General features: G+C 39.2%; 75 protein-coding genes. 41 read left to right on the top strand and 34 right to left on the bottom strand.

Translation table 11 applies throughout. The features are described from left to right. Positions 1 to 124: 124 nt before the first annotated feature. Entirely contained in the window at positions 125 to 601 is a 477-nt protein-coding gene (locus Q0954_RS05485) for a hypothetical protein (protein WP_299454699.1), read from the top strand. A 14-nt stretch (positions 602 to 615) separates the two neighbouring features. Here the strand turns inward: Q0954_RS05485 and Q0954_RS05480 are convergent, their stop codons facing one another. Next, positions 616 to 2,343, bottom strand: a complete 1,728-nt coding sequence (locus Q0954_RS05480) for a DNA polymerase III subunit gamma/tau (RefSeq protein ID WP_299454697.1) — start codon at positions 2,341 to 2,343, stop codon at positions 616 to 618. A gap of 158 nt (positions 2,344 to 2,501) precedes the next feature. Between Q0954_RS05480 and Q0954_RS05475 the strand changes: the two genes are divergently transcribed. Further along, the gene (locus tag Q0954_RS05475) at positions 2,502 to 3,383 is read left to right on the top strand and encodes a hypothetical protein (protein ID WP_299454695.1); all 882 of its coding nucleotides are present in this window, start codon (positions 2,502 to 2,504) and stop codon (positions 3,381 to 3,383) included. Between the two features lie 98 nt (positions 3,384 to 3,481). Here the strand turns inward: Q0954_RS05475 and Q0954_RS05470 are convergent, their stop codons facing one another. The 4 genes from Q0954_RS05470 to Q0954_RS05455 form a co-directional block, all read right to left on the bottom strand. Beyond that, positions 3,482 to 4,618: a hypothetical protein gene (locus tag Q0954_RS05470; RefSeq protein WP_299454693.1), complete on the bottom strand. Its 1,137-nt coding sequence runs from the start codon at positions 4,616 to 4,618 to the stop codon at positions 3,482 to 3,484. 1 nt (position 4,619) lies between these two features. Beyond that, the gene (locus tag Q0954_RS05465) at positions 4,620 to 5,465 is read right to left on the bottom strand and encodes a DUF4846 domain-containing protein (protein ID WP_299454690.1); all 846 of its coding nucleotides are present in this window, start codon (positions 5,463 to 5,465) and stop codon (positions 4,620 to 4,622) included. Between the two features lie 16 nt (positions 5,466 to 5,481). Continuing rightward, entirely contained in the window at positions 5,482 to 5,970 is a 489-nt protein-coding gene (locus Q0954_RS05460; protein WP_299454687.1) for an NADAR family protein, read from the bottom strand. 501 nt (positions 5,971 to 6,471) lie between these two features. Further along, on the bottom strand, positions 6,472 to 6,963 hold the full coding sequence (locus Q0954_RS05455; RefSeq protein ID WP_299454685.1) for a hypothetical protein: 492 nt from the start codon (positions 6,961 to 6,963) through the stop codon (positions 6,472 to 6,474). Between the two features lie 189 nt (positions 6,964 to 7,152). Between Q0954_RS05455 and Q0954_RS05450 the strand changes: the two genes are divergently transcribed. Beyond that, positions 7,153 to 9,066: an acyl CoA:acetate/3-ketoacid CoA transferase gene (locus Q0954_RS05450; RefSeq protein WP_299454683.1), complete on the top strand. Its 1,914-nt coding sequence runs from the start codon at positions 7,153 to 7,155 to the stop codon at positions 9,064 to 9,066. 218 nt (positions 9,067 to 9,284) lie between these two features. Here the strand turns inward: Q0954_RS05450 and tnpA are convergent, their stop codons facing one another. Further along, complete coding sequence (gene tnpA, locus Q0954_RS05445; protein ID WP_299454679.1) at positions 9,285 to 9,683, bottom strand: IS200/IS605 family transposase; 399 nt, start codon at positions 9,681 to 9,683, stop codon at positions 9,285 to 9,287. A 57-nt stretch (positions 9,684 to 9,740) separates the two neighbouring features. On the opposite strand from tnpA, the gene Q0954_RS05440 reads away from it, so the two are divergent. Further along, positions 9,741 to 10,877, top strand: a complete 1,137-nt coding sequence (locus Q0954_RS05440) for an RNA-guided endonuclease TnpB family protein (protein ID WP_299454677.1) — start codon at positions 9,741 to 9,743, stop codon at positions 10,875 to 10,877. 101 nt (positions 10,878 to 10,978) lie between these two features. On the opposite strand, the gene Q0954_RS05435 is transcribed toward Q0954_RS05440, so the two are convergent. Next, positions 10,979 to 11,215 carry a hypothetical protein gene (locus Q0954_RS05435; protein ID WP_299454675.1) on the bottom strand — a complete coding sequence of 79 codons (237 nt, stop codon included), beginning with the start codon at positions 11,213 to 11,215 and terminating at the stop codon, positions 10,979 to 10,981. Positions 11,216 to 11,479: 264 nt separating this feature from the next. Between Q0954_RS05435 and Q0954_RS05430 the strand changes: the two genes are divergently transcribed. The 3 genes from Q0954_RS05430 (at position 11,480) to Q0954_RS05420 (ending at position 14,527) form a co-directional block, all read left to right on the top strand. Next, entirely contained in the window at positions 11,480 to 12,592 is a 1,113-nt protein-coding gene (locus Q0954_RS05430) for an Ldh family oxidoreductase (RefSeq protein WP_299454673.1), read from the top strand. Positions 12,593 to 12,770: 178 nt separating this feature from the next. Beyond that, the gene (ytxJ, locus tag Q0954_RS05425; RefSeq protein WP_299454670.1) at positions 12,771 to 13,166 is read left to right on the top strand and encodes a bacillithiol system redox-active protein YtxJ; all 396 of its coding nucleotides are present in this window, start codon (positions 12,771 to 12,773) and stop codon (positions 13,164 to 13,166) included. 926 nt (positions 13,167 to 14,092) lie between these two features. After that, positions 14,093 to 14,527 carry a hypothetical protein gene (locus Q0954_RS05420; protein ID WP_299454666.1) on the top strand — a complete coding sequence of 145 codons (435 nt, stop codon included), beginning with the start codon at positions 14,093 to 14,095 and terminating at the stop codon, positions 14,525 to 14,527. Positions 14,528 to 14,940: 413 nt separating this feature from the next. On the opposite strand, the gene Q0954_RS05415 is transcribed toward Q0954_RS05420, so the two are convergent. Further along, entirely contained in the window at positions 14,941 to 15,387 is a 447-nt protein-coding gene (locus Q0954_RS05415; RefSeq protein WP_002698934.1) for a hypothetical protein, read from the bottom strand. A gap of 507 nt (positions 15,388 to 15,894) precedes the next feature. On the opposite strand from Q0954_RS05415, the gene egtB reads away from it, so the two are divergent. The 6 genes from egtB to Q0954_RS05385 all read left to right on the top strand — a co-directional run bounded on the left by egtB (position 15,895) and on the right by Q0954_RS05385 (position 22,216). Next, positions 15,895 to 17,148, top strand: a complete 1,254-nt coding sequence (gene egtB / locus Q0954_RS05410) for an ergothioneine biosynthesis protein EgtB (RefSeq protein ID WP_299454658.1) — start codon at positions 15,895 to 15,897, stop codon at positions 17,146 to 17,148. A 373-nt stretch (positions 17,149 to 17,521) separates the two neighbouring features. Beyond that, on the top strand, positions 17,522 to 18,493 hold the full coding sequence (gene egtD, locus Q0954_RS05405) for an L-histidine N(alpha)-methyltransferase (protein WP_299454657.1): 972 nt from the start codon (positions 17,522 to 17,524) through the stop codon (positions 18,491 to 18,493). 85 nt (positions 18,494 to 18,578) lie between these two features. Beyond that, positions 18,579 to 18,860, top strand: coding sequence for a DUF427 domain-containing protein (locus tag Q0954_RS05400; RefSeq protein ID WP_299454654.1), 282 nt, complete (start codon positions 18,579 to 18,581; stop codon positions 18,858 to 18,860). A gap of 295 nt (positions 18,861 to 19,155) precedes the next feature. Continuing rightward, complete coding sequence (locus Q0954_RS05395) at positions 19,156 to 20,370, top strand: tetratricopeptide repeat protein (protein WP_299454651.1); 1,215 nt, start codon at positions 19,156 to 19,158, stop codon at positions 20,368 to 20,370. 183 nt (positions 20,371 to 20,553) lie between these two features. Further along, a complete protein-coding gene (locus tag Q0954_RS05390) occupies positions 20,554 to 21,165 on the top strand; it encodes a macro domain-containing protein (RefSeq protein ID WP_299454649.1) in 612 nt (203 codons plus the stop codon). A gap of 25 nt (positions 21,166 to 21,190) precedes the next feature. Continuing rightward, a complete protein-coding gene (locus Q0954_RS05385; protein WP_299454646.1) occupies positions 21,191 to 22,216 on the top strand; it encodes a metallophosphoesterase in 1,026 nt (341 codons plus the stop codon). A gap of 168 nt (positions 22,217 to 22,384) precedes the next feature. On the opposite strand, the gene Q0954_RS05380 is transcribed toward Q0954_RS05385, so the two are convergent. From Q0954_RS05380 to Q0954_RS05370, 3 genes are all read right to left on the bottom strand, one after another. After that, positions 22,385 to 23,587, bottom strand: coding sequence for a site-specific integrase (locus Q0954_RS05380; protein WP_299454643.1), 1,203 nt, complete (start codon positions 23,585 to 23,587; stop codon positions 22,385 to 22,387). 253 nt (positions 23,588 to 23,840) lie between these two features. Beyond that, positions 23,841 to 24,305: a hypothetical protein gene (locus Q0954_RS05375; RefSeq protein WP_299454640.1), complete on the bottom strand. Its 465-nt coding sequence runs from the start codon at positions 24,303 to 24,305 to the stop codon at positions 23,841 to 23,843. A 464-nt stretch (positions 24,306 to 24,769) separates the two neighbouring features. Beyond that, complete coding sequence (locus tag Q0954_RS05370) at positions 24,770 to 25,582, bottom strand: SpoIIE family protein phosphatase (protein WP_299454638.1); 813 nt, start codon at positions 25,580 to 25,582, stop codon at positions 24,770 to 24,772. Between the two features lie 322 nt (positions 25,583 to 25,904). Here Q0954_RS05370 and Q0954_RS05365 point away from each other — a divergent pair, with 322 nt between their 5' ends. Then, on the top strand, positions 25,905 to 28,856 hold the full coding sequence (locus Q0954_RS05365; RefSeq protein WP_299454635.1) for a tetratricopeptide repeat protein: 2,952 nt from the start codon (positions 25,905 to 25,907) through the stop codon (positions 28,854 to 28,856). Between the two features lie 229 nt (positions 28,857 to 29,085). Beyond that, on the top strand, positions 29,086 to 29,250 hold the full coding sequence (locus Q0954_RS05360; protein WP_299454632.1) for a hypothetical protein: 165 nt from the start codon (positions 29,086 to 29,088) through the stop codon (positions 29,248 to 29,250). Between the two features lie 631 nt (positions 29,251 to 29,881). Here the strand turns inward: Q0954_RS05360 and Q0954_RS05355 are convergent. Next, complete coding sequence (locus Q0954_RS05355; RefSeq protein WP_366916713.1) at positions 29,882 to 30,226, bottom strand: transposase; 345 nt, start codon at positions 30,224 to 30,226, stop codon at positions 29,882 to 29,884. A 276-nt stretch (positions 30,227 to 30,502) separates the two neighbouring features. On the opposite strand from Q0954_RS05355, the gene Q0954_RS05350 reads away from it, so the two are divergent. Further along, complete coding sequence (locus Q0954_RS05350) at positions 30,503 to 31,261, top strand: nuclear transport factor 2 family protein (protein WP_299454630.1); 759 nt, start codon at positions 30,503 to 30,505, stop codon at positions 31,259 to 31,261. Positions 31,262 to 31,336: 75 nt separating this feature from the next. On the opposite strand, the gene Q0954_RS05345 is transcribed toward Q0954_RS05350, so the two are convergent. After that, a complete protein-coding gene (locus tag Q0954_RS05345; RefSeq protein ID WP_299454628.1) occupies positions 31,337 to 31,699 on the bottom strand; it encodes a hypothetical protein in 363 nt (120 codons plus the stop codon). A gap of 410 nt (positions 31,700 to 32,109) precedes the next feature. Between Q0954_RS05345 and Q0954_RS05340 the strand changes: the two genes are divergently transcribed. The 5 genes from Q0954_RS05340 (at position 32,110) to Q0954_RS05320 (ending at position 36,507) form a co-directional block, all read left to right on the top strand. Then, on the top strand, positions 32,110 to 32,628 hold the full coding sequence (locus tag Q0954_RS05340; protein ID WP_299454627.1) for a sigma-70 family RNA polymerase sigma factor: 519 nt from the start codon (positions 32,110 to 32,112) through the stop codon (positions 32,626 to 32,628). Beyond that, positions 32,609 to 33,445 carry a HEAT repeat domain-containing protein gene (locus tag Q0954_RS05335; protein ID WP_299454626.1) on the top strand — a complete coding sequence of 279 codons (837 nt, stop codon included), beginning with the start codon at positions 32,609 to 32,611 and terminating at the stop codon, positions 33,443 to 33,445. The genes Q0954_RS05340 and Q0954_RS05335 overlap by 20 nt, the downstream gene beginning before the upstream one ends. Before the next feature lie 555 nt (positions 33,446 to 34,000). Beyond that, the gene (locus Q0954_RS05330; RefSeq protein WP_299454623.1) at positions 34,001 to 34,774 is read left to right on the top strand and encodes a DUF4097 family beta strand repeat-containing protein; all 774 of its coding nucleotides are present in this window, start codon (positions 34,001 to 34,003) and stop codon (positions 34,772 to 34,774) included. A 97-nt stretch (positions 34,775 to 34,871) separates the two neighbouring features. Further along, on the top strand, positions 34,872 to 35,654 hold the full coding sequence (locus Q0954_RS05325) for a DUF4097 family beta strand repeat-containing protein (protein ID WP_299454620.1): 783 nt from the start codon (positions 34,872 to 34,874) through the stop codon (positions 35,652 to 35,654). 55 nt (positions 35,655 to 35,709) lie between these two features. After that, positions 35,710 to 36,507, top strand: coding sequence for a DUF4097 family beta strand repeat-containing protein (locus Q0954_RS05320; RefSeq protein ID WP_299454618.1), 798 nt, complete (start codon positions 35,710 to 35,712; stop codon positions 36,505 to 36,507). Between the two features lie 188 nt (positions 36,508 to 36,695). Here Q0954_RS05320 and Q0954_RS05315 read toward each other — a convergent pair whose 3' ends face one another. Then, positions 36,696 to 37,340, bottom strand: a complete 645-nt coding sequence (locus Q0954_RS05315; protein ID WP_299454615.1) for a hypothetical protein — start codon at positions 37,338 to 37,340, stop codon at positions 36,696 to 36,698. 600 nt (positions 37,341 to 37,940) lie between these two features. After that, positions 37,941 to 39,281 (bottom strand): hypothetical protein, encoded by a 1,341-nt coding sequence (locus tag Q0954_RS05310; protein ID WP_299454612.1) that lies wholly within the window; start codon positions 39,279 to 39,281, stop codon positions 37,941 to 37,943. A 205-nt stretch (positions 39,282 to 39,486) separates the two neighbouring features. Between Q0954_RS05310 and Q0954_RS05305 the strand changes: the two genes are divergently transcribed. Next, positions 39,487 to 40,188: an outer membrane lipoprotein-sorting protein gene (locus Q0954_RS05305; RefSeq protein ID WP_299454610.1), complete on the top strand. Its 702-nt coding sequence runs from the start codon at positions 39,487 to 39,489 to the stop codon at positions 40,186 to 40,188. 76 nt (positions 40,189 to 40,264) lie between these two features. Here the strand turns inward: Q0954_RS05305 and Q0954_RS05300 are convergent, their stop codons facing one another. The 5 genes from Q0954_RS05300 to Q0954_RS05280 all read right to left on the bottom strand — a co-directional run bounded on the left by Q0954_RS05300 (position 40,265) and on the right by Q0954_RS05280 (position 46,007). Further along, the gene (locus Q0954_RS05300; protein WP_299454608.1) at positions 40,265 to 40,684 is read right to left on the bottom strand and encodes a hypothetical protein; all 420 of its coding nucleotides are present in this window, start codon (positions 40,682 to 40,684) and stop codon (positions 40,265 to 40,267) included. 3 nt (positions 40,685 to 40,687) lie between these two features. Beyond that, complete coding sequence (locus Q0954_RS05295) at positions 40,688 to 41,101, bottom strand: hypothetical protein (RefSeq protein ID WP_299454605.1); 414 nt, start codon at positions 41,099 to 41,101, stop codon at positions 40,688 to 40,690. Positions 41,102 to 41,107: 6 nt separating this feature from the next. Next, entirely contained in the window at positions 41,108 to 41,683 is a 576-nt protein-coding gene (locus tag Q0954_RS05290; protein ID WP_299454602.1) for a sigma-70 family RNA polymerase sigma factor, read from the bottom strand. Positions 41,684 to 42,332: 649 nt separating this feature from the next. Beyond that, positions 42,333 to 43,115, bottom strand: a complete 783-nt coding sequence (locus Q0954_RS05285) for an OmpA family protein (RefSeq protein WP_299454599.1) — start codon at positions 43,113 to 43,115, stop codon at positions 42,333 to 42,335. 171 nt (positions 43,116 to 43,286) lie between these two features. After that, on the bottom strand, positions 43,287 to 46,007 hold the full coding sequence (locus tag Q0954_RS05280; protein ID WP_299454595.1) for a CHAT domain-containing tetratricopeptide repeat protein: 2,721 nt from the start codon (positions 46,005 to 46,007) through the stop codon (positions 43,287 to 43,289). A 561-nt stretch (positions 46,008 to 46,568) separates the two neighbouring features. Between Q0954_RS05280 and Q0954_RS05275 the strand changes: the two genes are divergently transcribed. Further along, complete coding sequence (locus Q0954_RS05275) at positions 46,569 to 49,460, top strand: leucine-rich repeat domain-containing protein (protein WP_299454592.1); 2,892 nt, start codon at positions 46,569 to 46,571, stop codon at positions 49,458 to 49,460. Between the two features lie 58 nt (positions 49,461 to 49,518). Here the strand turns inward: Q0954_RS05275 and Q0954_RS05270 are convergent, their stop codons facing one another. Then, complete coding sequence (locus Q0954_RS05270; protein WP_299454589.1) at positions 49,519 to 50,070, bottom strand: hypothetical protein; 552 nt, start codon at positions 50,068 to 50,070, stop codon at positions 49,519 to 49,521. A gap of 653 nt (positions 50,071 to 50,723) precedes the next feature. On the opposite strand from Q0954_RS05270, the gene rpsT reads away from it, so the two are divergent. The 3 genes from rpsT to Q0954_RS05255 all read left to right on the top strand — a co-directional run bounded on the left by rpsT (position 50,724) and on the right by Q0954_RS05255 (position 52,500). After that, positions 50,724 to 50,978 carry a 30S ribosomal protein S20 gene (rpsT, locus tag Q0954_RS05265; RefSeq protein ID WP_002696222.1) on the top strand — a complete coding sequence of 85 codons (255 nt, stop codon included), beginning with the start codon at positions 50,724 to 50,726 and terminating at the stop codon, positions 50,976 to 50,978. Between the two features lie 117 nt (positions 50,979 to 51,095). Further along, the gene (radC, locus tag Q0954_RS05260) at positions 51,096 to 51,869 is read left to right on the top strand and encodes a DNA repair protein RadC (protein WP_299454586.1); all 774 of its coding nucleotides are present in this window, start codon (positions 51,096 to 51,098) and stop codon (positions 51,867 to 51,869) included. Between the two features lie 19 nt (positions 51,870 to 51,888). Beyond that, complete coding sequence (locus Q0954_RS05255; protein WP_299454583.1) at positions 51,889 to 52,500, top strand: DUF1684 domain-containing protein; 612 nt, start codon at positions 51,889 to 51,891, stop codon at positions 52,498 to 52,500. 93 nt (positions 52,501 to 52,593) lie between these two features. On the opposite strand, the gene Q0954_RS05250 is transcribed toward Q0954_RS05255, so the two are convergent. From Q0954_RS05250 to Q0954_RS05235, 4 genes are all read right to left on the bottom strand, one after another. Next, positions 52,594 to 52,878, bottom strand: coding sequence for an energy transducer TonB (locus tag Q0954_RS05250; protein WP_299454580.1), 285 nt, complete (start codon positions 52,876 to 52,878; stop codon positions 52,594 to 52,596). 248 nt (positions 52,879 to 53,126) lie between these two features. Next, positions 53,127 to 54,086 carry a polymorphic toxin type 23 domain-containing protein gene (locus Q0954_RS05245; RefSeq protein ID WP_299454577.1) on the bottom strand — a complete coding sequence of 320 codons (960 nt, stop codon included), beginning with the start codon at positions 54,084 to 54,086 and terminating at the stop codon, positions 53,127 to 53,129. Positions 54,087 to 54,395: 309 nt separating this feature from the next. After that, positions 54,396 to 55,079, bottom strand: coding sequence for a retron system putative HNH endonuclease (locus tag Q0954_RS05240; RefSeq protein WP_299454574.1), 684 nt, complete (start codon positions 55,077 to 55,079; stop codon positions 54,396 to 54,398). A gap of 118 nt (positions 55,080 to 55,197) precedes the next feature. After that, a complete protein-coding gene (locus tag Q0954_RS05235) occupies positions 55,198 to 56,436 on the bottom strand; it encodes an AAA family ATPase (RefSeq protein WP_002696233.1) in 1,239 nt (412 codons plus the stop codon). 811 nt (positions 56,437 to 57,247) lie between these two features. On the opposite strand from Q0954_RS05235, the gene Q0954_RS05230 reads away from it, so the two are divergent. Continuing rightward, on the top strand, positions 57,248 to 58,006 hold the full coding sequence (locus Q0954_RS05230) for an MbnP family protein (RefSeq protein ID WP_299454570.1): 759 nt from the start codon (positions 57,248 to 57,250) through the stop codon (positions 58,004 to 58,006). Positions 58,007 to 58,055: 49 nt separating this feature from the next. On the opposite strand, the gene Q0954_RS05225 is transcribed toward Q0954_RS05230, so the two are convergent. Both Q0954_RS05225 and Q0954_RS05220 read right to left on the bottom strand, forming a co-directional pair. Continuing rightward, positions 58,056 to 60,557, bottom strand: a complete 2,502-nt coding sequence (locus Q0954_RS05225) for a bifunctional UDP-N-acetylmuramoyl-tripeptide:D-alanyl-D-alanine ligase/alanine racemase (RefSeq protein WP_299454567.1) — start codon at positions 60,555 to 60,557, stop codon at positions 58,056 to 58,058. 213 nt (positions 60,558 to 60,770) lie between these two features. Continuing rightward, complete coding sequence (locus Q0954_RS05220; protein WP_299454565.1) at positions 60,771 to 62,009, bottom strand: kelch repeat-containing protein; 1,239 nt, start codon at positions 62,007 to 62,009, stop codon at positions 60,771 to 60,773. Between the two features lie 1,564 nt (positions 62,010 to 63,573). On the opposite strand from Q0954_RS05220, the gene Q0954_RS05215 reads away from it, so the two are divergent. Further along, positions 63,574 to 64,020: a CYTH domain-containing protein gene (locus Q0954_RS05215; RefSeq protein WP_299454563.1), complete on the top strand. Its 447-nt coding sequence runs from the start codon at positions 63,574 to 63,576 to the stop codon at positions 64,018 to 64,020. A gap of 348 nt (positions 64,021 to 64,368) precedes the next feature. Here the strand turns inward: Q0954_RS05215 and Q0954_RS05210 are convergent, their stop codons facing one another. Both Q0954_RS05210 and Q0954_RS05205 read right to left on the bottom strand, forming a co-directional pair. Then, entirely contained in the window at positions 64,369 to 65,529 is a 1,161-nt protein-coding gene (locus Q0954_RS05210; RefSeq protein WP_299454561.1) for an iron-containing alcohol dehydrogenase, read from the bottom strand. A gap of 205 nt (positions 65,530 to 65,734) precedes the next feature. After that, positions 65,735 to 67,039: a hypothetical protein gene (locus tag Q0954_RS05205; RefSeq protein WP_299454559.1), complete on the bottom strand. Its 1,305-nt coding sequence runs from the start codon at positions 67,037 to 67,039 to the stop codon at positions 65,735 to 65,737. A 181-nt stretch (positions 67,040 to 67,220) separates the two neighbouring features. On the opposite strand from Q0954_RS05205, the gene Q0954_RS05200 reads away from it, so the two are divergent. From Q0954_RS05200 to Q0954_RS05180, 5 genes are all read left to right on the top strand, one after another. Beyond that, positions 67,221 to 67,592: a helix-turn-helix domain-containing protein gene (locus tag Q0954_RS05200; RefSeq protein WP_002696247.1), complete on the top strand. Its 372-nt coding sequence runs from the start codon at positions 67,221 to 67,223 to the stop codon at positions 67,590 to 67,592. A 31-nt stretch (positions 67,593 to 67,623) separates the two neighbouring features. Continuing rightward, the gene (locus tag Q0954_RS05195) at positions 67,624 to 68,367 is read left to right on the top strand and encodes a leucine-rich repeat domain-containing protein (RefSeq protein WP_299454552.1); all 744 of its coding nucleotides are present in this window, start codon (positions 67,624 to 67,626) and stop codon (positions 68,365 to 68,367) included. Between the two features lie 455 nt (positions 68,368 to 68,822). Next, a complete protein-coding gene (locus Q0954_RS05190) occupies positions 68,823 to 72,413 on the top strand; it encodes a SpoIIE family protein phosphatase (RefSeq protein WP_299454549.1) in 3,591 nt (1,196 codons plus the stop codon). Between the two features lie 221 nt (positions 72,414 to 72,634). After that, the gene (locus tag Q0954_RS05185) at positions 72,635 to 75,106 is read left to right on the top strand and encodes a SpoIIE family protein phosphatase (protein WP_299454546.1); all 2,472 of its coding nucleotides are present in this window, start codon (positions 72,635 to 72,637) and stop codon (positions 75,104 to 75,106) included. Between the two features lie 201 nt (positions 75,107 to 75,307). After that, entirely contained in the window at positions 75,308 to 78,724 is a 3,417-nt protein-coding gene (locus tag Q0954_RS05180; protein WP_299454543.1) for a SpoIIE family protein phosphatase, read from the top strand. A 109-nt stretch (positions 78,725 to 78,833) separates the two neighbouring features. On the opposite strand, the gene Q0954_RS05175 is transcribed toward Q0954_RS05180, so the two are convergent. From Q0954_RS05175 to Q0954_RS05165, 3 genes are all read right to left on the bottom strand, one after another. After that, complete coding sequence (locus Q0954_RS05175) at positions 78,834 to 80,576, bottom strand: asparagine synthase-related protein (protein WP_299454541.1); 1,743 nt, start codon at positions 80,574 to 80,576, stop codon at positions 78,834 to 78,836. Positions 80,577 to 80,655: 79 nt separating this feature from the next. Continuing rightward, a complete protein-coding gene (locus tag Q0954_RS05170) occupies positions 80,656 to 81,657 on the bottom strand; it encodes a hypothetical protein (RefSeq protein WP_299454539.1) in 1,002 nt (333 codons plus the stop codon). Positions 81,658 to 81,665: 8 nt separating this feature from the next. Further along, positions 81,666 to 82,340, bottom strand: a complete 675-nt coding sequence (locus Q0954_RS05165) for a cupin domain-containing protein (protein ID WP_299454537.1) — start codon at positions 82,338 to 82,340, stop codon at positions 81,666 to 81,668. 493 nt (positions 82,341 to 82,833) lie between these two features. On the opposite strand from Q0954_RS05165, the gene Q0954_RS05160 reads away from it, so the two are divergent. From Q0954_RS05160 to Q0954_RS05130, 7 genes are all read left to right on the top strand, one after another. Further along, a complete protein-coding gene (locus tag Q0954_RS05160; RefSeq protein ID WP_299454535.1) occupies positions 82,834 to 83,271 on the top strand; it encodes a lipocalin family protein in 438 nt (145 codons plus the stop codon). 27 nt (positions 83,272 to 83,298) lie between these two features. After that, positions 83,299 to 83,733, top strand: coding sequence for a hypothetical protein (locus Q0954_RS05155; RefSeq protein WP_299454533.1), 435 nt, complete (start codon positions 83,299 to 83,301; stop codon positions 83,731 to 83,733). Positions 83,734 to 83,821: 88 nt separating this feature from the next. Beyond that, the gene (locus Q0954_RS05150; protein ID WP_299454531.1) at positions 83,822 to 84,871 is read left to right on the top strand and encodes a sensor histidine kinase; all 1,050 of its coding nucleotides are present in this window, start codon (positions 83,822 to 83,824) and stop codon (positions 84,869 to 84,871) included. Then, positions 84,868 to 85,890: a histidine kinase gene (locus Q0954_RS05145; protein ID WP_299454529.1), complete on the top strand. Its 1,023-nt coding sequence runs from the start codon at positions 84,868 to 84,870 to the stop codon at positions 85,888 to 85,890. Before Q0954_RS05150 ends, Q0954_RS05145 begins: the two co-directional genes overlap by 4 nt. 267 nt (positions 85,891 to 86,157) lie before the next feature. Continuing rightward, positions 86,158 to 86,583 (top strand): hypothetical protein, encoded by a 426-nt coding sequence (locus Q0954_RS05140; RefSeq protein ID WP_299454527.1) that lies wholly within the window; start codon positions 86,158 to 86,160, stop codon positions 86,581 to 86,583. A gap of 94 nt (positions 86,584 to 86,677) precedes the next feature. After that, positions 86,678 to 87,205: a hypothetical protein gene (locus tag Q0954_RS05135; RefSeq protein WP_299454525.1), complete on the top strand. Its 528-nt coding sequence runs from the start codon at positions 86,678 to 86,680 to the stop codon at positions 87,203 to 87,205. Between the two features lie 121 nt (positions 87,206 to 87,326). Next, positions 87,327 to 87,767 carry a hypothetical protein gene (locus Q0954_RS05130; RefSeq protein WP_299454524.1) on the top strand — a complete coding sequence of 147 codons (441 nt, stop codon included), beginning with the start codon at positions 87,327 to 87,329 and terminating at the stop codon, positions 87,765 to 87,767. A 7-nt stretch (positions 87,768 to 87,774) separates the two neighbouring features. Here the strand turns inward: Q0954_RS05130 and Q0954_RS05125 are convergent, their stop codons facing one another. Both Q0954_RS05125 and Q0954_RS05120 read right to left on the bottom strand, forming a co-directional pair. Then, the gene (locus Q0954_RS05125; RefSeq protein ID WP_299454523.1) at positions 87,775 to 88,887 is read right to left on the bottom strand and encodes an alkane 1-monooxygenase; all 1,113 of its coding nucleotides are present in this window, start codon (positions 88,885 to 88,887) and stop codon (positions 87,775 to 87,777) included. Positions 88,888 to 89,010: 123 nt separating this feature from the next. After that, complete coding sequence (locus Q0954_RS05120) at positions 89,011 to 89,643, bottom strand: TetR/AcrR family transcriptional regulator (RefSeq protein WP_299454521.1); 633 nt, start codon at positions 89,641 to 89,643, stop codon at positions 89,011 to 89,013. 377 nt (positions 89,644 to 90,020) lie between these two features. Here Q0954_RS05120 and trmB point away from each other — a divergent pair, with 377 nt between their 5' ends. Continuing rightward, positions 90,021 to 90,695: a tRNA (guanosine(46)-N7)-methyltransferase TrmB gene (gene trmB, locus Q0954_RS05115; protein ID WP_299454519.1), complete on the top strand. Its 675-nt coding sequence runs from the start codon at positions 90,021 to 90,023 to the stop codon at positions 90,693 to 90,695. Positions 90,696 to 90,837 lie beyond the last annotated feature (142 nt).

The raw sequence follows: 90,837 nt of genomic DNA, 5'->3' as shown, positions 1-90,837 counted from the left end.
ATGCAAAGGTTTTTTGACTCGCCCACTCAACAAATATTTTGTTTTATTGGCACATCTTATTTTTTCCGCTTTACTTAGGCAATTTAGTTATTAAACTCGACAGATTTAACCAAAAACTCAATCAATGAATATTTATGATTTTTTAAAAACAGGCAAGTTCAAAGGTTTAGAAATAGGAGACAATGAAGACTTGGTTTACCAAAAATTTGACAAGAAAATATTGGGTAAAAAATTGTATACAGACTCTCAATATACCGATATGTTTTATTTTTATGCTTTTGGTGGGGCACTTGAAATATGCTTTGTTTTTCACGAGGTAAGTCACTTCACGGTTACCCCTCATAACCACTTCTTTTTTCTGGAATACCAACAACAAAAGCATTGGTTAGACCAACTTGACAATTTTCACGAATTTGTGGAACTACTACACACAACAAACATAGGCTGGCGTTTTTTGAGGCGTTATTGTCGCAACAAGCAACTCGCAATCATTACAGAGCATCATGTAGTGGCATTTTTTGACTATAAACATAAAGACAGTGTTGGGGTTGAGTTTCAAGTAAATGGCAATGACCGCTTTGAGCAAGCCGACAAGGTATAATATAAGGAACTTGTTTAGAGATCTACTTCTAGCCCAAAGCGTGCACTTAAGTCGTTCAATTTGGTGTGTTTTTCTTTCAAATACTGAAATTTGTCGTAAGGAGTATATATCTTTTTCTTTTTCTCTACATATACATACTTAGAACTAAGGGTCAAAGCTTGGTTATTCAGTTTATTACGCAGGTTTTTTTGCACCTTCTCCAAATACGCTGCTACCACTTTCTCCTGGGCTTCGTCACTAAAAGTTAGGGTGATTTCGTGCCCATTTTCTATAGAAATATCGCCTGCCGACAAATATTCAGCGGCTTTTCTAGCCTTCTCCCTATCTTGCGGAAAGTTTCTTAAAATACCCTTAAAATCATTGAGTGCAAGCAGCAACTCTTTCTTAGTAAAAGGTGTATTGTCAGATGCTTGTACACTCCCATTACTTGTGTCTACTTTTAGGGTGGCATCAGGCTTATTGGGTATTATAGGAGTTTTTGGGTTCTCCTTTTTGGTATACTCTAGCGACATTTTTGCCGGAGGTGGGGCTTGCTGCTGTTGATGGCTGTTGTTTTGCTCGGTTACGTTGGTTTCAGGCTTTTTTTTTTCAGGATCAGCAGGGGGCTGTCCTGCAATCTCTACGGGGTTCTGCGCCCAATCAATCACTCTGTTTAGGTTGGCCATTTTCATCAACACCAATTCTACAAAAAACCTGGGATTTTTGCTGCTTTTATAGTGCAAATCACAGTCATTGGCAAGGTTCAAGGCCGATAATAAAAACGATGCCGAGGCATTTTGGGCTTGTTCAGCAAAACGTTGTTTTACCTTCTCAGAGACCTCAAGCAGTTTTACGGTTGCAGGATCTTTGCACATCATGACATTACGTAAATGCGCGCCCAAACCTGCAATAAAAATATGACCATCGAAACCCTTTCTGAGAATTTCGTCAAAATACAAGAGTACCAGGGGCATGTCCTGCGCCAATAAAGCATCCGTTATTTTAAAATAATAATCATGGTCGAGTATATGCAGATTTTTTACTACACTTTGGTAGGTAATGTTTCGATCTGCCGAAAAGGTGGTAATCAGGTCAAACAAAGATAAAGCATCACGCAGTCCCCCATCTGCCTTTTGAGCAATTAGGTCAAGCGCATCCTGTTCCGCTTCAATTTCTTCTTTTTGGGCAATATTTGCCAAATGCCCGCTCATATCTTTTACTTCGATGCGCTTAAAATCAAAGATTTGACAACGAGATAAAATGGTAGGGATAATTTTGTGCTTTTCGGTAGTAGCAAGAATAAAAATCACATATTCGGGCGGTTCTTCCAGAGTTTTCAGAAAAGCATTGAATGCTGAGTTAGACAACATGTGTACCTCATCTATGATGTATACCTTGCGTTTGCCACTTTGGGGTGGATAACGCACCTGATCTACCAAATTACGAATATCATCAACACTGTTGCTAGAGGCAGCATCCAACTCATATACATTCATCGAGCCTTGGTTCTGAAAACTCACGCAAGACTCACAGGTACCACAGGCTTCAAAATCTTCGGTAGGAGTCAAACAGTTGATAGTTTTGGCAAGGATACGCGCACAAGTGGTTTTGCCTACCCCACGAGGACCACAAAACAAAAAGGCTTGAGCTAGTTGGTTGCTCTTAATTGCATTTTTGAGCGTAGTGGTAATGTGTGATTGACCAACAACTGTATCAAATGTGGCAGGGCGATATTTACGAGCCGATACTACAAAATTCTCCATAAATGCAATTTAACAATTTTCTCAAAAAAGCGGGTGGCAAAAATAGCAAGTTTACTTGAACGCCCCAGTGAATTGGGTTAAAAATATTGGGCGTTTTTTCAAAAAAAAATGTGTGGGCATTCGTATACTTGATTCAACCACCTACTAAATCCAACATTATGAACAGTCTCTTTACAATAAAAAAACCTCGTACTCATGGGGTAAAGTACCCTCACTACAAACAAGTACTTGCCCAACTCACCCCTGAACAGGTGAAGATTGTAAAAAGCAAACAAATTCACGGAAGTAAAACATCAAAAGAATGGCTTGACCTGTTTCAGGATATTCTTTTGTATAACCAAGCGTTGAGTGTAAAGCAGGGTAACTTTAGTTTTTGGGCAACTATTGTGGGGATACCACTAGGTTTGATCATCTTTTTTTTACCCTTCCTTATCTTCAAAAACACGCTTCTCATTGCAGTATCCTCGCTTTTGATAATGTTTACCATCTTTTTTTTACAGGCACACATTACCCAACTTCATAGCAAGTTATTAGCCGATTATTTCCAAGACATTATCGTTCCTCTGATGATCGTATTACACGAAGAAACTGCTGTTGATGCTCGCATAACCCTTCATGTAGACTTGCGGCATCAAAAGAACGAAAAACACTTTGCCAGCTACATAAACCGCTACGAGTGCTACCACTGGCAAATGCTTCATCTGTCTACTCAATTATATAACAATGTAAACTTAGACCTAAAGGTCAACATAAGGCTATATACCAAAACAAATAAGCCTAAAGCAAAAAGAATAATTTTGACCAAACTCAACGTCCAATACCCTAAAAAACACCACAACATCATTGACCCAACAGTTATAGATCAGCAAGCTTATAAGGTAAAGCATAGAGAAAAACCTAAAAAGTATGTATTAAGCCTAAGCCAAAAACTAAAACTTAAAAACAACTATTTCAACGAACACGATTATAGTGATTTAAAGCTTCAAGCACTTGTGCAAATGATTAGAGACAGCTATAGGGTGACAGTGCTTAAGCCCTAAAGCAACAAACCCCTTAAAGAACAAGTCTCTAAGGGATGTTGTATTATATATTGTGTGTCGTATATGTAGTACCTTATTAGTTGGCAGTGGTTGCTTTACTATTTAGACGTTTGACGCTCATAACGATCCAATACTGACATCAAAGGGCCATAAGGGTTAATAAATTTCTTAAGTGCATGGTAGTATACTTTTACATAACCAGAGCTTCTCAATTTGCTTGGTACACGATCGGTCAGGTGAAAAATAACTTTACCTTCCCGGGTAATTTTCCCTTTAAAACTTCTATTATCAGTCAGTGAGAAGCCTTCTTTATTGGTAGGTTTTAGCTCAATACGCGCCAGCTGTTCTTCAGTCAGCGTTCCTCCACAGTTCTCGTTTACTTTTTCCTGCAAAAACTTATTCAATTCGCCAATCATGTCAGGCTTAAAAAAATCGCGTAACTCATACACTTTGCCTGTATAAAAATTCAAGTTAATCCCCCAAGATTCACCCGGGTGTGGTTTTCCAGCCCTTGTAAGGTGATGAGTTTTGGTAATGCTGATCAAACTACCACGCAAGTAACTCACCCCGTAGTTTACATCATCTTTAAAACTATCCTTACAGTCGAGCAATGACGCTTCCATTTCATGAATAGGGAAGTGTTTTTCAATCAAATTGTTCACCTTAGTTTGCATTTTTACATCACTCATGCCCTTAAACTGAGGGTAAGATACATGAATATAGCAACTGCCTACTTTAGAGTGCTCATCAACTTCTTTTTGGTCAAGTTTCCAGGGTGAAGGCTTCAAACGCTTTGCCAATGTAAGCTCAAATTTCTGCGTTTTACCCTCTTTTGTCCACTCCCCAGTTACTTTTGCGTTTTGATCTTCTAGTTTGCCAGTAATTTTGGCTCCCAGGTTCCCTTCTTTATCTATCTCATTCAGTTCAAAAGTACCTTCCTTCAGGGTACCGTTCAATAACACATCCTTGCCATCAGCCACCATCCAATAGGTACCCGAAAGCTGATCGTCATAACGTCTCAGGTTCATTTTAATTGCCTGATCTTTACCCAGTGTACCTGCATAGCTATTGTCAAACCCTGGATACACTTTTGGCTCTTTTGGTTCATCTTTTTTCTCTACCTTAGTACTATCTTTGGTAGTTTCGTCTGTTTCTTTGTTTTGCTTTTTTTTATCACAGCTTGCAACCACCATTAATGTCATTACAAACACATACAACAACGATTTTTTCATCATTTCAAAACCTTTTTAAATTATTCTTTTTGAAAGTCCATTCGGGGGTTTCAAGTTCAGCCCTTAGTTGAGCTACACTGTACCACGGATTTAGTTGTTTATTGTTCGGATTCTTTAATATATGTATATCCTGTGCTGGCATATAACTTTGTGCCAGCATAAACAATAACACTCCAGTACGCGAATGTCGTGCCACATCTACCACCAATACCGCATGTCCTGGAAACCCTCCTTGGATAAAAACATCGCCTACCTGTATATCCTTTGTATGGGGTACTTTTTGCAACTCTTTATTCAGCGAATAACTACCTGCATACATAAACACTGTTTCGAGATATTGGCGAAAAGTCGCATAAGATTCATCAAAACCATGCGTTTTCACCCAACGTACTTTATTGCCTCTTACTTTTGCTCTAAACCCCTTGCGCCACTGTGCATAAGAAGCCAAAGAACCATTGGTAAAGTGGAACTGGATACGGGAATAAAGCTTGTTTTTATACAAGTATTCTGCTCTAAGCCTCATTACAGCGTCTGCACATTGTTGCAGGTTTTTTTTGCCTACATCCACATCCAGCACAGCATACTGTGCCTGCTGGTTGCGCTTGCGGTTACCATTGTATAAATACACTGTAGGACTAGATTTTAAAGGTAGGTTTCTCAAATAACTGCCAAAAGAACCAGGAGCTGTGCTTACCCGCTGATAATCCGCAGGTAAGGCTATTTCTTTGATTTTTTTAGGGGTAGTTTTTAGGGCAAATCCAGCTACATCGTTGTTGGAAGTATTTTGGTAATTTTGCATCAGCAACACACACACCACTATCAATAATAAACTAACAACAATATATTTCACTGGCTCAATTCATTGGTTATGCTTCATTTATCAAATCGTTTCTTAGCTGGGTAAGCACTTCACCCAACCAGTTGGTTCCCTGCCACTTACTCTTATCTTGGGCATCGGGATGGTCAGCAGCCAAACCTATGCCCCATATTTTATCATAAGGGCTTGCTTCTACCAATGTGGTTCCGGTGGTTGCCAACAAAGATGCTTTTAAGGCCTCATTTTGGGTAAATTTGGCGTAGTTACCCTCATAGACAATTTTCTTACAATGATTATTCCAAATTGCGGAATCAAAATTGCGTACTTTTCGCCCTAAAGCCTTCTGATCACGCGGCTTTTTTGTAAGCAAAATCTGCGCGGCAATTTGTTGATCCTCAAATAGTTTCGCCTTTTGGCACATCATATATTGCTCGGCACAGTTGAAAGCAACACCATCTACGGTAAAATCTGATGGATGCCATTGAGAAAGCGGTGAGCGGGTTTCCCAAAAAAAGGTAAATTGTTCTTGATTTTCCATTATGTTCAGTATAAAGTAAAGATTTTGAAATAACACTAAGGAATTTATATTCAATGGGACTATCAACTACTTGCAAATTGCTTGTGAGTATTTTGTTTAGATAAGTTAACCACTTATCTCACAAACCTAAACGTCCACCAAAATACTTGTCAGCTGAGTTTATGAGCTTAGTTGTGCTTATCGGTCAAGGGTTACAATAGCTACAAATGTCCAAGGACTCTATTTTCTATAGTTTGCACCTTTTTCAAACAAAACACTCTCCCCTGATACACCCACTAAATTAAAAACACACAAATTCAATTATGTACCAAGACAAAATTAAATACACCTAATATGCAAGTATAACTATTACATTATGAGATAGTTACCTTTACTTGTCGCTTATAGCTAATTACTTGATGCTAAGTAAGTGGACAAAATTAACCTAATATGCAAGTGTAACTATCATATTATGAGAGAGTTATCTTTACTTGTAGCTTATAGCTAATTACTTGATGCTACTTACTCAAGTTTAAAATTATGCTTTTTGGCAAAAGCCTGTTGTGCCTTCTTAAACTTTTGGTAAGCTGCCTTTTCGTCTTTCTTCAGCTTTTTTTCCATGTCCACCAATAAGTTTTTTTCTTCTTCCGACACTTCTGCTTGCATCAGCAAAGGCACCATGCGAGCAAAGTCTACCTCGATGATCCGGTGATACACATCAAACAACCCTAAAGCTGTAGCCTTAAAAGTGCTGTCTTTGCCCAAAGGTTTTAATTTTCTAGCCTCAATCAATTGGTCATTGATTGTTTTCACCAATATATCATACGCGGGCACTATAGATGCCGAATCGCCCTTTTCCAGCGTTTTGTAAAAGCTATCTAACCCAGTATTTATTTTTTTTTGAATGCTAACAATCTTGTTGTTGTATTCTATGGCTCTGGTATCCTTAGGAAGGCACTGAGTCAGTAAGGTCAGCCATACCATCGCAACTCCCCAATATATTTTGTTTGTCATAATAGATTAGTTTTTAAGCTCCGAAAATTAAAAGCCTGCATTTTATAAAGCAAACATTCGCAATACAAACTATACCAATAGTAAAATCATTTGAGCCAACACATCACTTTTTAATGATTTTCTCTTAAATTATTTTTAGTCTAATTATTCTTGGTCTACCTGATACCAACCCAAAACTATTTATAAATAATGAACAGATATAAAATTGTTTCTGCCGAAGAAGCTGCCGCAGTAATTATGGATGATGATACTATAGCTACCGGAGGGTTTGTAGGCATCGGATTTCCCGAAGCACTTGCCATAGCCATCGAGAACCGGTTTAAGGCTACCCAATCGCCAAAAAACCTGACTTTATTATATGCTGCCGGGCAAGGCGATGGTAAAACCAGGGGGTTGAATCACTTTTCACATCCTGGCATGGTCAAACGGGTCATTGGTGGACACTGGGGGCTTGTGCCTACTCTGGGCAAACTTGCCATTGACAACCAGATAGAGGCTTACAATTTTCCACAAGGGGCTATTTCTCATTTGTTTAGAGATATAGCCGCCGGTAAACCTGGAACCATAACCAAAGTGGGACTACATACATTTGTAGACCCCAGACAAGACGGAGGTAAAATAAACCAAGCCACCAGCGAAGATTTAGTAGAACTTATTCAGCTAAGGGGCGAAGAATACCTCTTTTACAAGGCTTTCCCTATCAACATAGCCCTGTTACGGGGTACTACCGCTGATGAAGAAGGCAACATTTCTATGGAGCACGAAGCACTTACGCTGGAATCCCTTGCTATAGCACAGGCAGTAAAAAACTCAGGCGGAATCGTTATTGTACAGGTAGAACGGGTAACTGTACAACACCATATCAACCCGCAAATGGTGATTATTCCGGGCATTATGGTAGATTCAGTAGTGGTAGCAGACCCTGCTTATCATCACCAAACTTTTTCGGAGGTGTTTAACCCAGCATATACCGGGCATATTACTGTACCCAAAACATTGATCAAGCGTTTGCCGCTGGATGCCCGCAAGGTAATTGCCAGAAGAGCTGCCATGTTTCTTAAAATTAACTCAGTAGTAAACTTGGGCATAGGCATGCCAGAGGGGGTAGCTTCGGTAGCAAACGAAGAAAATATTCTCGATTACATCATTCCTACGGTAGAGCCAGGCGCCATTGGGGGCATTCCTTCAGGTGGCTTGAGCTTTGGGGCAGTATCTAACGCTCAGGCAATCATTAGTCAACCTTCTCAGTTTGATTTTTATGACGGGGGCGGGCTTAATCAAGCATTTTTAGGAATGGCTGAAGTTGATGCTGCCGGTCATGTAAATGTGAGTAGGTTTGGCGATAGAATAGCCGGAGCAGGTGGTTTTATTAATATTAGCCAAAACGCCAAAGCGGTCTATTTTATGGGAACATTTACGGCAAAGTCGGAGATTATAGTAGAAGATGGTAAGCTCAAAATACTCAAAGACAGCCATCAAATCAAGTTTGTCGACCAAGTAGGTCAGATTACATTTAATGGTGAATATAGCCAGAGCCGAGGGCAAATTGTGTACTACATTACCGAAAGGGCGGTGTTTAAGCTGACTGAAGAAGGGTTGGAGCTGATAGAAATTGCGCCAGGTATAGACCTGCAAAAAGATATTTTAGACAAAATGGCTTTTAAGCCTCTGGTATCAAACGAACTTAAAACAATGGATGAACGCATATTTTTGCCCAAACCAATGAAAATCAGAAAAGATGAGAAGGTATCATTTGAAGATAGAATTTTGTTTGAACAAGCCACCAATACGATGTATATCAACCTTGAAGGCATTGTGATTCATAACCACGATGAAGTACAAGAAATAGAAATAGCCTTGGTAGAACAGTTTGAGCAAATAGGCAAAAAGTTTAAAGTAGTGGTTAACTATGACAACTTTCATATTGCTGATGAAGCTGAGCGAGCATTTTTTGAGATGGTAAAACGAAATGATAATAAGTACTTTACCTCGTCTACCCGTTACTCTACCAATGCATTTTTCCGTCGTCATATAGGCACTAAATTCCAAAAAATAAATGCCGTATTGTACGCTAATAGCGATGAAGCAAGGGAGCACCTCTAAGGGAATAACCAACGCCTTTCGGGTGGCTACCCTATCCGGAAGGTTCTAAATATTAATCAATTCGGTAATATCCATAGGATTATGTTTGTCAAACAATGGTGAGAACACTTGTAGCACAAGGAAGCGCCCCCACAACTTACGATAAATATTATTTGAAAGCCCACTGTCTTTAGTAGTGGGATGAAAAATAATTGCCCGTGAAAGGGGCAGATTTGGTGTCAAACCATTTTTTGGTTTTCAATATATTTTTTGATGTTTTTTTCTGAAATATGCCCTACTGATTCAATATAGTATGACCTTGTCCAAAGTGTTGGAAGTCTACTTTTTAGTTGGGGAAATTCTTGCCTCAAATGGCGACTAGTGTAGCCCTTAAGTTGCCCAATAATGAAATGAGGAGCATCTACAGGCTTCGCTTTGATGAAAAGATGCACATGGTCTGTCATAATCTCCATTGTTTCTATTTCAATGCCCAAATCTTTAGCCTTTGAAAGCAAAAGCTCTTTGAGCCTTGTTTGTATTTCCTGAGTTAGGACTTTCCTGCGGTATTTTGGACACCAAATGATATGATAGCCAAGGTTGTAGACACTAGTTTTAGAGCTTTTCCAGCGTTTTTCCATAACTTAAATATAGTATTTAATTGTCATATAAATAACATATTTTCCGTATATTGCAGTATGTTCCAAGTAGTTAAGACATACAAATACAAGCTCCGAAATTTGTCGGCTACCCAAACTCAAACATTGAGTAGTTGGGTGGGTGCATGTCGGTTTGTGTACAACCTTGCTTTGGAGACAAAACAATACGCCTACAAAGCCTACGGGGTTAACTTGTCTCGCTTTGATTTGGATAAGGAGCTCAAGACACTCAAGGATGTTGAATGGATCAAAGATGTTCCATCACAAAGTCTTCAGGATGTGCTTCAAAGGCTTGAAAAAGCCTACCAATCTTTTTTCAAAGGTGGTGGTTTTCCTAAATGGGCAAAGAAAGGAAAGTACAACTCCATCACTCTAAAGTCAGTCACCCGTGACAAATGTGGGGCTGGTCGTTTTGTTCTTCCAAAGCTGGGTGAGGTCAAAACCTTCTACTCACGAGAAATCCCCAAAAAAGCCAAACTTAAGCGAGCAATTATCATCAAGGAAACGGATGGCTTCTATATTTCCATTATGTTCTCAACGACACCCCAACCACTTCCTGGCAATAACCAAACTGTGGGGCTGGATTGGGGAATAGAACATTTTCTAACCACTTCAGGTGGCGAACACATTGCCAATCCACGCCTTTTTCAGCACTACCAAAAAAAGCTCAGGCTTGAACAACGAAGCCTTTCCCGCAAAAAGAAAGGCGGGAGCAACTTCAAGAAGCAAGCCCGAAAACTTGCCAAACTTCAGGCTAAAATTGCCCGTATTCGCAACGATTTTCAACACAAAGTTAGCACAGGCTTAATTCTCAAATACGGCTCTATTGCGGTTGAAAACCTCAAAGTTCGCAATATGACTGGTAGTGCCAAAGGAACCACCGAAGCACCTGGAAAGAACGTCAAAGCCAAATCAGGTCTTAATCGCTCCATTCTGGATGCTGCGCCTTCTATGTTTTTGGATAAGTTGGAGTACAAATCGAAATGGCACGGACGAACTTTTGTCAAGGTAAACCCAAAGTATACTTCCCAGGTATGCTCTGAATGTGGGCACAAAGACAAAGAAAGCAGGAAAACACAAGCTAAATTTGTGTGTACATCTTGTGGCACAAAACTAAACGCAGACATCAATGCTGCAAAAAATATTGAGGCAAGGGCTTTTGCCTCTATCCGTTAACGTGAACCATTGGGTTATGCGTTGGGTGAGAATCCCCTTTGCTTTAGCTTGGGGAGTAGTCAAAAAAGGGGAAAACAACCAACCACCGACAATAGTAGCTACTAACGGTTGGGTTTAAAATTATCTTTGATCCATTTCTGAATACCAGCTTCTAACGCCTGCATAGCTTCATCTAACGTCCCGAACCCGTCTCCTTCCCAAATAACTCCTTCTTCGTCGGATGCACGTGCTACTATGTCTCTTCTAAATTCGTGGGTGATCTCAATGGTATCTTCCTTGATCCAGGAAGCTACTGCAGGATACTTTTGGGCGAGTGTTGAATTATTAGACCCATTCATTGATGCAATCATTTTGGTAGTATTACAATATTGTTGATAGTGTATTGAAAATTTGAAAAAACTATGCCAAAACCGCCACATGAGGCTTCTACCATAGGTTTTAAGTATTTTAAGAGGCAACTTTTATGCTATAAAAGGGTAAAAACTTAGGTCAAGTTTGATTTTTTTTATAATTTAACAATTACTTCAGGCTGGATTATACTTATTCAAGGGTAATCTTTTAGCTTTGGCAGTTTATTTTCTCACCTATAAAATTTGACACCCATGCCCACATACTATAAATATACCCAACTTTACAACTTTGCCCGTCAGGTATTCCAAAAAATAGGGTGTTCAGATGAACATGCCGAGCAAGCCGCGGATGTTTTGATTAGTGCCGACTTACGCGGGATAGACTCACACGGGATGGCTCGCCTTGCGGGTTATGTAAAACAATGGGAAATAAAAAGGCTCAACCCTACACCCAATATCAAAATAGTACACGAAACCCCCAGCACAGCGGTAATAGACGGAGACGCAGGGCTAGGCTTGGTAGTAGCTCCTACGGCTATGCAAATCGCCATAGAAAAGGCCCAAAAGGTAGGCACAGGTTGGGTAGCCATTAAAAATTCAGGACACTTTGGCATTGCTGGATACCACGCCATGATGCCTTTAAGCTATGACATGGTAGGCATGACAATGACTAATGCCAGTAGTTTGGTAACCCCTACCTTTTCGTTAGATAAGCTGCTGGGTACCAACCCTATAGCAGTAGCTGTACCTACTGAAAAATACCCTCCTTTTGTTGCCGATCTTGCCACCAGTGCTGTAGCTTATGGCAAAATGCAAATATTACAACGCCAAGGGAAAGAAGCACCCTTGGGATTGGTACAAAACGAACAGGGACAACCAAGCCACAACCCACACGAACCTAAAATTGGAGGTGCTTTGTTGCCTTTAGGCAGCGATCGGGTACACAGTAGCCACAAAGGGTATGCTCTGGGAGCTATTGTAGATATTTTATCAGGGGTACTTCCTGGGGCTAACTACGGTCCTTGGGTGCCACCATTTGCTACTGCGGGCAACACCAGCGAGCGTACTCCGCCAGTAGGCGAAGGTACTGGACACTTTGTAGGAGCCATGCGTATAGATGCGTTCAGGCCTGCCCAGGATTTTAAGCAAAGTATGGATCATTGGATAAGTACTTTCAAAGAAGCCAAAGCAGTTGATGGCAAAGAAGTGTTGATTCCTGGTGAGCCAGAGCGTAACGCCCACATAGAACGCCTCATTACAGGTATCCCTGTATTACCTGCTGTAGTTGAAAGTCTCGAGAAATTGGCGCAACAGTTTGACTTGGAGTGGCTGGAAAACAATAAAGCACAGGCTACCAGTATGTAATAAAGTGAATTAAAAAAAACTTAAAAAATTACAACTATCGATTGTCTAAAGGTGATTAGAGGCTTATAATGTGGCAAAACAGAACAAAAAAGTGGGTGAATGTCGTAATAGTATCTACATTAAGTTTTAAATTGAAGTTTAACCTATAACATTTCGACACACTAAATATAGTTGCAATATGAGTATATCTAATCACTTTTCGCAACAATCTAACGGGAAGTCAGCCCCTCACTGGAAAAAGCTTATCAGGCTCGAACAATTACCAGAATTGGTAAAAGAATCTTATAATATTCCAGTAGTATTATTTAAACATAGTGTAAGCTGTGGCCTAAGTGCTATGGTAAAATACCAGCTTGAAGAAGAGTGGAGCTTTCAGGTCAAAGATTTGTCTTTTTATTACTTAGATTTGATTAATTTCCGGGACATCTCTAACAAAATAGCTGAAGAGTTTGACATTCTTCATCAATCACCCCAAGTAATAGTACTACACAAAGGTCAACCTACAGCCAATACATCTCATTATGCCATTGGTGTAAGTTGGCTTAAAGAGCAACTCTCTACTTTGAGTGAATAATCTTCATCGGCACAAAGTACTGACTTACTGAAAACATTGCTTTGTGCCATAAACCTATGCATAATGTGTAACTATAAGATAACCCCAGGCATACCCAAAGTACTATTACCCTATTATCACATAGGTAACATCTGGCTTCATAAAATACAATATTTCTCCCCCCATGTAATGTTTATGTAATTTAGTGATAGTAATCAAAATATTTTGTTTGTACTTTTGTGTCATTAATTACAGAAAATCAGGCAATGAAAAATATGGAGGTAAAATTCTATAAATACTTCAAAAAACTGATTTTCACAGTATTGGGCAAACTTATTAAAATAGCCAAATACTCCTAACACACACTGCTAACAGATTATAATTTATATAAAAGCATCAGGGTAATACATGTAAGTTTTCAACCTAAATTCACTATTTAATCAAGTTTAAAAACATTTTATTGCCAATAATCACATTTTAGAAATATTTTTTTAAATCTCTAAAACCTTGATTAACTCGGCATAAACCACTTTTACCCCTGCAAATAAGTCTTAGTTGGCAATGGTCATTTACCTAAGGTAATGACTTAAATTTATGTGCAATAAAAAAGACTGATTATCAATGTATTACTCTAAAAAACCACAATCTTACAAGGAAAATAACATAAAAAAATATAATAATATCCAGAATTATTTTCCTCTAAAAACTCATCGTCAACCTCCCTTTACAAATAACCACACTTTCATAAAAATTTAAAAGCTAACCATACAGTGTATATAGGCAATAAATTAGTGTGATTAACTGTTTTTTTATAGGAAATTAAAACATGATCAATCTATACTAGTTAAAGAGTATAAGTAGTTATAAAAATCTTTTTATTGTAATTTTATTACATTAATACTTTTTTAGCTTATCTTCACAACAATAAAACCACTATACGTAAAATTATGCTCACTAACCAACTACAAAACATCCTGGAAAATCCAATGGATGTATATATCGAGATTAAGGGAAAAGCCAGTATTGGTTCTGCCAGTAAAGCCAATGCGCTTAAGTTTCACCCTACAACAGGCTTAATATCTTTGTTTGTATGTAATAAATACCTGCAACAAGGCATTTCGGGGTGGAAATCGCGCCCTAGTGTTTCACTGATTGTACAACACCCAATGGGTTTCCAAAAGTATGAATTGCAATGTGAATATGTAGAACACCACAAAACCAACCCAAGGGAAAAAGCCTTTCAGGAACAGTATACTCACTCACTGAATCAAATACTGAAAAGCTATGGTATCCCTACAGAGGTACCTTCTAACTGTATGACTAGTTGCCAAGTCATTACGCTTAAGATAAAAAGCGTTAAATCTAAAATTCGAATGAGGTAACAGACAGGCACTGTTACTCTACCCCACTATTTTTTGCATAGGCTGATGTAAGTCTGTCTTTGGATACTGAAAAAACCTATATTCACCGAAATGAAAGTATCCTGTTGAAAAATGAATTGAGTAGAGTGAAAAAAAGGTAAGACTTTATACAACAAAAAATGCCCTTGAATCTTAAGGTTCAAGGGCATTTTTTGTTGTAGAGTGATTTTTGCAATAACTAAGGAACGATGCAAAAATAAAGTTCTATAGTAACGCTAAAATATTTTGTTGCTATACGTGGCACGGCAATATCCGGTGGATATTGAGCGAGCTTGAGGGATGGTCGGCTAATAGCATCGCCATTCGGCTATTTTTTAATAAAGTATAGCCTCAAAAGATGAGGTTAAGAATGCGTATTTATTTTAGTACCATTCCTAAGCACTAGGCATCAACTTTATTTTAAATATCTTGAATTGACTTTTTTCTTTGTTGTAAAAGAATTTATTCAAAATATCAAAAATATCATTTCCTCTAAACCAAGAAGTCTGCATTTCTTCGGTCAGCTTTACATTCATCCATTCTATAGCATAAGTTTCCTGACGTTTCTTATATTCGTTAATGTAGTCAATCATTGCTTCCAGAATATTTATTTTATTGCTTCCGGTACACGAATGAAACAAAAACTTATGATTGTGCTCTTTGTTAATTGTAATCAAGTCGAGCTTGATTTGTGGCACCTCAGTTTTGCTCCCTATATTGACAATATTATAATCAAAATATATTTGAGTATCGTCTAGTAGTTCACGCACAGTGTTTTCTAAATCTATTTCATGCAACAACACTTCGGTAGGTTGTTGAATGGCGTTGGTTCTCTCCATCATAATGGCAATACATCTTTTGTTTTCAACTCTGAGTAATCATCACAAAATAGCTTAATACCTCCTTTAAAAATAGTTGCTTGGCTCAAGCCAAGCTTTGATAAGTTATTTCTCCCAAAAAGTATTTTATCAAATCAGTATGGTCTACTTTTTAATGACTCCTAACAAAAATAGTTAGATATAATTTTTAAACGAACAGAATAACTGTTTTTTTATGTGGGCTACCCTCTCTATTGATAATATCGACATTTTTAGACCTTTTTTGCCGATTTTCACCTTCATTTTTGATTTTGCCCATCATTCAGTCTCTAAACAATCAAAAATGGTTTAAGTTATTGAGTGAGGAGTTACCTGTAATAATTTGACCGTTTTGATGGCTTTTATTCAATGAAAGAACTTTTTTTAATTAGACAGAGTTGTCTAAACAATTGTATTAAATTTTGCTTTTAGTGTAAAAAAACACCAAATTTAGGAGTACAGCAAAATGAACTAAAGCAGTTTTAAACAATCATGAAAAAAACCTCAACGCTTGGCAAACAATACCACACAACACGCCAAACTACGCTTGACTTATGTGCCCCCTTAAGCCCTGAAGACTATGTAGTGCAGCCCATAGAGGATGTGAGTCCCCCTAAATGGCACTTGGGACATACTACTTGGTTTTTTGAAAACTTTATATTGGCAAATGAACCTGACTATCAACTATTTAATGCTGATTTCAACTATTTTTTCAATAGTTATTATGAAAGCCAGGGCGAGCGGGTGCTTAGAACCAACCGAGGCAATATGACTCGCCCTACCATTGATGAGATCAAGGCATACCGCCAACATGTAGATGAGCACATGGAGCAGTTTTTTGTCAAATATACTGAAGTACCTCAAGATTTGTTTTATGTAATTGATGTAGGTATTCAACACGAAAAACAACACCAGGAGCTATTGGTTACTGACCTAAAGTATATATTAGGTGGCAACCCGCTGTTTCCGGTATACCAACCCAACGGCACACATCACTCTACTCCCTTTGCCAAAACAGAAAGCTACTTGCCAGTAAAAGAAGGCTTATATAGCATTGGCTACGAAGGAGAAGGGTTTCATTATGACAATGAAACCGGAAAACACCAAGTATTTTTGCACGCCTACCAGGTAATGGACAGGTTGATTACTAATGAAGAATACCTGGAATTTATTGCCTCTGGAGGATATGAAAACTTTGAACATTGGCTTGCCGATGGTTGGGATTGGGTAAATAAAAATGGAATCAAAGCACCTTATTACTGGTTTGAGCAAAACGGTGAGTGGTTTAACTATACGCTGCATGGTTTTAACAAAGTAGACCCTCACGCACCTGTTACCCATGTAAGCTTTTATGAAGCCGATGCTTTTGCAAAATGGAAAGGTAAACGCCTCCCTACTGAGTTTGAATGGGAGGTGGCCTGTAATCAATATGTACCTAAAGTACCCGAAAATGCCAATTTGCTTGAAGGTGGACACTTTGTACCGCTGAGCCGCACCAACAATGAGTACCAAATGTTTGGTGAAGTTTGGGAATGGACCAATAGTGCTTATTTGCCTTACCCTTATTACCAAAAAGCCGAAGGTGGACTGGGTGAGTATAATGGAAAGTTTATGGTTAACCAAATGGTACTTAGAGGAGGCTCATGTGCCACCCCAAAAGATCAGATAAGAAGCTCATACCGCAATTTTTTTCAGGCAGACAAACGCTGGCAATTTACAGGTATAAGGCTTGCCGAAAGCCTCTAAGGAACGGTGAGAAATTAAATTACCATTCTTGAGGTAGAGGTTTTGTTTTGAGACGAGGCTATTTTTTGCGCCCATAGCAGCGCTACGGGCAATAAAAATAACGAAGTATCAAGGCGAAAAATCACCCCTCAGAGTGTAAATTTATTTTTGAACAATTCCTAAGCATTCATTGCTTACTACTTTTCTTTTTTTTCAATTTGAGTATATTCTAACTTTTTATATTTCTTTTAATTGAAGTGTTTGACGAACCTGTTTCAAACTACTACATGCTGCCACGCAGAGTTTTTTATAAACCTATTACAAGCAATATACGACAACTTGTTGGCAGCACGTTCGACAGCTCGTGCAAGTACTTACAACTCTAACTTATATTTTGGAAACAACAGCCGAAGTTTTAAACGACACATTTGCTACTGATGTAATAGAGGGGTTATCTTCTACTCCTAAGTTTTTGTCATCCAAGTATTTTTATGACGAAAAAGGAGATGCTATTTTTCAGCAAATTATGGATATGCCTTCCTATTACCTTACCAAGAGCGAACACGAGATTTTTAATACACATAAGCAAGCTTTGCTCTCAATTTTTAGCAATCGCCAACAAGCCTTTCACTTAATAGAGTTTGGGGCAGGCGATGGAATGAAAACCAAAGTACTGCTTGAGCATTTTTTACAACAAAAAGCTTGTTTCCGTTACTTACCCATCGATATTTCAGAGAATGTACTCAGTATATTGGTAAACGACCTCGAAATAAATTTTCCTGGTCTGGAGGTTGAACCATTGGCTAATGAGTATTTTGAAGCATTAAACATTTTAAATGAACAACAGCGAACAGAACGAAAAGTTATCTTATTTTTAGGGTCTAATATTGGCAATTTTTTGCAAGATGAAGCCATTGAGTTTTTGCGTCAAATGCGCAAACACTTACGCCCTGATGACTTATTACTCATTGGTTTTGACCTTAAGAAAGACCCTCAAATTATTTTGAATGCTTACAATGATAAGGAAGGCATTACCCGTAATTTTAACTTGAATTTGCTTGATAGAATTAATACAGAATTTGATGGTAATTTTGACACCAATCAGTTTATACACAGCCCTACTTACAACCCCTTGACAGGAGCAACTAAAAGCTACTTAGTAAGTACCAAAAATCAGGAGGTGACACTTGAAAGGCTTGGCAAAACATTCAAATTCGAAGCTTGGGAAGCTATAGACATGGAAATATCTCAAAAGTATAGCTTAAGTAATATAGCACACTTGGCAAAACAAGCAGGGTTTGAGGTGAAGTCTAACTTTTTTGACAAAAACAAAAACTTTGTAGACTCTGTGTGGACCGTGAAATAATACAATTCTTGAGAACTTACATAACGTTTCGAATGTTATAGAGTTGGACATTTTATATCTCAAAAAACATAAATCACGCACTACAATGAAAGCAATTTGGAATGGCGAAGTTATCGCCGAAAGTAATGATACAGTAGTAATTGAGGGAAATCACTACTTTCCTAAGAACTCGATTAAAAGTGAATTTTACCAGAACAGCGACCACAAAACGCATTGTTTTTGGAAAGGTGAAGCATCTTATTATACATTAGAAGTAAATGGAGAGAAAAATGTAGATGCAGCCTGGTATTACCCTACACCAAAAGATGCCGCTGAGGGCATCAAAGACCATGTGTCGTTTTGGAAAGGGGTAGAAATTACTGATTAAACAAGTATTGGTTGCCACAAATACTACTCAAGAAAGAGTCAGGTTTTTCTTTTATAGCAAGACCTGGCTCTTTTTTTATGTCCAACCAATTGTAACAAATGGCGTACACCTGTTTAACTACCCTATAATGTTGTAAGCATCAATGGTTACAATAAAAGAAAGGTAGTGCAGTTAAATAAATTGAATAGAATTTTGTCAGGAATGCCCCAGGATAACTTTGTAATCCTACCAAAAGTAACTTATTTTCAGGCATTCCTCATTTAGAATAATAAAGGTGTTAAAAAAATAAAAATTAATGATGATCAAGAAAATTTCACTCCTCTGGATTTGCCTCTATTTTACAGTGTATGCCTTTGGGCAAGACCCCAGAGCCAAAGAGTTTTTTGTAGCAGGTAAACGTAAACTGCGCGCTAAAGAATACCAAAAAGCCATTGAGTATTTTAACAAAGCACTAGAGGTAAACAAGGTAGATGTGTCGGCTATGGGGGCACGTGGAATAGCCAAAATGGGGCTAAAAGACTATAAAGGGGCAACCAACGATTTCAATGCCATACTACAGCTCAATCCACGTGATGCTCGTACGCTGAACAACCTGGGTACCGTACAAATGATCCAAAAAGAATATAAAGGGGCTATTCAATCGTTTTCACGAGCACTGAAGGTACGTCGCCATCCTATGTTGTTTTTCAACCGAGGCATTTCTCATTATCAACTCAAGCAATATAAACAAGCTGTTAAAGACTTTGACCAAGGCTTGGCAATGCGCCCTACCAAAGGTAACTTACCCATTAGACTACACAACAACCGAGGTAATGCCCGCGATATGCTGGGCAACCACAAAGGAGCCATTGCCGACTACACTGCGGTAATTAATAAGGCTCCTGGCAACGACAATGCCTTGTATAACCGAGGGCTCACTTATAAAAAAATTTACAAGTATAAAGAAGCCATTGCTGACTTTGACAAAGTAATAAAAATGGGGGCCAAGTTTAAAGAGGTATATTACCACCGAGGCATGTGCCGCAATGCTACAGAAGACTATAAGGGGGCAGTTGCCGACTTTAACAAAGCCATTGAGCTACAGGGAGATGATGTACTTGTATATAATGGCAGGGGGTATGCCAAACAAAACTTAAGGGATGATAAAGGGGCGATTGCTGACTTTAGCAAGGCAATTGAACTTGACCCAAACAACTCTCTGGGTTACTATAGCCGAGGTGGATTGAGGTTACAGGCGCAAGATTTTAAAGCGGCATTGACCGACTTTGACAAAATTATTCAACTAAAACCCAAAGATGAAAAGGCTTACCTGACACGGGGCAACATCAAGTTTAAACTGGGTGACTATAAAGGGGCTTTGGCTGATTTTGATCAGGCAATTAAACTGGCTCCCAAAAGTCGCAAAGGGTACTTTATGAGAGGCAACGTAAAACAAAAACTGGGTGACTTGGAAGGGGCAGAAGCTGATTGGATGAAGGCAGGACAAGTACAAGGCAAAAAAAGGAATTAATGAACATTGGATAGTGTGAATAAAGTGTTGCGCAGCATTGAGCAATGCGGATTTTACTGATTAATAAAAAATTAAAGCACCGCTTTTGCGGTGCTTTTTTTATGCACTATGCGCCTGCAAATGCTTTAATAAATGAGTATATTAAAGAAGTTATTTGACTATTCAATCGTAAAAGTTAAACAAATGGAAAAATTAATTTTGGTAGATCCTAAAGAGGATTTATGCAATGCTTTTAGAGCCGCATTTAAAGACGACTACCCTAAAGTAGACGTAGTACAAGGTTTTTTTGAACAATTGCCTGAATTTGATTGCATGGTGAGTGCTGCCAACTCGTTTGGCTTGATGGATGGAGGGGTAGACCTTGCCATTACCAACTTTTTTGGGGCAGATTTACAGTATAGGGTACAAGAACGCATCGTTAAAGGCTATAGAGGCGAACAACCCGTGGGTACTTCTTTCATTATCAAAACCCATCATTACAAACACCCTTACCTGGCACATACTCCTACTATGCGGGTGCCGCTCAGAATCACCCGTACCGACAATGTATACAAAGCAATGTTTGCTATGTTGCTGGCAATAACCCAACACAATGAATCATCGGGCAAAGACAAGATCAATACAGTGGCTTGCCCTGGGCTGGGTACAGCTACTGGCGGATTAGCCCCCAATGAGGCTGCCCGGCAAATGGCACTGGCTTACCATAATTTTTATAATCCTCCAAAAAAAATTAATTGGAACTATGCTACTCAGCGTCAAAGGGATGTAGGCTTTGGGGGCGATTTTTTTGAATAACCAAACAGCTTTTAAAATAGAAAACATGCCAAAGACTTATGTAATAGGAGACATTCATGGTTGTTATGATGAGCTGATGGTGTTGCTTGACCAAATGCAGGTAACAGATCAAGACTTGGTAGTATCATTGGGAGATATAGTAGATCGGGGGCTAAAATCTCTGGAAGTATATCATTACTTCAAAAACCGCCCTAATGCGTTGGTGTTGATGGGTAACCATGAGCGTAAACATTTGAATGGCATTTTGAGCTATTCGCAGGAAATAGTAAAAGTACAGTTTGGCGAGGAGTACGCTCAGTTTAGAGAGTGGTTGGGTTCATTGAAGTATTACCACGAAACCAAAGACGCCATTATTGTGCATGCCTTTTTTGAACACGATAAAAACCTCGAAGCTCAAAAAGAAGATGTGCTGGCTGGTACCACGTCGGGTTCACGACATTTAGAGAAAAAATACCCAGAAGGCACCCATTGGGTTGACTATTATCAAGGGCATAAACCTATCATTTATGGGCACCATGTAGTGGGCGATACCCCAAGAGTATATAAACATACTTATGGCATTGATACGGGGGCTTGCCATGGGGGTAAGCTCACTGCTATAGAGTTGCCTGGCTTTAAAATACATCAGGTAAAAGCTGCCAAAGATTATTGGAAGGTAGCCCAAAACGCCTGGCAAATACCCGTGTTACAAGCCAAAAAATGGGAAAGCATGACTTTTGCCCAAATACAAAAACAGCTAGACAAGCTTGCTTACAAACAAGAAATAGAAGTGGTAACGTTTATCAAAAACATTCAGAGATGGGTTGAGCAAGTAAAACAACTGCTGCCGTTGTTGAAAAGCCACCTGGAACAAGCAACCAGTGATATGCAGCAAAAGCATGGGGCAAATTTTAACCAAGAAGCAAGCAAGTTACCTTACCGTACTTTTATTTTTAAAGCCAGGGCAGGCAATTTGTCCTTAAACGATGTGAGCAAAGCATTAGATACGCCTAATAAGGTCATACAACTTGCCCAACAACTTGAACTAAATCATTTGCCTCAAAGGCAATAAGTCGCTACCAAAGCAATGAGCTAATGTGTATATTTGTTGCTATGAAAAAACTACACAAAGATATATGGGCACTCATTGCCGTAGTCATCACTCTTTTTATTTGTTGGTGGCTTTTCTAGAATGTTTGCTATGCTTTTTAAGCAAACATTATCATTGTTTAGGCTATTGCTACTCTTGCACATTTTTCAAGAACATTTCATCCAGTTTTTTATTGACATATACTGCAGTAGTGTCAGCGCTGGCGTGTCGCAACTGACGTTGTACAAACTCAAGGGGGTTGCCACTTTCGAGCATTTGTTGCCCACAGGTATGCCGCAATGAGTGCAAACTATACTTGGTTTCATCAACTCCTATAGCTTTGAGACTCGCTTTAAAATGATTGTACAAAGTAGGGTAACTATAGGGGCATATTTCAAAGTTTTTGGGCAAGCTACCTTGTACTGTTTCTTTGACTTCACCCAAAAAGCCCTTCAGCAATGCCTTGGCTTTACTAAATAGCTTTACCTCTTCTTTAGTATTTTGTCCTTTGCCCAATACCTTGAGCGTGTCCAGATCAAAATCTACATCAGCCCACTTAAGCGCCTGCAACTCTTTTACCCGCAAGCCACAATACCCCATAATGCCCCAATAAGCTGCCCAACGGGTGTCTTCACCGGCAATAAGGCGTTTAAGCACATCAGGGGGCAAGGCATTTTTATAATACTTTTTGGTGTTGGTTTTCAGCGTTTTCACTTCTTTTACCTCGTTGAGGGCTTTTACTTGCCCATCGGCCATTTGGTAGTTTTTCAGGCAAAACTTCACCAGTTCTTTAATTGCTGAAAGGTAATTGTTGATGGTAAAAGCGCTCAACTCTTTATTGTCTTTGAGGTAATCGCGAAAAGCTGCTACATTGCGCGCATCAATCATTTGCCAGTTGTTGTCGCCCAAAAAACCAAAGTACTGATTCAAGCCATTGATGTAAGTATTTTTGCTGCGGTCGTTTATCCAATGGTTGTTGGCTATAAACGCAAGAATAAGCTCATTGGCAGCAGGTGCAATTTTGGGGCTATCGGGGCGCACTAAACTGATATTTTGCGCTTTACAATATTTGAGAAACTTACGCAAATAGGACACATAGGATGCGCTGGCTCCACGATGGGCTATAAAATTATCAAAACTTGCCTCACTAATGGTAAGTGCTTGCTCCAACAAATAGTCTATGTATTGCAAAGCGTAAGTACGGTAATTTTTTTGCGAATTGCCAAATTTCTTGAATGATCCCACATACAGCTTTATGAGTTCTGACTTTTGATATACAATGGCATTTGGTTGCTCCCCTTGAACAGCAGGTGATAATTCGCCAGAGGGTTGATGTTTTTCAATTTTGCTCATAAGTAACTGATTAAGTAGCAGCAAGCAATTAGCTATAAGCTACAAGCAAGTATAACTCTCTCATAATATGATAGTTATACTTGCATATTAGGTGTATTTAATTTTGTCTTGGTACATATTAAATATTAATAACTATACCTTTGGCCGCACTTGTGTTCAACGACTCTTATTGGTTGCCATAAGCACAGGGCTTAAGTTAACAAACCCCAAAAGAAAGTATCTTTTGAGGTTTGTCCAGTTTTTTTCTACAAAATTACTCGAAAGGCTCTAAATATATTTGTACAAGCTCTGCTTCGCTGTTTTTTCCATTGGTTATAACCAATTGTTTCCGGTTGAGCTTTTGTATATAAGTTGCCTGTTCTTTGGTTTCGTGGGCTTGTTTCATATATAGCTTATTATTATCATCTTTATCAAAACGCCAGGTACCTTTAGTTGGAGTCGCTTTAGGGGTTTTTCTAATCTCAAAGGTATTATCAGCGTTAAATTTAAGGTAAGCACCTTTCAGGGCTTTAGCGTATTGGTTAATGATTTTTTCGCGCTCTTCGTAAGAGACATGCTCCAGCATTTCACGTACAGAAGGCACTTTTATCATTACATATTTCCATTTGCGTACAAGTGCCTTGCTTTTATCGGGAGAGACAGTATACAAGTAAGCACTGATGTTAAAAATACCTGACACCACCAATAAGGTGAGCCCAAGTTTTATAGAAATTTTCATCTAACCAAAAATGTATTAAAGATAATTTAAAATCCAGTACAGTACTCTAGCTTCTAAGTAAAGTAGAGATTAACTTCATTGAGCTTAGACTTCGTTCTGTGGTTTTGATAAATTTTATTCTTTGGCAATCTTCAAAAAGCGAACAATGCGTGATTTTTAAAATGCATCAACCACCAAAACTCATCCAAAATAATAATACATTTACTTAGAGGATAAGGCACTTGTTAGCTGCTTGAGGGCTTAAATGAGCGGAAAATGTACCACAAACGAACGCTTTAAACAAAGCTAAATCACTATCATTTGGGCTATTTTTTTATAACTCTTAAGAATGTATTTCAAAAAAATGACAATAAGGTGTATTAAATAACAAAAATTGTACTAATCACTGCAAAAAATCAGTGTAAAATAACCCACCAACAGGTATTCCTAAGTCACCCTTGCTTTGGGAACTTATTTAATCAATGCTAATCAAGCTTAAATCCCAATACTAATACATCGTCTACTTGATTTTCGTTGCCTTTCCAGTGGTTAAACGCCTCTTTTATTTGTTGTTTTTGAGTAGGAATGTGTTCTTGATGTACTTGTAAAAACAAATCTCGCAATTGTTTGCGCATAAAACGCTTTCCTTCGCTTCCGCCAAACTGATCTTGAAAGCCATCTGTAAATAAATAGACATGGGTAGTACCTAACTCTAGGTCTATAGTTTGTTCGGGAGCTTCTTTTTCGGCAAACATTTGGGTACCTACCGCATACATGCTCCCCCTGGTTTCTTTAATCTCTCCTTTTTGCACATAAGCTATGCGTTGTTTGGCGCCAGCAAAAGTAAGGGTGCGCTCCATTTCATCTATAACACATACTGACATCTTGATCTGTGCTTTTTCTTCCAGTGGTACTATAGCGTTCAAATCGTTGTTGAGTTTAGTATTGAGCTGTTTCAAAATTTCGTTTGGTGCGTGTATTTCATCCTGATGCAAGCATTCAGTTACCAAACGATCAACCACCAAATGCAAAAATGCTCCCATAATACCATAACCAGGGGCGTCTCCTACAATGATCAAAATTCTGTTTTTGGGCAATACCTGTACATAATAAAAATCTCCGGAAGCATTGAGTCTGGGTAATTCAAAAATAAAAGATGCTGGCAACATTTCTTGTAAATTTTCACGATGCATTTTAAATACTACCTCCTGTGCCCGTTTTGCCCACCCCTCATATTGGTTAATTTTGAGTATGTCTTTTTGGGTTTGGGTGTTTTTAGTTATATGTGTATTTTCCATTTGTGCTGTTTGGTTTATTACCTAAAAACCGATTGGGGATGGCTGTATTGTGTAAGCTGTGGTGCACAAAAATGACTCCACTTCAAACCCAAAAACCAGCCCAAAACCAAGGAATGTTTTTTTTAGAATTAACCCTATAAATCCTCTCCTCCTATTTCCTATTGGACAACTTTGATTTTCTTTGACTAGAACATAACTCATGTAATATTTGACACGAGGAAAAACCTCCCTTAAAGGGCTTGTTGATTAGTTTTGTACAAATAAGACCTAAGACACAATTTATTCTTCATTAGTTACCACAAGACTAACCACAAACATCAAAATGAAAAAAATAATGCTATGCGTATGCATCTTGCTAGGGGCAAGTTATGCCTACACTCAAGATAAAGCGGCGATAGACTCCCTGCAGCAGTTACTCACCCTCCCCGTAACAGCTAAGAAAACAGTCGATATTTACAATAAAATTGCCGAACAATACAAATCTTCCGACTCTACCTACACCGCTATTTATGCCAATAAGGCAATCAATATTGCAAAAAAAATCAATTACCCTACAGGCATTGCCGATGCTTACTATAATATAGGTTGGGCTACTTTTATGACAGACGGCTACACCAAAGCCATTGAGTTGTTTGACCGGGTCATCAAGGTGTCACAGTCGGCTCATTACCCCAAAGGCACTGCCAATGCCTACAGTGGGCTGGGGCTATGTTATAAGTTTAAGGGCGACTTTCACAAAGCTCTGGAGTTCTTTTTTAAAGCATTGACAATAGATGAGCAATTGAACAATCAAAGAGGGATTGCCATCAGATACAATAATATAGGTTTGGTGCTCAAGAGCCAAAGTACTTATAACGAAGCATTAGTCTACTATCACAAGGTATTAAACATTGCCAAAACTATTGGAAGCAAAAGGCTCACCGCACTGGGCTACAGCAATATAGGTGATATTTACTATCAACAAACTCATTATAAGCAAGCAATTGTTTTCTTACAAAAAGCCTTAAACATCACTACCACCACCCGCAACAAAATACTGATGGCGTTTAACCTCCAGAAAATGGGTGAGGTATACCTTGCCCAAAAAAAACAATCGCAGGCTTTGTATTACTTTAACCAGGCACTACACATACGCCAACAACTAGGTGCTCAGGCACGCCGTGGAGAAACTTTAATTTCGTTGGGTAAAACCCACCACTTATTGGGCAATCAGTCAATGGCACTTCAGTATTTACAAGAAGGAATAAACATTGCTCAAAAGTCAGAAACCCCTTCAATACTCCAGGAAGGGGTCAAAGCATTGACAGATGTGTACTATCACTTGGGTAATTACAAGGCAGCTTTCCAGCAACAAGTATTGTTTAAACAATTGTCAGACAGCCTAAAGGATGAGCAGGTACTCAAAGATTTTACTTTTGAAAAAGCCCGCCTTAAATTTCAACACGAAAAAGACTCGTTGCAGCTGGCACAGGAGAAGCAGCAACTTACACTGAAGGTAAAAATAAAAACACAGCAAAGTATGCTCAACTTGGTAGCGCTGGTGGCGGTATTGGTGGTATCGTTCTTTTTACTGATATTATTTTTGGCAAAACAAAAAAGCAATCAGAAACTCACCAAATCAAATGAAAACACACTTCGGGCAAACGAAGAAATTTTATCGATCAATGAATCGCTCCGCGCTACCCTAGAAGTGGTAGAGAAACAACGCGATGAAATCAAAAAGCAACAGAAAGAATTAAGTAACCAGCACTTACAACTCGAAAAAGCTTATCAAAGCATTAAAATACTCAATGTAGCTGGGCAAGAAATTACGTCTATATTAGATTTGCCCAAAGTACTGGACACAGTATATGCCCATGTCAGGCAGTTTATGGAGGTTACCAACTTTGGCATTGGTTTGTATACTGCTCACCCACAAACCCTTGAGTATCGCTTGGTGGTAAAAGGAGGCTCTACAGCACATGCTTACCCTATAGAAATGTCCAACACTAACCAGTTTGCCGTATGGTGTATCCAACATCAACGCCCCATATTAATAAATGACATCAGTATCGATGCTTTTCACTATATCCAGGATTTTGACTCTGAAGCATACCTTGCAACTACTTCTCTTACCCATTTACCACAGTCTGCCATATATATGCCATTGCTCATCAAGGGTAAAATAGTAGGTATGATTGTAGTACACAGTGACCAAAAACAGGCCTATTCTCCTCACCATTTCAACTTATTGCGTAACCTATCGACTTATGTAGCCATTGCCGTTGAAAACGCGAATATACACGAGCAAATGGACGAAAAAAACCGGGCTTTAGAAGAGTTGGGGAAGTTTAAACAACAGATGGCAAATATGATTGCCCACGACCTTAAAAACCCTTTGAATAATATCATAGGCTTGTCAGAAGGGTTTGCCAAAGAGTCTATTCAGTACAATATTCACCAGTCGGGACTGCAAATGCTGCACTTAATTATCAATATGCTGGATACTCAAAAACTGGAAGAAGCCGAACTGCAACCCAAAAAGGAATCTGAGAAAGTATCTGCGTTGGTAGCCGATGCCAGGCAACAAGTAGAATGGTTGGCTCATACTAAAAACCTGAAGATTATTGAAAAAACCAGCCCTATCAACTTGCTTGCCGACAAAGAGTTGATAACACGGGTGCTAGTAAATTTGTTGAGTAATGCCATCAAATACTCTACCTCTAATAGTGACATACTTGTTCAGGCAGAACGCATAGATGAACAATTTGCCAAGGTATGTATCACTGACACTGGTTTGGGTATACCAGCAAATGATGTGGGTAAAGTATTTGACAGGTTTTATCAGGTACAGTCTACCCCACAAGGTCAACAATGGTATTCTACGGGTATTGGGCTTACTTTTTGTAAATTGGCAGTAGAGGCTCATGGCGGCACTATAGGAGTAAACTCGTCTATGAATCTAGGCAGTACTTTTTGGTTTACCATACCACTAGGACCACCAGGCAAAAGCAGTAACGTTGTAGTGGCTCCACCTACTGTAGATGAGCACCTAAAAAAAAGAAAACAATCAATGGGGGTATTACTCAACCAAGAAGACCAACAATACCTGAAACCCTGGCTTCAGGTATTGACCCAATACGAAGTATACCAACTATCTAAAGTAAAAGCGGTACTAAAAGGAATGGTTTTTCAGAAGAACAGCTCGCTATACAATTGGAAACTAGAACTTGAAAAAGCGCTGTATAATAGTAACGAACAGAAATATAAAGACTTGATCAGTAAGTATATTTAGCTACGTAAAACACTACTTTGTCTCTGAACCCAACAACAAAACGATGAAATAATGCCACAAACCAGATACCTGTCTACACTTTGTCTACGATGCTTTTTTTACTATCCCCTTACAAACCCCTACCTTTGTACCCAATAGATATTGATCTATATTATACTTGATTACACTTTATTTACAGGATGATTGTACTTATCAGGGTACAGTTCCATATTATTTAAAACAAAAAGATATGTCAAAGACAGATAGGTCTGCTAACACAGTAAAAACCCCCAATAACAGGGTACGTATAGCAATGGGAATTCAAGGGAGAAATATATTGTCAGATGATGATTTGAAAAAAGTTTTGGGTGATGACTTTCTGGAGGAAGAACTCAACCGTCGGGTTAATTCTTAATATAATTACCAAAAAATGAGAACGTTCAATAAACTGTGCGTTTTCAAAAAACAATCTCTGATTATCAGTATTTATAGAAGTATGACACAGTTAACCGAATGGACTCCGATCATCCTTCTGATAACGCTACTTATGAGCAGGGTTTTCTTATAAGAAATTTAATGTGCAATTGATTATCAGTGCTTTATAGTTAAATAATCTATGCGTAAACCTCTCTCCATCTCTCAGGCTCACCCAATATCCACTAGATGTTGTTGTCTCCAAAGGAGGGAAATCCTTCGACGATAAAGAAGTTCCTCTCTTCCCCGAAAATATTGGAGTTTTCAATACTTGAGAATTGTTGAGCGAGCCTGTGGGAAGGTTGAGGAGCCAGGAAAGGTCTACAAACAGTTAAAAACACGCCATCAAATTTTACTGGTTTTAAGATAATAGGGGGGCAGGTATAAAAACAGAAAAAACCTGGCTAGGTTTGTTGAATTGCAACACTCATCAAACAATATCTCAGGGATATGAATTATCAAAATTTAGTAAAATGTCCTAATAATATTTTGTAATTTACCTATAAAACAAAAGATTTCATATTTTCGGTTGTTTTTTTATAGTCCTTAGAGTGCCTTCAGAAGAAGTTTAATCAGCCAAAAGAACGTTCATTGACCCACTTCCACTTCACTGGTACAAACCCTTTAGTAGAAGTAGGTTTGGAAGGTATTTTAGCTTCTACCCAAGCCACAAAAGTAGTTTTATAGGCTTGATCTTCTAATATTTTTTTCATTCTGGGCAAATACCCTGACACGTGCCCCACGAGTCGGCAAGCTTGTTTTCCGTCAGGAATGTCAGCGGCATGTACCACAACAGCCCAAACCAAGCCTAAGGTGTCGTCTAAGATATGCCGTTTCCGACCATTGATCTTTTTATTACCATCAGTACTTTTGTCTTCACTAATAAAAAAAGCTGTTTTAATTGATTGATTATCAATACAAGTCTCTCAAGGGAAGACTTAAAAGAGCGAGGTTGAAGTTGAAAAAAAACAACCCAATAAATATGATTATCCCTCAGTATTGGCTACTTTTATTGGGTTGAATATAAATTTAAACACATACCAAAAAAATCCCTCCTTATAGCAAGTGAGGCAAAGCATTACAAAGTTGTGCTATAGCATAACTATGCCTACTTGCGAACCCTCTAATTTTATCTCTTCTAATAACTATTTATTCCTTGGTACACACACCAAGGGCAAAACTTTCTATTCGATATGGAACAACTTTGTATGAATAAATCTATAGTAAAACAATTTTATACCGACATCATAGGGCAACAAAATGCCCATGCAGTTGACCGCCTACTGACTGACGACTATATTCAACATAACCCTATGGTAAAAACTGGCAAGGCAGGCTTATTAGAAACCCTAGAGATACTCAAAAGTTTGCCTAAAGACGCCAACCAACCAACGCCTGAGCTGGGTATGATGGCAGAGGGTGATTTGGTGTTTACCCATTTTAAGGTGGCTTTTGCCGGACAACAAAAGTTGGTGGCAGAAATGTTTCGCTTAGAGAATGGACTAATTGCCGAGCACTGGGATGCTATACAAGCTATAGATGATTATGCTTGGGAGCAAGTGATTACGATGAGTAATGGGCAACAAGCTGCTCAAGCATTGACTGATGTAAGTCACCGAAAAATACAGCAACTATACGATAAGGTGTTATTGCTGCGGCAATATGAAAACCTTGAACGGTTTTTAGTGGCTAATGTTACTTTACATGCGCCTGATGTTACCCAAGGAATAGAGCGTTGGGTAGCGCGTCATCGTAAATATAAGGTTGACAAAGTACACAGAGTAGTCGTGGAGGGGAATATGGTGGCAGTGCAGAGTAGCGGGATTGTCAATGGTAAAGCCCATGTAATATATGCTATGTATTGCTTGGACGAAAAGGCACACATTAGTAAACACTGGTTGACTGTGCAGGCAATACCCGCGCAAATGGCGCATAATAACGGGATGATTTAATTCAACCCTTGGTATTGTCCTTAAAAAAACCCGGCAAATAAATTATTTGTCGGGTTTTTTTTGTTTAATCGTTTTTCAATCGATGGGCAACCGGTTGCTTACCATCATTGTGAGTCTGGGTGCCAGCCCAGCGAGTGTTCGCACTTCGTTTTCGGCAAGAATGAGTTTATTTTGTTTTTGAGAAAATTCATAAATACAGGTATCAGTAGATAGCTGCTTTCTTACAATCACCATCCCACGAAAATGGAGGCGCATCTTGGGTAATACTTCCCCTCTTATTTGAAAATACCTGCTGATATTGAAAATAACTCTTTGGGCAAAAGCTTTTTGATGTAGAGCTATTTCCTGGGTCACCTTTGCCCTAAAAGAACGCGTTTGTGCCTGACTTATCGGACAAAACAGGTAAAGGAAAAGAAGTATACAAACTGCTTTTTTCATTTGCATTAAATAATAGTAATAGGTGTAATGATATTGGTGCGAATTATTACGTAACCTGTAAAAAATAAATTGAGCCAATTTAGGGTAAAATCTTTTGGTTAGACAACTAAAAAGCGGGTTATATTCTAAGTTGACATAATTTTTTAGTTTTTGACTATAATACCATCAGAAATTGTACTAAGCGTATCAAATGAGTTTTGTAAGATTACAGGTTAAATGTACAAGCTTATTGTTAAAATAAAAAGCATTTGCTAAATAAAATTAGCTAAAGTTTTTGAAAATATTTTTTAATTAATTTACCTATTTAATTCACTGTTTTACAGTGACTTAACTTTTGTCACAAGTTTTTTTTTACCTCAGTTGTAATGTTTGATTACCGAGCCCGTCTACCTTTATGAGAGCAATAAGGAATGGAAATAAAAGAATTTAAAATAGAAGTACTTTCTACCAAAAACAAGTTGTTTAGGTTTGCTTTTAGGTTGTTGAGAAACCACGAAGAAGCAGAAGATACAGTACAAGATGTTTTTCTCAAACTCTGGGATATACGGCACAAGTTGGACCAATACAATAGTGTGGAGGCACTGGCAATGACGATGATCAAAAATAAATGTTTTGACAAACTCAAAGCCAAGCGCAATCAAAATGTAGACATTGACCAACAAGCGCCTATAAGGTCGGGGGTGACTGCGCCCGATAGAAAAACCGAGTTGCGAGATACTTCCAACCTTATTCAGCGGGTGATTGACCGTTTGCCTGAACAGCAAAAAATGATCATTCAAATGCGCGATATAGAGGGGATGGAGTTTGAAGAAATTGCCAAAGTAGTGCAATTGAGCATTAACAATGTCCGGGTAAATTTATCGCGGGCACGCAAAAAAGTTAGAGATGTTTTGACAAATACGCATAACTATGGACTCACAAAAAATTGAGATATTATTAGAAAAATATTATAAGGGAGACACCACCCTAAAAGAAGAAAGCCTGCTTATAGAGTATTTTACCCAAGATGAGCAAAAAATCCCGGTGCAACTTCGTCAGTACCAAGTGCAATTTCAGTTTTTTGCCCAAGCACAAAACGAAGCAAAACTGGGTGATCAGTTTGATAAGCAACTGGAAAAAATGATTGCAATGAAAGAGGACACCGGGCAGTCAAGTGAAACAGTGGAGTTGAACAAAAATACTCCTCAGCTTGATGCTGGGGTGGTACAGATTCGCCGAAGTAGTTTGCAATGGGGCATAGGCATAGCGGCTAGTTTGTTGTTGGTGGTGGCAAGTTTTTTTGCCGGACGCTTGTCGGTAGAAGCTCCAAAAGTGGCGCAAAATAACCAACATGATACGGTGCAAAAGCAATTGCAGGAAATGCAGGCAACTTTGGCAAAATTAAAGAAACCTTCGGCAAGCGAACGCTTGAAAGCGGTAAAAACCACCGCGCGTAACTTTACCGATAACAACGACCAGGCAATTGATGCTTTGATTAACACGCTAAACAGCGACGAGAACCAAAACGTGCGATTGGCAGCTGCCAATGCCTTGTTTGTATACAAAGATAATCCCAAAGTACGCAATGCGCTCATTGTGTCTATTAGCCATCAAACCGACCCAGTAGTAAAAATTGCTATGGTAAATATGCTGCTTGCTCTGAAAGACAAAAGAGTGAAAGAACCCATTGAAAGAATATTGAAAAACGATAAGGAAATTCCTGAAAAGGTAAAAGAGGTAATCCAGAATAACCTGAAAGCGATATAACAATAGTCCATAGTCCATAGCCCCGACAAGGTTCTAGGGACTAGGTGCAAGGTTCTAGGTATACCTTGTTCCACAAGTAACCACACTTTTATATCACGTTGATTTTTAGCAACTTATAAAAAGCGTAGTTAGAAGCGGATTCGAGTAAATGTTTACCCCCGGTTAATATTTGTAAACCGAACTTGTGAGCTAAACGAAGTTAATCAGTGGTTTACATCAAAGTTGCGTACTCGCTTTATTTTTAAAAGGGCGTTGGGTCTTAGGAATGGTGAGAAATTAAATTACCATTCTTGAGGTAGAGGTTTTGTTTTGAGACGAGGCTATTTTTTGCGCCCATAGCAGCGCTACGGGCAATAAAAATAACGAAGTATCAAGGCGAAAAATCACCCCTCAGAGTGTAAATTTATTTTTGAACAATTCCTTATGCCTAAACACGCAATTAAATAGTTTTTAAATTTCAACTTTGACTAAAATTACTGCGGAGTATTGATATAAGTAATGCTTGAAAAAATCATATAAACCAAGAAACTCATTCATAAGAAAAAATCAGAAACAATGAAAAAGTTATTGAATATACATCTCATAAAAATAGTAGCAGGTCTTGTATTGACAAGTTTGGTAGTATTTGATGCTGTTGCCCAGGAGTTTAAAATAGGTTTGGGTAAAGGAGACAAACTAAAAATAGAGGAGTTGGTAGGCAATATTTTTATAGAACAACACGCTGGAAGCGAGGTATTGGTAACTGCCCCCAGTTTGAAGATTCCGGACAAGGCAAAAGGCCTGACAATGATAGGAGGAGCAGCCGACAATACTGGTTTGGGCTTGAACCAGGAAAAATCAGGTAATGTGTTGATACTGAAAGGTATACGAAGAAAGAAAGTGAATTATTATATCAAAGTACCTAAGGGGGTGGCGTTGGCAGTAAAATTAAGGAGTGTACACGCAGGACGTCTGGAGGTGAAAGATTTTGACGGAGAAATAGAAGTAAATGTGACGTATGCAAAGGTATTGCTCCACAATGTATCGGGACCTGTATTGGTGAATGCTACCTACAAAGGAGCAAAAGTAGTATTTAGCAAGGTAAACCAAAGCAAACCTTCTTCTATAGTGTCGCCTTATGGCGATGTAGATGTAACCTTGCCCGCCAATACCAAAGCAAACATCTCGGCTGAGTCGTCTTACGGCGACATATTTACTAACCTGGACATTAAGTTGGACAATGGTAAAGGGTTGCAACGAAAAGCCAAGGTAAAAGGTACACTCAACGGCGGGGGAGTAGACATAGAAGTCCGATCGCCTTACAAAAATGTGTATATCCGCAAGAAATAATTCAGACTACCATATATACTATAACCATACAGGGGCAGACATAAATGCTGCCCTTGTAATTTATTACACCATTAAAGAAATATAAAACCAAAATTCCATGAAAAATTTATTGAATCTACAGCAGTGGGCATTTGTGCTTACTTTGGTATCATTGACTGCTTTTGCTCAAGCTCAAACCTTTAAAATTCCGGTAAAATCGGGTACACTACAAATTGGCGAAATGACAGGAAAGCTGGTACTGGAAGCCTACAAGGGTTCAGAGGTTTTGATAGAAGGTGGGCACAAACACCGCCGCTCTGACAATGAAAGAGCCAAAGGACTGAAGCCGATTACAGGAGGAGATGACAACACCCAAATAGGGCTCAATTATAAAACCGAAGGAGGGGTAACTACCATCAAGGCGGTGCGTAAGGTCAGCTCTAGGCAGTATACCATCAAAGTACCTCAGGCAATGAAGCTTAGGGTAGATATTTCAAATAACTGGTTTAATAAGTTGATAGTCAAAGGGTTTGGTACTGATGTAAACATTGACATACGCTATGGCAAAGTTTGGGTAGAGCAACTCAGCGGGAGCGTACAGATAGAGGCACGCTATGGGCTGGTAACGGCTGACTTTGCTAGTATGAGCAATAATGTGAGCATAGACGCTCGCTATGGAGGCATGGACATTAGCTTGCCTGCGCAAACAAAGGCCGACTTGAGAGCTAGTAGTCGCTATGGCGAAATATTTACCAATATGGACATTCAAACAGATAAGGCTCAAGAGAGTAGTTTGAAAAATCTGACGGCTGCCACCGAGGTGACTGCCAAACTCAACGGAGGGGGCAAAGCGCTGGTATTAGAAGCCAGACACGCCAATATTTACCTACGTAAAAAATAAATTATATAAGGTATGTGCAGCGCCTGCACATACTCACCACCAACTACATATTTCCATGAAAAATAAAGTAAAAACTCTCAGTATAGTATGGTTGGCAATATTGCTGAGCCTGCAGGCGTGGAGTCAAAAGACTCCAGTAACCACCTCAAAAACGGCTAAAAAAATAGACAAAACCTTTGACTTTGACCAAAGCAAAGAGTTGTATCTGAACTTGAAATATGCCAACAATATCAAAGTGAAAACCTGGAACCAAAATAAAGTAAAGGTAACAGCTTGGGTAGACATTAACGGGGGCAAGCACAACGATAAATTTGAGCTGGCTACAGACAAAGGCTCTGGCGACTTTGAAATTCGTTCGCGGATTAAAGATCTATCGAAGATTACCAAGACCCTCATTGTTACTGGCGATGAGCATAATAATTATCAATCGTATGGTAATGTAACTGTATACAACGATGAGGATGGAACACACCAGGTCAACGGACGTTTTTTATTAGCCAGTATTCGCTATGAGGTAAATGTGCCTGCCAGCACTAAACAGCTCAAAATAAAAACCATTAGTGGCAATATAGAAATGCAACACCCAAAAAATTGCCAGCTCAACCTCAAGAGTATCAGTGGTTTTATAGACGTAAGCATTGCTTCGGGGCAAAAAGCCAACCTTGATATGCGCTCTTATTCGGGCGATGTTTTCTCAGACCTACCTATCAAAATAAAGCCCCCTACTAAAGTGGGTAAATCTTACCGCAAAATAGGCGGACGGGCGCGTCTGAAGGGTAAACTCAATGGTGGAGGTACTGAGCTCCGACTCAAATCGTTTCAAGGCAATATTTATTTGCGTAAAGCAAAGTAGCCTTAGTTGGGGCAAGCTTTAAGCAGCAAATCCTTGGGTGCCGATACATATCGGTGCTGCAAGTTTGCCCTATTTTTATCGTATTTTGATTCTTGGTTAGTTATATGGTTATTGATCCAAAAAAATCAGCCACTCATCAAAATAAGTATCTAACTTTTAGAAATTGTACTAAGGCATCAAACCGTCAATTAATAATACTCCACTTCTACTTCCTCTTCGGTAATGTCATACACCACCAGCCCCATTTGCCCATACAAGCGTAAATCATTGAGGAGGATAGATTTAGGAATGGCCAATTCAGTAAAAAAATTGGTATGCTCGCGCCCTTTCCAGCTATGGTTTTTAAGCACTTCTTTGTGTTGCACCAAGTAGTTGTAGAGATAATCGGCTTGCTTTTGTGTGTTAAACTGAGTTTCAAATGGAAATACTGCCTCGCATTGTCCCAATCCTAAGTCGTTGTACCAGAGGTTGCTATACAAGTTAGGGTCTTTGTCGTGAATAGTAAGCGACGACACATACACAAAATCTTTTTGAGGTTCAAGCACCAAGTACCAAACGTTGGGTGTGCCAATGACTGCCGGACGCAAAATGGCGTCTTCGCCCCGCATCAGGCGTTGGTATACATCTCTAAACTGAAGTCCCATCATTTCTACGTGGCAACAGTTAAACTGGTGATAGCTTTGCTCATCGATATTAATAAGCAAGTAAGAACTTTTTAGGTTTACCTGAGATTTTTCGATCCATCCCCTTTTAAAAAGTTCTATGTAATCTATCAAAGAAACAACGTGGTCTTTGGCGTACCAAACACCAATCTGAAATCTTGCTTGTGGCATAAAATTCTACTTTCTGGTCTTAAACATCGTACAATAAAAATACAAGACTTATTGAGCAATAGTCCATAGCCCCGACAGGGGCAAGCTTCAAGTCCTTGGATACCGATGCATATCGGTGCGACAAGTCGCAAGTCCTTAGATACCGATGCAGATCGGTGCTACACCCTGTTCCACAAGTAACCACGCTTTTGTATCACGCTGATTTTAAGCTATTTACAAAAAGCGTAGTTAGAAGTATTTAGGCGATAGTCCATAGCTGATTCGAATAAATGTTCACCTTGTTAAGGGAGCATACAAAAAATAAGCTACCCATTTTTGGCGATTTTTTTGTCCAAATACTTCGTTGCATCTTGCGGCCGTAGCGTTGCTATGCCCTTAAAATGCGCCTGGTCTTTGATCAAAACCATACACCAAAACTTGGGAGACTATTTATTGCAAACTCCCTAAATACTGTAAGCCAGTATTTTATATTAAGATGACTTACTCATTTTATTTTTAAAAGCGTTTAGGCTTTACGCCTAAACACCCCATTAAATAGTTTTTAAATTCATCAATAACTGATCACCAGCAACCGACTTTGACTAAAATTACTGCTCAATATTAATTCTTTTTTTTCAGAGTAAGCAAAGCGCAAAATATAAAATCAGGGTCGCCCCGTTGTAACAAGGTTTCTATCATAGTTTGCAAGTTGGGCAACAATATACGCTTTTCGCTATATCCATCCTTTGTAAGGTATATTGGTCGTTTAAAATCAACCATAGCAGGCTGAAGATATATAGTGATGTCCTGCCGCCATTTTTTTACTTCTATTAGATTTTTTATCCGGTCTATGGTCACCTCTACTTGTTCATTTTCGAGTGGTTTATTGTCGGCTTTGAGCCAATAAAAAAGTGCACCATTTTGCGAACGACTGGAGGCAACAGTGTTTCTGTGCCATACAAGGTGGTTGGGCAAAGGCTGGCGAGTATATTGACTGAGCCAGGCAATGGCGTTGGTAGTTGCCCTGCCCAGCTTTTTTCTTGAGGGGTTTTGCTGCCACTCATAAGGGTTGGCAATCACTACCGATTTTCTGTTTCTGGGGCAGTCGGCTACTCTACTATGCTGTTTGCCCCAGTGTACAAACACCTGATGTTTGAATTGTGATGGGTATTTTTGTTGCAAATGCCGTAGCTTTTGGGCAAAACCCACTGTAGCCTTATTGCGTTTATAGGCATTGTCCAGTTCGCCTACCTGAAGCAAAAAGGGAACTTGCCCCAGGTTCAATGGAGATACATTGTTATGGTGACCAGCCGACATATTGGCGGCAGCCCAACGATCGGGCATGCGTGGCACTACCTGATATACTCCATCGCCCCCTGCCGAATACCCTAACAAATACACACGATTAGGGTCTACACCGCCAAATAATACCAGGTTTTCAATCAGACGGTCATATAAAGGGTAAGACTCTGCTACAAAGTGTAGGTTCCAGGTATTGGTTACCCCACGCGGAGCTACATAAATGCCATTTTGTACACACCTTAAATAATAGCTTTGCATTGCCCGCCACTGACTGTCATTGAGGCGAGCGGGAGCTCCACCCCCTCCATGCAACGCAATGTATAATGGGTAGCCCTTGGCAGGCTTACGCCCTTTGGTAGTGGCAGTATAACGCATGGTCTTGTCACCAAAGCTAATGCGGCGTTTGGTATATTCACGGCGACGTGCTGGGTTTTGGGTTTGTTCTTGTACATATTTTTGCCACAGCACACTTTTTATCTTGTCGAGGTCAAGTCCCGATAGGTCATAGTTTTTAGATTTGACTAACGCATGGAGACCAGAGATTGACTGGTTTTTGATCAATTGAATGACTTCCTGGGTATTTGACGGCTTTTGCATCTTTTGTGCGTGCAAATGGACAAATGTACTCAACCACAAGGCTATAATTAACAGTATTTTCATAAGTGGACAATAGTGTATTTAGAAATAGTTTGCAGAAGTGACAATATAACTTACAATTATTGACAATATACGCCAAACTATCGAGTGGATATTTATGGTGGTAGGTAGGCTTATAGCCCAATGACTGTAATAAATTTTCCGTTGGAGCTACCAATCAGGTGAAGCCTTTTTGCAGCCAATTCAAAACTTAGACCTAAAAAATACAATGACTAAACTAATATTGAGCGTAGCGTTTTGCCTTGGCTTTTTGGTTGGGCAGGCGCAAAACGCAGATAAAATTGTGAGTGCCCATATTGAAAAACTAGGAGGGATTGACCAGCTCAGAGCAATGAGGTCACGTGTGCAAAAAATGACCGTGCGCTCGCAAGGGCAAACCATCCAGATGATAGAATACCACAAAAGCCCCAACAGGTTGAAAATAGTGGTACAAATACAAGGAATGGACTTTGTAACGAGTGCTTATGATGGCAGGCAAGGCTGGAAAATGAACCATTTAGGTATGCCAGAAAGGATGAGTGGCTACAATACTCGTAAAATGGGTGATCGGGAGTTTGACAGGCTGTGGGTAGATTACAAAAAAAGAGGACATAAAATAGCTTTTAAAGGCAGGCAAAGGGTCAAAGGACAAGACTGTTATAAATTATTAGTTACCAAAAAAGACGGGCAACAAGTGGCTTTTTGTATAGCAACCCAAAGCTATATGATCTTAAAAGTAGAAAGCATCAGAGAAGAAACCGGAACCAAAGTAACTCGTTATTATGCTGACTATAAAAAGGTAGGAGGGATTATGTTTGCCCACAAAGTTACAGGTGTCACAGAAGGAACTGAATTTGAAATTACCATCAATTCAATAAAAATTAATGAGCCAATCAACGACAAATTGTTTGCCTATCCGGGAGATAACTGATGATACCCCTAAAGCTTTCTTATAAATAAAAAATGCCTACGCCCACAAATACAGGTTTGTGAGTGTAAGCACTTGCTTATTCAGGTTTGTGGTGTTCTTTACGATGGTGTCGGCGGGGTTTGCCTCTGCTTCGTCGTTCAAACCTCCGTTTCAAACGTTCCAGTCTTCTTCTCAAATACTCCATCTGATCATCTTCTAAATGAACCGAAATCTTTTTCTGAAAGCCCTCCTCCATTTTTATCAAGTCATTAAAATGTTGTTTTCTTAACTTGTGCCGTTGCTTAAAGTGTGCTTCTATCATAGGCTCTATAATAACTTGTTGGTCTTCACTTACATTGAGGCGTTCTATCAAGTGATGTTTAAATCGGTCAGGCTCACGAAATCGCCTCGATATGTTTTTTACTTTTTTGCGCACAAAATATCCTGTACCCAATGAGCCAAGCACAATGCCTATGAGCAAAGTAGCGATTAATATAACAGTTGTTTTTATTTTCATAACTTAGAAATTCTCCATTAAAAAATAGTCAGCATCTTCAGCAGCCACTTCCGAAATGCCCAATAAGGTGTCGAGCGAAAAACTCCCCTCCATAAAATAAGTGTTGATAATGAGCAACACAATCACTGCCATTCCTGACAAGGCCACCTTAGGAAACATTTTGGTAAGCCACTTGGCAAGGGCAGGTTCCTTGGGTTGTGTTTGTAGCGTGTCTATTTTATGCATGACCCTTCCGGCAAAAAATGGGGCAAATTCAGGCGATTGTGCAGCCGTCAACTTTCTCAGGTTTTGCAACGCTATCTTTTCCCGGCGTAAATCTTCTGATTTTTCCAGTCCTTGGTTCAAAGCAGCCTGTTCTTCGTCAGACAAATCGCGGTCAAAAGATGCTACCAATAAATTATATAATGCTTGATCCATCTGGAGTTAGTTTAAATCTTTTAAAATTACTTTTAGTTTTTCTTGGGCTCTTTTTAAGCGGGAAAGTACAGTGCCCAGTGGAATATTTAAAATTTCGGCGGTTTCTTTGGTAGAGTATCCGTCTATCATTCTTAGTACTACCACACTCCTAAAGGCAGGCTCCAGGGTTTGCACTGCCCGTTGTACTACCTCTTGGGTATCTTTATGATGTTCTTTGTTTTCGTCGGCAATTTCTCTTACATAGTCTTCTTGTTGTTTGTTAGACGAGAACAGAGAAAAAATACCCTTACGTTTACGTTTTTTCAGTTCATTGAGCGACAAATTAATAGCAATACGAGTGAGATAAGTACCTACGTCAGCCTCTCCTCTGAATTTTGCCAGTGCTTTGTAGAACCTAATAAAAGTCTCCTGTCCCACGTCGTCAGCTTCGGGTGTATTGCCTAGCATACCTATTACAGTAGCGGCTATCTGAGCTTCATACCGTTTAATCAGCGTCGTAAAAGCCGCCTGGTCGCCCGCTTGTGCCTGTTGCACCAATGCCCATGCTTCTTCACGCGAAACTCTCTGGTCGGTTTTATTCATTATGTATGTTGCATGTCTTTGCAATGGTCAAACTGCTTTGTTCAATACTTAGTAACGTGCTCAAAATAAGTTTCTGGTTTTTAGGGCAAATATGCACGACTGACTGAGGCATTTAGCCTTTGGCAGAGCTCGGCAAAGCGAAGCTTTAGCCATCGGTTTTTGCGCTCGTAGAGCTTGAATTCCGAACTTGATTCGGAACAGCGCTACGGGCAATAAAAACTTACAGTCCCGGCGGAACTGCCGGGGTAACGAAAGACAGTAAAGCGTATTTATTCTAAATCGGACAGCTTCAAAGTCCCGATTTCTTATCGGGGTTATTGTTGAGGGCTACGCCCGAAATCCCGTTTACGGGGCGAACACGTTACTTAATTTACAGTTTAGACAAACACCAGCAATGCTTTATTCCCGAAGGGGAGAAAAAAATAAAAAAAACCCTGTCTAACACTTCGACAAGGCTTTTTTTGTTACTAAGGAATTGTTCAAAAATAAATTTACACTCTAAGGGGTGATTTTTCGCCTTGATACTTCGTTATTTTTATTGCCCGTAGCGCTGCTATGGGCGCAAAAAATAGCCTCGTCTCAAAACAAAACCTCTACCTCAAGAATGGTAATTTAATTTCTCACCATTCCTAAGACAACTCTGCCCAAGTCACTTTATCAAACGAACCTCAATTCTACGGTTTTTACTCCTTCCAACGGCGGTCTTGTTACTAGTTATAGGTACTATAGATCCTTTGCCTGCTACTTTTAGGCGGTGTGCCGCAATGCCCTGGCGGACAAAATAAGCCTGAACAAAATTGGCCCTTTTGAGTGACAACGTCTTGTTTTTTTGCGTACTTCCTACATTGTCAGTATGCCCCTCTATCAAGAGGTGTACTTTGGGGTATCTCTTGAGCAACTTTACAATGGCATTGAGCTGGGTATAAGTACCAGGGCTGATTTGAGGGCTGCCAGATGGAAACAATAAACCCTGGGTATGTTTTGCCAATGCTTGACTGATACTGTTTTTCCGGGCAGGAGGGGTACTATTTTCCGGACACCCTTTGTTGGCATAACTTCCTTTCTTTTTAGGACATTCGTCCTCAAAATTGGGTACCCCATCCGCATCATCGTCCAAAATAACAATACTTACAGTATCTCTCTTTATTTCTTTGCCCTCCTTTTCGGTAATAGCAATGGTGTATATATGGGTAGCGGTTTTGCTCACTATCTTTGTGGTTTTCAACAAATCTATTGTGTTGATGGTATCACGGGCAAAAGTATAAATACGGTTTTTTTTCGTTTCTACAATAGTATGTCGGTGCGACTCTGTCACCACTACCACAGTATCTTTAGTAATTTTAGCAGCTCCTTTCAAAAACTTGGCTTTTTTGGTACAACCTGCCCAAAGCAATGAGCATATACAACAAGTGATTAACACAGATTTTTTCATTGACTTATCAAGATTTATTGAGGATATATATTACTTATCGTTTATTTTATATAGTCACTATTCAAATGAATGAGGCAGATTCTCACTATTCAATGCTTTTTGAAGTGATACAAAAGTTTACCTTAGTAAAATAACAAAGCCTTTTTTAGTAATGTAGTAAATATCATAGTTCTACTTCCCAATTAATACAAAGGGAGCCCAGTAAAAAGGTGGAATAGGATTGCCCTGGTAGTCTTTCCCTTCACTGATTAGTTGAAGTTTTGCTTGACGCAATGCTTCGTGCTTAGTTTTGCCAGCCAGTAAATAATCATAAAAGTTGATCATTAATTGTGAGGTAGACTCGTCAGCTACCGACCAAAGCGATACCAGTACACTCTTAGCTCCTGCATACAGTAATGCTCGACTCAACCCTATAATTCCTTCTCCTTTAGAAAGTTTACCCAGCCCAGTTTCGCAAGCCGATAGCGTCACCAGGTTGGCACTGAGTTCCAGATTAAATATTTCGCCAAAATAGAGTGCGCCATCGTCTTTATTACCCTTAGACAACAATACCCTGGAGAGCTCCGGATATTGTTCGTTTACTACTCCGTGGGTAGCCAGGTGCACATAGCGGTAGTTTTTTAACTCAGGTGATTTTATTTGTTGCTCCTGTGCCTCTGTTTTAAGGTATAATTGAGTTTTTCCATTTTTTTTGGCAAAAAGTGCTTGTATTTGATTTACTTCCCGCTCGGTAGCTGGTAAGTTGCTCTGTTTTTTGAAATTGACGGGTGCCATCAATAAAATGTCCTTAGAAGTAGTCGATGTACTTATGGGGTCTTTACTCTGCAAAAACAAGGTAGCGGAATAACTATAGCTTATCCCTACCTTTTTAATCAAATAAGGGTAGTCACGCAGCGAGGTTTCTGGATTTACCTTTGAGGTCATCAATGCCTCAAAGGGGAGCGTGCTCATGAAACCGTCAGGAATAAGAATAAGTTTTTTGATTTTGCGTGAAATCTTTTGAGGAAATAACTGATTGTACAGTTTGAGCCCTGTTTTGTCAATCCTGCGTTTAAAGTACAACCTGTTACGCATTGAAATAATGTACTTGTCAAACCTATCTATGAGAGGCAAATCCAACGCTTTAAACTTGCGCTTGCTTATATAAAAATAGTACAGACGTTGGGTTTTTTGTCCTATAAAGTAAAGGATCATTGCCGACTCATTGTCTAAGGCTAGTTGTATTTGTGGCACCGACACAGTCAAAGTATTAAATTTCAGGTTGTAATAATCAGGATAATTGGTTTCTAACTGTTTGGTAAAAACATCATACTGCCGATTGAGTGCAAATAGTTTTTCTCTAAAAATCTTCTCTTTAGTAGCCTCCAGCCCTGCGGCAAGTTGTTGTTCATAATAAGATATATCGGCTTTGAGTTGTTTCTCTTGAGCAAGTAGCTTGGGAGGAATGCCGGCAAACTGTTTGGCGTCAGTATCTGTAATAGCGTCAAGTAATACTGCCGACTTGCTTTTTTCGGCAAAATAAAATGCCTTTTGGAAATAATGTTTTTTACGCAGCGACACTTCGCTCATTGCCATACTGATGCGAATGCCATCTTCGTAAATTTCATTACCAATTTTCCCCAAGGCAATTTTATCGCTTTGGTTGGTACGCAACCTCCTTATTTTCTCTAACAAGTCGTCGCACAGCTCCAGGGTTTGCAATGCCATTTTTAAATCCCTAAATCTCAGGCTTTTGCCAAAATGGAGTGCTTCAAAAGTTTGTGCTTTAAGCAACAGTGAGTTGATCAGTATATCTGCATTATAATACCGACTAATCTCAGGGTTGGTCAGTACATTGGCATTGTTAAAATCTGGCACATTAGCCTTGAGTGCTTTTTGATAGGTATTGAGCGCGGTGCGGTAGTTGTTTTGCTTGGCATGTATGGCACCTATCAGGTTGTATACACTGGCGAGTTCGGGATGCTTTTCGCCAAAGTTTTTTTTATAAATGCCCAAAGCTTTTTGCTGATACTCCAGTGCTTTAGGTAAGTTCTCCTGATCGGCGTATACTTGTCCTATATTGGTATATACAAAAGCCACATTAGGGTGTTGGTCATTGTACACTTTTTTGCGAATAGCGAGTACCTCATCGAAGAAATCAAGGGCTTCTAAAAAGTTTCTCTCCCGTTGCTTGATAATGGCCATATTGTTATAAATATTGGCAACCTTTATAGGTTGTTTTTCTTTCTTGTAAATATCAAGGGCTTTTTCATAATATTGATAGGCCTCTTTGGGTTTGTTTTGGCTGTAAATCAATCCTATATTGTTGTAAGATGCCGCTACCTCACTATGTTGGGCACTATAAAGCGACTTGCGTAGCGCCAAGGCTTTTTGGTGGTATTCAAGCGCAAGTGCCCGATTGCCTGTGTTCCAATATACCAACCCCAGGTTATTATAGCACTGCGCCTTGCCTGTGTCAAACTGCTGACGGGTATAAATATTCAAGGCTTTTTGAAAGCTTTCAAGTGCCTGGTCATTTTGCCCTTTATTCATGTATATTTCCCCGATCACATTGAGTACCCCACCTTGTTGTGTAAGTGCTTGCGCCGATTGATTTTTAAGGTATATTTGGGTGTTGTTACACACTTTCAGGGCTTCGTCAAGCTGCCCCTGGCGTACCAGGTATTCACCTATTTTATTTTGACAATCAATGTATAGTTTCCAGTGTTTTGTTTTATTAAAATTTATACCCGCTTTTTTTAAGTAAATGATGGCTTGGTTATATTTTGCCTTATTTGCCAGTTGTTGGGCTTGCTTTACCAATAACAATGCGCTGGCATTTTGTGCCCCAAGGCGTTCAACATTGCCAAACACAGCAATGAGTAAGAGTAAAAGAATAGAAAGTTTTCTCATAAATAGTGTTTAAAAAAGGGTCGTCAATATGCCTTTGTCAGATTACTTTGTACTGAGTTCTATACAAAAATATTAAAAAATAGCAGGCTGCCTATGTTGTGGCATAACAAAAAATAACTTTTCAATTATATTCCTTGTCAAACTTTTTATGCTATGTATATAGTACAAAACCATAACAAATGGGTAATGGTTGCTTGTATGCTACGAAAAATCGTATATACTACGGTATTTCGTTATTTCATGAGGGTGTTGAAAAATATTAGTTAATGTATTTAATTAATATTTTTAGGTGTAATATATTGATAGCCAGTTTTTTAATTTTTTTTGTTTTTTAATATTACGATCATGGCACTTGTTTTGAATAAACATAAGTACAAGTCAATGACAATTGGCTAAAAGATATTTAATAAGCTTTGTGGTTAGGAAAGAGAAAAAGAGGTTGTTTTGCAACCTCTTTTTTTATGCCCTTTGCTCAATGACTTATCCTACCTTTTTTGACAAAATGCCGCTACATATCCATACATTTTTTATATTTGATTGAACCCACACCCAATTGTTTAAATGGAACAATCAAATCTGGTATACCAACAATTAACCGAGAAACAAGGTACAACAGTACATACCGCTTTGGCTTTTCTGAAAAACAAGCCTTGTGAAATCAATAAAGAAATAGGCACTGCTTTGTTTGGCTGGAGCTGTAGGGTTGAGTATCCTGATTTTGCTAAAGCAGCCTATTTGCTTTGGCGCGATTTGGTAGAAGGTGCGGCTCAAGTGGCTGCATTAGACATTTATAAAAACCATCAGAAACAACCCAATAATTTTTATCGCCTATGTCAACATGTGATAGACTTACCCAACTATGATGTAGCAACACTCCAGCTGTTTTTTGATTGGAGATATGATTCTAAAATAAACTTGTCAGGCAAAACAGACAAACCCTTAAATAAAATACCTTCTTTGTTTAGTAATGCTAATTTTTGCATCAACCTCAAAGAAATAAGCATTGAGTACCATCACATCACCAACATTCCTACTGATTTTTTTAACCTTACCCAACTCAAAAAATTAAGTTTTGCCAACGGACAACTAGCTGATATACCCGAAGCCATCCAACAGCTGAAACACTTGACAGTGTTAGACTTGTCGAACAATGAGCTATCTACTTTGCCTAAAGCCCTCAGTTCGCTATCAACTCTCGAACAATTAAATGTCGATGGCAATCCTCTAAAAGCATTGCCCTTATTTTTAAAGAAATTTGGCATCTTCACTCGTTTTTTTGATACTTATCAGCGTGAAATCCCTAAAGGACAAGAAGATACATTTGTAGAAACACTCAAAGGCTTATCAGGTCATTTAAACCACCAACAGATGACTACACTGTTTTGTGCTGGGCATTTACATCCAGATAAAACAGTACAGAGCGAGGCAAAAAAGCAGTGGCTACGACGTTTGCTTGACAGAGTAGCAGAGCAATTGCCTCATTGGATGTATCGAACCAAGCTCGACTACATGAAATTTTTACTGTACTTTAATGAGGTGCAAGCGTTGGTTCCCTTGTTTGACAATGACATAGTAGCAGACTGGTTGAAAAGTATTGGCTTTCGTACCCGTAAAAAGGCAGCATTGATAGACCTGAACCTGGAAACCATTCCTGATTTTTACTTTAAACCCTGGTCTACCTCCAGAGTTGACCTTTCGGGTAATATGCTGACACAGGTTCCAATGCAGGCTCTGCTAGGTATTCATAAATTAGTAACGCTCGATATGAGCCATAACCTTTTAGAGGGTTTGTCTAGGCAAACTTTGCAACCATTGAAAGAGTTAAGAGAGTTAAACCTTGGTCATAATTTTTTTAATACAATTCCGCTCCAACTGGCAGAGTTAAATAAACTTGAGAGTCTTGACTTGAGGCATAACTTATTGACAGAGTTATCAAGCGAGTTGCCAGTATTACCCAAACTCCAAAAACTCAATTTATCGTTCAATGAATTGGCAAAAATTCCTGCCGAAATTACCCAGTTTACCAACCTACAGGAGCTGGATTTGTCTTATAATTTTTTAGGGACTATCCAAAGCAGCGATGATACCTATAGCTATACCTTGCCTTTAGAAATAAGTTACCTTGATGCGCTTACCCATTTATGCTTGAGCCATAACCAACTTACCCGATTACCGCCTGGTATTGGCTTGGTAGAAATGCTCAAAGTGCTAGACTGTAGTTACAACCAATTTGTAGAGATTCCGCACGAAGTATTTGAGTCAGAAACTTTAGAAGTGCTTGATTTTTCTTACAATAAGCTTGAGGCTATCCCTGAGGATATTGTACTTCTCCCTCAACTCAAAAAAGTAATACTTACTGGTAATCCACTTACTACGGGCGCAGTAAAAAAAGCCCGTCATTGGCTTAGAAATGTAGAATGGGTGTATAATATAGAGCCATTAGAGGTAAATGTTCCCGCATCGGTACGTCGCAAACCAGGCGAAGCTTTATTATTGAGTCAAGGCAAAAGTTTTTATAAAGACGAAAAGTATGATGAAGCCAGTGCTTACTATATTCAGGCGGCTGCTTTAGGCGGGTATGAAGGACTTGAAGCATTGGGCGAAATTAATCTGTACAAAAAAAAAGACTACAAACAAGCGTTGCATTGGTACAGCAAGGCAGCCAGGCTCCAAAGCCCAGAAGCAATGCTGTACTTGGGTTGGATGTATTACAAGGGGTTGGGAGTAGCCGTCAATCTTACTAAAGCAACGCATTGGTTCGAGCAGTCGGCAGCACTTGGGCAAGTATCTGGGCAGTACAATACTGGGTTGATGTATCACCACGGGCGTGGGGTAAAAGTGAATTTTAGTAAAGCTGTGTTTTGGTATCGCCAAGCGGTAGAACAAGGAGATGTCAGCGCAGCGGCTAACCTGGGGTGGATGTATGCTGATGGTAAAGGAGTGGCTGTAAACAAAAAATTGGCTGCAGATTGCTACCGCAAAGCAGCGCTCAAGGGACAATTAGATGCACAACGAAACTTGGCTCATCTCTTAAGGGACGGTGATGGAGTGGATAAAAATGAAGCAGAAGCATTTAATTGGTACGAGAAAGCAGCCAGTAAAGGTGATGCCTCGGCATTGCTCAACTTGGGGTGGATGTATGAAAAAGGCAAGGGGTGCAAGCAAAATTACAAAGAAGCACTCAAGTATTATACAGAAGCTGCCAACAAGGGGCACGCAAGGGGGCAGTATAATACTGGAGTAATGTACCAGTTGGGGAAAGGAACAATGAGGAATTTCTCCGAAGCTTTTGCCTGGTACAAACTGGCGGCCGAACAGGGGTATACCAATGCTCAGCAAAGAGTTGCCAAAATGTATGCTACTGGGTTGGGAGTAAAGCGAAACAAAAAGTTGGCGGAGAAATGGCGGGATGCCTACCTAAAAAGTGTCGCTGATGCAAAGCAAAAAAAATAGGTGAAGGCTTAATTGCCTCCACCCATGATAATGAATGTCTGTGAGCTTTAATAATGGCTTAGTTCAAAGAGTAGATAGGTTTCCACATTTCTACCATTTTCTTTACAGCATCTTCAGGAATAAACTTCATTTCGCTGAAAGGCTTGCCAAATTGCTCAGTCATATGATTGTACATAGACTCAAAGTTGTCATATACCTTGTTCATGTTCACTTTGTATAGTTCGATGAAGTCAGTATTAGCTACTTTGTCAGAAGAAGAACGCATATACTCATATACATTCTGCGCAAATTTTTCTTGAGACTCAACCCACTCTTTCAAAAAGTCAGGAGCATCGTCTAATTTCAATTGACCTTTAGCAGTGTCAACCATAGAATCTACAATTGATTTTTGCTTTTCAGACCAATCTTTGTACAATTCGTTTGCTTTTTGTGCAGCGTCAGTTCCTTCAACAGTTTTCTGAACTTTTTTAGCAGCTTCAACAAAGTTAGTCATTAACTGAGTTTGAGCGTTTACAAAAGTTTCGAAAACCTCACGGGTACGAGTTTGTGCAGCTTCTTGAGTAGCTTCAACTTTTGAAGACTTTTGAGATTTTGTTTTTGTATTATTCATAGCAAAATACCTTTTTTAACTTCTTTGTACAAATGTATAAAGCTTGATGTGTTTTGTGAAATTTTTAAGTATATTTTTTTGTTAATAGTCCTTTATTTGCACATAACTAAGAAAATAGGGGGTGTTGATTGTATTTTTCTAATAAATGCAATATCGGAGTAATATGAAGAAGCTGTTTTGTACTTTACAAATAAGCTTTTTGTTTTTAGGCAGATTTATAGCTAAACTAAAAAACAAAATACTATAGCCTGGTAATATTATATGATAATTTGATAATATTAACATTTAAATAATACAACTAAGTGAGTGTAATATGAAAATTTGAATTTTTTTTATGAAAATTACTATTTACTGTTTATATATTACATCAAGCATTGAAAAGCCTTCATACGTTTTTTTGGAAATTTAATTGAAATCAATAATAGGTTGGGTAGTAAAAGACTGAAGTTGAGGGGGAAGTGTTTTTGGGGCAGATATATTAAGACCTTAAATACAATACTACTCCTGTGAATAGTGATAAATGAGTGTTGGTCTAAAAAATTACTATTAAAATTGTAGCACAACCTTGAATAACTCAATATTTACTTATAAATTTGCGTCTCTTTTTTTGAAAAGCAGAACCATAGATATAAACGAAAAGAATTTAGTGAAGTATGGCAAATCATAAATCAGCTCTTAAGAGAATTAGAGCAAACGAAAAAAAACGATTAAGAAATCGTTACCAAGTAAAGCAATTACGTGCTACTTTAAAGCAGTTGAACGCTACTAAAGAGAAATCTGAAGCTGAAACTCTTTTAAAAACAGCTAGTTCTCAATTAGACAAACTAGCCCGTAAAAACGTGATTCACAAAAATAAAGCTGCTAACCAAAAATCTAAACTTACCAAACAAGTAAGTGCTTTGGGTTAATATGAATTAGTAGCAAATTACTTCCCAAAAGATGAGGTGAAGCCGTATATTTTGTAATGTATGGCTTTTTTTTATGCCTAATTCTGTAACTTGCCTCAAACAAAGGCTTTACATACTATGCAAGATATTGTTTCGTCTCAGGCAAACAACAACGACGATCAAACGGTTGATAAAACAGTCAATAGCGAAGAGTCGTTTTTGGAGGCAGGTCGTTTACAAATTCCCCGTTGGGCAGAAGAAGACCGTCCACGAGAAAAGTTATTGCTTAAAGGCAAACACTCACTTTCCGATGCTGAACTTATCGCAATATTGATTGGTTCGGGCACGGTGTCGTTAAGTGCAGTAGATCTTGCCAAACAAATACTCACCAGTGTAGGCAATAACCTGAACGACCTTGCCAAACTTAGTATCAAAGACCTGAAGAAATTTAAGGGAATAGGAGAAGCCAAAGCTATTTCTATCATAAGTGCGTTGGAACTAGGGCGCAGACGCAAAGAAAGTGAGCCAAGCCGTAAACCACGCATTACCTCATCAAAAAACGTGTACGACCTCATTGCTCCTCATTTAATGGACCTGGGACACGAAGAGTTTTGGGCAGTGATGCTCAATAAATCAAATATAGTAATAAAAAAAGAACAGATAAGCTCTGGTGGAGTGTCGGGTACCATTGCTGATCCTAAGGTTATTTTTAAAAAAGCAATAGAGGCATTGGCTTCATCCATCATTGTGATACACAATCACCCTTCGGGTAACCTACAGCCTAGTCAGGCAGACATAGGACTTACCCGTAAGCTGGCCGAAGCAGGTAAAATGCTTGAAATACCTGTATTAGATCACATGATTTTTACCGATTACAATTATTACAGTTTTGCCGATGAGGGCATGATGTAAATTTGAAATAAGAAAAACAATGAGAAAAATATATTGGATTGTAGGTGTTGTTGTGGTGATTAGCCTGGTGTATTCTTTTTCAAGTACTGACAAAAAGAAAGTGTCTAAAGATTATGTAACCAGAATAATGGAGGCACGGCAAGCAAAAGATGAGTATTTTGAAAGTGGTAAAGACTCACCAATCAAAGATAAAAAGGCTTTTCACGGCTTACATTATTATATACCTGATGTAGGGTATCGGGTGCGTGCTACTTTAGAAGCAAGCCCTAAACCTGAAATGTTGGAAATGCCTACCAGCAGTGGTAAAAACGAAAGCTATATAAAGTATGGCTATGTTGCGTTTAACTTATTAGGCAAAAAACATCGCTTATTGGTGTTGAAAAAAGAGCCCAAAGATAAAATACTGTTTATAGCATTTACTGACCAAACCACTGGGGAAGAAACTTATGGTGCAGGTAGGTATTTGGATGTCCCCTTGGTAAACGGCAACGAGGCCAACGTGATTTTGGACTTTAACCAGGCATACAACCCTTACTGTGCTTATAATGAATCTTATGTATGCCCCATGCCCCCTCAGGAAAACCACATGGAAGTAGCGGTGAGAGCAGGCGAAAAGGCCGAAAAGCATTAGAGAGTAGGCCTAAGGAAGCTATAGCTAAAAAAGCCTGAAGTTGTTTTGTAACAGCTTCAGGCTTTTTTGCACTAATGATGTGTGGTCTCTAAACTAGATTTTTACTGCAAGTATTTTTTTTACCCTTACTGGCTTACCATTTTGTTTGCCTGGGTACCAGCGAGGGGCTCCTTGCAATGCTTTGATGACAGCGTTATTACAGGCTGCACCTCCTAATCCTTTTAATACTTTGATATTACTTAACTTTCCATCTTTTTCGACTACAAACTGTACAAACACATTTCCTGTAACTCCTTTTTTATGCCTTTGCACATTTTTGCTCACATAGTCATGAAAGGCCTCTAGCCCAGTGCGGGGTTTGGGAGCTTTTTGAGCCATTTTATATATTTTGTCTTGACTAATACCTTGGTATGAGATGAAGGTAAACATTAGAAGGGGTAATATGAAAAGATACTTTTTAAAGTTCATATGGGGTTGTTTAGAGTAATTAATAAAAAAATAACATCATTTATCTGCACAAAAATAAACATTTTGACAACTAAATACGTAGTCAGCTGGCGATTTTTTTGATTTTCAACCTTTAAAATTACAATTTTATCTGGTTTATAGCTTATTTCGAGAAGATATCAATAGAATAGGCAAGGATTAAGGGTAAGGTGCAATACACCCTGGCTGGGTTTAATGCGTTGGTTGAGCTGGTAGGTATAAGGCAACCCATTAGCATCTATCATGGGTACATGCGGGTTTTTAGAAGGGTTCCACTTACTAGGTACAAAATACAAGTCATGTATCAGTTTATTCTGAAGAAAATGCCTGATTATTTCTGCATCCAACCCAACTTCAGCCCCTATTATTTGTCCATAAGGTAAAGCCTGCAATACTTGCATGGTTAAAATACCGTGCGAAAACCTGCCATACATAGCATTTGACATATCCCGGTAGCCGTATTGTGCGGGGTAGTGGGAGTTTTCAATGACTGGGGTTCGCCCTGAATTACCTGTCCAAAACCGGGTATTGAGTGCTATCATTGTATTTTGAACACGGTAAGCGATCCACACCCCTCCGGTTCTAAACTTGTCTACCGCCATATCTCCCAAAGCATCATTTTCTGTTACGAGCCAAAGTCGGTTTGCCTGAAAAGCAATAGTTCCGGTAGTTTGCGAAGTTTTAATTTTGTCGTGATACACATTAAACACATACCCCAAAGCATTGAGTCGTTTCATTTGGTTGCCAAAAGGCAGTAAAAAAGTGTGTGCTTGTACCTCTGTTTGTTTACCCCAGCCAAACAGGAGCCCATAGTTGGTTTGTACCTCCATGCCAGGTAGCAAACGGGGAGGGCCATAAGTAGTTACATTGTATCGCCATCGGGTTTGGAAGTTAAATTGGACTTGTTCATAAAAGTAATAGGCTTTGAACACCACACCCAGTGAGTTTTGGTGCGAGCCCAGCGAAAGTGAAACACCTATAGTGCCACCAACCCCTTCGTTGAGGTTAGGTTGGGCTTGAGTAGGCTTGGACAAGGCGAGGTTGAAGAACAAGCAAAATACAATGAAATAATGCCCGTAGAACAGTTTTTTTTGCTTCATTTTTCTAAATAATTGTCAAGTGGTATTTATCTGTTCAATACCTGTTTGATTTGTGGAACCTTTGATTTGGTCATAAAGTCCTTGTCTAACATCATTTTCTTTAAAAATGTGACATTGCTTTACTACATCAAACACTGTTTGTCACGAAAAAGTAAGAATGGTTTTGAGAGGGTATTGCTTTAGTATAATATTAAGCATGTATACACTTAAATTCGGAAAAAGAGTATATCAGAAAGGAAGTTAACAAGGGGTGAGTAGGTGCTTGCTGGCAGTTTATCACCCCGTCAATGTCTAAAATAACAAGTGTATTTATAAACTACTCAAATAAGACAAAACCACTCCAGCAAAGCGTGGGTAACGCCCATTTTTGTCGCGTTTTTGGTACACTGCCATCGCGTGCTTGATTTTTTCTTTGTCTTTTACCTTGCGCAGTACCTTGGCAAGTTCAGTAATAATGGCTTTGCGTTGTTCTTTAAGTTTACTGGCATTTAGGTTGAGCACTTCTATAGTATTAAACACCGTTTTTTCGCTGGGCGACAGCTTGTTCATGTTGAGCTGAATTTGTTTGATGGTGCGTAACCCATATGCGTTTACTGGTACTACTTCGCCCAAAGTGTTATACTTAAAGTAAGAGTTACAACGGGTATCGTCCATAAATTTAGGAATAATGGCTTCATCTTTATGCGCAGCACAATGTTGGTACTGAGGAGGCATACCTTCAGATGTACTGCAGGATAAAAACAAATTTTCGTAATTGAGTTCCTCTTTTTTAAAGTATTGTTGAGAGTGAAAATGTATCAGGCGTGAGGTTTGTTGGTTGATTTCTACCTGACAATAGCAACAAAGCCCACCCTGATAGTATAACAAAGAGTTGATGATGTCTTTGATGACCTCGTCTGGCAATACATCATAAGAAGGTTTCCAGTTTTTGTGCTTTAAACCTTTGAAGTTTGTAAGTGACTCAGGTTCAGGTCCTTTTTGAATGTATCTCATACAGTTTGATGCAGAAAAATTGTAAGTCCTACACCTGCTAATTGGCTCAACCAATCACCTGGGAGGTGGACGTAAAATAGTTAAATATAATTAGGCTGCAAGTTCAAATATACGAATATTATTCGTCTTCATAAAATGCCAGCAATACGTCGGCTCTTGCCAACTCCGGGTCATCGTTTCCAATGGCTTCTTCGAGTTGTTTGCGCAGGTTCATCGCATTTTCGCTCAAGCCTTCACCCACTTCAATCAGTTCAAAATATAAGTCTAGCTTGTCTTGTACATCTTCTATGCGTTCGGGGGTAGCCATTACATTACGCAACACATCATTGGCAGTGCGCCCATAGGTATTTACACTATAGTAAGCTTTGCCATCTACCATTGTTACAATACGGTCTTGTACTGTACTCAAAATCAGGGGAGAGTGGGTAGTGACAATGAATTGAATTTTAGGGAATGAGGTTTTTAGATTATTAACAATTTCTTTTTGCCAGGAGGGGTGCAAGTGTAAGTCCAGTTCGTCAATCAACACCAAACCTTCGGTCAATTGAGCCGCATCTTCGCCCAGGTGAGGGTTTAGCATTGCACAACGAAAAGCAATATCAGCCACTGTAGCAAGTGTGTTACGTACCCCATCACTCAAATATTTAAATGGCAATTTTCGCCCATCGTTGTACTCCATAATCAACTCGCGGCGGTTAAAATCGAAGTATACATTTTCGCAGCCATCCACACAATTACTTACTGTTTTGCGCACCACCTGAAGCCCTACCGATTCTTTGCGTTGTTGCAAAACTACCATTTCCTCTTTTTCAAACCACTTGGTGAAAAACTTGTTGTTTGAGGTAGCTTTCAAACCATTGTAGTAGCCATCTTTGAGGCGCGAACCACTGATTTTAGTCGTATCAGAACGTTCTTTCCAAAGGCGTTCGGTAGAGTAGTAAGCAACCATTGGCAGGTTTACGTTTTCGCCTGCCCGTACCCGGCTCTGAATTTCTTTGGCAAGTTCTTTTATTTTGAGGGCTTTTACGTAAGTCGTCTTGTTTTTGGGACCAGTCAGTTCTCTGAGCCAACTGATTTCCTGCCCATTAATCACCCCCCAGGTTTCTACTTCTACCGGAAACTGTTCGTTAATGTCAAACTCGGTACTTAATACTCTGATATCTTCGGGGCGAATGTGGCGGTTTTCGGCGTAATCGATGCCCAAAAAAAACGACCCTGCAGCTACTGTCAATGCTTCCAGCACAGCAGTTTTTCCGGTACCATTGATACCAATGACAATGTTGAAGTTAGGGTGAAACTCAATTTCGGTTTCCTCATAACATCTAAAGTTTTTGAGGCGAATTTTATCAATTCTCATATATTCAGGGGGTACACTTGCTAATTTCTAACTAAATTTTGTTCCCTAATGGATAGGTATTAGGTGGTATAATACTGACTATCAGACACTTTATAGTAAAGTGAATTTAGAAAAAGTTTTACTGAATGAATGATAAGAAAGTACAAACGCATCTTCACAAATATATGTGAAATGCCTAAAGCTTTGCAAATAAAGCTACCCAAAAGTTATTGATAATTAAATAATTACCGAAGCTTTTGGGTGTTTTTTTAGTAACCCCCCTCTCTGTAACAGAAAAATAAGCCAAGCCAGGGTGGTTAGAAACTATAAATAGGTAATTGTGTGATTTTTTCATAATGTTCTATTATTTTTATCAACCAAGACAGATCATTTAGTAAGTTTATTTATATAAATATAAACGTTTTGAATGATATTTTGATCTTGTTTTGTTCATTTAGATTTATTGTTTTTTTTATTTTTATTCTATGCAGTGCTCATATTTTTAACACATAAACTAAATGTGGGTAAGTTGTTTTTAATCAGTTGTTTATGGGTTGGTTAAGTAACATTTAAATAGGAGATTAAACAATTTGATATTTTAGTATTTTTTTTTATAAAAAAGCATTGCTGAAATATTGGTTAATTATAAATAACTGATCCTGAGTGCATTTTAAACTTTCCTACAACGTATAATGTTATAGGGGCAAAGATCAAGCACAGAGTCTGAATATATATACAAAAATGGTTTTGGGGACAGGCTTTGACCAATTGCCTGAATACCAACTTTAATCTTAGTATACCCTGGTTTTTTGAATATAATTATTTAATTAATATGCGTCACCACATTCAATTATTCACGCTGATTTGTTTCAGTTTGATTACAGCAAGTTGTATTAAACAAGATACGTCAGCACCTAAAACAACACTTAACCTGAGGTTTACCAATGAGTTTGCCGGGCAACCTTTACAATTAAACAAAACCTATACTACGCTATTAAACGATGAGGTGGAGTTTACTACTTTCAATTATTATATAAGTAATATTCAGCTTAAAAAAGCCGATGGTTCTGTTTGGGTACAACCAGAGAGTTATCATTTATTGAAAGTAACAGATGCCAACGCTGGAGTAGTGCCTATTAGTCTTACAGATGTTCCTCAGGGGCAATATACTGAACTGATTTTTTCGGTAGGAGTAGACGCTGTACGCAATAGTAGTGGGGCGCAAGAGGGGGCTTTAGACCCTATCAATGGAATGTTTTGGACCTGGAAAACTGGTTATATGTTTTTGAGAAGCGAGGGCTTTTATATACAAAACGGGCAAAAACAAGGAGCCTTTGTCTACCACACTGGAGACAACACTGCTTATCAAACGGTTACTTTGGCGCTTAACAATGTGACCTTAAACACTGCCAATAGTGAGTGGAAACTAAAGGCCAATGCCCAGCAGCTTTTTGGTGGATTTACTGGGGCAGCCATTGACCTCGCAATGCCCTCAGGAGGCAATTCGGTCACTATTAAAGGAGGAGTAAAGGGTGCTTTGATTGCTAACAATTATAAGCAAATGTTTAGCCTTGGAGATTTTCAAAAATAATACAATACTTAGGAGAGGGGCGCCCGTTTGCAGGTGCCCCTTTTCAACCTTACTCAAGGTAAAAAACCCGCTTTACCCGTTGACTAATGTTGGTCAATATTTCATAAGGAATGGTGCCAATGCTTTGGGCTAACTCACTGATAGAAAGCTCTTCATTAAAAATAATTACTTCATTACCTTCTGTTGCTTCTACCCCTGTAATATCTATCATGCACATATCCATACACACATTGCCAATTACTGGTACCTTTACCCCATTGACCATTACTTTGCCTACCCCATTGCTAAACGCCCTGCTAAAGCCGTCAGCATAGCCAATGGCTATGGTGGCTGTTTTGGTAGTATGGCTTGCTACTCCCTTGCGGCTATAGCCTATCGTTTCGCCTGTTTGTAAATGCTTAATTTGTGAAATAGTTGTAGTCAATCGACTGATAGATTGAAGCTGGTTTTGCGCAATTTGGTTGGCTTCTATTCCATATAGCCCAATGCCCAACCGCACCATGTCAAAACTTGCCTCAGGAAAACGCACAATACCGGGTGAGTTAAGAATATGTTTGATCACCTCATAACCCAAGGCCGTTTCTATTTGTTTGGTAGCTTTCTCAAAGAGTGTGATTTGCTGTTGAGAGTAAGCATTGTGAGTGGCGTCGTCAGAGCCTGCCAAATGGCTAAATATCGATGCTACACTGAGGTAATCCAGAGGTGCTTTTTGTTGTGTGTCGGTTTGTTGTAATACTTGAAGTAAACGGGGTACTTCTTCGGCAGCAAAGCCCAACCTGTGCATTCCAGTGTCTATTTTTAGGTGTACTTTGGCAGTGGTTTGTTGCTCTTTCAAGAAGTGAATAAATTCGTCTAAAACCTTAAAACTATACATCTCAGGCTCCAGGTCATATTGTAGCAGTTTGTCAAAAGTATCTTCGCTGGGGTTCATAACCATAATGGGCAAATCGATGCCGCTTTCGCGTAAAAACACTCCTTCATCGGTATAAGCCACCCCCAGATAATCTACCCGGTGAAATTGTAACAAGTGGGCGATTTCGGCGCTACCGCTTCCATAGGCAAACGCCTTTACCATGACCATCATTTTGGTGCGAGAGGGCAACTGTTCCCGGTAAAAGTTTAAATTGTGTACCAAGGCATCTAAGTTAATCTCAAGCACAGTACCATGTACTTTTTGCTGAAGCTGATGTACGAGGTGTTCAAACCTAAAGCGGCGGGCTCCCTTCACTAATATGACAGCATTGGCAAGCCTTGCAAGTTCTACCTGGCTTTCTAGCAAGTCTTTAGTTTGGTCAAAAAATACCACATCCAATGCATTGAAACTCGCCCGGTGTTTCTTTATTTCTTCGCCTACCGCTATTACCCGGTCTATAGCTTTGCTTTTCAGCAATTGGGCAATGGCTTGGTACAGTTTTCCGGGGGGCAAACCCGACTGCAACATATCTGACAACACGACTATTTTTTGCAGGTTTACATCTTGTGTACTCATAAAGTCGAGCGCGATTTTTAGCCCTGCCAAGTCGTTGTTATAACTGTCGTCTATCAGGTAAGTATTGCGCATGCCGCGTTTGAGTTCCAGACGCATAGACACAGGGCGCAACCGGGCAATGCGGCGTTGTATTTTGGCAAACGACAAACCCAACAGGCACATAGTAGCGACACAATGTAGGATGTTTTCTATAGAGGCTTCATCTATAAAAGGAGCCTGAATGTAATGGTTTTCGCCTTGGTATTGTACTTTTAGCTGGGTTTGTTGCTGGTTTAGACATGTTTTCTTGTCCAGCAGTCGCAATTGCGCTTGTTCGTTTTTGCCCCATGTAAAGAGTTGCCCGTTAAAAGAGTTCTTTGTGACAATATCGTGGTATGTTTGTAAATGTTCTGCACAGCAAACTACAGCTTTGCAATGTTCAAAAAGCTTCCACTTTTCAGCAAATTTTTGGGTACGATTGTCAAAACCCTCATCATGAGCAGTGCCCAGGTTGGTAAATATGCCTATGTTGGGTTGAATGACTTTTTGTAGGGCTTTCATTTCGTCTTTGGCAGAAATGCCTGCCTCAAAAATACCCATTGTATGGCGTTTGTTCATTTGCCACACCGACAAAGGCACGCCTGTTTGTGAGTTGTAGCTTTTGGGGCTTTTTACTACTTTAAAATCTTCTGCCAGCAGTTTGGCAAGCCATTCTTTCACCATTGTTTTACCATTGCTCCCGGTTACCCCAATGACTGGTATTTGATATTGGTTACGGTGAGCTGCGGCTACTTGCTGTAGGGCGCTTATTGCATTGCTTACCTTTAATATATTAGCGTTAGGTAATTGAACATGGGCAGGCAAACCTTCTTCTATTACAAAGTTGCGTACACCTCTGGCGTATAGCTCTGCCACAAACTCATGCCCATTGTGGTGTTCGCCATTGATGGCAAAATACAAAGCTTGTGAGGGGTTATAAAGTTTGCGACTGTCGAGCAATAAATGATATACAGCTTGATCTGATTGGGTTTGCTGAACAAGTGTTGCCTGAGTGATAGAAGCTATTTGCTTAATGACTAACATGTGTTAAGGGGTTATTTGCTGACTTTTGTGTGGGCAAAGTTAGTAAGGTTTTGGTTTTTTGAAAGTGCTTTGTTAAGCGCGGGGCAAGCGCAACCGACTAAGTATTGTTGTCAAAAAGAACAAGTGTTCAACAAAAAACACCTTCCAAAACAGTTGGTCGTTCTGGAAGGCGAATTGTATCAAGCCTAAGAAGGGGAACTTGATGAGGAAAACTTAATGTATGATTACCTGCTTTACAGTGTTGCCCTTATCTGTAGTAATTTTGACAAAGTACAAGCCTTTAGGCTGGAGGCTTAGGTCTATTAAAAAAGTTTGGGCTTTTTCGTGGTTATTTTCCAACGTCTTTACCACTTCACCTTTTACGTTAAATACTGTCACACTTAGGCACCTTGTCTGGTTGGGTAATACCACGTTTATTTTGTCAGGGCTAGGGTTAGGGTATAGCTGTACATTTTGAGCTGTTGCCAACGTTTTGGCACTTTGTATAAAGGCAGAGGTTCTCCCGCCTTTGTTCTTGCAGGGAACATACGCCCAAAAATTATTTTTAAAATAATTTTTAGCAATTCCAAGTCCTACATAGGCAGTGGTACCAATTACAAAACTTCGTGGGCTTACCCTGGCAGTACCAGCATAATCGGCCACTTGTGTCCAGGTATCTTTAGAGGGGTCATATTCCCACATTTTTCGTGATCCGTCATTGTGTTGAGTGTCTATGCCTCCGCAAATATACCCTTTGGCATTTACCGCAAAAGCAGTGGTTTTTTTTACCGGGTTTCCCTCAAATTTATTTTTTTGCTCCCAACTATTACTCTGAGGGTCATACGCCCATACATCGGTCAAAGCTGTGCTGTCTGCATCAACTTCTCCCAAGCCTATAAAGCCTTTACCATTGAGGGCAAACGATACCGCTTCTGAGCGTGCCTTGCCAGGCAAATCTGCCACTTTTGTCCAAGAGTCTTCGTCCTGATCATACCTCCATAAGTCATTGAAAGTATTGGTTTTGTCAAACGTGTCTCCTGTACCTATATAAGCTGTGTTGCCTATAGTAAAGCTTCGGGCGTTATTTCTGCCTTGCCCCGGAAAATTATTTTTTCTTGTCCAGGTATCTGTAGCTGGGTCATACTCCCAAATGTCTTGCAAATAAGTATAAAACCGACTGCCCAAACCAATATATCCTTTGCCATTTACCGAAAAAGCCACGCCTTGAGAGCGGGCGTATCCCGGAAATCCGGTTTTTTGCGCCCAGGTATTGGTCTCAGGGGTGTATTCAAGTAAGTAAGGAAGCCCCACCAATATTTGACAGATGTATGCCTTATTGCCAATGCTAAAGGTAAGCGACTGGTTGTCTCGTGAGTTGCGCGACATGTTGGCAATGCCTGTCCATGAGTCACATTGCTGGGTTTGCGCGTAACTGCTTGTACTAGTAAAGTTTATTGCAAGAGCCACTAGCATATAAAGGATGAAGTATTTTGTGAAAGCTGATTTTTTCATCACGAATAATTTAGATTATTGAATTTAAGTAAATCACACTTTAGCCCTCGATTTCTAAAGTGTGTAAATGTTGTTTGTCTGGTATTTTTTGCCAAAGCAATCTGCACCAGAAGATAAAATGAATTATTAACTAAGGAATGGTACCAAAATAAATTTACATTCTTAACCTCATCTTTTGAGGCTATACTTTGTTAAAAAATAGCCGAATAGCGCTGCTATTAGCCGACCATCCCTCAAGCTCGCTCAATATCCACTGGATATTGCCGTACCGCGTCTAGCAACAAAATATTTTAGCGTTACTATAGAAATTTATTTTTACACCATTCCTAAGTAATGGTTGAAAAATAAGGTATCCATTTGGAGATAGAAATTTACCACTGAGGCGAGATGGCAACATCCTGTGGATGTTGAGCCAGCTTGCGCGACGGTTGCGTTCGTAGAACTTGAATCCCGAACTTGATTCGGGGCATCGCTACGAGCAATAAAAACTCACAGTCCCGGCGAAACTGCCGGGGTAACGAAGCATCAGTAGTAAAGGTCATTTCCTAAATCGAAAGCTTACAGTCCTCCGAGAACAAGCTCGGAGTTGTGAACCGAACTTGATTCGGGGGTTATTTTTTGTCCATTACTAACTTGGTATAATAAAAAGCCTCCCAAAATTCATACTTGAGAGGCTTTGCGCTGCAAATATATGGTGGTTTACTTAATTTATTACCATTCTTCTGACAATACTATTTTTTTAGAGAGCCTTTTAACTTAAGCAAAAAAAAATCGGTCAAAACTAAAAGTCTTGACCGATTCAACCTTGTAAACCAACCTTTTAATCTACACAACCAATGTGTAATCTTAAAAATTATCTATGAATAGTGAAAAATTATCGTTCTAATACTTATTTTCCATATTGTTTATTTCTGCATAAACTCTCTATATAAAAATCCCTCAATATTTTTTATGATATGCAGAAAACTATGCTCATTATTTAAGTGGAAAAAGTACCAATATTGATTAGTATTTTTTCCTATAATAATCAGTTTTTCAATTTGATCTTTTGTTGTTCTTATTTCCTTTATTGTTATTACAAAGGTAGGCTAAAAGCTAGGTAATCACAACCTTACGTGTAGGTGCCTATGTAAGATTCACCCCAGGAAAAACGATATTATTGAATCGGTGTATACAATGGGTGTTCTTGAAATATTACAATAAAGGGTTGTGGGGTGTTTTTTTTGATCATATTTTAAAGGTTATATATTGCTTGTATACACTTTAAATAAGGTTTTATCTATTAACTGGTAATAAAAGTGGTCAATTTTTATCCTCAATTATTGAGAATATCTCACATAAAAAGAAAAAGTAAATTTTGAAAGCATACTGCCAAAAAATGGTGCACGAACGAGTCACTCATAACATCTGATAGTTTTGAAGAGCGATCGGGCATGCCAAAATCCCGTGGTTTAGAGCTGTACTTGCAGCTTGGGTTTGTTTTGAGTAATTTCAAAGCCTTGTTAAACACTCTTAAAACAAAAAGATGGAAATAGAAAGAAAATTTTTAGTGAATGAACTTCCGCAAAATCTTGACAGTTACCCCAAAACCCGCATCAAACAATGGTATATTACCATCAAACCAGCTGTCAGGCTTCGTGAGCGTGATGGAGTGTATACCTTTACGGTAAAATCAAAAGGACACTTGGTGCGGCAAGAGTTTGAAATGGAGCTTACCCAAGAAGAGTTTGCCAACTTGTTTACTAAGGTGTCTACCCATGCTATAGACAAAACCCGCTATGAAATAAGTCTGGGCAATGGGTTAACTGCCGAGTTAGATGTGTTTTTGGGCAAACATAAGGAGTTAAATTTAGTAGAAGTAGAGTTTGAAACAGAAGAAGCTGCTCATGCGTTTACTCCACCTGCGTGGTTTGGCGAAGATGTGACTCAAGAGGCCAAGTATAAAAATAATAACCTGGCGTTGCCCCTATAGCAGGCATGGGCAACTTGTTTTTAACGAGTAAGAGTTCTTTAATCAAAATCAGGGGCAGCCTGTCATCCGAAAGCAAAGTTCAGAGAAGTAGACTACCCCTGATTTACAGGGCAGGCAAAAAGCAAACAAAAAGATGGATAGTTGCCTTACGCTTTATTTTAACTTAGGAACATGTTCAAAATAAGTGTCGAGGTTGAGGGCATATATTCAAGGCTGGCTGAGGCACTTTTTGCAGGCGTAGCCATAGCTACGGCGAAAAAAGCTCGTAGTCCCGGCGGAACTGCCGGGGTAACGAAAGTCAGTAAAGAGGATATGTTCTAAATCGGACAGTTATTGCGATCACGTTCCTTAGTAAGCCATTTCCACAATTTCGGCAGCTACTTCAGGCGTAATGTCACGGTGTTCGCCTAGTTTTATCATTCCGTGGGCTTTCAAACTCTTGGCTACTGTATCACCAAAACCTTGATAATTGTCAGTGTAGTCGCTTAGTTTGGTTTTAATGCCCAGAGAGTGGAAAAACTCCTCGGTTTTTTGAATGGCTACTTTAGCTTTTTCTTCCACGGTTCCGGTTTGTATATTAAAAACCCGTTCGGCATACTGGGCAAGCTTTTCTTTCTTTTGTTCAAACTTTTTGGTATAAGCACTGGGTAAAATGATCGCCAGCGTACGGGCGTGGTCAATGCCATAGTGAGCAGTGAGTTCATGAGCGATCATGTGCACGCTCCAGTCAGTAGGCACTCCTTTCTGAATGTAACCATTGAGCGCCATTGTACAAGACCACATAAAGTTAGATGCTGCCACGTAGTCATTAGGATCAGTCAAAACCTTGGGTGCTACTTCAATCAGAGTTTGCAAAATACCCTCAGAAATACGGTCTTGCAAAAATGCGTTTGCCGGGTAAGTCATATATTGCTCCATTACATGGGTATAGGCATCTGCCACTCCATTGGCAAGTTGGCGTTGAGGCAAAGATCGAATAACGGTAGGGTCACAAATAGAGAATTGTGGAAACAAGCCTGGCCCACCCATTGTCAGCTTTTCTTGGGTTTCTTTACGGCTTACTACTGCGCCGCTGTTCATTTCGCTACCTGTAGCAGGCAAGGTAAGTACTGTACCGAAGGGCAACCCCTCGTACGTGCGAATACGATTGGCGAGTATGTCCCAGGGAGTATCACCTTTGTAGAGGGCTGCTGATGACAGAAACTTGGTGCCATCTATGACCGATCCACCGCCTACAGCAAGCAAAAAGCCTATATTTTCGTTTTTAATAATTTCCAATGCTTTGAGCAAAGTTTGGTATTGTGGGTTAGCCTCAATGCCGCTAAACTCTACTACTTCGTGGCTGCTCAGTGCCTCGGTTACCTGGTCATAAATACCGTTTTTTTTAATGCTTCCGCCACCATACAGCATCAACACCTTCTTGTCTTTGGGCACCAGGTCGGTTAATTTTTTTATTTCGCCTTCACCAAAAACCAGCTTTGTGGGTACATATAATTCAAAATTGTTCATATTGTTATTTTATTCAAGTGTTTTGTTTGGATAACAAAGTTAGGCAGATGTTTGTTGATAAAAATTGATCTATGGTAAGAAAACGCAATGAGCACTCCACCTATGTTTAAGCGAAGGTTTAATTGTTGTTGGATAAAATAAAGTTCACAAAAAAACCATCCTCTGTACAATCTCAAAGGATGGTTTGTGGGGTTGATAAGCTTGCTTATTTAGTATCTACCACCTTTGCAATAATAGTTTTAAGGGTTTTGAGAATACGGTAAATGTCAAAAATTTCCTGTTTGGTGGCATCATACGCCAGGCTTACACAATAGGTGTTTTTGTGCAACACCACAAAAAACCATTGTCGACCTACAACATACGCCCCATATATCGGAAAATCATCATGGTTGAGTTGTTGGGCGGTATACATAGCTGCCACCACTTGCCCCAGTGGGTCGTTGTCGCAACCCTTTTCCTTCTTATATTCGTGAAAGCAAAAATAAGGGCGTTCGGGCTCTTCTATGCCTTGTGCTACCATTACATCTACCTTGCCCGATAGTTCTACATTGCCTACCCGCAAAGATAAACTTCTATTGGCAAACTCTTGAAAATGAGGGGTATCAAAGTTAACCAACCCTACCAAAGGGGCAATAAACTTTTTAATCAGTTCTTGTTCGTTCCAGTTGTCCACTCGTTTGGTCAATTTCTTTTGTAAGCGCAGCAATACCTGTTCCTCATCACTGTTTGTTGGCAGCGATTGGTTTAGCCATTCTTTGAGCAGTGGGTTAGTTTGAGTTCTTTTTAGTTGAAAGTTACGGCGTAGTTGAGCCGTGGTGCAATCGCGAAAATTAAGCATTTTTACAGGAGTTGGGTTAGAGTGAAAGATAGAAGCATTGGCTTGTTGCAAATCAAGTAATATTTGCTTAAGCTCTTTAATGATCATATAAATTTGAGTAAGACTATTTTTATTAGCAAGGTATACTTGGCTCAATGCGTATTGATTGCCTTGCAAAACCCCAAAATACCACCAGTGATTGTCTACCACCAGTGCGCCATATATGGGCAACACATTTTTGTTCATGTGGTGGGCAGCCAATAAGCTCGCCAAAAACTGCCCTTCAGGGGTAAACTCGTGGTGGTCATTGCGTTCGTACACTCCCAAACAAAAATAAGGGTTTCCCAATTGTTGGGTGCCTCCTCCTATCACCAAGTCAGTGGTGTCATAAAAAACATGGTGATCGGTAACATTGGCAAAGAGGTTTTCTTGGTGAAAGAGCCTAAAATGGGGAGTGTGCAGGTCTGCCAGGTGAAATAAAGGAGCAACAAAGCTAAACAGGGCGTCTGGCTTGCTCCAGTTTTCACCAAATGTATTGAGCCTTTTTTGCAATACTTTAAGTGTTTCATTTTCAATGGAAGACAGTTCGCTGTAGGTATCCAGCCAATCGTCGAGCAATACGGTGGGGCGGTACTCTAGCTGAAATACCTCCTGTAGTTTTGCCTCTGACCATTCATTAAAAAAACTATACATAAATAATTGGTTAATATGGTTTGAAAATATTATATTAGTTGTGAATTTTTACAAAATGTGTTCAGCGAAAGGATTTCACTCCTTGTTAGAGATGATTTAGTAAGTATTACCTTCTCTTTTTGTTATCTAACACAAATTATGTAAATATTATTTACAAAAACAAACTATTCCAACATTTTCTATGAAAGATAACTATGGTATTGGCGACCGAATATTCGCCATCAGACGAAAATTAAAGTTAAGTCAACAAGATGTGGCAGATAAAGTAGGAGTTTCCCGTCCGTCGCTTTCGCAAATGGAAACAGGTACAATAGCTGTATCTTTGCATGCCATCATGAAGTTTGTAAGCTTGTTTAATACTACTTATGAGTGGTTATTAACAGGTAAAGGTGATATGTTTGCTTCAGAAGAGGAACGCCTGGAGTACCTGGATCCTAAGATTTTGCAAGAGAAGATAAGCTATCTTGAAGAGCTACTTAAGACTAAAGAAGCGCTAATCTTTGCCAAAGATGCACAGATTAAGTTATTGGAAGAAAAGCTGGAAAGGAAGTAAATAATTTTAACATGTGTAAAAGTGTAAAGCCATGACAGATCAGGCGAAGCAAAAGCTCCAAGTGGCTTTTGAGCAAGAGTTGCCATCACTTGACTTAAGTAATTGTGCACTAACCAGTATGCCTGTGGTGCTTAGTGAGATGCCCTGGCTTACTAAATTAAATCTAAGCAAAAACCCTTTTACCAACTTTGATTTAACTCCACTCAGTTGCTTACCCAATATGGAGGTTTTATACCTCGAAAGCCTCCAGTTGAATAGTTTCCCTGAATCTTTACAACTATTAACTAAGCTTAAAAATCTCCACCTTGCCAATAACAACATTGTCAGGCTTGACCAAATGATTGGTAAGTTGCCTAACCTGACCAAACTTAGTCTAAGAAACAACCAAATAGATACCATATCGAGTAACATAGCTTACTTGCACAAGCTCCAATACCTTGATCTGGGGGGAATCAAAGGTAATAAGCTTACCGAAATACCTGATGCACTCTTCGAACTGACCGCGTTGGTTACTTTAGATTTAAGTGCCAATTATATTCATCAAGTGCCCCAACAAATACAACAGCTGCAGCAATTGCAAAGGTTGATTTTGCGTCGTAACAGGCTAACCCAATTGCCCAACGCTATTACAACATTACAAAAACTTCAGGTACTTGATGTATCATACAACACTGCCCTAGAGAGACTACCCGATGCCATTAGAGAAATGCGTGCTTTACATACATTTTATGTAGACAACAAGTTGCTTCAAAACCCCTTTAACCCTTCGCAGTAGCTATACAATTTTGGCCACTGATTTTTTTGGCTATTTTTGGTGTCCACTGTTTTTTTTCTAATTTCGGAAAAGTTTATGCAATACTATCACTAAAAATAGCAAAGCTTACTGAAAGACTGGTTTTTATGCTGTACATTACGCTTATCAGTTAACTAACTCAAACTTGGGTTTTGTTTGCAAATGCTTGCTTATTTTTAGGTGCTGGTTAAGTTGGTATTATTTTTTCATAATTTGGAACTACCAGTCAAAGTAAACTGATCATTATTAGGTAAAAGGTAAATTAAAATAAGGCTTCACTACTCAAGAGAACGAAGTTGTTGGTTTTGTTGCTTACAAGTTGTGACCAATCACACACTACACAAGCACCACATACAGGCATAGAGCAGGCAAGGTAGCAATTGGTGTCTGCTTGACAAGCTCTGAGAGTACTGAATGTATAGAAGGGGGATTATTGCATGAGAAGCTATCTTATATATTTTTTTATTTGTGTATGTGGCACCCACCTGTCTGTGGTAGGGCAAAACAATGCCATAAAGAATACAGCCGAGTTTTTGATCAAAAACAAAGGCATTCCTTTCATTAAAAATTTTACTCCAAAAGATTATAAGGCATCTAACCAAAACTGGGCAATCACTCAAGACAATAGAGGGGTAATGTATTTTGGTAACAACAATGGAATACTAGAGTTTGATGGAAGCAATTGGCGTTTGATAGAGCTACCCAATAAATCGGTAGTAAGGGCACTTACTAAAGACGATCAAGGGCGAATTTATGTAGGTGCCCTAAGCGAAATTGGTTATCTGGCGCCCGACTCACTGGGCAAAATGGAGTATAAGTCATTGTTGCCTTTACTGCCCAAAAATGAAAGAAATTTTAACGATATGTGGAATATATATTTGGGTTCTGACGCCATTTATATGATTAGTTTCACAGGGGTTTATATTTTTCCAAAAAACCTGAAAAACGCCAAAGGTAAGGTAAAAGTCATTCGCCCTAGTAAAGGCAAACAATTCCATCGGGCATACCTGGTCAATGATCAGTTTTATGCCAGAGAGTGGGACAAAGGTTTACTGAAGCTCAAGGGGGATAAACTGGAACTGGTACCAAACGGCGAAAAATTTACCAAAGAACGCATCTACAGCCTACTGCCTTTTGCCGATAATAAAATACTGGTGGCTACCCGAACCGAAGGCTTTTATATATACGATGGCCAAACTTTTACCCCTTGGCGAACCGACCTTACTCCGTTTTTTAACAACGCCGAAATATACAACGCTTCTTTTTTGCACAACAAATATTATGTTTTTACTACCCTCAACTCTGGAGTAGTAGTGTTGGATACCGCTGGCAATCCTGTACAACTGGTAGACCAACCCAAGGGACTTATCAGCAATTCGGTGTATTATGCTTACCTTGACTATAACCAAAACTTATGGCTAGGTTGCGAAAACGCCATCTCTATGTTACAAATTGGCTTACCAATATCTGTGTTTGACCAAAGAACTGGAGTAGAAGGAGGAACTAATGATATACACTTTTATAATGATCGTTTGTATGTGGCTACCAATCAGGGGTTATATTTCAAAAACTGGGATGGAAAAAGTGATATTTTACAACCTGCTTCTGACCGCTTTCGATTGATGACAAACTCTTCGGGACAAACCTGGAGTTTTGTTGAGGTGGATGACAAACTTCGGGTAGGTCATTTTGATGGGGTATTGGGTATACACAACCAACGTATACGAAAGGTATACCAAGGTCAAAATCATGCGATGAGTTTTGTACGTATACCTGATGAAAAAATGTTGGTAGCAGGGGCTGAGGGACTGGAAATGTACAGCATAAAAAACCGCGAAAACTGGACAAAGGTTAAAAAATACCCACAATACCCCAATACATTTGATCAACACCATTATTTACACCAAGACCAAGAGGGTATTTTTTGGTCGTCGCACGAAAACACTGGCGTTTTTAGTTTCCGATTGGACAAAAATGATAGCTTGAATAAGTTGACTAGGTACAATGCCAAAAAGTATGGGTTGCCCTCTAATCTCAATAACCGTATTTTTAAAATAGCTGGCAGAGTAGTATTTGCCACTGAAAAGGGAATTTATGCATTTAATAAAGCAAAAAATAAATTTGTAAAAGATGCTTTAGACCGCTATGTACCCAGTGGTGAAAGAGTATTTTTTCTTGCCGAAGACCATCAAGGCAATGTGTGGTGTCAGATAGGCGATAAAATAGCTGTTCTAAAAAAATCGAGTGAAAAGTATGTCCCTAATTACAACCATTTTGCCCCATTAAAAGGTGCCAATGTGTACTGTATTTCGGCGCTCAAAAGTGGGGAGGTATTGATGGGAACTTCAGAGGGCATTATCCACTATAGTGGCCATCTTGACCGAAACTATAATGTTAGTTTTTCTACTTTTTTACAAAAGGTAGAGCTGGAAAATTCTGAAGGGCGTGACTCTTTGATTTTTGCAGGTATATTTAGCTCCAGGCAAGGGCAAACATTTGACAAACAACCCAAAAGCTTGATCAAAGTTTTTCCCTTCAAATTTAACAATTTCCGGTTTGTATTCAGTACACCTTACTACACCCAATCAGAAACTATTCAATACAGCTATTATCTGGAGAATTTTGACCAAAAGTGGTCAGCTTGGGTAAACCACAAAGAAAAAGAATACACCAATCTGCCCGAAGGAACGTACACTTTTCATTTAAAAGCCCGCAATGTATACGGCATAGAGAGTTCCGAAATGTCTTATAGTTTTATAATTACCCCCCCTTGGTATCGCACAGTATGGGCTTATATAGGCTTTTGCCTGATGGCACTATTGTTATTGTGGGGAGTGATTTGGCTCAATACACGTCGTTTGCGGCAGCAAAAAGATTTTTTAGAGCTTAAGGTAGAGGAAAGAACAACCGAAATAAGCAACAAAAATAAAATTCTGGAGGAGCAAAAAGAAGAGATTATTTCTAAAAACGAAGCCCTGGAATATCAAAAAGAAGAAATTACAGCAAAAAATGTAGAGCTCGAAACTCAAAAAGAAGAAATGATGGCTCAAGCAGAAGTGCTTAAGTCGGTGAATCGTGAGCTTACCCAACAAAAAGATGAGATTGAACGTCAAAGAGATGAGATTGAGCTGCAACGTGATAGCATACAACACCAAAAAAATGAGATTGAGTTGCAAAAAAACGAAATTGAAGAGAAAAAGGACGAAATAGAAAAGCAGCACAGTATACTCGAAAAAAACAATCAGATTATTCATCGAAAAAATCAGGATATTACCGCTAGTATTAGGTATGCTCAAACAATTCAACAGGCAATACTGCCTTTTGAGGAACGAATCAAACAATTGTTGGGAAATCATTTTGTGATTTATCGCCCTAAAGATATTGTATCAGGTGACTTTTATTGGCTCGACAACCTGGATGATAAAGTATTGGTAGCTGCGGTAGACTGTACCGGACACGGAGTGCCAGGGGCATTTATGAGCATGATTGGCTATACTTTGCTCAACGAAATAGTAAGCGACCGGCACATAGTACAACCTGCTCAGGTGCTGGAAGAACTACACGCGCTTACCCGCTTGGCTTTGCGACAAGAGTCACAGGCAAACTCTGATGGAATGGATTTATGCTTGTGTATGCTAGAGCCTCTGGACGAGCAACAGGTTCAGGTAACTTTTGCTGGAGCCAAACGTCCACTATATTATACCCCAAAAAATAGCCGCCAGGTAATAGAAATAAAAGGAAACAGGCACTCTATTGGTGGAGGCAAGTACTCTGATGCCCCCAAGTTTACGCAACAAGCATTTGCCGTAGAAAAAGGTTCAGTACTTTATTTAACTACTGATGGGCTCATAGATCAGAATAATCAAGAAAGAAAGAAGTTTGGGACAACTCGTTTCCAACAACTTCTGAAAGAGTGTGCTTCGCTTCCGTTAAATGTTCAAGAAGAAAAGCTGATCAATGTCCTTGACCAACATCAGGCAGGTACAGAACAACGAGATGACATTACAGTACTTGCAATAGAGGTGTAACTATTTGACAGTGAATTGCCAATATATTTTTTTGAAATTTGGCAAAAATAGCCTTCGTCCAAATTATTTATATAAATTGTCATTGTTTTTGTAGTGAAAAAAAACAAACTTGTAAGAGTGTTTTCAACTAGACAAAACTATTAGTACTTATGCTAAAGTTGGCTAAAAGCTTTCATAACTTATCTATAAGATATAAACTATTTATTCCATTACTTGTGGTAATGCTCATCATTATTGCAAGTCAGTTTTTGATGCGTGGGTTTAACAACAAGTCAATTGAGGAAACCAACAATTGGATCAACATTGCGGGGCGCAACCGAAGCCTATCCATCAAAATATTGAGCCTAAGCCAACAAATCATACATGGCGACCAAAGCGCCAAAAAAGAATTGAACACCATTATAGCCCAATTAGAAACAGCGCTACGGACACTACAGCTAGGTGGTGAGGTTGTTTTTAATAATAAAGTAGTACATTTAAAGCCAGTCGAGTCAAGTATCCTCCCCTTGTTCAATACACTTCAAAAAGACTGGCAAGCCTACCAGGATCAAATACTTAAAATCAATACAGAATCTTTTAGAAAGTACACTCCTGCCCAACAAAGAGTCATTATTCAAAAAGCGGTGACTGCCAATGAAAAGTTTATTGGTACCAGTAATTTTATTATTGAAAAAGTAAACCTTACCAATCGAGCAAGTCAGCAAAAAGTAGCAGAGATGCGACGCTTGGTTATACTAAGCAATGTATTTATTTTACTATTGGTGATTTATATCTTCTGGAAGTATGCTTTTCGTCCCCTGCATAAATTGAGCGAGGTAGCAAACAATATGGTGTTGGGCAATTTGGAAGAAGTATTAGATATTGACCAAAAAGACGAAATAGGGCGCATAGCCAATGCTACCGCAGAACTTGCTTATAATCTGAAAGAGGTGAAAACTTTTGTGAGGCACTTGGGGCAGGGCAACTATGATGTTCAGTTGGAGATGGAAACCAAAAACAGGATGATTGCTGAAGGCAGTCTTTTTATGACGCTGGTAGTGGCACGCGATCGTTTACGTCAGTTGATGGTAGAAAACCAAAAGCAAACCTGGGCAAGCCACGGACTGGCTGAATTTGGCGACACTTTAAGTGCGGGTGATACCGATTTAAAAGACTTGACCAGTACAGTGATAAGCCAGTTGGTAAAATATATGAATGGCAATCAGGGGGGATTGTTTTTGCTCAACGAAATTAAAGAAACTGCCGATAAATCTGCACAAAAACAGCTAGAGCTGGTGAGCTGTTATGGCTACAGCGAAAAACGCCGGAAAAATCGCAAAATACTACTAGATGATGATTTTGGCGGAGGGTTGTTGGGGCAAGCGCTCATAGAGAAAGGTACTATACACCAGGTAAAAGTGCCTGCCGATTATTTTGAGGTGTCGTTGGGTATGGATGAAATTACAAATGGTAATATACTCATTGTGCCTTTGATCTCAAACCAAATAGAGATAGGTGTGCTGGAGATAGGTTCATTCATTGAGTTTGAAAATCATCAAATAGAGTTTGTCGAGAATCTGGCCGATAGAATTGCTTCTACCATTTTGAACATTCAGGCGGGGGTCAAAACAACGTACTTGTTGATGGAGGCTGAAGAACAAAAAGATATTTTACAGGCGCAAGAAGAGGAAATGCGCCAAAATGTAGAAGAGTTGAGGTCGATTCATGAGGTGATGGAGAAAAAACAAAAAGAGTTAGAGCTTCAGAATCAACGGATCAAGTCAAGCGAGCTGGTATTGAAAAAGGCATTAAAGCAGCTTGGAGAGCAAAAAATTGAGCTAGAAGAAACCAATGAGATTTTACATGCGCAAGAAGAAGAGATGCGCCAAAATGTAGAAGAGTTGATCAGTACTCAAGAGGCACTAGCCCTAAAAAGTAAAAACCTTGAACATCAAAACAAATTTATTACTACCAGTATTTATTATGCACAAAATATCCAGCAAGCCATTTTGCCCAGCCGAGAAGACCTGTTGAGCTTATTGAAAGGTGGCTTTGTGATTTATCGCCCCAAAGATATTGTATCAGGTGATTTTTACTGGTTGAGTAGAGTAGAAGAAAAAGTGATTGTAGCAGCGGTTGATTGTACGGGACATGGAGTGCCAGGGGCATTTATGAGTATGATAGGCAACACATTACTTAACCAGATCATTAACGAAAAAAAAGCAACTGATCCGGCAGATATTTTAAGGCTACTCGATAAGAGTATTTATGAAGACCTGAACCAACAAAAAACAAGTAATCGTGAAGGAATGGATGTTTGTTTGTGTGTGATTGAGTATGAAGAAGATAAGGCAAAAGTAATGTATGGAGGTGCTAAGCGAGGCTTGTACTATTACCATCAAAACAACCTGGAAGAATTAAAGGGTGACCGTTTTTCTATAGGTGGCTGGCAATCTTACACAGAAAAATATTTTACGTCCAAAGAACTAATCTTAGATGTGGGTGATCGTCTTTACCTCTCGTCAGACGGTTTTGTAGATACCCCCAACCCTAAACGAAAAAGCATGGGCACCAAACGGCTGAGGCAAATTCTACAAACCAGCGCCAGTTTGTCAATGAATGAGCAACAAACCGCAGTAGAAAACGCATTGAATAACTTTCAACAAGACGCAGAACAAAGAGATGATATATTGTTGATCGGGGTTGAACTCTAAACCTGTTTTTTACTTATCAGTGTTTTTGTTGATTTATCTATTGATTGTTTACAATAACGTGCATTGTTTGTTTTTTATACTTTACTTTTTAGCAATTACTTACTTAAAAGTCTTTAACTTTGGGGTCAATCAAATGTCCAACCAATTAACCAAAAATATATACAAGTTATCACGGCACAAGATTGGTTGATGATATAATGAATGAGCATGGTTCAAAGGTTTATATTTTGGGGAGTTTTATTGTACTTGAGTCTATTTAAGCTATACGCACAAGTAAGCCATACACTTAAGATTAGGGATAAGGGGATACCCCTGATGAAAAACTATGCACTGGAAGACTACCCTAAGCTTTTCCATAATTGGCAAATTTTGCAGGGCTCCCAAGGGTTGTTGTTTATAGCCAACGATAATGGAGTGGTAGAGTTTGATGGAGTAGATCAGAGGCTTATTTCATTAAAAGAACAAGCGCCAGCAAAAGCCCTTGCACAAGGAAAACAGGGTAAAATATATGTAGCAGGCAACGGGCATCTGGGCTTTTTGCAGCCAAGTGTTTCTGGTCAACTACAGTATCACTCATTTTATCAAAAAACACTTCGATTCAACACCCCCTTACCTACATTTACCAAAATTATTACTACCCCTCATCAGGTTATTTTTTTTAGCCCAGCGGCGCTTTATATCTACTATTTAACCAATCAGGAATTTGTGCGAGTTCCAGCTAAAAAACGTTTTCAGCGTATTTTTAAGGTACATCAAAAGATATATATTGATGATACAAGTACAGGATTACAACAATTACAGGGCGCGAAACTTAACTTAATACCTGGAGGGCAATTGTTTACCAATAAAAAAGTACATACAATGCTGCCCCTTGACGAAGAGAGGATTTTGATTGGGACTTTCAGACAAGGTGTATATTTGTATGAGGGAAACACAATTGTCCCCTGGAGCCCATCAGCCAACCAGTTGATCAAACCAGCCCAGTTGTATACAGGGCTAAAACTCTCACCCAACTACTTTGCTTTTGGTACACTCAATGCTGGAGTTTTGATTTTTGACAAAAAGGGGCGTTTAATCAAGAAAATTGACAAGTCGCAAGGCTTAAAGTCTAACACCGTACTTTCGCTTTATCTTGACCGACAAAATCGTTTGTGGGCGGGGTTAGAGCGTGGAATTGCCCACATTGATATATTTTCACCTTTTGCGGTACTGAATGAAAAAACGGGATTGGAAGGGGTCGTATATACCGCATTGAGGCATCATCAAAGCCTTTATTTAGGTACTTCACAAGGTATTTTTCACCAAAAGATTCACGGCAAAGAATCAAGTAACTATTTTAGCAAAATAGATAATACTGAAGGGCAAAGCTGGTTTTTGACCCAGTCGCACGACCAACAAATAATAGGAGGACATTCGTTGGGCATAGCCGCGCTTGACAATACCCAGAAGGTGTCTTTTATTTCGCACAATACCCATGTGTTGTGTATGATGCCCTTTATACAGCAACCTGAACTGATGCTGGTTTGTGCTCAGGATGGTTTGTATAGGTTACGCCTAAATAATAAAAATAGTGTACTTGAAAAACTCAAGGGTTTTGACGAAAGTTTTAATGAGGCAAGTTACCTGTTTGAAACTAAGCGTGGCCATGTTTGGACAGCTAACGCCAAGGGGTTGCTCAAGATTAGCTTGAACAAAACCAAAGACAGTGTGGTCAGTTATACCCGCTATAACAAAGCACAAGGCCTACCCTCTGATGCTGGAAATCGAATATTCTTGATTAATCATAAACTACTGGCCACCACCAAAAAAGGCGTATATGAATACAATCAAACCCAAGACAAGTTTCAACCACACGCATTATCTACAGTCATAGGCAAAAACAAACCTGTGATGTGGCTACACCAAGATTCAAAGGGGCGAATTTGGGTATTGACAAAAGACCAAACCTGTATTGTAGAAAAAAGCACCAATGGTAAGTCTTACAAAAAAACCGACTTAAACTACGACATGTTTAGGGTTAGGCAAACTCCTTTTATTTATTTTATTGATAAGCAAAACGTTATTTTGAGTATTAGCCAAGGAGTAGTTTGGTACAACCTTGGGCACAAGTCTACTAAAGATTCTTCTTTTAGTGCCTTGATACGCAGGGTAGACTGGGAAAGAAATGAAGAGGCAGACTCGTTATTATTTGCCGGACATATAATAAAAAATACTCTTCCTTCTGTTTTTACTACTACTATCAATGATTTTAGGTTTACAGTAGCATCCAATCATTTCTCATTGCATAAATCTTGTCGTTTTCAGTATTGGCTGGTGGGCTACGATCAAAATTGGTCGGAGTGGATGGCTTCACGCAAAAAAGAGTATACCAACCTTAGCCCAGGCACCTACACTTTTAAGGTAAGAGCAAGAGATACCAAAGGGGCTATTAGCAAAGTAGCTACTTATACTTTTATAATAGTTACTCCCTGGTACAAATCTGTGTGGGTATACCTGTCAATATCCCTGTTGGTGCTAGGGTTAGTGGTTATGTTCATTTGGTGGAGTTCGCGCCGACTGAGCCTAAAAAACGAACGTCTGGAAGCTTTGATTGCTGAGCGTACCGAAGAGGTCACTCGACAAAGAGATAAGCTTCAGGAACACTTTAAGCAGCTAGAAGAACAAAGAGGTGATTTAATTTATAAAAATGTAAAAATGGAGCGCCAGCAGGAGGAAATAATGGCACAATCAGAAAGCCTACACGAAACCCTGCAGGAGCTACAATCAGAAAAAAAAGAAAAAGAAGAAGTACTGCGACTGGTAGAAGCCAGAAATCATTATTACACCTCAGGCATCAGGTATGCCCAAACTATCCAACAAGCCATATTGCCAGATGAAACCGCCATGCGCCAGGTATTGGCCGATCACTTTGTTTTGTATAATCCTAAAGACATAGTGTCAGGAGATTTTTATTGGTTTTCTCATATCTCAGAAAATGTGTATGAACAAATTACCGGAGAGAAGAACAAAAGCATTACTTTGATTGCTGTCATCGACTGTACTGGTCATGGGGTTCCTGGTGCGTTTATGTCTATGATTGGCAACACGCTACTCAACGAAATAGTAAATCAACGTCACTTTTTCTCGCCAGTACGTATTCTCGAAATGCTCAATACTAAAATAAGACTATCACTCAGACAAGAAGAAAAGTACAATGCAGACGGAATGGATGTTTGTTTTTGTTTGCTTGAGCCTACCCCAGACAAACAGGAAACATTGGTGTCTTTTACAGGTGCTCGTCGTCCGTTGTACTATAAAATAAATAAGAAAACACCTTTGAAAGAGTTAAAAGGAGATCGTAAAATAATAGGGGGGTGGCATCGTAAAAAACGTGCTTTTACTAATCAATCGTTGTTATTGCCCAAAGGATCAGCCATTTACTTAACTACCGATGGGTTGGTGGGTTTGGCGGGCCCTGAAGGTACCAAGTTTAGCTCGCTCAGAATAAAATCTTTTTTTGACGAACACGCACATTTGCCCATGCTAGAACAAAAAAAGTTACTACAGCAAGTGATGGCAGAGCACCAGCAAGGCATTGAACAAAGAGACGATATTACAATCATGGGGGTAAGGTTATAAACCTAAACGATAGTGAAAAATACCTGTATGTGCTGGCTTTAGCTTGCAGAGGTAGAGTAAGACTTGTTACACCAACTATACATCGGCTTATTTCAAGCCCTTCTAAAAACTACAAATCTTCCCCTTCAATAAACAGACGCTGCCATATTTCTAAGGTGAGCATCATCCATATCAGTAGCCCGTGGCGATGAATCCCCGTGTCTTTATTATAATTCAGGATAGTTTTTACAGTGGCAGGGTTGAACAATTGACTGCGCCTGATACTTTTGGCCGAAAGCATTTTTTTTGCGTACTTTTTCATCTCTCCCTGAAACCAATAATGCAGGGGCACCCGCATGCCGCTCTTGGGGCGTCGAATAATCTCTGGAGGTAATTCATTGGCGTAAGCTTGTTTTAAAATATACTTTTCGATGCCTTGCTGTAGCTTGAGCTGCGAGGGCATTTCTATGCTGCTTTGCGCAATTTCTGAAGTAAATAAAGGAGATACAGGCGTAACTCCCACCGCACCCAACATGCGTTCTACTTTGGGCAAAATAAGGTGTGCCCCCTTGAGCCGCATGTTAATGGTCATAAGTTTGTCAAGAAAATTCTGATGCTTGCATTCAAAAAATGGGGTCAGGATAGGCACCAGGTGTTGATCTTCATCAAATCCCTCTAACAAACGAGGTGCGAGTATTTGCTTTAAGTAAGCATACCCCCGACGGTAAGAAGCCAGGTAAGCTTTTTCACGAAAATAGGGGGGGTGCTCGATGCCCCCGTACCAATGATTGAGCAACATAGGAATGTTTTTGGGACCTCCAAAACAAGGATCACCTCCTTCGCCGTTAAACACTACCCGCGTAGTTTGTGAGGCAAACCGGGCAAGCTCAAAGTTAGGAATGGTGATAGGGTCACCCACGGGGTCATCGAGGTGCCAAATAGCTTGACGCAATTGGGGGACAAAGTTTTTAGGCTTAATTTCTACCTCGTGGTGTTGGGTTTGGTAGCGTTGGGCTACTTTTTGGGCATAGTGCAATTCATTGCGGTATTTTTTGCCAAAATGGATAGAATAAGTATGAATTTTACTGGGTGACAGTTGTGCTACCCTTGCCGCCAAAATGCTAGAGTCGAGCCCTCCTGACAAAAATACTCCAATTTCTTTTTCGTTTGCCATTTTTGCCTCAATCTCTCGGTCTACCTCTTTCCTAATACGGTCTATCCAATACTCAGTGCTTTGTTTTTGGGTTTTGGCGAAAGCCTCTAGCTCAAAAAAGCGATGGGTTTGTGCACCTTGCCTAGGGTGATAATGCAAATACATACCTGCGGGTAGTTCGTATACGTCTTGCATCATGGTAGTTTGCAAAGGCAAAAAGCTAAACGTAAAATATATCGGAATAGCGGCAAGGTTGAGTTGTTTGTTAAAATGAGGCAAGGCATAAATCCCCTTGGCTTCGTTGCAAAACGCCAAACGATTTTGTTGGGTGGTATAAAATATGGTTCGTTGCCCAGTGCCATCGCGGGCAATGTATATGTCCTCATTATTGATAATGACCAATGTATAAGCTCCCCGAATACCCTTTAAAAAATCAATGCCTTGATTGGCGTAAAGCTCTAGTAAACCTTGTGGTGATAAAGGCTCAAAACCTTGATTGGTGATGTTGCCTGAGGCTGCCAATAGTATATCTTTGTTTTGGGCAATGCCCGAACTGTAGCGGTGAATATGTTCATGCGCAGGAATGCTAAAACCTATCGAGAGCTGACTTTTTGGGGCAGTTGCCGATTGGTATTCGTGACTGCCTCGGTGTTTTACTTGGGCAAACATGTGGGGCAAATCATTGATTTGAGCGTGGGTACATCCAAATATTACAGACATGATGAGTGAAACGATTGGGCGTGTTTTAATAACAAGCAAAGGTTAGTTGTTGATTTAGAGCAAAGCAAGTAAAAAATACCTATCCAAAATCATCAGCAATCAAGTCAATCATTAATATTCGATCCGACAAATCATCAGCTTCTATTACTGATAGCTCTTCCTCACTCAGCAATGCCTGTTGTTCAGCACGTTCTACAACATATTTGTTAAAAATAGATGTAAAATGATGGTGTTGCAAATAATCAAGTGGAGCATGATTATCATCAGTGCCCTTAAGCAGTTTTTTGAGAGGTTTCAGCTGATTAAAATGAGCGGGAGTAAGCCCCAAATCTATACAGGGGTGTCCTTCAGTAGCAAGCCCAGCATGGTTCCTAAACTGTGTCATTGTTTGCAAACCTTCTAGTGTAGCATCATGAATAAAAAACAAAGGCAAGTCAGGTTTTTCTTGCAACAGTTGCTTTAGGCGAGGGGTCAAATATGCAGGGTAGAAGTGCTTAGATATAATCAATGCCTTGTATTGGGTGTGGTAATTATTTTTTACAAACAAATCTACGTATACATCCTGGTCGGTTACAATGATTGCCTCTACTCCATAATCATAAATATCTTTTTCGTGGTTATCTGGGGGCAATTGTGTCAACTCAGGCTGCAATACGACCTGCTTTACTTCTTTAGCCAACTCGCTCCGGGTATACCAATGATTAAAAGTAGCTAAAAAGTCTTGTTCTGATAACCACGATTTTTTAAAATTTTCATATAAAATGGCTATAGTAAACCCTATGCCTGCTACTATGGCTCCTTCGGGGCTACCAAATGCAAAGAATATACTGATTACTATTGCGCCAAAAACTAACATAGCCAAAGCGTCATTTTTTTTAAATTTACCCCTATACAAGGCATACAACTGGCGTGGTGTAAAATATACTTGTCCCGATTGGCTCACCTGCTCAATCCGCAATTTCATCTTGTAATCATTCAGGTTACCTTTTTCTTTGGGGTTAATGGCAAACCTATAATTACAGTTGAGGCAGGTCATACCTTCTTTGTATTTTTGTTCGTGTTCGCACTTGGGGCATTTCATAAGCTTCTTTAAAGTATAGTTCGGTTAATCATTGGGTGGTTTTGGTGGGTAGGACCAAAATCAGAATCGGGATGATAAGCCACTACCCGCAAATCACTGTGAGTAGTTTTAAAACTGTGCCTACCATCTTTAGGAATATAAAAAACTTGTCCTGGACTCAAGGCAAAATTACCTTCTGGCGTAATACATTCACCTGCGCCACTCACAATCATGCCAACCCTAAACGAGGGGTGTGTATGCTGCGACTGAAAAGTGTTGGCTGGAATGTGTAATAAGTTAAAGCAAGGATCGCCCAACGTGGCAGGGGCAATCAACAATGTGTCGGTACAACCATCTATATATTGCAAACGCCCTTTTTGCTCTACTGGACCTCCCAGCATAAATATTCCCTGGTAGCCTGGCTGGGCAATCACAAAACCTTGCCCATTGCCTTGTAATTTGACTTGGCCTGATACCATAAAATACATTCCTTCTTGCAGTACAAACTCGCCTTGTGAGGTAGTGAGCCGGGCAGAACCTTGCCATACAAATCCTGTGTAAGTAGTGTTAGGCTTTTTGTGAAGGGCAAGCATTTCATTGTTCCAACCTGTTAACGTTCCCGAAAAATTACTTTCCTTGATGACTACCTTGAGCTGGGGAGTTGTCTGGTATAAATTGATTGATGCCACTTTGTCTACTTCCATAAAATAGGTTTTCTGTGATTTTTATAGGTGCTAATAGGTTGATTTTGAGTAGTGTATGTAATTTTTCAAAAAAAATACTCCACTGAATACCACTTCTAATGTAATAAATATCAGAAACTTTTACTAACAACATTTACTTTGAAAAACCACCGCCTGACGATTTACTTATCTCTCCTTTCTTATAGGTGGTGGTTTTCTTAAAATATTACAATAGTTTTTAATGGGTTTTAGATTGACACACAAAAAAGCTACTTCGTATGAGGTAGCTTTTTTTATACCAGTGTGCACTGATATTATATTACCATGCAAACAATTTTTGCTCCCAACAGGTATATATAATCTGGCAATAGTTGAATGATCAAGGTTTTTTGGTGTGGCTCGCCAAGTAATAAACATACTTAGGACAAGCAGGGGTACAGCCTGTAGCTTCCCAAAAACATCCCAGTACTTTTACCTCATTGCCTGAAACACTTTTTAAAATTAAAAACTAAACATGATGAAGTTAAAACAATATGTATTGGCACTGGCACTGGTATTGGGTGGATTGAGTATGGTTCAGGCACAGTCTACAAAGAAAATGTTGACCAAAGGCTGGAGGTTTTCTTTTGAGGGTATGATAGAAAATATGCCAGAGATAGAAAAACAACAGATGAGTAAAATGCCTGACGAGCAAAGGGCTAAGATGAAGGCAATGATAGAACAATCCTACATCGTCTTTAAGGCAGGTGGAACAGCGAAGGCCTCAATGAACGGCAAAGAAGAAGAAATGACCTGGAAGTTATCAGATGGTGACAAGCTCTTGACAACCACTGAGAAAAATGGCAAGGTAAGCCGGTTGAAAATAATAAAAATTACCAAAGACAGCCTGGTGTTGCAGGAAGAAAGTGACACTAAAGGTGTGATGTTGGTGTTTAAGCCAAAGGTAGATTAGCCCTTTTTAGATCAAAAATTTAAAATAATGCTAAGGTTAAAAAAATATGTCTGGATACTATGTATGCTTGGCGGACTTTCAGTAGCTCAGGCACAGTCTACAGAAATATTACTTATTAATAAAAAGTGGGTAGTGTCGTTTGATGCTACCATAGCCAAGTTGTCTGAAGCAGAACTAAAAGAGATGCAACTTTTTTCTAAGGAGAGCCGGACACGCACTAAAAAAATGATGGAAAATGCTTACATAATATTTGAGGCAGGAGGCAAAGGTGAAGTTTTTAAGAAAGGAAAAATAAAAAAAATCACCTGGAAGTTATCTGATGATAAGGTACTATCAGTTATCAGTGAGTTTGGTTCAGAAAATACGGCAAAGTTACTTGAAATAACCAAAAAGCGAATGGTGCTCAGAGAAACTAATAAAGGGAACAAAACGCTTGATATTGTTTTGGCAGCAAAAAAATAGCAGAAGCTTGGCTTTAGGCTTAACTTGTAAACCATTAAAAACGTGGTTAAACTACTACGTTTTTAATGGTTTTTTTGTACATGAAAATATGCAAGTCAAAGAGAAACACATAAGGTACACGGGGATCGTTGTACTGAGCTTGATGATATTTCTGGCCTCTTCGGTCGATATAGGCATTATTGGACTTACCCACAACCTGGTGATAAGCTTTATCAACTGGCAGGGGGCAGTGTTGATTATGTGGCATTACCAGAATAAATACCCCAAGCATTCGCAGGCACTCGTTCGTATACTATTAGAGTTTGTGGTAATGTGCCTCTTTATACTTGGCTTGGTTACCTTTAACCATTGGCTGGCAAGTGTTTTATACAATGTTCCTTGTCATTGGTCATCTATCCCCCAAAGTATGGCTTTTAATCTGGTCATTACCTTATTTATTGGCGCATTTTACGAGAGTCGTTACCTGTTTGAACGCTGGCAAGAGTCGGTCATCGAAACCCAAAAACTAAGGCGACAAACTACCCAGTCACAGCTCGAAGTACTTAAAAATCAGGTAAACCCTCATTTTTTGTTCAACAGCCTCAATACATTGCTTACTCTTATTCCAGAAGATAAAAAAACAGCCCAAAAATTTACCCGTAAACTAGAGGTGGTATACCGTTATATCTTACAGCATCAAAACCAAGAACTTACCACTGTAGCCCGCGAGTTTGAGTTTATTAAAGCCTATTTGTTTTTGCAGCAAATTAGGTTTGGTGATAATCTAAAAGTGCAAATGTTGGTAGAAAAAGAATATTTACAGCATCAAATAGTGCCCTTGAGCTTACAAATGCTGGTAGAAAACGCCATCAAGCACAATGTTATTTCCAGTGCTCGTCCGCTGTATCTAAACATTATAACCAAAAGTAATCGCCTGATTGTGCGCAATAATCTACAACCCAAAAAGGTTACTTCAGGTATGCGCGAAAACTCGACCCACATTGGATTAAAAAATATCAAAGATCGTTACGCATTTTTTACCCAACAACCCGTAGCTATACAACCCAAAGTAGCCACTTTTGAAGTAAGGTTACCATTGCTTGAGCAGCCAATATCAAACAAGTCGGTAACCGAATCCTCAACCCCTGTATTGTCATGAGTTACTTTCGTATGGACATTTTTAAATGGCACTGGCGTTATGTCGGAATGTTGGCAATGAGTCTCCTTATACCACTTGCTATAGAACTGGCACCTCAAAACGTGACCCACTACCCACAGAATGTGCTTTTTTCGTTTTTGTTTTCAATTGTTATTTGGGAAGGTGACCAGGCAATTGTAAAAATATTTAGGCAACGTTATGCCAAAATACAACAAACCCAAATAAGAACTATAGCCACTATAGGGTGTACTGTATTATATACTTGTACAGTTATTTTCATTGGTTTGCGGGTAATTACCTGGAGCTATGGCATTGCTTTTAGCCTGGTGCCAGTGGGAACAATCATGGCAGTGGCTGCTTTGCTGACTTTAGTGCTGGGGGCTATTTATGAAAGTCGCTATTTTTTTGGTATGTGGAAGGCAACCTTGCTGGAGGCAGAACACCTTAAGGGCGAAAAGGTGGCGTCAGAGTTTGAACTGCTCAAACAACAGGTAAACCCTGAGTTTTTGTTTGATAGTTTACATTTGCTGGAAGCATTGATAGAAGCAAGTGAAGCCGAGGCTTTAGATTTTACTGAAAAGCTTTCGCAAACCTATCGATATATTTTACAGCACAAAGACGAAGAACTGGTAGATTTGTACACCGAAGTAGCTTTTGTAAAACAATACCTTTTTTTGTTGCAACACCAATTGACACACCCTGTGGAAATTGACTGGCAGATAGCCCCTGCAATGGAGCATCGGCAAATTATTCCTTTTGCGATTCAATACATACTATTACCTATATTGACTGCTGTCTGGCAAAATTCTTTGCCCAAAATACAAGTGGCTACCACCCTTGATGCTCGTTTGTTGTTGACAATACAGGACAAACACCTCATCTTTGATGCCATAGAAGTATTATTGTTGCCACTTCAACAAAAGTATGCTTACCTGAGTAATTTGTCATTGAAAACCGAAAAAGCCCATGATTATATGAAGGTCTCTTTGCCTTTGCTTGAAGCAGTCAGCATAGGGTAAGTTATACTTTGAACGGCATGGTTAACCGAAAGTTAGGAACTCTATTGTTCCGCTGCGCTTGATGGTTGCCCCGTTCTGCAAGCACGCAAAGTGATACAAAGATTAAAATCTAAAAACGGTTTTTTATCCCCTTCAAAGTATACTTATCTTGTAATATTACTGGTTCAGTAGCCTTTTGGGGTTTCGGGAAAAAAGCAAATGAACTGTGCATTGTTCAGAGACATTTTGTAACTTAAGGGCAGATCGGTTTTAACTCAGGTACCCTCTATGTCTATGGAAAAATGTTATGAAAATGATCAAGCACTCATCGAGTACGATGCTGGTAACCAGGCTTTGATACTCACCTGGAAGTACTTTGTGCAAGGCGAAAAGTATCGGGAAACCCTCCTTGCTTTCTATGATTTGTCAGAGCAAAAAAATATAAAAAAATGGTGTTTTGACAGCCGTGAACATGGTACTATTGCCAGAAATGATCAACAATGGGTAGCCAACGAAACCATCAAACGGGCATTCCATATCAACCCTATTAAAACAGCCTTGGTATTGTCACGAAATGTGTTTTTGCAACACTCTATAGACAACGTGATAGAAACCATTAGTACCCGCACCAATTATGAAGCAAATAATGATATTTACCGTATTTTTAAAACGAGAGAAGAGGGGTTGGAGTGGTTGTTTGAGGAGGATCAATAGGTTCTTAGGCTTTGTATATGAACTTTCTGTATAAATCATCGTTATAAAGCCACATTATTAGTAAATTTGTGACTTAATTAATAGGAATAAAAAAATGCAGACTACACAAACAATATCAAACTTTGGCAATGACGTGAGTTTTGCAAATCTATCTGATTTTTTGAACTCTGTTTTGAATGAAAAAAAATTAAGCTTTAAGCTAAGGTTTTCAGCATATAAATTTAATCGGAAAATTAAAAAAGCCTGTAAAGAGCTTGAGAAAATGCATAAAGTGATTTTTAATGGTGGGGAATTTAAAATTACATCAAATAGTTATCAACCATTGAGGCACTTTTTTGACAATTCAATAGATACCCTGAATAATAGTAGAAATATGTCTATGTATTGTCAGAAAATAATTGAGTCTGAAAAGTTTAGTAGTCTACCAAAAATTGTGAAATCTTCTATTCATTTAAGTGATAGATATTTAAATTTATGGATTGATTTTATATATAAAACCAAGGAAGGTCTCAAGTCATTGACCAGTGAGGTAAAACCATCTGAGTTACCCAAAGGAGTTAGACTATTAACAGAAGATGATTTATGGAAAGAACGCAATAAGGCATATCAATTTGTAATATAGTCTAGAAATGTTTGACTCCTTCTATAAAATCAACTATTTAGGTCCTAATACGTCTAGGGCTTCCAACAAGAAACATTTTAAAAGAGAACACCTATTTAATTTCAGAGACTCAAATCAAGTATTGTATACTATATCTCTGGAGGAGTTTGAATATAAAACCTTTGAGGTAAGTTTTTGCTTACACAAAGACATCAATAGAAAAGATCGCTTCAATACATTGTCTGGTCTTTATAAGGGAACTACAAAAGCCACTAAAGTAATCAGAACCTGTGTAGAAGCGATGCTTTTTTTCTACAAAAAAGATAAAAATTGTTCATTTATGTTTATTGGAGCCTCACTAACTAACGAACCAGAAGAAAACACCAAACGATTTCGTATATATAGTTTGTTAATGAAAAACCTCTTTCCTCCTTATGCTTTTTCACACTACGAACGTAAAGATTTAAGTTTTTACCTTTTGTTAAGCAAAAACCAAGAGCAGTCTATTCCTTCTTTCCCAAAAAAAGTATGGCAAATGATTAATGAAATCTATGTATTGCCTTCTGTTAAAAAAATATTATAAGAAATTCCTACACCGTTGCTTGCACCACTTGCCTGATATGTTCAGCATCATACGCCTTACTTTTCCAGCGTTCCAGCCTTTTATTCATTACTCTAAACCAAAGTGGAGGTACCAACGACATTAATATCATTACAGGATAACCTGAAGGCAATTGAGGGCTTTCGTCGAAGTGGCGGAGCACTTGATAGGGGCGTGCTGCGTGGGCGTGGTGGTCAGAGTGGCGCTGTAACTGAAACAAAAAGAAATTGCTCACTCGATGGTTTGAGTTCCACGAATGCAATGGGTTTACCCTTTCGTATTTGCCAGGAGCTATTTCACGGCGTACAATGCCGTAATGCTCTACATAATTGACTGCCTCAAGCGATGAAAACGCCAAAATGCTTTGTGCCACCCAAAAAAGAGGCACTGCCCATATCGCCCCACCATTGCTCCAGCTTAGCACAGCAGTAAGCAAAGCACAAAAAATTAACGGTAACGCTATGTACCACAACATAGCATTATGATGGCTCCACGTTTTAAGCCCGTGACGTTGCAAACGGCGGCTTTCTATATCCCAAGCACTTTGCCAACCTCCAAATACTGATTGTACCCAAAAGGCATAAAAGGTTTGGTTTTTTTTACTGGTTGCCGGGTCTTTGGGGGTGGCTACATGCACATGGTGCCCTTTGTTATGCTCTATAAAAAAATGCATATACCCCACCAACATCAGCGTAAGCTGGCTATGAAATTGCGCCACTTTGCTGCGTTTATGCCCTAGTTCGTGGGCAATGTTGATACCACTGCTCATAAACAACATTACACTTAGCAACAACCCTGTCCACTCTAGGGTAGTCATTGTCTGTAACGATACTACATAGCCTGCAAACAGCACAATGCCCAGATGTGCATACACTTGTGCGTATACCACGGCGTAAAAGTAGCCGTTGCTGATTACCCGATCAAACGAGTCTTCGGTAATGTTTTCGGGGTCTTTGCCAATAATAGTATCCAACAGTGGAATAATGCCATAGCCAAGTACAAAACCGCTGAATGTCCAGCCTCCGCCCATATAATACCCCCATACAATGAGGGCTGGAATAGTGAATATGCTCAAGAAGCCTAGTTTTTTTAGTAAACTCATAATAGAATGTTTTAGATTATTTTGGTGATTAAATTGTATGTTTTGATGAAAAATGACTTTCAGTCATTTTTATGACAAAAAAATATACAGGAATAACTTTATAGCAATTCCTGTAGTTATAGCCTAACTGCCTTTGAGCACATATTCAATTAGCTTAAAGTGCTGTACAATCAACTGATCAGCTTCTAATTGGTGGTAATGGGTAACAATGGCCATTTTCTTTTGTACTAGCTGTAGTACCCCCATCGTTTGCCCCCAAAACACATACGCAGCTTCTATTGCTTTCAAATCATTTCTGATGCTACCATCTTGTTGCCCTTTTTCTATGAGTTGTGCCCCAAGTTCAATAATAGCCACTCCTTCGGCAAGATAAATTTGTTGCTCCGATGCCATGGCATCCAGGTTAAATAAGTCATTTTGGAAGTGTAAAATAGCGTTGAAATAATGGGGGTGATTATAAAAAAAGTCGAGGTATACCCTCAATATGGTTTTCATATTTTCAAACCCAGTATTTTCTTCATCGAGAGCCTCTTCAAACTGTTTTTTTAAGGTAGCAAAAGCTCGGTATAAAATCGCTCGATACAATGCATTTTTGCTCTCAAAATATAAATACAAGGTGCCTTTACCCAGTCCAGCTTGTTTGGCTACCTGGTCCATTGAAGCATTGTCAATTCCTTTAGAAAAAAACACCTTTTCGGCTGCATCTACAATTGCCTCATACCTTTGTTTTTTTCTAATGTCCTTTGGTGTTCCCATATCTTTCAAGTATTATGACTGTGAGTCATTTTCTCAAATCTAAAAAAAAGCCGCATAAACTCAAAACAAGTCAAAGTAAAAATATTAAATATATTATTTGTAAAGTACTATTTGGTGGTTGTTTAATACTCCTGAGTTTTTTGTAAAGTATTGATTTGCAATGCTATAAGATGATTGGGTAGCAAAAGTGATTTTTGCATAACACTACCCCAGAGGTAACGATTGCCCAGTTTAAAAAACAGCCTGCCCCCCTCAGGCATTTTGCTGCATAGTTGCTAAAAGCCCCAACAATAACTAATTTTGCCGAATATTTTAGGTAACAGACAATAGGGCAGAAGCCTTTTGCCTGTTTTTTTGTCTAGTCAAATAAAAAAACAATGGGGAGAAGAAACAAACTAGAGCGTTTTAAGCAAAACGAGGAGAATCCGAACGTGGTACAGCCAGGCAAACCTCTGTATGATACGATTAAAGGAAAATGGAGAGAGGAGTTTTTTAAAAACGACCGCGATATAGTATTAGAGTTAGCTTGTGGTAGAGGAGAGTATACCGTAGGGTTGGCGCAAGCATACCCCGACCGTAACTTTGTAGGGGTAGACATCAAAGGCGATCGTATCTGGAAAGGCAGCCAATTTGCTACTCAAAACGGATTGCAAAACGTGGGGTTTTTACGTACTTTTATCCAAAATATTGAGCAGTATTTTGCCCCTGGCGAAGTAAACGAAATATGGGTGGTACACCCCGATCCACGCCCCAAAGACAGTGACGAACGCCGTCGCCTGACCAATGCACGTTTTTTGACCATGTACAAAAACCTGTTGATGCCCGATGGTTGGTTACACTTCAAAACCGACAACGCAGGCTTGTTTGAATACACCCTGGAGGTGCTCAAAGATTGGAAAATTAAAGATTTTGAATTTACCCGTGATCTCTACAAAGAGGAGAAACTGCTTGCCCAACACCATGATATTAAAACCCGCTACGAACTCAAGTTTGTTGCTGAAGGGCACAAAATCCATTACCTGAAGTTTAGGTTCGATAGGGGAGAGGGCTAAAAAGTTATGCTGTGGTGAAGGTAGATAATCAGCAATTGTAGCGTATAGTTGTAGTTCTTGATCATCTCTTAGGAATGGTGAGAAATTAAATTACCATTCTTGAGGTAGAGGTTTTGTTTTGAGACGAGGCTATTTTTTGCGC

This window comes from uncultured Microscilla sp., assembly GCF_947493425.1.
In the GTDB taxonomy this organism is placed as follows: Bacteria; Bacteroidota; Bacteroidia; order Cytophagales; family Microscillaceae; genus Microscilla.
Note: the sequence above shows the minus strand (reverse complement) of the source record. Positions and strands in the feature narration are given on the sequence as shown.

Bases quoted from the DNA above. Each gene is read 5' to 3' on its own strand.
- rpsT (WP_002696222.1), top strand. From the start codon at position 50,724: ATGGCAAATCATAAATCAGCTCTTAAGAGAATTAGAGCAAACGAAAAA.
- Q0954_RS05350 (WP_299454630.1), top strand. From the start codon at position 30,503: ATGGAACAACTTTGTATGAATAAATCTATAGTAAAACAATTTTATACC.
- Q0954_RS05325 (WP_299454620.1), top strand. From the start codon at position 34,872: ATGAAAAATTTATTGAATCTACAGCAGTGGGCATTTGTGCTTACTTTG.
- Q0954_RS05210 (WP_299454561.1), bottom strand. From the start codon at position 65,529: ATGAACAATTTTGAATTATATGTACCCACAAAGCTGGTTTTTGGTGAA.
- Q0954_RS05125 (WP_299454523.1), bottom strand. From the start codon at position 88,887: ATGAGTTTACTAAAAAAACTAGGCTTCTTGAGCATATTCACTATTCCA.
- Q0954_RS05395 (WP_299454651.1), top strand. From the start codon at position 19,156: ATGATGATCAAGAAAATTTCACTCCTCTGGATTTGCCTCTATTTTACA.
- Q0954_RS05145 (WP_299454529.1), top strand. From the start codon at position 84,868: ATGAGTTACTTTCGTATGGACATTTTTAAATGGCACTGGCGTTATGTC.
- Q0954_RS05220 (WP_299454565.1), bottom strand. From the start codon at position 62,009: ATGCTAGTGGCTCTTGCAATAAACTTTACTAGTACAAGCAGTTACGCG.
- Q0954_RS05255 (WP_299454583.1), top strand. From the start codon at position 51,889: ATGAGAAAAATATATTGGATTGTAGGTGTTGTTGTGGTGATTAGCCTG.
- Q0954_RS05205 (WP_299454559.1), bottom strand. From the start codon at position 67,039: ATGTATAGTTTTTTTAATGAATGGTCAGAGGCAAAACTACAGGAGGTA.
- Q0954_RS05200 (WP_002696247.1), top strand. From the start codon at position 67,221: ATGAAAGATAACTATGGTATTGGCGACCGAATATTCGCCATCAGACGA.
- Q0954_RS05390 (WP_299454649.1), top strand. From the start codon at position 20,554: ATGGAAAAATTAATTTTGGTAGATCCTAAAGAGGATTTATGCAATGCT.
- Q0954_RS05400 (WP_299454654.1), top strand. From the start codon at position 18,579: ATGAAAGCAATTTGGAATGGCGAAGTTATCGCCGAAAGTAATGATACA.
- Q0954_RS05160 (WP_299454535.1), top strand. From the start codon at position 82,834: ATGATGAAGTTAAAACAATATGTATTGGCACTGGCACTGGTATTGGGT.
- Q0954_RS05135 (WP_299454525.1), top strand. From the start codon at position 86,678: ATGCAGACTACACAAACAATATCAAACTTTGGCAATGACGTGAGTTTT.
- Q0954_RS05380 (WP_299454643.1), bottom strand. From the start codon at position 23,587: ATGAGCAAAATTGAAAAACATCAACCCTCTGGCGAATTATCACCTGCT.
- trmB (WP_299454519.1), top strand. From the start codon at position 90,021: ATGGGGAGAAGAAACAAACTAGAGCGTTTTAAGCAAAACGAGGAGAAT.
- Q0954_RS05370 (WP_299454638.1), bottom strand. From the start codon at position 25,582: ATGGAAAATACACATATAACTAAAAACACCCAAACCCAAAAAGACATA.
- Q0954_RS05330 (WP_299454623.1), top strand. From the start codon at position 34,001: ATGAAAAAGTTATTGAATATACATCTCATAAAAATAGTAGCAGGTCTT.
- Q0954_RS05475 (WP_299454695.1), top strand. From the start codon at position 2,502: ATGAACAGTCTCTTTACAATAAAAAAACCTCGTACTCATGGGGTAAAG.
- Q0954_RS05480 (WP_299454697.1), bottom strand. From the start codon at position 2,343: ATGGAGAATTTTGTAGTATCGGCTCGTAAATATCGCCCTGCCACATTT.
- Q0954_RS05165 (WP_299454537.1), bottom strand. From the start codon at position 82,340: ATGGAAGTAGACAAAGTGGCATCAATCAATTTATACCAGACAACTCCC.
- Q0954_RS05420 (WP_299454666.1), top strand. From the start codon at position 14,093: ATGCTCACTAACCAACTACAAAACATCCTGGAAAATCCAATGGATGTA.
- Q0954_RS05275 (WP_299454592.1), top strand. From the start codon at position 46,569: ATGGAACAATCAAATCTGGTATACCAACAATTAACCGAGAAACAAGGT.
- Q0954_RS05190 (WP_299454549.1), top strand. From the start codon at position 68,823: ATGAGAAGCTATCTTATATATTTTTTTATTTGTGTATGTGGCACCCAC.
- Q0954_RS05485 (WP_299454699.1), top strand. From the start codon at position 125: ATGAATATTTATGATTTTTTAAAAACAGGCAAGTTCAAAGGTTTAGAA.
- Q0954_RS05285 (WP_299454599.1), bottom strand. From the start codon at position 43,115: ATGAAAAAATCTGTGTTAATCACTTGTTGTATATGCTCATTGCTTTGG.
- Q0954_RS05470 (WP_299454693.1), bottom strand. From the start codon at position 4,618: ATGATGAAAAAATCGTTGTTGTATGTGTTTGTAATGACATTAATGGTG.
- Q0954_RS05195 (WP_299454552.1), top strand. From the start codon at position 67,624: ATGACAGATCAGGCGAAGCAAAAGCTCCAAGTGGCTTTTGAGCAAGAG.
- Q0954_RS05295 (WP_299454605.1), bottom strand. From the start codon at position 41,101: ATGGATCAAGCATTATATAATTTATTGGTAGCATCTTTTGACCGCGAT.
- Q0954_RS05280 (WP_299454595.1), bottom strand. From the start codon at position 46,007: ATGAGAAAACTTTCTATTCTTTTACTCTTACTCATTGCTGTGTTTGGC.
- Q0954_RS05320 (WP_299454618.1), top strand. From the start codon at position 35,710: ATGAAAAATAAAGTAAAAACTCTCAGTATAGTATGGTTGGCAATATTG.
- Q0954_RS05335 (WP_299454626.1), top strand. From the start codon at position 32,609: ATGGACTCACAAAAAATTGAGATATTATTAGAAAAATATTATAAGGGA.
- Q0954_RS05375 (WP_299454640.1), bottom strand. From the start codon at position 24,305: ATGAAAATTTCTATAAAACTTGGGCTCACCTTATTGGTGGTGTCAGGT.
- Q0954_RS05140 (WP_299454527.1), top strand. From the start codon at position 86,158: ATGTCTATGGAAAAATGTTATGAAAATGATCAAGCACTCATCGAGTAC.
- radC (WP_299454586.1), top strand. From the start codon at position 51,096: ATGCAAGATATTGTTTCGTCTCAGGCAAACAACAACGACGATCAAACG.
- Q0954_RS05455 (WP_299454685.1), bottom strand. From the start codon at position 6,963: ATGACAAACAAAATATATTGGGGAGTTGCGATGGTATGGCTGACCTTA.
- Q0954_RS05315 (WP_299454615.1), bottom strand. From the start codon at position 37,340: ATGCCACAAGCAAGATTTCAGATTGGTGTTTGGTACGCCAAAGACCAC.
- Q0954_RS05340 (WP_299454627.1), top strand. From the start codon at position 32,110: ATGGAAATAAAAGAATTTAAAATAGAAGTACTTTCTACCAAAAACAAG.
- Q0954_RS05290 (WP_299454602.1), bottom strand. From the start codon at position 41,683: ATGAATAAAACCGACCAGAGAGTTTCGCGTGAAGAAGCATGGGCATTG.
- Q0954_RS05305 (WP_299454610.1), top strand. From the start codon at position 39,487: ATGACTAAACTAATATTGAGCGTAGCGTTTTGCCTTGGCTTTTTGGTT.
- Q0954_RS05270 (WP_299454589.1), bottom strand. From the start codon at position 50,070: ATGAATAATACAAAAACAAAATCTCAAAAGTCTTCAAAAGTTGAAGCT.
- Q0954_RS05155 (WP_299454533.1), top strand. From the start codon at position 83,299: ATGCTAAGGTTAAAAAAATATGTCTGGATACTATGTATGCTTGGCGGA.
- Q0954_RS05440 (WP_299454677.1), top strand. From the start codon at position 9,741: ATGTTCCAAGTAGTTAAGACATACAAATACAAGCTCCGAAATTTGTCG.
- Q0954_RS05300 (WP_299454608.1), bottom strand. From the start codon at position 40,684: ATGAAAATAAAAACAACTGTTATATTAATCGCTACTTTGCTCATAGGC.
- tnpA (WP_299454679.1), bottom strand. From the start codon at position 9,683: ATGGAAAAACGCTGGAAAAGCTCTAAAACTAGTGTCTACAACCTTGGC.
- Q0954_RS05415 (WP_002698934.1), bottom strand. From the start codon at position 15,387: ATGATGGAGAGAACCAACGCCATTCAACAACCTACCGAAGTGTTGTTG.
- Q0954_RS05310 (WP_299454612.1), bottom strand. From the start codon at position 39,281: ATGAAAATACTGTTAATTATAGCCTTGTGGTTGAGTACATTTGTCCAT.
- Q0954_RS05215 (WP_299454563.1), top strand. From the start codon at position 63,574: ATGGAAATAGAAAGAAAATTTTTAGTGAATGAACTTCCGCAAAATCTT.
- Q0954_RS05365 (WP_299454635.1), top strand. From the start codon at position 25,905: ATGAAAAAAATAATGCTATGCGTATGCATCTTGCTAGGGGCAAGTTAT.
- Q0954_RS05150 (WP_299454531.1), top strand. From the start codon at position 83,822: ATGCAAGTCAAAGAGAAACACATAAGGTACACGGGGATCGTTGTACTG.
- Q0954_RS05230 (WP_299454570.1), top strand. From the start codon at position 57,248: ATGCGTCACCACATTCAATTATTCACGCTGATTTGTTTCAGTTTGATT.
- Q0954_RS05450 (WP_299454683.1), top strand. From the start codon at position 7,153: ATGAACAGATATAAAATTGTTTCTGCCGAAGAAGCTGCCGCAGTAATT.
- Q0954_RS05240 (WP_299454574.1), bottom strand. From the start codon at position 55,079: ATGAGATACATTCAAAAAGGACCTGAACCTGAGTCACTTACAAACTTC.
- egtB (WP_299454658.1), top strand. From the start codon at position 15,895: ATGAAAAAAACCTCAACGCTTGGCAAACAATACCACACAACACGCCAA.
- Q0954_RS05235 (WP_002696233.1), bottom strand. From the start codon at position 56,436: ATGAGAATTGATAAAATTCGCCTCAAAAACTTTAGATGTTATGAGGAA.
- Q0954_RS05345 (WP_299454628.1), bottom strand. From the start codon at position 31,699: ATGAAAAAAGCAGTTTGTATACTTCTTTTCCTTTACCTGTTTTGTCCG.
- Q0954_RS05250 (WP_299454580.1), bottom strand. From the start codon at position 52,878: ATGGCTCAAAAAGCTCCCAAACCCCGCACTGGGCTAGAGGCCTTTCAT.
- Q0954_RS05185 (WP_299454546.1), top strand. From the start codon at position 72,635: ATGCTCATCATTATTGCAAGTCAGTTTTTGATGCGTGGGTTTAACAAC.
- Q0954_RS05385 (WP_299454646.1), top strand. From the start codon at position 21,191: ATGCCAAAGACTTATGTAATAGGAGACATTCATGGTTGTTATGATGAG.
- Q0954_RS05170 (WP_299454539.1), bottom strand. From the start codon at position 81,657: ATGAAATGCCCCAAGTGCGAACACGAACAAAAATACAAAGAAGGTATG.
- Q0954_RS05245 (WP_299454577.1), bottom strand. From the start codon at position 54,086: ATGAAGCAAAAAAAACTGTTCTACGGGCATTATTTCATTGTATTTTGC.
- Q0954_RS05435 (WP_299454675.1), bottom strand. From the start codon at position 11,215: ATGAATGGGTCTAATAATTCAACACTCGCCCAAAAGTATCCTGCAGTA.
- Q0954_RS05460 (WP_299454687.1), bottom strand. From the start codon at position 5,970: ATGGAAAATCAAGAACAATTTACCTTTTTTTGGGAAACCCGCTCACCG.
- Q0954_RS05430 (WP_299454673.1), top strand. From the start codon at position 11,480: ATGCCCACATACTATAAATATACCCAACTTTACAACTTTGCCCGTCAG.
- Q0954_RS05180 (WP_299454543.1), top strand. From the start codon at position 75,308: ATGAGCATGGTTCAAAGGTTTATATTTTGGGGAGTTTTATTGTACTTG.
- Q0954_RS05360 (WP_299454632.1), top strand. From the start codon at position 29,086: ATGTCAAAGACAGATAGGTCTGCTAACACAGTAAAAACCCCCAATAAC.
- Q0954_RS05175 (WP_299454541.1), bottom strand. From the start codon at position 80,576: ATGTCTGTAATATTTGGATGTACCCACGCTCAAATCAATGATTTGCCC.
- Q0954_RS05225 (WP_299454567.1), bottom strand. From the start codon at position 60,557: ATGTTAGTCATTAAGCAAATAGCTTCTATCACTCAGGCAACACTTGTT.
- ytxJ (WP_299454670.1), top strand. From the start codon at position 12,771: ATGAGTATATCTAATCACTTTTCGCAACAATCTAACGGGAAGTCAGCC.
- Q0954_RS05120 (WP_299454521.1), bottom strand. From the start codon at position 89,643: ATGGGAACACCAAAGGACATTAGAAAAAAACAAAGGTATGAGGCAATT.